This window comes from Leucobacter tardus (genome assembly GCF_017583045.1).
Taxonomy (GTDB): domain Bacteria; phylum Actinomycetota; class Actinomycetes; order Actinomycetales; family Microbacteriaceae; genus Leucobacter; species Leucobacter tardus.
The window spans coordinates 508,267-620,906 of sequence record NZ_JAGFBF010000001.1 but is presented as its reverse complement, the minus strand read 5'-3'; the positions used below and the strand labels follow the sequence as shown (position 1 = coordinate 620,906).

At 67.2% G+C, this 112,640-nt stretch carries 112 protein-coding genes, 2 tRNA genes, 1 pseudogene and 1 riboswitch (2 of these 116 only partly in view); of the genes and pseudogenes, 46 read left to right on the top strand and 69 right to left on the bottom strand.

The window, feature by feature from the left end; all coding sequences use genetic code 11:
• On the bottom strand, positions 1-1,471 hold the 5' portion of the coding sequence (locus J4H85_RS02970) for a helix-turn-helix domain-containing protein (protein WP_208236731.1). The gene continues 23 nt to the left of window position 1, outside the view; the window shows 1,471 of its 1,494 coding nt (coding positions 1-1,471); it begins with the start codon at positions 1,469-1,471; its stop codon lies off the left edge, out of view.
• A gap of 139 nt (positions 1,472-1,610) precedes the next feature.
• On the opposite strand from J4H85_RS02970, the gene aceA reads away from it, so the two are divergent.
• Positions 1,611-2,894: an isocitrate lyase gene (gene aceA / locus J4H85_RS02965; RefSeq protein ID WP_307863350.1), complete on the top strand. Its 1,284-nt coding sequence runs from the start codon at positions 1,611-1,613 to the stop codon at positions 2,892-2,894.
• 61 nt (positions 2,895-2,955) lie between these two features.
• A complete protein-coding gene (gene aceB / locus J4H85_RS02960; RefSeq protein WP_208236729.1) occupies positions 2,956-4,623 on the top strand; it encodes a malate synthase A in 1,668 nt (555 codons plus the stop codon).
• Positions 4,624-4,765: 142 nt separating this feature from the next.
• Here the strand turns inward: aceB and J4H85_RS02955 are convergent, their stop codons facing one another.
• Entirely contained in the window at positions 4,766-6,142 is a 1,377-nt protein-coding gene (locus J4H85_RS02955; protein ID WP_208236727.1) for an NAD-dependent succinate-semialdehyde dehydrogenase, read from the bottom strand.
• A gap of 171 nt (positions 6,143-6,313) precedes the next feature.
• On the opposite strand from J4H85_RS02955, the gene J4H85_RS02950 reads away from it, so the two are divergent.
• The gene (locus J4H85_RS02950; protein WP_243893307.1) at positions 6,314-7,003 is read left to right on the top strand and encodes an excalibur calcium-binding domain-containing protein; all 690 of its coding nucleotides are present in this window, start codon (positions 6,314-6,316) and stop codon (positions 7,001-7,003) included.
• Between the two features lie 265 nt (positions 7,004-7,268).
• Positions 7,269-9,482 (top strand): transglycosylase domain-containing protein, encoded by a 2,214-nt coding sequence (locus J4H85_RS02945; protein ID WP_208236723.1) that lies wholly within the window; start codon positions 7,269-7,271, stop codon positions 9,480-9,482.
• Between the two features lie 36 nt (positions 9,483-9,518).
• Here J4H85_RS02945 and J4H85_RS02940 read toward each other — a convergent pair whose 3' ends face one another.
• Both J4H85_RS02940 and J4H85_RS02935 read right to left on the bottom strand, forming a co-directional pair.
• Positions 9,519-10,166 carry a DsbA family protein gene (locus J4H85_RS02940; RefSeq protein WP_243893306.1) on the bottom strand — a complete coding sequence of 216 codons (648 nt, stop codon included), beginning with the start codon at positions 10,164-10,166 and terminating at the stop codon, positions 9,519-9,521.
• A 139-nt stretch (positions 10,167-10,305) separates the two neighbouring features.
• Positions 10,306-10,767, bottom strand: coding sequence for a hypothetical protein (locus J4H85_RS02935; protein WP_208236719.1), 462 nt, complete (start codon positions 10,765-10,767; stop codon positions 10,306-10,308).
• Between the two features lie 114 nt (positions 10,768-10,881).
• Here J4H85_RS02935 and J4H85_RS02930 point away from each other — a divergent pair, with 114 nt between their 5' ends.
• Positions 10,882-11,271, top strand: coding sequence for an MmcQ/YjbR family DNA-binding protein (locus J4H85_RS02930; RefSeq protein WP_307863348.1), 390 nt, complete (start codon positions 10,882-10,884; stop codon positions 11,269-11,271).
• A 70-nt stretch (positions 11,272-11,341) separates the two neighbouring features.
• Here the strand turns inward: J4H85_RS02930 and J4H85_RS02925 are convergent.
• The 6 genes from J4H85_RS02925 to J4H85_RS02900 form a co-directional block, all read right to left on the bottom strand.
• Positions 11,342-11,417 (bottom strand) — tRNA-Thr (locus J4H85_RS02925).
• Between the two features lie 290 nt (positions 11,418-11,707).
• A complete protein-coding gene (locus J4H85_RS02920; protein WP_208236715.1) occupies positions 11,708-13,279 on the bottom strand; it encodes an alpha/beta hydrolase in 1,572 nt (523 codons plus the stop codon).
• Positions 13,276-14,442, bottom strand: coding sequence for a DNA polymerase III subunit delta' (locus J4H85_RS02915; RefSeq protein WP_208236713.1), 1,167 nt, complete (start codon positions 14,440-14,442; stop codon positions 13,276-13,278). Before J4H85_RS02915 ends, J4H85_RS02920 begins: the two co-directional genes overlap by 4 nt.
• Positions 14,443-14,522: 80 nt before the next feature.
• Positions 14,523-15,242: a response regulator transcription factor gene (locus J4H85_RS02910; RefSeq protein ID WP_208236711.1), complete on the bottom strand. Its 720-nt coding sequence runs from the start codon at positions 15,240-15,242 to the stop codon at positions 14,523-14,525.
• On the bottom strand, positions 15,239-16,717 hold the full coding sequence (locus tag J4H85_RS02905; protein WP_307863347.1) for a sensor histidine kinase: 1,479 nt from the start codon (positions 16,715-16,717) through the stop codon (positions 15,239-15,241). Before J4H85_RS02905 ends, J4H85_RS02910 begins: the two co-directional genes overlap by 4 nt.
• Before the next feature lie 122 nt (positions 16,718-16,839).
• The gene (locus tag J4H85_RS02900) at positions 16,840-17,466 is read right to left on the bottom strand and encodes a YigZ family protein (protein ID WP_208236709.1); all 627 of its coding nucleotides are present in this window, start codon (positions 17,464-17,466) and stop codon (positions 16,840-16,842) included.
• A 71-nt stretch (positions 17,467-17,537) separates the two neighbouring features.
• Here J4H85_RS02900 and J4H85_RS02895 point away from each other — a divergent pair, with 71 nt between their 5' ends.
• Together J4H85_RS02895 and J4H85_RS02890 are read left to right on the top strand one after the other, a co-directional pair.
• Positions 17,538-17,915, top strand: a complete 378-nt coding sequence (locus J4H85_RS02895; protein ID WP_208236707.1) for an RNA-binding S4 domain-containing protein — start codon at positions 17,538-17,540, stop codon at positions 17,913-17,915.
• Complete coding sequence (locus tag J4H85_RS02890; protein WP_307863345.1) at positions 17,912-18,901, top strand: 3-methyladenine DNA glycosylase; 990 nt, start codon at positions 17,912-17,914, stop codon at positions 18,899-18,901. The genes J4H85_RS02895 and J4H85_RS02890 overlap by 4 nt, the downstream gene beginning before the upstream one ends.
• A gap of 3 nt (positions 18,902-18,904) precedes the next feature.
• On the opposite strand, the gene J4H85_RS02885 is transcribed toward J4H85_RS02890, so the two are convergent.
• Together J4H85_RS02885 and J4H85_RS02880 are read right to left on the bottom strand one after the other, a co-directional pair.
• The gene (locus J4H85_RS02885; protein ID WP_208236705.1) at positions 18,905-19,771 is read right to left on the bottom strand and encodes an ABC-2 transporter permease; all 867 of its coding nucleotides are present in this window, start codon (positions 19,769-19,771) and stop codon (positions 18,905-18,907) included.
• 26 nt (positions 19,772-19,797) lie between these two features.
• Positions 19,798-20,718 (bottom strand): ABC transporter ATP-binding protein, encoded by a 921-nt coding sequence (locus tag J4H85_RS02880; RefSeq protein ID WP_208236703.1) that lies wholly within the window; start codon positions 20,716-20,718, stop codon positions 19,798-19,800.
• Positions 20,719-20,983: 265 nt separating this feature from the next.
• On the opposite strand from J4H85_RS02880, the gene J4H85_RS02875 reads away from it, so the two are divergent.
• Both J4H85_RS02875 and solA read left to right on the top strand, forming a co-directional pair.
• Positions 20,984-21,265 (top strand): hypothetical protein, encoded by a 282-nt coding sequence (locus J4H85_RS02875; RefSeq protein ID WP_208236701.1) that lies wholly within the window; start codon positions 20,984-20,986, stop codon positions 21,263-21,265.
• Positions 21,266-21,515: 250 nt separating this feature from the next.
• Positions 21,516-22,694, top strand: coding sequence for an N-methyl-L-tryptophan oxidase (solA, locus tag J4H85_RS02870; protein WP_208236699.1), 1,179 nt, complete (start codon positions 21,516-21,518; stop codon positions 22,692-22,694).
• Positions 22,695-22,711: 17 nt separating this feature from the next.
• On the opposite strand, the gene J4H85_RS02865 is transcribed toward solA, so the two are convergent.
• The 8 genes from J4H85_RS02865 to J4H85_RS02830 all read right to left on the bottom strand — a co-directional run bounded on the left by J4H85_RS02865 (position 22,712) and on the right by J4H85_RS02830 (position 28,117).
• Positions 22,712-23,017: a chorismate mutase gene (locus J4H85_RS02865; RefSeq protein ID WP_208236697.1), complete on the bottom strand. Its 306-nt coding sequence runs from the start codon at positions 23,015-23,017 to the stop codon at positions 22,712-22,714.
• A 9-nt stretch (positions 23,018-23,026) separates the two neighbouring features.
• Positions 23,027-24,313 (bottom strand): adenylosuccinate synthase, encoded by a 1,287-nt coding sequence (locus J4H85_RS02860; protein WP_208236695.1) that lies wholly within the window; start codon positions 24,311-24,313, stop codon positions 23,027-23,029.
• A gap of 1 nt (position 24,314) precedes the next feature.
• Positions 24,315-24,758, bottom strand: coding sequence for a DUF3151 domain-containing protein (locus J4H85_RS02855; protein WP_208236693.1), 444 nt, complete (start codon positions 24,756-24,758; stop codon positions 24,315-24,317).
• 68 nt (positions 24,759-24,826) lie between these two features.
• Complete coding sequence (locus J4H85_RS02850; RefSeq protein ID WP_208236692.1) at positions 24,827-25,315, bottom strand: YajQ family cyclic di-GMP-binding protein; 489 nt, start codon at positions 25,313-25,315, stop codon at positions 24,827-24,829.
• 122 nt (positions 25,316-25,437) lie between these two features.
• Complete coding sequence (locus tag J4H85_RS02845; protein ID WP_208236690.1) at positions 25,438-25,926, bottom strand: Dps family protein; 489 nt, start codon at positions 25,924-25,926, stop codon at positions 25,438-25,440.
• A gap of 187 nt (positions 25,927-26,113) precedes the next feature.
• Complete coding sequence (locus J4H85_RS02840; RefSeq protein ID WP_208236689.1) at positions 26,114-26,281, bottom strand: hypothetical protein; 168 nt, start codon at positions 26,279-26,281, stop codon at positions 26,114-26,116.
• A 55-nt stretch (positions 26,282-26,336) separates the two neighbouring features.
• On the bottom strand, positions 26,337-26,981 hold the full coding sequence (locus J4H85_RS02835; RefSeq protein ID WP_208236687.1) for a response regulator: 645 nt from the start codon (positions 26,979-26,981) through the stop codon (positions 26,337-26,339).
• On the bottom strand, positions 26,978-28,117 hold the full coding sequence (locus J4H85_RS02830; RefSeq protein WP_243893305.1) for a sensor histidine kinase: 1,140 nt from the start codon (positions 28,115-28,117) through the stop codon (positions 26,978-26,980). Before J4H85_RS02830 ends, J4H85_RS02835 begins: the two co-directional genes overlap by 4 nt.
• Positions 28,118-28,228: 111 nt before the next feature.
• Here J4H85_RS02830 and J4H85_RS02825 point away from each other — a divergent pair, with 111 nt between their 5' ends.
• From J4H85_RS02825 to J4H85_RS02790, 8 genes are all read left to right on the top strand, one after another.
• Positions 28,229-29,008: an ABC transporter ATP-binding protein gene (locus tag J4H85_RS02825; RefSeq protein ID WP_243893304.1), complete on the top strand. Its 780-nt coding sequence runs from the start codon at positions 28,229-28,231 to the stop codon at positions 29,006-29,008.
• The gene (locus tag J4H85_RS02820; protein ID WP_208236685.1) at positions 29,005-29,793 is read left to right on the top strand and encodes an ABC transporter permease; all 789 of its coding nucleotides are present in this window, start codon (positions 29,005-29,007) and stop codon (positions 29,791-29,793) included. The genes J4H85_RS02825 and J4H85_RS02820 overlap by 4 nt, the downstream gene beginning before the upstream one ends.
• A gap of 45 nt (positions 29,794-29,838) precedes the next feature.
• On the top strand, positions 29,839-30,297 hold the full coding sequence (locus J4H85_RS02815) for a hypothetical protein (RefSeq protein ID WP_208236683.1): 459 nt from the start codon (positions 29,839-29,841) through the stop codon (positions 30,295-30,297).
• Positions 30,290-30,607 carry a transcriptional regulator gene (locus J4H85_RS02810; RefSeq protein ID WP_208236680.1) on the top strand — a complete coding sequence of 106 codons (318 nt, stop codon included), beginning with the start codon at positions 30,290-30,292 and terminating at the stop codon, positions 30,605-30,607. The genes J4H85_RS02815 and J4H85_RS02810 overlap by 8 nt, the downstream gene beginning before the upstream one ends.
• The gene (locus J4H85_RS02805; protein ID WP_307863344.1) at positions 30,604-31,110 is read left to right on the top strand and encodes a GNAT family N-acetyltransferase; all 507 of its coding nucleotides are present in this window, start codon (positions 30,604-30,606) and stop codon (positions 31,108-31,110) included. The genes J4H85_RS02810 and J4H85_RS02805 overlap by 4 nt, the downstream gene beginning before the upstream one ends.
• 135 nt (positions 31,111-31,245) lie before the next feature.
• The gene (locus tag J4H85_RS02800) at positions 31,246-31,482 is read left to right on the top strand and encodes a hypothetical protein (RefSeq protein ID WP_208236678.1); all 237 of its coding nucleotides are present in this window, start codon (positions 31,246-31,248) and stop codon (positions 31,480-31,482) included.
• Positions 31,483-31,497: 15 nt separating this feature from the next.
• On the top strand, positions 31,498-31,974 hold the full coding sequence (locus J4H85_RS02795) for a BLUF domain-containing protein (RefSeq protein WP_208236675.1): 477 nt from the start codon (positions 31,498-31,500) through the stop codon (positions 31,972-31,974).
• Positions 31,975-32,064: 90 nt separating this feature from the next.
• Complete coding sequence (locus J4H85_RS02790) at positions 32,065-32,841, top strand: alpha/beta fold hydrolase (protein ID WP_208236673.1); 777 nt, start codon at positions 32,065-32,067, stop codon at positions 32,839-32,841.
• Positions 32,842-32,895: 54 nt separating this feature from the next.
• Here the strand turns inward: J4H85_RS02790 and J4H85_RS02785 are convergent.
• From J4H85_RS02785 to paaA, 9 genes are all read right to left on the bottom strand, one after another.
• Positions 32,896-32,977 (bottom strand) — tRNA-Tyr (locus J4H85_RS02785).
• Between the two features lie 78 nt (positions 32,978-33,055).
• The gene (locus tag J4H85_RS02780) at positions 33,056-36,745 is read right to left on the bottom strand and encodes a proline dehydrogenase family protein (protein WP_243893303.1); all 3,690 of its coding nucleotides are present in this window, start codon (positions 36,743-36,745) and stop codon (positions 33,056-33,058) included.
• Positions 36,746-36,795: 50 nt separating this feature from the next.
• Positions 36,796-37,218: a hotdog fold thioesterase gene (locus J4H85_RS02775; protein WP_208236671.1), complete on the bottom strand. Its 423-nt coding sequence runs from the start codon at positions 37,216-37,218 to the stop codon at positions 36,796-36,798.
• Entirely contained in the window at positions 37,208-37,978 is a 771-nt protein-coding gene (locus J4H85_RS02770; RefSeq protein WP_208236669.1) for an enoyl-CoA hydratase/isomerase family protein, read from the bottom strand. Before J4H85_RS02770 ends, J4H85_RS02775 begins: the two co-directional genes overlap by 11 nt.
• 25 nt (positions 37,979-38,003) lie before the next feature.
• On the bottom strand, positions 38,004-39,116 hold the full coding sequence (gene paaE / locus J4H85_RS02765) for a 1,2-phenylacetyl-CoA epoxidase subunit PaaE (protein ID WP_208236667.1): 1,113 nt from the start codon (positions 39,114-39,116) through the stop codon (positions 38,004-38,006).
• A 17-nt stretch (positions 39,117-39,133) separates the two neighbouring features.
• Positions 39,134-39,652 carry a 1,2-phenylacetyl-CoA epoxidase subunit PaaD gene (paaD, locus tag J4H85_RS02760; protein ID WP_208236665.1) on the bottom strand — a complete coding sequence of 173 codons (519 nt, stop codon included), beginning with the start codon at positions 39,650-39,652 and terminating at the stop codon, positions 39,134-39,136.
• Positions 39,649-40,479, bottom strand: coding sequence for a 1,2-phenylacetyl-CoA epoxidase subunit PaaC (paaC, locus tag J4H85_RS02755; RefSeq protein WP_208236663.1), 831 nt, complete (start codon positions 40,477-40,479; stop codon positions 39,649-39,651). Before paaC ends, paaD begins: the two co-directional genes overlap by 4 nt.
• Positions 40,476-40,781 (bottom strand): 1,2-phenylacetyl-CoA epoxidase subunit PaaB, encoded by a 306-nt coding sequence (gene paaB, locus J4H85_RS02750; protein ID WP_208236661.1) that lies wholly within the window; start codon positions 40,779-40,781, stop codon positions 40,476-40,478. Before paaB ends, paaC begins: the two co-directional genes overlap by 4 nt.
• A gap of 93 nt (positions 40,782-40,874) precedes the next feature.
• Complete coding sequence (gene paaA / locus J4H85_RS02745; RefSeq protein ID WP_208236659.1) at positions 40,875-41,849, bottom strand: 1,2-phenylacetyl-CoA epoxidase subunit PaaA; 975 nt, start codon at positions 41,847-41,849, stop codon at positions 40,875-40,877.
• Positions 41,850-42,025: 176 nt separating this feature from the next.
• Here paaA and paaI point away from each other — a divergent pair, with 176 nt between their 5' ends.
• The 6 genes from paaI (at position 42,026) to J4H85_RS02715 (ending at position 48,418) form a co-directional block, all read left to right on the top strand.
• Positions 42,026-42,562 (top strand): hydroxyphenylacetyl-CoA thioesterase PaaI, encoded by a 537-nt coding sequence (gene paaI / locus J4H85_RS02740; RefSeq protein WP_307863342.1) that lies wholly within the window; start codon positions 42,026-42,028, stop codon positions 42,560-42,562.
• Positions 42,563-42,621: 59 nt separating this feature from the next.
• Positions 42,622-43,917, top strand: a complete 1,296-nt coding sequence (paaK, locus tag J4H85_RS02735; RefSeq protein ID WP_208237319.1) for a phenylacetate--CoA ligase PaaK — start codon at positions 42,622-42,624, stop codon at positions 43,915-43,917.
• 61 nt (positions 43,918-43,978) lie between these two features.
• On the top strand, positions 43,979-44,599 hold the full coding sequence (locus J4H85_RS02730; RefSeq protein ID WP_307863341.1) for a TetR/AcrR family transcriptional regulator: 621 nt from the start codon (positions 43,979-43,981) through the stop codon (positions 44,597-44,599).
• A gap of 212 nt (positions 44,600-44,811) precedes the next feature.
• Positions 44,812-46,107: an MFS transporter gene (locus J4H85_RS02725; RefSeq protein WP_208236657.1), complete on the top strand. Its 1,296-nt coding sequence runs from the start codon at positions 44,812-44,814 to the stop codon at positions 46,105-46,107.
• 27 nt (positions 46,108-46,134) lie between these two features.
• The gene (locus J4H85_RS02720) at positions 46,135-47,127 is read left to right on the top strand and encodes an ornithine cyclodeaminase family protein (RefSeq protein WP_208236655.1); all 993 of its coding nucleotides are present in this window, start codon (positions 46,135-46,137) and stop codon (positions 47,125-47,127) included.
• An 82-nt stretch (positions 47,128-47,209) separates the two neighbouring features.
• Positions 47,210-48,418, top strand: coding sequence for a helix-turn-helix domain-containing protein (locus tag J4H85_RS02715; RefSeq protein ID WP_208236653.1), 1,209 nt, complete (start codon positions 47,210-47,212; stop codon positions 48,416-48,418).
• A 37-nt stretch (positions 48,419-48,455) separates the two neighbouring features.
• On the opposite strand, the gene J4H85_RS02710 is transcribed toward J4H85_RS02715, so the two are convergent.
• The 5 genes from J4H85_RS02710 to J4H85_RS02690 all read right to left on the bottom strand — a co-directional run bounded on the left by J4H85_RS02710 (position 48,456) and on the right by J4H85_RS02690 (position 53,767).
• Positions 48,456-48,776 (bottom strand): hypothetical protein, encoded by a 321-nt coding sequence (locus tag J4H85_RS02710; protein ID WP_208236651.1) that lies wholly within the window; start codon positions 48,774-48,776, stop codon positions 48,456-48,458.
• 78 nt (positions 48,777-48,854) lie between these two features.
• Positions 48,855-50,894, bottom strand: coding sequence for a phenylacetic acid degradation bifunctional protein PaaZ (gene paaZ, locus J4H85_RS02705; protein WP_208236649.1), 2,040 nt, complete (start codon positions 50,892-50,894; stop codon positions 48,855-48,857).
• Positions 50,895-50,952: 58 nt separating this feature from the next.
• Complete coding sequence (locus J4H85_RS02700; RefSeq protein WP_208236647.1) at positions 50,953-51,810, bottom strand: 3-hydroxyacyl-CoA dehydrogenase family protein; 858 nt, start codon at positions 51,808-51,810, stop codon at positions 50,953-50,955.
• The gene (locus J4H85_RS02695) at positions 51,807-52,562 is read right to left on the bottom strand and encodes an enoyl-CoA hydratase/isomerase family protein (RefSeq protein WP_208236646.1); all 756 of its coding nucleotides are present in this window, start codon (positions 52,560-52,562) and stop codon (positions 51,807-51,809) included. The genes J4H85_RS02700 and J4H85_RS02695 overlap by 4 nt, the downstream gene beginning before the upstream one ends.
• 5 nt (positions 52,563-52,567) lie before the next feature.
• Positions 52,568-53,767, bottom strand: coding sequence for a thiolase family protein (locus tag J4H85_RS02690; protein ID WP_208236644.1), 1,200 nt, complete (start codon positions 53,765-53,767; stop codon positions 52,568-52,570).
• Between the two features lie 183 nt (positions 53,768-53,950).
• Here J4H85_RS02690 and J4H85_RS02685 point away from each other — a divergent pair, with 183 nt between their 5' ends.
• A complete protein-coding gene (locus J4H85_RS02685; RefSeq protein WP_208236642.1) occupies positions 53,951-55,285 on the top strand; it encodes an MFS transporter in 1,335 nt (444 codons plus the stop codon).
• Between the two features lie 121 nt (positions 55,286-55,406).
• Here J4H85_RS02685 and J4H85_RS02680 read toward each other — a convergent pair whose 3' ends face one another.
• Genes J4H85_RS02680 through pdhA form a run of 3 tightly spaced genes read right to left on the bottom strand, consistent with a single transcriptional unit; the run spans position 55,407 to position 58,851 of the window.
• On the bottom strand, positions 55,407-56,795 hold the full coding sequence (locus tag J4H85_RS02680) for a dihydrolipoamide acetyltransferase family protein (protein WP_208236640.1): 1,389 nt from the start codon (positions 56,793-56,795) through the stop codon (positions 55,407-55,409).
• Positions 56,792-57,781 (bottom strand): alpha-ketoacid dehydrogenase subunit beta, encoded by a 990-nt coding sequence (locus tag J4H85_RS02675; protein WP_208236638.1) that lies wholly within the window; start codon positions 57,779-57,781, stop codon positions 56,792-56,794. Before J4H85_RS02675 ends, J4H85_RS02680 begins: the two co-directional genes overlap by 4 nt.
• Positions 57,778-58,851, bottom strand: coding sequence for a pyruvate dehydrogenase (acetyl-transferring) E1 component subunit alpha (gene pdhA / locus J4H85_RS02670; RefSeq protein WP_208237315.1), 1,074 nt, complete (start codon positions 58,849-58,851; stop codon positions 57,778-57,780). The genes J4H85_RS02675 and pdhA overlap by 4 nt, the downstream gene beginning before the upstream one ends.
• Positions 58,852-59,032: 181 nt before the next feature.
• Between pdhA and J4H85_RS02665 the strand changes: the two genes are divergently transcribed.
• On the top strand, positions 59,033-59,503 hold the full coding sequence (locus J4H85_RS02665) for an Lrp/AsnC family transcriptional regulator (protein WP_208236636.1): 471 nt from the start codon (positions 59,033-59,035) through the stop codon (positions 59,501-59,503).
• 43 nt (positions 59,504-59,546) lie between these two features.
• On the opposite strand, the gene J4H85_RS02660 is transcribed toward J4H85_RS02665, so the two are convergent.
• From J4H85_RS02660 to J4H85_RS02645, 4 genes are all read right to left on the bottom strand, one after another.
• A complete protein-coding gene (locus tag J4H85_RS02660) occupies positions 59,547-60,338 on the bottom strand; it encodes an ABC transporter ATP-binding protein (RefSeq protein WP_208236634.1) in 792 nt (263 codons plus the stop codon).
• Positions 60,338-61,396 carry an ABC transporter permease gene (locus tag J4H85_RS02655; protein WP_208236632.1) on the bottom strand — a complete coding sequence of 353 codons (1,059 nt, stop codon included), beginning with the start codon at positions 61,394-61,396 and terminating at the stop codon, positions 60,338-60,340. The genes J4H85_RS02660 and J4H85_RS02655 overlap by 1 nt, the downstream gene beginning before the upstream one ends.
• A 125-nt stretch (positions 61,397-61,521) precedes the next feature.
• Positions 61,522-62,532, bottom strand: a complete 1,011-nt coding sequence (locus tag J4H85_RS02650) for an ABC transporter substrate-binding protein (RefSeq protein WP_208236630.1) — start codon at positions 62,530-62,532, stop codon at positions 61,522-61,524.
• Between the two features lie 276 nt (positions 62,533-62,808).
• Positions 62,809-63,675, bottom strand: a complete 867-nt coding sequence (locus tag J4H85_RS02645) for a serine hydrolase domain-containing protein (RefSeq protein ID WP_208236628.1) — start codon at positions 63,673-63,675, stop codon at positions 62,809-62,811.
• A gap of 101 nt (positions 63,676-63,776) precedes the next feature.
• Here J4H85_RS02645 and J4H85_RS02640 point away from each other — a divergent pair, with 101 nt between their 5' ends.
• Positions 63,777-64,226 (top strand): SIP domain-containing protein, encoded by a 450-nt coding sequence (locus J4H85_RS02640; protein WP_208236626.1) that lies wholly within the window; start codon positions 63,777-63,779, stop codon positions 64,224-64,226.
• Between the two features lie 63 nt (positions 64,227-64,289).
• On the opposite strand, the gene J4H85_RS02635 is transcribed toward J4H85_RS02640, so the two are convergent.
• On the bottom strand, positions 64,290-64,850 hold the full coding sequence (locus tag J4H85_RS02635) for a YbhB/YbcL family Raf kinase inhibitor-like protein (protein ID WP_208236624.1): 561 nt from the start codon (positions 64,848-64,850) through the stop codon (positions 64,290-64,292).
• Positions 64,851-64,998: 148 nt separating this feature from the next.
• On the opposite strand from J4H85_RS02635, the gene J4H85_RS02630 reads away from it, so the two are divergent.
• From J4H85_RS02630 to J4H85_RS02615, 4 genes are all read left to right on the top strand, one after another.
• Complete coding sequence (locus J4H85_RS02630; protein WP_208236622.1) at positions 64,999-65,787, top strand: FadR/GntR family transcriptional regulator; 789 nt, start codon at positions 64,999-65,001, stop codon at positions 65,785-65,787.
• A 31-nt stretch (positions 65,788-65,818) separates the two neighbouring features.
• Positions 65,819-66,805 (top strand): tRNA uridine(34) hydroxylase, encoded by a 987-nt coding sequence (locus tag J4H85_RS02625; protein WP_208236620.1) that lies wholly within the window; start codon positions 65,819-65,821, stop codon positions 66,803-66,805.
• Positions 66,806-66,812: 7 nt separating this feature from the next.
• Positions 66,813-66,906: riboswitch (TPP riboswitch) on the top strand.
• Entirely contained in the window at positions 66,897-68,438 is a 1,542-nt protein-coding gene (locus tag J4H85_RS02620; RefSeq protein ID WP_243893302.1) for a bifunctional hydroxymethylpyrimidine kinase/phosphomethylpyrimidine kinase, read from the top strand. It overlaps the preceding riboswitch by 10 nt.
• 79 nt (positions 68,439-68,517) lie before the next feature.
• Positions 68,518-69,327, top strand: a complete 810-nt coding sequence (locus J4H85_RS02615; RefSeq protein WP_208236618.1) for a carbon-nitrogen hydrolase family protein — start codon at positions 68,518-68,520, stop codon at positions 69,325-69,327.
• Between the two features lie 27 nt (positions 69,328-69,354).
• Here the strand turns inward: J4H85_RS02615 and J4H85_RS02610 are convergent, their stop codons facing one another.
• Genes J4H85_RS02610 through J4H85_RS02600 form a run of 3 tightly spaced genes read right to left on the bottom strand, consistent with a single transcriptional unit; the run spans position 69,355 to position 72,958 of the window.
• The gene (locus tag J4H85_RS02610) at positions 69,355-71,358 is read right to left on the bottom strand and encodes a M13 family metallopeptidase (protein WP_208236616.1); all 2,004 of its coding nucleotides are present in this window, start codon (positions 71,356-71,358) and stop codon (positions 69,355-69,357) included.
• A 9-nt stretch (positions 71,359-71,367) separates the two neighbouring features.
• Positions 71,368-72,348, bottom strand: a complete 981-nt coding sequence (locus J4H85_RS02605; protein WP_208236614.1) for a lysylphosphatidylglycerol synthase domain-containing protein — start codon at positions 72,346-72,348, stop codon at positions 71,368-71,370.
• The gene (locus J4H85_RS02600) at positions 72,341-72,958 is read right to left on the bottom strand and encodes a CDP-alcohol phosphatidyltransferase family protein (protein WP_208236607.1); all 618 of its coding nucleotides are present in this window, start codon (positions 72,956-72,958) and stop codon (positions 72,341-72,343) included. The genes J4H85_RS02605 and J4H85_RS02600 overlap by 8 nt, the downstream gene beginning before the upstream one ends.
• A 399-nt stretch (positions 72,959-73,357) precedes the next feature.
• On the opposite strand from J4H85_RS02600, the gene J4H85_RS02595 reads away from it, so the two are divergent.
• From J4H85_RS02595 to nucS, 7 genes are all read left to right on the top strand, one after another.
• Positions 73,358-75,859 (top strand): SpaA isopeptide-forming pilin-related protein, encoded by a 2,502-nt coding sequence (locus J4H85_RS02595; protein ID WP_208236605.1) that lies wholly within the window; start codon positions 73,358-73,360, stop codon positions 75,857-75,859.
• A 64-nt stretch (positions 75,860-75,923) separates the two neighbouring features.
• A complete protein-coding gene (locus J4H85_RS02590; RefSeq protein WP_208236603.1) occupies positions 75,924-77,303 on the top strand; it encodes a SpaH/EbpB family LPXTG-anchored major pilin in 1,380 nt (459 codons plus the stop codon).
• Complete coding sequence (locus tag J4H85_RS02585) at positions 77,216-78,268, top strand: class C sortase (RefSeq protein WP_307863336.1); 1,053 nt, start codon at positions 77,216-77,218, stop codon at positions 78,266-78,268. The genes J4H85_RS02590 and J4H85_RS02585 overlap by 88 nt, the downstream gene beginning before the upstream one ends.
• Positions 78,269-78,338: 70 nt before the next feature.
• Entirely contained in the window at positions 78,339-79,649 is a 1,311-nt protein-coding gene (locus J4H85_RS02580) for an MATE family efflux transporter (protein ID WP_208237309.1), read from the top strand.
• A 27-nt stretch (positions 79,650-79,676) separates the two neighbouring features.
• Positions 79,677-80,198: a tetratricopeptide repeat protein gene (locus tag J4H85_RS02575; RefSeq protein ID WP_307863335.1), complete on the top strand. Its 522-nt coding sequence runs from the start codon at positions 79,677-79,679 to the stop codon at positions 80,196-80,198.
• On the top strand, positions 80,198-80,632 hold the full coding sequence (locus J4H85_RS02570) for a hypothetical protein (RefSeq protein WP_208236601.1): 435 nt from the start codon (positions 80,198-80,200) through the stop codon (positions 80,630-80,632). Before J4H85_RS02575 ends, J4H85_RS02570 begins: the two co-directional genes overlap by 1 nt.
• 34 nt (positions 80,633-80,666) lie before the next feature.
• Positions 80,667-81,359 carry an endonuclease NucS gene (nucS, locus tag J4H85_RS02565; protein ID WP_208236599.1) on the top strand — a complete coding sequence of 231 codons (693 nt, stop codon included), beginning with the start codon at positions 80,667-80,669 and terminating at the stop codon, positions 81,357-81,359.
• Positions 81,360-81,373: 14 nt separating this feature from the next.
• Here the strand turns inward: nucS and J4H85_RS02560 are convergent, their stop codons facing one another.
• Complete coding sequence (locus tag J4H85_RS02560) at positions 81,374-82,483, bottom strand: tyrosine-type recombinase/integrase (RefSeq protein ID WP_243893393.1); 1,110 nt, start codon at positions 82,481-82,483, stop codon at positions 81,374-81,376.
• Positions 82,470-83,180: a DinB/UmuC family translesion DNA polymerase gene (locus J4H85_RS02555; RefSeq protein WP_208237304.1), complete on the bottom strand. Its 711-nt coding sequence runs from the start codon at positions 83,178-83,180 to the stop codon at positions 82,470-82,472. Before J4H85_RS02555 ends, J4H85_RS02560 begins: the two co-directional genes overlap by 14 nt.
• A gap of 306 nt (positions 83,181-83,486) precedes the next feature.
• Between J4H85_RS02555 and J4H85_RS02550 the strand changes: the two genes are divergently transcribed.
• The 8 genes and pseudogenes from J4H85_RS02550 (at position 83,487) to J4H85_RS02520 (ending at position 93,460) form a co-directional block, all read left to right on the top strand.
• Positions 83,487-84,044, top strand: coding sequence for a Chromate resistance protein ChrB (locus J4H85_RS02550; RefSeq protein WP_208236597.1), 558 nt, complete (start codon positions 83,487-83,489; stop codon positions 84,042-84,044).
• 157 nt (positions 84,045-84,201) lie between these two features.
• The gene (locus J4H85_RS02545; RefSeq protein WP_208236595.1) at positions 84,202-84,378 is read left to right on the top strand and encodes a hypothetical protein; all 177 of its coding nucleotides are present in this window, start codon (positions 84,202-84,204) and stop codon (positions 84,376-84,378) included.
• Between the two features lie 1,081 nt (positions 84,379-85,459).
• The gene (locus J4H85_RS14325; RefSeq protein ID WP_208236593.1) at positions 85,460-87,199 is read left to right on the top strand and encodes a sigma-70 family RNA polymerase sigma factor; all 1,740 of its coding nucleotides are present in this window, start codon (positions 85,460-85,462) and stop codon (positions 87,197-87,199) included.
• Between the two features lie 1,467 nt (positions 87,200-88,666).
• Positions 88,667-89,587: a GlcNAc-transferase family protein gene (locus J4H85_RS02535; protein WP_208236591.1), complete on the top strand. Its 921-nt coding sequence runs from the start codon at positions 88,667-88,669 to the stop codon at positions 89,585-89,587.
• Positions 89,588-89,765: 178 nt separating this feature from the next.
• Complete coding sequence (locus J4H85_RS02530) at positions 89,766-91,181, top strand: hypothetical protein (protein ID WP_208236589.1); 1,416 nt, start codon at positions 89,766-89,768, stop codon at positions 91,179-91,181.
• A 359-nt stretch (positions 91,182-91,540) separates the two neighbouring features.
• Positions 91,541-91,678, top strand: a pseudogene (locus tag J4H85_RS14350) (hypothetical protein); the annotation flags it as partial.
• Positions 91,679-91,764: 86 nt separating this feature from the next.
• Entirely contained in the window at positions 91,765-92,490 is a 726-nt protein-coding gene (locus tag J4H85_RS02525) for an RNA polymerase sigma factor (protein WP_208236587.1), read from the top strand.
• A 649-nt stretch (positions 92,491-93,139) separates the two neighbouring features.
• Complete coding sequence (locus J4H85_RS02520) at positions 93,140-93,460, top strand: DUF7882 family protein (protein ID WP_208236584.1); 321 nt, start codon at positions 93,140-93,142, stop codon at positions 93,458-93,460.
• Positions 93,461-93,548: 88 nt separating this feature from the next.
• Here J4H85_RS02520 and J4H85_RS02515 read toward each other — a convergent pair whose 3' ends face one another.
• Together J4H85_RS02515 and J4H85_RS02510 are read right to left on the bottom strand one after the other, a co-directional pair.
• Positions 93,549-94,091 (bottom strand): MFS transporter, encoded by a 543-nt coding sequence (locus tag J4H85_RS02515; RefSeq protein WP_208236582.1) that lies wholly within the window; start codon positions 94,089-94,091, stop codon positions 93,549-93,551.
• A 291-nt stretch (positions 94,092-94,382) separates the two neighbouring features.
• A complete protein-coding gene (locus tag J4H85_RS02510) occupies positions 94,383-94,580 on the bottom strand; it encodes a hypothetical protein (RefSeq protein WP_208236580.1) in 198 nt (65 codons plus the stop codon).
• Positions 94,581-94,665: 85 nt separating this feature from the next.
• Here J4H85_RS02510 and J4H85_RS02505 point away from each other — a divergent pair, with 85 nt between their 5' ends.
• The gene (locus J4H85_RS02505; RefSeq protein ID WP_441328005.1) at positions 94,666-95,028 is read left to right on the top strand and encodes a DUF7882 family protein; all 363 of its coding nucleotides are present in this window, start codon (positions 94,666-94,668) and stop codon (positions 95,026-95,028) included.
• A 451-nt stretch (positions 95,029-95,479) separates the two neighbouring features.
• Here the strand turns inward: J4H85_RS02505 and J4H85_RS02500 are convergent, their stop codons facing one another.
• The 20 genes from J4H85_RS02500 to J4H85_RS02405 form a co-directional block, all read right to left on the bottom strand.
• Positions 95,480-95,881 carry a ribbon-helix-helix domain-containing protein gene (locus tag J4H85_RS02500; protein WP_208236576.1) on the bottom strand — a complete coding sequence of 134 codons (402 nt, stop codon included), beginning with the start codon at positions 95,879-95,881 and terminating at the stop codon, positions 95,480-95,482.
• A complete protein-coding gene (locus J4H85_RS02495) occupies positions 95,878-96,168 on the bottom strand; it encodes a hypothetical protein (protein ID WP_208236574.1) in 291 nt (96 codons plus the stop codon). The genes J4H85_RS02500 and J4H85_RS02495 overlap by 4 nt, the downstream gene beginning before the upstream one ends.
• Positions 96,169-96,217: 49 nt before the next feature.
• The gene (gene nrdH / locus J4H85_RS02490) at positions 96,218-96,484 is read right to left on the bottom strand and encodes a glutaredoxin-like protein NrdH (protein WP_208236572.1); all 267 of its coding nucleotides are present in this window, start codon (positions 96,482-96,484) and stop codon (positions 96,218-96,220) included.
• An 813-nt stretch (positions 96,485-97,297) separates the two neighbouring features.
• Positions 97,298-97,828: a hypothetical protein gene (locus J4H85_RS02485; protein WP_208236570.1), complete on the bottom strand. Its 531-nt coding sequence runs from the start codon at positions 97,826-97,828 to the stop codon at positions 97,298-97,300.
• 96 nt (positions 97,829-97,924) lie between these two features.
• The gene (locus tag J4H85_RS02480; protein WP_208236568.1) at positions 97,925-99,313 is read right to left on the bottom strand and encodes a hypothetical protein; all 1,389 of its coding nucleotides are present in this window, start codon (positions 99,311-99,313) and stop codon (positions 97,925-97,927) included.
• A complete protein-coding gene (locus J4H85_RS02475) occupies positions 99,310-100,470 on the bottom strand; it encodes a DUF2510 domain-containing protein (protein ID WP_208236565.1) in 1,161 nt (386 codons plus the stop codon). Before J4H85_RS02475 ends, J4H85_RS02480 begins: the two co-directional genes overlap by 4 nt.
• Before the next feature lie 81 nt (positions 100,471-100,551).
• Positions 100,552-101,214, bottom strand: coding sequence for a DUF6320 domain-containing protein (locus J4H85_RS02470; protein WP_208236563.1), 663 nt, complete (start codon positions 101,212-101,214; stop codon positions 100,552-100,554).
• Entirely contained in the window at positions 101,211-102,671 is a 1,461-nt protein-coding gene (locus J4H85_RS02465) for an alcohol acetyltransferase (RefSeq protein ID WP_208236561.1), read from the bottom strand. The genes J4H85_RS02470 and J4H85_RS02465 overlap by 4 nt, the downstream gene beginning before the upstream one ends.
• A complete protein-coding gene (locus J4H85_RS02460) occupies positions 102,668-103,624 on the bottom strand; it encodes an alpha/beta hydrolase (RefSeq protein ID WP_243893301.1) in 957 nt (318 codons plus the stop codon). The genes J4H85_RS02465 and J4H85_RS02460 overlap by 4 nt, the downstream gene beginning before the upstream one ends.
• Positions 103,625-103,652: 28 nt before the next feature.
• Positions 103,653-104,594, bottom strand: coding sequence for a 2-hydroxyacid dehydrogenase (locus tag J4H85_RS02455; protein WP_208236557.1), 942 nt, complete (start codon positions 104,592-104,594; stop codon positions 103,653-103,655).
• On the bottom strand, positions 104,591-105,349 hold the full coding sequence (locus tag J4H85_RS02450; protein ID WP_208236555.1) for an SDR family NAD(P)-dependent oxidoreductase: 759 nt from the start codon (positions 105,347-105,349) through the stop codon (positions 104,591-104,593). The genes J4H85_RS02455 and J4H85_RS02450 overlap by 4 nt, the downstream gene beginning before the upstream one ends.
• A gap of 64 nt (positions 105,350-105,413) precedes the next feature.
• Entirely contained in the window at positions 105,414-106,535 is a 1,122-nt protein-coding gene (locus tag J4H85_RS02445; protein ID WP_208236553.1) for a pyridoxal-phosphate dependent enzyme, read from the bottom strand.
• 7 nt (positions 106,536-106,542) lie between these two features.
• On the bottom strand, positions 106,543-107,373 hold the full coding sequence (locus J4H85_RS02440; RefSeq protein ID WP_208236551.1) for an amino acid ABC transporter permease: 831 nt from the start codon (positions 107,371-107,373) through the stop codon (positions 106,543-106,545).
• Positions 107,370-108,020: an amino acid ABC transporter permease gene (locus J4H85_RS02435; protein WP_208236549.1), complete on the bottom strand. Its 651-nt coding sequence runs from the start codon at positions 108,018-108,020 to the stop codon at positions 107,370-107,372. Before J4H85_RS02435 ends, J4H85_RS02440 begins: the two co-directional genes overlap by 4 nt.
• A gap of 65 nt (positions 108,021-108,085) precedes the next feature.
• Complete coding sequence (locus J4H85_RS02430; RefSeq protein WP_208236547.1) at positions 108,086-108,946, bottom strand: glutamate ABC transporter substrate-binding protein; 861 nt, start codon at positions 108,944-108,946, stop codon at positions 108,086-108,088.
• A gap of 56 nt (positions 108,947-109,002) precedes the next feature.
• Complete coding sequence (locus tag J4H85_RS02425) at positions 109,003-109,779, bottom strand: amino acid ABC transporter ATP-binding protein (protein WP_208236545.1); 777 nt, start codon at positions 109,777-109,779, stop codon at positions 109,003-109,005.
• Positions 109,780-109,894: 115 nt separating this feature from the next.
• Positions 109,895-110,308: a Fur family transcriptional regulator gene (locus J4H85_RS02420; RefSeq protein WP_208236543.1), complete on the bottom strand. Its 414-nt coding sequence runs from the start codon at positions 110,306-110,308 to the stop codon at positions 109,895-109,897.
• Complete coding sequence (locus tag J4H85_RS02415; protein WP_208236541.1) at positions 110,305-111,165, bottom strand: metal ABC transporter permease; 861 nt, start codon at positions 111,163-111,165, stop codon at positions 110,305-110,307. Before J4H85_RS02415 ends, J4H85_RS02420 begins: the two co-directional genes overlap by 4 nt.
• On the bottom strand, positions 111,162-112,049 hold the full coding sequence (locus tag J4H85_RS02410) for a metal ABC transporter permease (protein WP_307863332.1): 888 nt from the start codon (positions 112,047-112,049) through the stop codon (positions 111,162-111,164). The genes J4H85_RS02415 and J4H85_RS02410 overlap by 4 nt, the downstream gene beginning before the upstream one ends.
• 2 nt (positions 112,050-112,051) lie before the next feature.
• A protein-coding gene (locus J4H85_RS02405) for a metal ABC transporter ATP-binding protein (protein WP_243893300.1) crosses the window boundary here: on the bottom strand, positions 112,052-112,640 show its 3' portion. 203 nt of this gene lie beyond the right edge of the window; 589 of the gene's 792 nt are visible here — the last part of the coding sequence; the start codon falls outside the window, past its right edge; its stop codon occupies positions 112,052-112,054.

Below are 112,640 nucleotides of genomic sequence, written 5' to 3'. Positions count from 1 at the left end.
ACGCGTACACCTCGTGGGCGTCCACCCCGGGGAAGGTGCCCGTCGGCAGCGCGGCGAGCAGACTCGTCGGTGTCGCGGCCTCCGGCCAAGCAGCCTGCTCCCATTTCTGCGTGAGGTCGTCCGAGGCCCGGCGGCAGCACGCCTCGTCGGGGCAGAACGATTGCGCCCGGTGCGGGGTGTCACGACCGCGGAACCACTTCACACCGTCGAATCCCACGCCGACGCTCACGGAGTACATGCCCTCGCGCGCCTTCTCCACCCGTGACGTGCACCAGTAGGTGCCGCCGTCGGCCATGTCGGTGTACTGGTACCAGGGGTTGAAGCGGTCCGGCTGGCCGAAGACGCTCCGCGCGGTCCAGTTGCGGCACACGGTCGCTCCTTCGAGGTTGCCGAGCGCGTCCGACGGAAACCGCACCCCGTCGTTCTCGTACGCCTTGATGAGGGTCCCGGATTCATGGGCCTTCATGAAGTGGACCCGCAGATCGAGTCGCTCCGTCGCGAGGTTGGTGAATCGGTGCGCGGCCATCTCGTACGAGACCGCGAAGGCATCGCGCAGATCCTCCATCGAGATCTGCCGCTGCTGCTTCGCTGCGGTGAGCAGCGTCACCGCCGCCTCCTCGGGCAGCAGCACGGCGCCCGCGAGGTAGTTCGATTCGATGCGCTGACGCAGAAAGTCACGGTAGTTCCGCGGTTCCTCATGACCGCACACGATGCTCGCCATGGCACGCAGAATCGGTGCCCGCGCATCGCGCGACGGCACCGCGGCGCCGAGGTAGATGCGATGGTTGCGCCGATCGATGACGGACCGCGTGGAATGCGGCAGGTCGGGGACGTAGTGCAGGGAGAACCCGAGCTCCTCCGCGATGCGGGAGACGATGCCCTGCGAGACCGGCCCTCCCGTGTACCCGGCGCGCTGCAGCAGTTCGCCCGCGGCGCGTTCGAGCTCGACGTAGTAGTTGCCGCGCACCCGCATCTCCGCGCGCAATTCGGTGTTCGCGCGCCTCGCTTCCTCAGGAGTCGCAGCGCGCTCCCGATGCATGCGCTCGATCGCCTGGTGGAGCCCGAGAATCGTGCGCAGCACGTCATCGCTCACGCCCTTCGAGACGCGGATCGGCGGCAGGCCCAACGAGGTGAACACCGTTCCGCGCTGCGCCCGCTCCACCTCCACCTCGAGCGCGGACCGCTCGTCGAGCTCGTCGTCACCCAGCAGGTGGTCGACGGTGGTGCCCAGCGTCTTCGCGATGGCCCGGAGTACCGGCAATCTCGGCTCGCGCTTGCCGTTCTCGATCGCCGAGAGCTGCGACGGCGCGCGATCGACGGCACTCGCCAGCTGTTCGAGCGTGAGGCTCCGTGCGGTGCGGCGAGCGCGGATCCGGCGTCCCAGAAGGAGAGCATCCGTCTCGGGGGCCGTGTCTGCGGCGGGTTTGGCGAGCGACCCGCCGCGCTGAGAGGTGAACGTCTGCGGTGACATGCCGCTCATTGTGACACACCCGCAGATTTCTGCGAAAGAGAAGAACGGTCGAAATTCTGCGCAGAAGTCGGGCACAGCCGCGGAGGTCGCACCCAAGAATGGAAAATATCCCGGAACACACACGATCGAAGGAGACACCGTGAACGACGCAGCGACGCAACTCGAGTGGGAATGGAACAACGACCCGCGGTGGGAGCAGACCACCCGCGACTACCGAGCGGAAGACGTCGTCCGTCTGCGCGGCACCGTGCAGGAGGAGCACACTCTCGCCCGGCGCGGAGCCGAACAGCTCTGGACGCAGCTCACCGCGGAGGCCCCGAACGGCGGGTACACGCACGCCCTCGGCGCACTCACCGGCAACCAGGCCGTGCAGCAGGTGAAAGCCGGTCTCCGCGCGATCTACCTCTCCGGGTGGCAGGTGGCCGCCGACGCGAACCTCGCCGGCCAGACCTACCCCGACCAGTCGCTCTACCCCGCGAACTCGGTACCGCAGGTGGTGCGCCGCATCAACAACGCTTTGCTCCGTGCCGATCAGATCGAACACGCCGAGGGCGAGCGCAGCGTCGAGGACTGGCTCGTGCCGATCGTCGCGGACGCAGAGGCCGGCTTCGGCGGTCCGCTCAATGCGTACGAGCTCATGAAGTCGATGATCACCGCCGGCGCCGCGGGCGTGCACTGGGAGGATCAGCTGGCGAGCGAGAAGAAGTGCGGCCACCTCGGAGGCAAGGTGCTGATCCCCACGCAGCAGCACGTGCGCACGCTGAACGCGGCTCGCCTCGCAGCGGACGTCGCCGGCGTCCCGTCGGTGGTCGTCGCACGCACCGATGCCGAGGCCGCGACCCTCATCACCTCGGATGTCGATGAGCGCGATCGCGAGTTCATCACCGGCGAGCGCACCGCCGAAGGCTTCTACAAGGTCCGCAACGGCTTGCAGCCCTGCATCGCCCGCGCTCGCGCCTACGCCCCCTACTCCGACCTCATCTGGATGGAGACGGGCACCCCAGACCTCGACCTGGCGCGCCGCTTCGCCGAGGGGGTGAAAGCCGAGTTCCCCGACCAGATGCTCGCCTACAACTGCTCGCCGTCGTTCAACTGGCGCCGCCACCTCGACGACGACACCATCGCGAAGTTCCAGCGCGAGCTCGGAGCGATGGGCTTCACGTTCCAGTTCATCACCCTCGCCGGATTCCACGCGTTGAACTCGTCGATGTTCGACCTCGCGCACGGCTACGCCCGCAACGGCATGAGCGCCTACGTCGAGTTGCAGGAACGCGAGTTCGCCGATGAGGCCCGCGGTTACACCGCCACGAAGCACCAGCGCGAAGTCGGCACCGGATACTTCGACGCCGTCTCCACGGCACTGAACCCCGACGCGTCGACCCTCGCGCTCGTCGGCTCCACCGAAGAGGGACAGTTCCACTGAGCCTCCAACGCTGTCACCGACCCCGCACCCCGTACTGACCCCACACGTGAAAGGCCACGTCATGTCTCCCACCCAGACCACCACTGCACCACCATTCACCGAGACGCGCGAGCAGACCGCGACCGTCGGATCGCGCCTCGAGGTCATCGCTCGCCCGATCGCGGGCGAGGACCGGATCCTGACTCCCGACGCCATCGCCTTCGTCGCGCACCTCCACGACCGCTTCGCCGGCGCACGGCACGACCGTCTCGCCGACCGTCAGCGCAAGCGCTACGAGATCGGCAACGGAAGGGACCCCCAGTTCCGCGACGACACCCGTCACATCCGTGAGGACGAGTCGTGGCGCGTCGCTCCCCCGGCACCCGGCCTCGAGGATCGGCGGGTCGAGATCACCGGGCCCGTCGGTCCGAAGATGACCGTGAACGCGCTGAACTCTGGGGCCCACGTCTGGCTCGCCGACTTCGAGGATGCGACGAGCCCGACCTGGCACAACATCATCGGCGGACAGCGCTCGCTGTTCGACGCGATCCGCGACCGCCTCGACTTCACCACTCCCGAGGGCCGCGAGTACCGGGTGACCGCCGAACGCACGCCCACCATCATCATGCGTCCCCGCGGGTGGCACCTCGTCGAGAAGCACCTCCGCTACACCGACCGGAGCGGCCGATCGGGCGCGGCCTCCGCGAGTCTCGTGGACTTCGGACTCTACGCGTTCCACAACGCGCGCGAACTCGTGTCGCGTGGCCGCGGCCCCTACTTCTACCTGCCGAAGATCGAGTCGAGCGAAGAGGCGAAGCTCTGGGACGACATCTTCACCGACACCGAGGAGCAGCTCGGGCTGCCCCACGGCACCATCCGCGCCACCGTACTCATCGAGACGCTGCCTGCCGCGTTCGAGATGGAGGAGATCCTGTACGTGCTGCGCGACCACTGCGCCGGACTGAACGCGGGACGCTGGGACTACATTTTCTCCATCGTGAAGAACTACCGCGGTCGCGGCGCTCGCTTCGTGCTCCCCGACCGCAGCGAAGTCACGATGACGGTGCCGTTCATGCGGGCGTACACCGAACTCCTCGTGCAGACCTGCCATCGGCGCGGCGCCCACGCGATCGGCGGCATGAGCGCCTTCATTCCGAACCGTCGCGACCCCGAGGTGACGCATCATGCCGAGGAGCAGGTCCGCGCCGACAAGCAGCGCGAAGCCGGTGACGGATTCGACGGCACGTGGGTGGCGCACCCCGACCTCGTTCCCATCGCGCGCGCCGAGTTCGATGCCGTACTGGGAATCGAGCCGCACCAGATCTCGCGACAGCGCGACGACGTGCACGTCACCGCCGAACAGCTCCTCGACGTGCGCATCGGCCGCGACGTCACCGAGACCGGAGTGCGCGACAACATCGCGATCGGCATCCGCTACATCGAATCCTGGCTGCGCGGGATCGGCGCGGCCGCCATCGACCACATGATGGAGGACGCCGCCACCGCCGAGATCAGCCGCTCGCAGATCTGGCAGTGGATCCAGCAGGGTCAGGTCACCGCCGACGGCACCTCCGTCACTCGCGAGTGGGTCTCCGGACTCGTCGACGAGTTCATGGGCCGACTGGAGCGCACCCGCGGAGACCGCTTCGACGACGCCGTCGCGGTCTTCCGCGAGGTGGCACTCGCCGACACGTTCGCGAACTTCCTCACTGTTCCGGCGTACAGCCGCTACCTCGTCGACGCCGAGTAGCCCCGCGCCCCGGCCACTTCACCGAGCGGGCGTGCTGCAGCGATCCTTCAGGATCCGGCAGCACGCCCGCTCGCGTGCGCGGGTGCGCCGAGGTTGGCTGAGCTCGCGACTCGCGACTCGCGGTTCGCGGGGCGCGACCCGGTTACTCGGCGATGAAGTGCAGGCGGCGGTTCACGAACTCGCCCATGCCGAGCGGCCCCATCTCGCGCCCGAAGCCCGAGTACTTCACGCCGCCGAACGGCAGCTCGGCCGATTCGGCCGCGATGGTGTTCACATGCGTCATACCGACCTCAAGCCGATCCGAGAGCCGCTTCGCGCGAGCGGGATCGGTCGAGAACACCGATCCGCCGAGACCGAAATCGCAGTCGTTGGCGAGTGCGATCGCCTCTTCGTCGCTCGAGACCCGGTACACCGTCGCGACCGGACCGAAGATCTCTTGACGGTACGTCGCGGAGTCGCGGGGCACCCCGGTCAGCACCGCGGGCGAGTAGTACGCGGCCGGCCCGTCGGAGAGCACGCCGCCCACCCGCAGGGTCGCTCCCTCGGCCACGGCCTGCTGCACCTGGCTGTGCACCTTCTCGGCGGCCTCGCGCGTCGACAGCGGCGTGAACTGACCGTCGGACAGATCGAGCGGATCACCGGGCTCGAGGCCCGTCGCGAGTCGCTCGAGCTCGGCGACGAAGTCGTCGTAGATGTCGTCCATCACGATGAGGCGCTTGTTCGAGTTGCAGACCTGCCCGCCGTTGCTCACACGGAACCCCCACGCCTCACGAGCCACCTCGGCGACATCGTCGGCGTCGAGCACGATCATCGGGTCGATCCCACCGAGCTCGAGCACCGCCTTCTTGAGGTTCCGGCCCGCCTGCTCGCCGATGATCGCGCCCGCGCGCTCCGAACCCGTGAGCGAGACGCCCTGCACTCGTGCATCGGCGATGATCTCGGCGATCTGATCGTGCGAGGCGAAGAGGTTCTGATACCCGCCCACCGGCACACCGGCGTCGCGCATGATCTGCTCGATCGCGAGCGCCGACCGCGCGCAGATCTCCGCGTGCTTCAACATGATGGTGTTGCCGAGCACGAGGTTCGGCGCAGCGAATCTGGCCACCTGGTAGTACGGGAAGTTCCACGGCATCACCCCCAGCAGCGCACCCACCGGCCGCTGCTCGATGACCGCCTTGCCAGGGATCGTGCTCGGAATCTCATAGTCCGTGGCGAGACCGGGACCGTGCACCCCGTAGTAGTCGATGATCGATGCCGCGAACTCGACCTCGTCGATGCTCTCGGCGAGCGGCTTGCCCATCTCGAGCGAGATGATCTCGGCGAGCTCCTGCTTCCGCTCCTCGAAGAGCTCGGCCACGCGGCGCACCACCGCGGCGCGATCCTGAATGCTGCGCTCGCGCCACCCGATGTACGCGTCATGGGCCTGCGCCAACGCCTCCTCGATCTGCTGATCGGTGGCCGTCTCGAACGTCTCGACGACCTCACCGGTGGCGGGATTCTGAACCCGATACTGCGACATCTCGAACCTCTCACTTCATTGGCAGACCCGCGCAGTTGCGCGGCCACAGTCTATCGCGGCGGGGTGTTGAGGCGGGGGGCCAGAGACCGCACGTTGAATCGTCGGTAACGTATTGGACACGTTTCCGAGACGGCACAAAAACAACACTCGATGCTTGGCAAGATGATGCTCATGACGAGCATCCCAGCAGGTTGGTACCCGAACCCTGAGAACGATCTCGAGGTTCGGTACTGGGACGGCCTGCAGTGGACGACACATGTGCAGAACGCCGTGGCCGAAAAGTCCGATGCTCCAAGCTCCCGCCCGCGCAAACGCCGCACGGGACGCGGGAACACGCAGAAGCGACGTGCGCCGATCTGGGTCGTTGCGACCACAGGCGCTGCCGCCCTGCTCCTCGGCGTCGGGATCGGCGCGGGAAGCGATGCAGATGCTGCCAATCGCAGCACCATCAGCGATCTCGAGCAGCAGCTCACCCTCAGTCAGGAAGAGAACACCACTGCAGCAACCGCGCTCGACGACGCCGTGAAGTCTCATGATGAGCAAGCAGCGGCTCTCACCGAGGAGCGGGACGATCTCTCGGACGAAATCGAGACCCTGACGAAGTCTGTCGAGGACCTCACCGCGAAGGTCGCCGAAGCAGAAGCGAAGACCTCGTCGGAGAAACAACGCGCAGACGCCGCCGAAGCCCAGGCGGCCGCGGCAGTTCCCAGCACGGAATCGGAGCCCGCGACATCGCCCACACCCACCTACTTCCAGAACTGCTCCGCCGCACGAGCCGCGGGCGCTGCTCCGGTGTATGCGGGTGACCCCGGTTACGGACCTCACTTGGATCGCGACGGTGACGGCGTGGGATGCGAGTAGCATTCTCCGCTGACTTTCCCGGTTGCGCCATTCTCTATACACCACACTGAATTTGTGTGACGCGCTCGAGCGTCCTTCGGGGGGTGTGCCCGCACGGAGGGTGCGCTGTGTCCATCGCAAGCACCGCTCAGGTGCACCGATTGCGGTCGCTCTCAGGTCGGTCTGCTTAGCCTGGAAGACGGAGAGCACACACGATCGAACAACGAGCGAACGCCGGCACACCGGTTGACGGGTCCGGACTCAGGACCTCGGAGGAACCTTCCGAATGAGCGAACCACAAGATCCGGATCTCGGCCAGCCCGACACCGATCCCGAAACCGAGCTCGAGCCGCCCGAGGAGGCCGAGGCCACCGGTGAGCCCGAGCGGCCCGGCCGACGCATCACCGGAGTGCTCGGCGCCGTCGCGATGAGCGCCGTCGCGGGCGTACTCCTCACCGCCGCCGTCACTCCGGTGGTGGCGGTGAGCGGTGCGGCGGCGACGACCGCCATCAACGTCTTCGAGAATCTGCCCGAACACCTCGACCCCGGCGCACTCGCGCAGCCCTCGACGATTTACGCGGACAGCGACGGCGAGCGCGAAGAGATCGCGACGTTCTACGCGCAGGATCGCGAGCCCGTCGAGTGGGAGGACATCCCTCAGACGGTGAAGGACGCCGCCGTGGCCGAGGAGGATCCCCGCTTCTACTCGCACAGCGGCATCGACGTGCTCGCGGCCGGGCGCGCCGTCGTGCAGAACGTCGCCGGCCAGAACCTCTCCGGCGCCTCGACCATCACCATGCAGTACGTGCGGAACGTACTCGTGCAGGAGGCCGAGTCGATCGCCGACCCGGATGAGCGCGAAGCCGCCTACGAGGACGCGATGCGCCAGGACATGGACCGGAAACTGCAGGAGATGCGGTACGCCGTCAGCATCGAGAAGGAGTACTCGAAGGAGGACATCCTGCTCGGCTACTTGAACATCGCGCTGTTCGGCCGGCAGATCTACGGCATCGAGTCGGCGGCGCAGTACTACTACGGCAAGAGCGCTCAGGATCTCTCGATCGCGGAGTCGGCGAGCCTCGTCGCGATGGTGAACGACCCGTCGAACCTGCAGATCGACATCGACGAAAACATCGAGGCGAATCAGCAGCGGCGCGACCAGATCCTCGACTCGATGCTCAAGCAGGATCGCATCTCTCAGACCGAACATGACGAGGCGGTCGCCACGCCGGTCGAACCCGACATCTCCCCGCGCCCGTCGGGCTGCTCGGTGGCGGAGGAGAAAGGAATGGGTCACTTCTGCAACTACGTGCAGCAGTACATTCTGAATGATCCGGCCTTCGGCGATACCCCGGAGGAACGGTACTTCACGTTCATCCGCGGCGGCTACGAGATCGAGACCACCCTCGACCCCGACATGCAGCGCGCCGCCGTCGACGCCACCCGCGATGCGGTCCCTGCCGAGATGGACGGGATCGACGTCGGCTCGGCGAGCTCCAGCGTCGAAGTCGGGACCGGCAAGGTGCGCGCGATGGCCCAGAACCGTCCATTCAGCGAGGATGACGCGTTCATCGAGGCGAACCCCGGCTACACGAGTGTGAACTACAACACCGACTTCGAGTACGGCGGATCCGGCGGATTCCAGGTCGGGTCCACCTTCAAGCCCGTCACGCTCGCCGAATGGCTGCGCACCGGACATTCGGTGCAGGATACGGTCGACGTCGACGGGCGCTCCGTCGACGAGAGCTCGTTCCCCGCGTCTTGCATGCCCGGCGGAGTATATGGGTCGGGCACCTTCGAGTTCACGAACGACAACGAGGATGTTCGCGGCACCCAGACGGTGCAGACCGCGATCGCTCAGTCGCTGAACGGCGGACTCGTCTCCATGCAGCAGCAGATGGATCTCTGCGGCACCTTCGACACCGCCGAGAAGCTGGGCATCCATCGCGCGTCGGACCAGACGAACGAGGATCTGCCGAGCTTCGGCACGCGAGAGCTCAGTCGAGTCCCCTCCAACGTGTACGGCGGCATCGACGAGATTGCGCCGATCACCATGGCATCCGCGTACGGCGCGTTCGCCGGAGACGGCACGGTGTGCACCCCGGTGCCGATCGAATCGATCGCCGACCCGGAGGGCAACGACGTCGCCTTCTCGCAGAGCGAGTGCTCGGAGGGGATCGAACCCGAGGTCGCGGCTGGAGTCGCTTCGACCCTCGAGTACACCGTGAACCAGGGCCTCGCAACGCACGCCCAGTCGGCGACCGGCGTGCCGCACCTCGCGAAGACCGGCACGACCGACGACCAGGGCGACAACTGGACGGTCGGAGCGAGCACCGAGGTCTCCACCGCCACCTGGGTCGGCAACGTAAGCGGCAACGTGTCCACGCAGAACTTCGCGGGGCTCCAACAGGCCGATCAATCGATCTGGCCGGCGATCATGAACGTCGCGGACGAGCGATACGGCGGCGAACCGTTCCCGGTGGTGGCGCCCACGCCCTGATCCGCGAGCGCGCACCATCCGGAAACGGTGCGGGGATCAGGGGGCTTCGCCCCCGCGATCCTCGATGGCGCGATCGAGTGCGCCGGTGAGGTCGCTCTCCTGCGTCAACTCGAGCACCTCACCATCCAAGAAGAACGTCGGGGTGCCGGAGATGCCGAGGGCTTGCCCGGCCAGGCGATCCTGCTCGACGCGCGCTTCCGTCTCAGGATCGGCGACCGCCGCATCGTAGGCCTCCATATCGAGACCGATCTGCTCGGCGTACCCGCGGAAGCGGTCGGCCTGCGACTCCTGCTGGCCACCCCACTCGGACTGCGTCTCGAACATCATGCGATACATCGCCTCGAGTTCACCCTGCTCGGCCGCGGCCTCGACCGCGATAGCGGAGGTCAACCCGTTCGCGTGGCTCGGGATCGGGAAGTACCGGATCGCATAGTTGATCTCGCCGTCGTAGCGCTCCCGAATCTGCTCCATCGCCGGATAAATGCCGCCGCAAGCGCCGCACTCGAAGTCGAGGAACTCGACGAGCGTGGGGGCGTCCTCCCCCACCTCATCGAGATAGCGAGAATTGGGTTGCACGGCGTCGACCCCGGCGCTTCCGGCATCACCGGCAGCCGGGCGGTTCAGCACCGCGACGAGGATGATGATGCCGACGACGAGGATGAGAGACGGGATCGCGATGAGCATCGTTTTCGTCGATGTACTGAGACGCTGCCACCGAGACGGCGATGTGTGAGATAGGCGAGCGGGGTGGGTGGGTCGAGACATGAAAGAACTCCGTGGGGTGGGATCTATGAATGGGGGGGGTGAGTCGAACCTCCCGTGTTCAGATACGGAGCACGCCGAGGCGAAGCAGGATCGGGATCCTCGCCAGACCGGGATCCGTGGGGCCCGTCGGGCGGATGTCTTGCAGTCGCGGTCGCAGGCCCGGTGCACGCCGCGGCACCCGCAGCAGCCGGTGACGCGCCACCGCCACGATGACGATCGCGCAGAGCGCGCCGATCACGCAGGCGATCGTTTCGGCGGCGGTCGGCTCGGCGGCGGTCGGCTCGGCGGGGGTCGGCTCGGCGGGGGTCGGAGTGATCTCGCTGACCATCGGCGCGTGTGAACCGCGCACGGTCTCGGCACCAGCCGACTCCCCGTGCGCGACAGCACTGATACCGGCGACGATGAGCAGCGCGGCGAGCACCCCGGTCAACACCCGGGCAAATACCGTCGCCGTCGATGATCGCGTTCCCGACCATCGGGCCGCACCCGATCGTCGACGGGGTGGGGAGGCGCTCAACACCCTCGCAGTGTAGCCCGCGGGCCCTGTAGACCATCTGCCACTCGTCGGCATACGATCAGGAGCGCACGTCGGGCCGCCCCGTCTGCAGCCGGCACGATGCACGAAAGGAACACTGTGGACGGACGAGAACTCCACGCCCGCACCGCCGCCCGATGCGAGGAACTCCCGGGCGCCGAACTCACGCACCCCTTCGGAGACGAATGGGACGTCTACAAGGTTCGCGGCAAGGTCTTCATGTTGCAGTCCGCACTCGACGGCGTGCCGATCGTCAACCTCAAAGCCTCGCCGGCCGACGGACGTGCCCTGCGCGAGTCCCACACCGACATCACACCGGGCTACCACATGAACAAGCGGCACTGGATCACGGTGCGGGCGGGCGGGCGCATCGATCCCGACCTGCTTGACGATCTCGTCACCGAATCGTACCTGCTCGTGGTCGCGAACCTCCCGAAATACCAGCGGCCCGTGAACCCCGAGACCTTCGGGCAGACACCCGAAGTCTGAGCGTGGTGCGTGAACCGGGCTCGCAGGTCACCGCTCGAATCGCACGCGGTGCGAGAGAGGGAAAGAAGAGTGGAGCCGCCTGCCGGAATCGAACCGGCGACCTATTCATTACGAGTGAATCGCTCTACCGACTGAGCTAAGGCGGCCTGCACGCAGACAGCGCCGCGCACAAGTGATTACTGTAGCACCTCGTGAGCTGCGAAGCACATCGGGCGCAACGAGCGCGCGGGCCTGCGCCCGCGCCGCGCTAACCCCGCCGAAAGCTCACTTTCGCACCCTTCGCGTGGTGCGAAGCCAGACGAACTGCAATCTCGGCGACGGGGGTGCAGGGTGGGGCCGCGGGGCAGGGCGGGGCCGCGGGGCAGGGCGGGGCCGCGGGGCGGGCGACGCTGTCGCGGTGCAAGCGCCCGGGGGCGGGCCCGAGGGGCGGGGCCGCCTACGCGCAGCGGGGGTCCGTTGCGGGGACCGTTCCCTCCAGCAGGTAGGCGTCCACCGTCTCATCGACGCAGGCGTTTTCGCCGTAGGCGGTGTGACCCTCACCCTCGTAGGTGACGAGCACGCCGCTCTCGAGCTGCTCGGCAAGCGACTCAGCCCAGCGGTAGGGGGTGGCGGGGTCGCCGGTCGTGCCGACGACCAGGATCGGTGCCGCCCCCGCCCCGCTCACCGCCGACCGCTGGCTCTCGCCGGCCGAGGGCCAGCGGGCGCAGCTCACCTCGCCGTAGCCCTGGTACGGGCCGATGGTCGGGGCGATGCGTGCAAGCTCGTCCGCTTGCTCACGCATGCGTTCGGCGTCGAAGTCGCTGCCGTAGTCGGCGCAGTTGATGGCGGAGAACGCTTCCGTCTGGTTGTCGGTGTACTGACCGTCTTCACGGTTGAAGTAGAAGTCGGCGAGGCCGAGCGCGACCTGAGCGTCCCCAGCCGATACCGTGCTGAAGAGGTCGTCGAGCGCTGACCACGAGTCCGGCGAGTACAGCGGCGTGATGATGGCGGTGAGCAGCGTGTTCACCGTGACGATGCGTCCGTCGTCGCCGGTCACTGGCTCTGCGTCGACGCGTTGCAGCAGGTCGCCGATCTGCGACATCGCCGTGTCGACGTTCCCGGTCAAGGGACAGCCGTCGCGCTCGAGGCAGTCGGCCACGTACGCCCGCAGGGCTGCCTCGAATCCTCGGGTCTGCTCGCGGACGACATCGAACTCGCTCGTGTCGGGATCCATGGCACCGTCGAGCACCAACCGGCCGACCCGTTCGGGGTAGGCGTCGGCGTAGCGAGCGCCGATCATCGTGCCGTACGAGTAGCCGATGTAGTCGAGCGTGTCCTCACCGAAGATGGCGCGCAGCATATCGAGGTCGCGCACCGTCTCATCGGTGCCCACGTGGGCGATGAGCGGCCCGGTTTCGGCGGCGCAGGCTTCGCCGAACTTCGTCGACTCGTCGACCGCTGCGGCGATCCACTCGTCGCTGCCCGGTTCGAGATTCTCGGCCTCATCGTCGCCGAACAGGTAGTCGTCCATCTGGGCGTCGTCGTAGCAGTCCACCGGGGTCGAGGCGCCGACGCCCCGCGGATCCCAGCCCACGATGTCGTACGCGGCCTGCACCTGCTGGGTCACCGAGCCGTCGACGCCTCCGGCGACGAACCCCGCCCCCGATGCACCGGGACCTCCGGGGTTCACGAAGAGCGTGCCCACCGCCTCACCCCCGGTGGCGGGTTGCTTGACGAGGCGGAGCGTGATGCGGTCTCCTGCCGGGTCGGCCCAGTCGATCGGGGCGTACACATCGGCGCATTGCGTGCCGTCGGCGCAGTCCCACCATTCGGGCTCTTGCGCGCCGAACGCCTCGACGCTGGCGGCTGGCGCCTCGGGGAGCGGCCCGGGCTCGGGGTCGGTCGCGGCGCGCGATCCGATGAACAGCGGCAGGATTCCGTAGACCCCGAGCGCGACGACCACCAGGATCGCGACCGTGACGATGACGGCGCGAGGCCCGCGTCGTCGCGGCGTCTCGTCGTCGGTCACTCGGCACCGGCCGGGTCGACGATGAGTCCGGCGAAGAGCGCTTCGAGCACGAGACCCGGGGTCACGCCGCGCGACAGTCGATCGCGCGCCTGCTCGAGCGCATCGATCGCGGCGAGCGCGCGGCGCGGACCCCAGCGCTCGGCGAGCTCGACGATACGATCGCGTTCTTCGCTGTTGATGAGCGCGGCGCCTGCGGTGGCGTCAGTCACGGAGATCGCGGTGAGCAGCACATCCCGGTACAGCGAGAGCAGGTCGGTGAGCACACGGTCGATACCGTCGCGCAGGCTCCGCGTCGCACGGCGCTTCTGATCTTCTTCGAGCGCTTTCATCTGACCGCGCAACTGCGGGGGGATCGCCGCGCCGGGTTCGAGCCCGAGATTGCGCATCGCTTCGGCGCGTTCGCGCGTGTCGAGCTGCTCCGTCAACGCGGCGGCGTCGGCTTCGGCCACTTTCAGCAGTTCGCTCGCGGCACGCATCGCATCGCCGAGGGTCGTGACGGCGAGTGCGGCGGCGATGCTCTGCGCACGCCGGTCGAGGGCTTCGGGGCTGGTCGCGAGTCGTCGTGCCATGCCGATGTGGTTCTGCGAGAGCCTCGCCGCTCGCTCGGCCGCGTCGAGGTCGATGCCGTCGCGGGCGTGCAGCAGGCGCGCGATGTCGTCGGCCGACGGGGTCACGAGGCGCACCGACCGCGTCCGCGATCGGATGGTCGGCAGCAGGTCGGCCTCACTCGGCGCGCACAGGATCCAGATCGTTCGCTCGGGCGGCTCTTCCAACACTTTCAGCAGGACGTTGGAGGTGCGCTCGGGCATCCGGTCGGCGTCTTCGACCACGATGACCCGGTATCGCCCGTCGGCGGGGGCGTAGTAGGCGTTCTTGATGAACTCGCGCACGTCGTCGACGCGGATCGTCACGGCCTGCGTCGTCAGCAGCGCGTAGTCGGGGTGGGTGCGCGCGTGCACCTGGTCGAAGATGCGGCCGCGCTCGGAGGGGTCGCGCGCGATCAACGCCGCCGCGAAGCGCTCCGCCAGATTCGAGCGCCCCGACCCCGGGGGGCCGGTGATGAGCCAGGCGTGCGCGAGTTCGCCGGCGCCCTCGGGTGACGCGGCGCGCTCGAGCGCTGCGACTGCCGCGGTCTGCCCGACGATCTCTGCCCAGTGGTCCACCCGTTCAGGGTATCCGGTACGACTGACAGCGGGCACGGTCGCGCAGTCTCGACAATGCGTGCGGCAGACGATCGCCTCGGTTACAGGCCGTGGGTGCGGGCGTAGATGACGGCGTGCACGCGGTCGCGCAGTGCGAGCTTCGACAGGATCCGCCCCACGTGCGTCTTCACCGTCGACTCGGAGAGGAAGAGCTCGCCGCTGATCTCGGCGTTGTTCTTGCCCTCGGCGATGAGCTTGAGCACCTCGATCTCGCGTTCGGTGAGCACCTCGGAGAGGTCGGCGCCCGGTTCATCGGCGGTCCCCGCGCTGGCGATCTGCGACGCGGGCGCCACCGCCAAGCCGTTCAGTTCGCTCGCTCCACCGCCGGTGCGCATCTGCTCGAGCATGCGCCGCGTCACGCTCGGCGCCATGACCGCGTCTCCGTCGGCCACCCGCTGGATGGCGTCGAGCAGTTCGCTGGGTCGGGCGTCCTTCAACAGGAAGCCGCTCGCACCCGCCTGGATGGCCGCCGTCGCGTATTCGTCGAGGTCGAACGTGGTGAGCACGAGCACCTTCGTCTGCGGAAACCGCCGCGCCACCTCGGCCGACGCGTCGATGCCGTTCATGCCCGGCATGCGGACGTCCATCAGGATCACATCGCAGGCCCCGTCGAGGCGGGCGAGCACCTCGAGCGCGGTGGCACCGTCGGTGGCCTCGCCGACCACATCGATGTCCGACTCCGCCGAGAGCACGAGCCGGAATCCGGTGCGGATCAGATCCTGATCGTCGACCAGCATCACTCGGATCGGTGCTGCGCTCATGAGGGTTCCTCCGGGTTCGGCACCGGCGGTTCCGGCGCGGTCGGTGTCGGCGCCGGGGGCGCCGCTACTGCTTCCGAGCCCGGGGAGGCGTCCCTCGGGCGTTCACGGGCGTCCGCGCTCACGGGGAGGATCGCGCGGAGCTGCCATCCGCCTCCCGGCACCGGCCCCGACTCGATGTGCCCGCCGAACACGCGAACGCGTTCTTCGAGCCCGCGCAGGCCGCGCCCCGATCCGACGCCGGAGAGGGGACCTGGCCCGCCGGGCACCACGCCGAAGTCGCGCACCGTCACATCGGTACGGTCGGCCGACCGGTCCACGGTGACGTCGACCCGTGCCCCCGGGCCGGCGTAGCGGAGCACGTTGGTGAGCCCCTCCTGCACGATCCGGTAGACAGCGAGGTCCTGGCCGCGGTCGCCCGCGGCGCTGCCGAGCACGGTGAGGCGCGGCTGGATACCGGCATCGGTGAAGCCGCGGATGAGTTCGGGCAATTCGTCCACACCCGGCTGCGGCACGTACTCGACTTCCGATGCGGCGGGTTCTGTGAGCGCTCCGAGAAGCCTGCGCATTTCAGCGAGCGCCGTGCGTCCCGTCTCGGCGCTGCGCACCATCGCGTCCGCCGCGGCGTCCGGAGCTTTCTCGGCGACGCGTGCTGCACCCTCCGAGAGCGCGATCATGACGGAGACGGAGTGGGCGACGATGTCGTGCATCTCTCTCGCGATGCGCGAGCGCTCTTCGGCGACGGCCAGCTGCGCCAGCTGGTCGCGCTCCCGCGCCAGTTGATGGGCCCGATCGATGATGGCGCTGAGATAGCGGCGACGATTGCCGAGGTTGATCGCGACGAGCAGGATCGCGAGATAGAAGAGCGCCGTCATGAAGATACCGACGATGATGACGAACAGGTCGCGGCTCTCCCCCGGAGCCTCCGCCGTGACGATCGCGCCGGGGCTGCCGACCGTGAACGGCCCCCACATCTCGTTGATGAAGACCTGCAGGGCGTAGGCGCCGACGGCGATGCCGAACCCCACCCATCCGGCGGCGACGCTGCGGTAGACCGGGACGGCGTAGAGCATGAACCAGATGGCGACCGAGTTCGGGAGCGTCTGGGCCCCCTGCTCGCCGAAGAGCATGACCGCGACGATCGCGAGTCCGATCAGCGGGAACCGCCGACGGAAGAGCAGCGCCGTCGCCACGGCTGCCGCGCGGAAGAGCGCCACCAGGATCCACGGCCACGTGAGGTACCCGGGAAGGGCGGGCAGGAAGATCCCGGTGAGCGGCTCGGGATCCGCGCTCCCCGCGATCAGGTCGAGGAGCACCGCGAGCGCGCACCCGAAGAGGTACACGACGACGATCGTGATGTCGACCGCGCGGCCGTGGTTGGTGACCCAGCGTCGCAGCATCCCCGGCGGTCGGGGCAGTCGCACCCCGCTCCCCTCGGCACCGGAGTACCGGGGCAGCGATTCACTGCGGTCGTTCACGGGCGGCTCTCATCTCCGGGCGGTCGGGGTGGTCGTGCGTTCGGGGCGTTCGGTCGGTCGAGCGCGTCCTCACCAGAATAAGCATCACGCGGGATCGTCGCGTCATGCCAGAGTGCCACGTCTCACACGTCGACGTAGCCCGCGTCACCGAGTACCGTACCGGCGGCGCCCGCGCTCATCTCGGCGGCGAGCGCGAAGAGCGCGTCCACCTCGGTCTCCGCGACCAGGTACGTCTGCGTCACCTCCGCGCCGTACTCGGCGGATCCCACACCGTACCCGCGCCGTCTGGCCTCGGCTTCGATGCCTCCGGCGATGTCGTACCCGCCTGTCACCCGCACCTCGTGTCTGATCTCGCGGCGCACACGGCGAGCCGAGAGGATCGCCTCGGCGACCGCACCCCGGTAGGCGCGGGTGAGCCCGCCCGCGCCGAGCAGCACGCCCCCGAAGTAGCGCGTCACCACGGCGACGATGTCGCTGAGTCCGGCGGAAGTCAGCGCATCGAGCATCGGCGCTCCAGCTGTGCCGTTCGGCTCTCCGTCATCGTTCGACCGACGCACCCGGCCGTCTGCGCCGATCACGAACGCGGAGCAGTGGTGCCGTGCACGCGGGTGCTCGGCGCGCACCGCCGCGATGACCGCTCTCGCGTGCTCCTCCGTCTCGACCCGGGCGAGCCGCGTCAGAAAGCGGGATCGCGTCACCTCCATCTCGACGTCGACCGTCGCGGCGATGGTGTCGTATGCGCTGGTCACCCCTCGATTCTGCCCGACCCGGAGCACGGCGGCGAGCGCGACGTCGGGCGGGGCTCGATACCATGGTGGGCATGGCGAGCGACTCGGTGCGCATCGATGCCTGGGTCTGGGCGGTGCGCTTGGCGAAGACCCGGAGTCAGGCGACGGCGGCCTGCCGCGCCGGCCATGTGCGCCTGAACGACAGCACGGCCAAGGCGTCGCAGTCCGTGCGCGTCGGCGACGAGGTGAAGGTGCGTCTGCACGGCTTCGATCGCGTCTACCGCGTCACCGGTCTCGCCACGCGCCGCGGCAGCGCGACGGAGGCCGCGCGGTACTTCGACGATCTCACGCCGCCGCCACCGCCCCGGGTGGAGCGTCCGGCCGCCATCGTCCGGGATCGCGGCGCCGGCAGGCCGACCAAGCGCGAGCGCCGCGAGATCGACCGGTTGAGGGGACGCGAGGCGGAGTGAGCGGTGTCGGATCGACCCTGGCTCCCGCCCGCGCGGATCGCCACGCCCGCGCTGGGACCGCATCGGACCCGACGCGCCTGCCGGAGCACGAGTGGCGTGCCCTCGAGCGCGCGCACGCCGAGCGCGCGGACGCGCTGACCGCCGCGCACCGGGAACGGAAGTCGCGCGGCGAGCGGCACCCGATCGAAGACTTCCTGTTCACCTACTACACGACCACGCCGGGGCAACTGCGCCGCTGGCATCCCGGGGCGGGCGTCGCCCTGGCGGGTGCCGGTGAGGAGCGCGCGAGCTGGCGGCACTACCGGCCGGAACCGGCGGGCGACGCGGTCGCCGACGCTGCGGTGGATCTCGAGGAGTACTTCGCGAAACGGTCAGGCACCGTCGACTACGTGGAGTCGTTGCTCGAGCGCACGCTGGACCGACCGCCCCGGTTCGGCTGCTTCGGGTTGCACGAGTGGGCGATGGTCTACCGCATGAGCCCCGAGCACCTCCGACATCGCGGTCTCGAACTGCGCGTCGGTCACGAGGCGACCGACGCGGTCGTCGACGCGCACCCGATCGTCTGCACCCACTTCGATGCGTATCGTTTCTTCACCGACGCGGCGCTGCCGCTCAACGAGCTCACTCCGACCCGCGAGTCGCAGCGCGATCTCGAGCAGTCCGGCTGTCTGCACGCCGGCATGGACGTGTACAAGTGGGCCGCCAAGCTCGGACCCATCGTGCCGGGTGCGGTACTGCTCGACGCGTTCGTGTTGGCGAGCGAGATCCGCGAGGTCGACATGCGGGCGTCTCCCTACGAGGTGAGCGGATTCGGGTTGGCGGCGATCCCGATCGAGACGCCCGAGGGCAAACGGGAGTACGCGGATCTGCAGCGCGGATTCGCCGCTCGCGGTGACGCGCTGCGCCGACAGGTGCTCGCCGCGATCTCGGTCGCACGCGCGGAACGACCCGCGGAGGCCGAAGCCTGCGCGGGTCGTTCCGACTGACCGCTACTTGGCGTCGCGGCGCTGGAACGCGATCGCCGCGGGAATCAGTGCCACCGCGGCCCACGCCGCCATGCCGGCGAGCGCCACCCAGAAGGTCGGCCCCTCCGCTCCTGGAGGCAGCGGAGCCGTGCCCTGGCCGAGCGTGCTGCCGAGCGCCGTCGGCACGTACGCCGAGACGGTGCTCACCCACTCCCAACCGGTGAACTGCATGACGTTCAGGGCGAGCGGCACGACGAAGCAGATGCCGGCCACGAGCGCGATGCCGCCCGCGGTGCTGCGCAGCAGCGCGGCGATCCCGAACGCCATCAGCGCGATGAGCACCAGGAAGGCGACCGTGCCGAGCGCACCGGCGATCACGATCGGGTCGGTGAGCCGGCTCGCGGCTTCGGGAAGCGCCGCAGTCGCGATCCCGAGTCCGCCGCCGACGACGATGAGCGCCGTCACCGCGGAGATGAGGGCGAGCATGAGGGCCTTCGCCGCGAACACCGGGCCGCGCCGTGGCACGGCGGCGAGCGAGGAGAGGATCATGCCGCTCGCGTACTCGCTCGTGATGGTGAACACCCCCAGCACGCCGAAGACCAGCGCGATGAAGGACCCCGTGAACGTGGCGGAGAAGAGGAGGAACCCCGAGAGCGCCTCGGCAGGAGCTCCGGCGTACTCCGTGTTCAGGTTGAACGCCATGAGCGCGCTCATGCCGAGCCCCATGAGGAGGGTGATGGCGATCGTGATCTTGATGCTGCGCAGCGACCAGAGCTTGATCCACTCCGACTTGAGTACGCCGCCGAAGGCGACGCGGCGACCGGCGTCGGTGCGCAGCCCGACATTGCCCGAGTTGATGTGATCGGAAGCGGAGACGGTGAGTGTCGTCATGATGGAATCCTTTGTCGTGATGCGGTTCAGGCGGCCTGCGGCGTCGTGTACTCGACCTCGTCGCGGGTGAGCGCGAGGTACGCGTCCTCGAGACTCGACGCCACGGGCGTCAGCTCGTGCAGCTCGATGCCGTGCTCCACTGCCGCACGGCCGATCTCAGCTGCGGTCATGCCCGCGACGCTGAAACGGTGCTCGCCGAGCGATTCGATGTCGAGACCGGGGTGCGCGCCGGGATCGGTCAGCACCGCTGCGAGACGAGCCGCGTCGGGGCTGCCGACAGTGACCCGCTGGCCGCTCCCGCCGACGAACTCGCCGATCGGCGCATCGGCGACGACCTTGCCGCGACCGAGCACGATCACGTGGTCGGCGGTCTGCGCCATCTCGCTCATGAGGTGGCTGGAGAGCAGCACCGTGCGCCCCTCGGCCGCCAGCTGGCGCACGAGGCGGCGCACCCAGTAGACGCCGTCGGGATCGAGACCGTTCACGGGTTCGTCGAGCAGCAGCACCTGCGGGTCGCCGAGCATCGCCGCGGCGATCCCGAGCCGCTGCCCCATGCCCAGCGAGAAGCCGCCGACCCGCTTGCCCGCGACGCTCGAGAGCCCGGTCATCTCGAGTACCTCGTCGACACGGGACACGGGGATCCGGTGCGTCGCGGCGAGAGCGCTGAGGTGGCTGCGGGCCGAGCGTCCGGGATGCACGCCCTTCGCGTCGAGCAGCGCCCCGAGGGCATGCAGGGGTGCGGGATGATCGGCGTACGACCTGCCCAGCACCGTGACGGTCCCGGACGTGGGACGATCCAGCCCCAGGATCAGCCGCATGGTGGTCGACTTGCCGGCACCGTTCGGGCCGAGGAATCCGGTGACCTGCCCCGGACGGACGGTGAAGGACACATCGTTGACGGCCGTCTTGCGACCGTACTGCTTGGTGAGTCCGTGTGTCTCGATCATGATGCTCCTCGGATCGCGGGCGGTGTCGTCGGTGTCGACGGTGAGTCCCAACTTACGAACCACCGGGGGTGGTCCGGATCCCCTGCAGGTACCGACCTCTTCGGTCAGACTCGTACCCAGGTACCACCTGCGAACGGGTTCTCCACCGAACCCGCGGGCGGCTCGGACTGGACTTTCACCGACCCGTGCTCCGGCGTTAGGCTGAGCGCAGCCGGTACAGTCCGACACCGCGTCGGGGCCGGAACTCCGCTCAGGGAGGTGGGGCATGGATCAGACGCACATCACCGAGGACGAACTGCACGCCGCGCTTGAGAGCTACCGGTGGGCGCTTTCCGACGCGCGTACCGAGCTGGGCTCGGATGCGACGCGCGCCGAGGTCATCGAGCGCGGGCGCAAGATCCTGGGCGACGATGAGCCCGATCATCACGCACTCCTCTTGAGACTCGCCGAGAGCGACAGCGGCGACCCGATCTGGAATCTCGAGGAAGAGGTCGTCGACGACGAGCTGTCGGGCGACACCGCCACCGAGGAGTCCGAGGCGAACTGACCGCTTGCGGCGCACCGGGAAGTCTTCCGACGCGCTCACCGCGTTCACGTCGATTGTAAATTGTTGACAATCATACTGCGGCGGTTCTAGCCTGGCGGGAGACCGCGGCACGGCAGCGACGCCCGCCCACCCCGGTCACCCGACGACTCCTCGCCTGCGAGATTGGAACCCCGGTGACACTGCAGCTCCCCCGCCCGAAACGCATCTCCGTCGACGTGATCGACACGCTGCCCCGAGAGCGAGACCGGAAATGAACCTGCACGCCGACGTGATCGTCGTCGGTGCGGGCTCGGTCGGCACGATGGCCGCGTGGCAGCTCGCGAAGCGGGGCCACCGGGTCATCGCCGTGGATCGCTCGACGATTCCCGGTCCGTTCTCGGCCTACGCCGGCGAATCGCGGCTCTTCCGCACCATCTACCGCGAGGGCAGCCACTACCGCGGCATTCTCTCCCGCGCCGTGTCGCTCTGGCGCGAGCTCGAGTCGGAGAGCGGCACCGACCTGCTGCGCATCTGCGGTGGCGTCACGATCGGCCGCCGCGGGGTCCCGTCGTTCGAGCGGCTGCTCGAGTCCACGCAGGATCAGGACTACGACTTCGAACTCCTCTCGGGCGACGCCGCTGCAGCGCGATTGCCGATGCACCGGCTCGATGCCGACTCGCTCGCCCTGTTCGACCCGCAGAGCGGGTATCTCAAGAGCGAGCGGGCCGTGCTCAGCGCGGTGCAGGCCGCCCAGCGGCACGGCGCCACCTTCCTCGAGCAGCGCGAGGTGCACGAGATCGTGCGCGACGGCGACGCCTGGACCGTCCGCACGGGTGAAGGCACCCTGACCGCCCCGCGCGTCATCGTGTCGACCGGAACCGGGGCCCGGCAGTTCAGCCGCGATCTCGGCGCCCGCACCGAGATCCGCCCGCAGGTGCTCACCTGGTTCCCGCTGCGGGACCCCGCGGCCTACGCCGCTGCCGGCGAGCAGACCATCTTTCTGCGCAACGAACCGGACGGCAGCTTCTACGGGTTCCCGTCGAGCGACGGGTGGACCATCAAGGTCGCGGGCAGCGTCTACCTGCCGCCCGTCGACCACTACGACCATCCGATGGCGGTGCACCCCGAGTACATCGACACCGTCACCCGGTACGTGCGGGACTATCTGCCGGGTGTCGAACCGCGGGCGGTTCGGGTGAGCCCGTGCGCCGACGCCTACACCAGCGACGACACCGCACTGCTCGGCGAGATCGACGGTCTCGACGGCCTCATCGCGGCCGTCGGACTCTCAGGGCACGGGTTCAAGATGGCCCCCGCGCTCGGCGCCGCGGCGGCCGACCTGGCGACCGGAGTCGCGGTGCAGGAAGACATCGCGTTCATGCACCCGAACCGTTTCGGCGCATCGAGCGGAGCACCGGATCGTCTCGTGCTCTCGGCCGAGACTCCCTAGCGCCCGCGCACCCGGGACTACTCGGCGGCCGCCTCGTCCGCGATCCGCGTGTGGTGCTGGATCACCTCGGCCACGACGAAATTGAACCACTTCTCAGCGAACTCGGGGTCGAGGTGCGCCGCCTCCGCGAGCTCGCGCAGACGTTCGATCTGCCGCGCCTCGCGCGCCGGATCGGACGGCGGCATGCGATGCTCCGCCTTCAGCTCACCGACCTGCTGCGTCGCCTTGAACCGCTCGGCGAGCATGTGCACGAGCGCTGCATCGATGTTGTCGATGCTCGAGCGCAGGCGCTGCAGCTGCTCCTCGGGCGTCCGCTCCGACACGTGCGCCGCCTAGTCCAGCAGATCGTGGCGCACCACGACCTGCTCGCGCTCCGGGCCGACGCCGATCGCGGAGATGCGGGATCCGCTCATCCGCTCGAGCGCCAGGATGTAGTCCTGCGCGTTCTGCGGCAGGTCCTCGAATCGGCGCGCGGTCGTGATGTCCTCGGTCCACCCGGGGAACTCTTCGTAGATCGGCTTCGCGTGGTGGAAGTCGGTCTGATTGACCGGCACCTCGTCGTGACGCACGCCGTTCACGTCGTAGGCGACGCAGACCGGGATCGTCTCGAGCCCGGAGAGCACGTCGAGCTTCGTGAGCACGAAGTCGGTGACGCCGTTGATGCGGGCGGCGTACCGCGCGATCGGGGCGTCGTACCATCCGCACCGCCGCGGGCGACCCGTCGTCGTGCCGAACTCGTGGCCGACCTGAGCGAGGTGGTCGCCGTACTCGTCGAAGAGTTCGGTGGGGAACGGGCCGGCGCCGACGCGGGTCGTGTACGCCTTGATCACCGAGATGACGCGGTCGATGCTGTGCGGCGGCAGCCCGGAGCCCGTGCTCGCCCCGCCGGCGGTGGCATTCGACGAGGTCACGAACGGGTAGGTGCCGTGATCGATGTCGAGCATCGTCGCCTGGCCCGCCTCGAAAAGCACGTTCTTGCCCGCCTGCATGGCCTCGTGCAGCAGCAACCCGGTGTCGCACACCATCGGCTCGAGCATCTCGCGGTACTGGATCAGGTCGTTGATGACCTCGTCGGCCTCGATGGCGCGACGATTGTAGATCTTCACGAGGATCTGGTTCTTGAAGTCGAGCGCGGCCTCGACCTTCTGGCGCAGGATGTTCTCGTCGAAGAGATCTTGCACGCGAATGCCGACGCGGTTGATCTTGTCGGCGTACGCCGGGCCGATGCCGCGTCCGGTCGTGCCGATCTGACGCTTGCCGAGGAAGCGCTCGGTGACCTTGTCGAGGGTGCGATGGTACGCCGTGATGACGTGCGCATTGGCGCTGAGCTTCAGCTTCGACACGTCCACGCCGCGCCCGGAGAGCCCGTCGAGCTCCTCCTTGAGCACGTCGAGGTCGACCACGACACCGTTGGAGATGATCGGAGTCACGCCGGGCGTGAGAATGCCGGAGGGCAGCAGGTGGAGTGCGTACTTCTCTGCACCGACGACGACCGTGTGGCCGGCGTTGTTGCCCCCGTTGAACTTGACGACGTAGTCGACGCGGCTGCCGAGCAGATCGGTCGCGCGCCCCTTCCCCTCGTCGCCCCACTGGGCACCGGTGATCAGGACAGCTGGCATGTCAGCCTCTTTCTGCTTCTGCTTGCGCGCGCTCACGCGCTTCGATGCGCTCGATCGCGGACGGATCGGCACCGTTCAGGAACTCGGTCAGGCGCTCGACCTCCGACTCCTCGCCGATGCGGCCGGCGGCACGACGCAGCGCATACAGCGCGCGCAGCACACCCCGGTTCGGCTCGTGATCCCAGGGAATCGGCCCGGCACCGCGCCACCCCGACTTGCGGAGGGCGTCGAGCCCGCGGTGATACCCGACGCGGGCGTAGGCGTACGCCTCGACTTCGCGGCCACCGGCGTCGGCGAGATCCGCGAGCTCCGCCCAGACGAGCGGTGACTCGGGGTGCTCCCGCACCAGTCCGTGCGGATCGGCGCCGTCGTGCAGCGCCTCGGTCACAGTGGGTTCGGCTGCGAGCCGAGTGGGCTCGGGGCCGAGCAGGTTTTCGCCGATCACCAGATCAGTCTATCCGGATGGCCCTTGCCGCGTCGCGGAGCCAATGTTCAGCTCAGTGCGCCGCGGACTCAGCGGAAGTTGACGAACTGGAGGGCGACGTCGACATCGGCCCCCTTCAGCAGCGTGATCGTGTCCTGCAGATCGTCACGGCTCTTCGAGCTCACCCGCAGTTCGTCACCCTGGATCTGGCTCTTCACGGTCTTCGGTGCCTCATCGCGGATCAGCTTGTTCAGCTGTTTCGCGGTGGGCTGATCGATGCCCTCTTTGAGCTTCGACTCGATGCGGTATTCCTTGCCGCTCGCGAACGGGTCGCCGGTTTCGAGCGACTTCAGCGAGAGACCCCGCTTGATGAACTTCGACTGAAGCACGTCGAGTACGGCGTTCGCCCGCTCTTCGGTGTTCGCCTTGATGAGGATCGCCTCACCGCTCAGCGTCACATCGGCGCCGACACCCTTGAAGTCGTATCGCTGCTCGATCTCCTTGCGGGCCTGGTTGACCGCGTTCTCGACCTCCATGCCGTCGATCTTGCTCACTACGTCAAACGAAGAATCAGCCATGCCGATACTCTAGCCGCCGTCGCGGAGACTGCCCAGTCGCGGGTGAGCAGCCCGCCTCGCACGCGAACGGCCCCCGACGCACCGTGATCGGTGCAGCGGGGGCCGTTCGAACGAGTAGCGGATTACTCGGCGATGTGGGAGAAGAGGAACCAACGATCCTTATCGAGCTGCTGGGCCACCGCGATGACGATGTCCTGGCTCACCGGATCGAGCTCTTCGAGCCCGCGGACGGCTTCGAGAACCGTCTCGGAGGTCGCATCGATCTGCGCGACGATCTCGCGGATCGTGACATCCGACTTCTGGAAACCGTCGGACAGTGTCGGCGTGGTGGTCTTCTTCGCCACGGTCTCGACCCGGGCATCGACGGGGAGACCCAGAGCGACGATCCGCTCGGCGACTGTGTCTGCAGCGTCCTGAGCGTGCGATACGACGTCGTCGAGGAACTCGTGCACGCCGATGAAGTTGTGACCGCGCACGTGCCAATGGGCCTGCTTGCCGTTCACGTGCAGCGCCACCAGATCCTGCACCACGGGGGTGAGGTACTGTGCGACACCCGAGGGGCGGTTGAACCCGTTGTCACCGGTCTTCGACTGTGCCTGTTCGGTCTTCATGTCTGCCTCCTTCTCACCGGGCCTCGTGCCCGCTACTGCCTCAAGAATACGCTTCTGAGATTCGTTCGCAAGCAAGGCTAGGCTGACCTAAAGACGGTGAAAAATGCAGATGAGAGCAGCTTTGTGAGGTATGGCGAACCTTAGTTGCAGGTGCTGTCCGTACGCATTGGCCGCTCGGCGAGCAGTGCTACTCGTCGAGGATGACGTCGCTGGCGCGCAGCGCGCGCTGCTCCGGCTCGTCGAGCTCGAGCACCGTGCCGTCCGACCCGAGCCAGTACCAGTTGTGCAGGTCGTTCTGCGGGGCGTCGCGACGAGTGAGGGTGTAGGTCACTCCGTCGACGGTCTTCGTTTCCATGCTCTGAGAATAGGCGATGCGACCTGGAAGCGGAATATGCCGCGAGGCGTCGTCCTCAGTCGAGGACCCCCTCGTGCAGTGCGCGCAGGACGGCCTTGGTGCGGTCCCGGGCGCCGAGCTTCAGCAGAATGACGGACACCCGGTTCTTCACAGTACCTTCGGCGAGGAACAGCGCTTCGGCGATCTCGCGGTTGCCGTACCCCTCGGCCATCAGTCGGAGCACCTCGAGCTCGCGATCCGTCAACGATTCGAGCGGTGCGTCCGGGGACCCGAGCGGGGGCGGCGTCGACCGGATCGTGCGCAGCAGCCGCTCGGTGATCGTCGGGGCGATGAGCGTGCCGCCGTCGGCGAGCACGTCGACCGCGCGGGTGAGGCGCTCGAGGGTGACATCCTTCAGCAGGTACCCGCGCGCCCCGGCGTGCAACGCCTCGAGCACCAGGGCGTCGTCGTCGAACGTCGTGAGCACGAGCACGGGCACGTCGACCTCGCGCTCCCGCAGTTGCCGCAGCGTCCAGATGCCGTCATGCCCCGGCATGCGCAGATCGAGCAGCACGACATCGGGATCGCACTGAGCAATCACTGCCAGTGCTTCACCCCCGTCGGCCGCCTCACCGGCGACGTCGACGCCGGCCAGTTCGAGCAGCGTCCGGATCCCCTGACGCACCAGTGCCTGATCGTCGACCACGACGACGCGGGTCATCGCTCCGCCCTTGCGACCACGGTGAACCCGCGCGACCCGTCGAATGAGACGTCGCCGCCGAACGCGGCGAAGCGCTCGCGCAGACCGCGCAATCCGTTGCCCGGTTCGACGTCCCCGGCTCCCCAGCCGTCGTCGTGCGCCCGCAGCTCGATACCCGTCGGGGTCGCCTGCACGGCGATGCGCAACGTGCGCGCCTCGGCGTGCCTGATCGTGTTCGTCACGATCTCCTGCACCGCGCGCACGAGCAACTGCGTCCGGTCTTCGTCGAGCGCGAGGTCGGCGTCGATGTCGAGCTCGACGCGGGGCTCCCGCAGATCCTGCACGATGCGCTGCAGCGTCTCAGCGAGGTCGGTGCTCTCGGTGCGCAGCTCCCCGACCGTCTCGCGCACGCTCGAGAGCAGGTCGCGAGCGACGCCGCCGGCCCGTTCCACGTGTGCGGAGACCGCGACAGCGGCGTCCGCACTCGCGCCGGCCCGGTGTTTGGCGGCCTCGAGCTCGAGGGTGAGCACCGTGAGCTGGTGTCCGATGAGGTCGTGCAGATCCCTCGAGATGCGCAGTCGCTCGTTCACTCGCGCGGACTCGGCGAGGAGCACGGTCGCCGCCTGCAGCTCCACGTGCGCCTCGGCGAGTTCGCGACGCGCATGCTGCTCACGGAGCATCGCCACCGAGCTGAGCAGTGACGCCGCCTGGATCATGATGTAGAAGCCGAGCCCCAGGGCGAGTTCACCCCACCCGTCGGCGAGCGAACCCGAGCGATCGGGAACGCTCAGCAGCGCGACGGTCAGCACCGCCGAGTTCGCCACGACGAGCCCGATGCCCACCCAGACCGGCACGAGATACGGACTCAGCGCCACCGTGACGACGAAGAGCACCGGCAGCAGACCCGTGTGCGTCGCCGTGAGCACGAGCGCCCAGCTGGCGACGACGACGATCCCGAACGAGATGCGCGGCCACCACCGGTCGCCGACCCCCCAGAACGCGCCGATCACCGCGAGCACCAGAACGGCGTAGATCGCGATCCACGCGGCGCGGGGAATATCGAGCGGCAGCGCACCGAACAGGACCGGGGTCACGGGGACGAGCGTCACCGCGAGCATGAACCCGCCGGCCCAGATCTCAGGATCGAAGCGTCGCATCTGTTCAGCGTAGAGGTGCGGGTTCGTCCGAGTACAGGTGCCGAAAGTCACTGCTCGACAGGTGACTGTCGGCACACGCGCACGTGACGCGCACCCTCGTAGCCTGCTGCCATGGACACCTCAGGCACGATGACCGAACCGCACTCGGATCCCGCGGTGCTCGTGGAGCACCTGCACCAGCGCTACCGCACGCGCGTCGCCGTCGACGACGTCAGTCTGCGAGTGGACCCCGGGGAGATCCTCGGCGTGCTCGGGGCGAACGGCGCGGGTAAGACGACGACCGTCGAGTTGATTGCCGGCCTCCGACGTCGCAGAGCGCACGATCGCGGTACCGTGCGCGTCTTCGGGCTGGATCCGCAACGTGATCGCGCACGACTCCGGGAGATCCTCGGCGTGCAGCTGCAGACCGCCACGCTGCACGGAGACCTCACGGTGCGCGAGCTCATCGACCTCTATCGCACCTTCTACCCGAACCCGCGTTCTCGCGAGGATCTGCTCGGTCTCGTCGACCTGCACGACCACCAGCGGGTGCGCTTCGACCGCCTCTCGGGCGGCCAGCAGCAGCGGGTCTCCATCGCGCTCGCGCTGACCGGCCGTCCGCGCCTCGTGATCCTCGATGAGCTCACCACCGGACTCGACCCGCGAGCCCGGCGTCGCATGTGGGACACCATCGAACAGATCCGCGACGAGGGATGCACCGTCATCCTGGTGAGTCACGCCATGGACGAGGTCGAGCGACTCTGCGACCGGGTGATTCTGCTCGACAAGGGACGAGTCATCGCGTCGGGTGCGCCGACCGCGCTGGTGCGCGAGGCAGGCGTCACCGATCTGGAGGCCGCGTTCGTCGCACTCACCGGACGAGCCATCGAACTCGAGGAGGAATCCGCATGACCACCATCGCACACACCCGCTCGCGTGCCGCGCGACCCCACCGACCGGGCCTCCGGGCGTGGATGCGCCTCTGCGTCTGCGAGGCGAAGATGACCGCACGCGACACGGCGGGCCTCGTGGTCCCGTTCGCGCTACCGATCCTGATCCTGATCATGTCGGCGTCCGGCGCGAGCAGCGACATCGTATTCGCCGGTCGCACGGCACTCGACCTCGTCGTGCTCCCGCTCGTCTGCGTCATGATCTCGACGATGATCGGGGTGCTCAACATGCCGAGCTTCCTCGCCTCCTACCGCCGGTCCGGCGTGCTGAAGCGGCTCGCGACGACGCCGCTCTCGCCATTCATGGTGCTCGCGGCGCAGGTGGTCGTGAGCTTCGTGCAGGCGGCGCTCGGGATCGGGATCGCCTACGTATTCGCCGTGACCGTGTTCGGTGCGAACCCCCCGCACCGGATCGCCGCGGCCGTCGGCGTGCTCCTCGCCACGATGCTCGCCATGTACGCCATCGGTATGGTCGTCGCCGCCGTCGCGCCGACCCCGAACTCTGCGGTCGCCATCGGACTCGTCGGGTTTCTCGGGCTCGGGGCGCTCGGCGGCATGTTCGGTCCGCGCGACGCCCTGCCCGACTGGGTGGCCCGCATCGGAGATGCGCTGCCGTTCGGCGCGGGGGTCGATGCGCTCGGTGCGGCGTGGGCCGGGCAGCAGATCGATGCGGCGAACCTCGTCTCACTCACCGTCACGATCGTGGTCGGCGCTGCCGTGTCGGCGCTGTTCTTCCGGTGGGAATGAAACCTCACTGTTTCCCGCACGGCAACTCATGCTATTGTTGCCTTCATGGAAACACGAGATACGGGTGCCGAGCCCACCCCGGAAGAGGCTCGCCAGTCCCTCGATCTCGCCGCGCGCGAGGAATCGAGCACCGTCAACCGCCCGGTTCCCGGCTGGTACTTCCCGATACTCGCCGCCCTGATCTGGGTCATGTTCCTCCTGAATGCCCTCGGAAAGCCGGAGCAACCGATTCGGGGCATTATCGGCGGATTCGCGATCGCGTGCGCGATCCTCGTCGCGGTTCTGGTGGGCCGCGTCACCTTCGGCAGCTCGCCGTATCGTCGCGTGCACATCAGCTGGACGCGAGCCCTGCCGGGCATCGTGATCGCCGCGATTCTCGCGCTCGTACCCGTGCTCTTCGCGGAGACGGCGGGAGCGTGGGTCTGGGCCGCGTGCGGCACCGTGCTCGCCGCGCTTATCGCGACAGCCGGCACGCGCTACTGGCAGCAGACCCGCCGTGCCTGAGCCGGCGTTCAACCCGCTCATCCACGCCCCGCACCGGTTGCGCATCTGCGCGATGCTCTCGCGTGCGGATGGGATCGAGTTCGGCGAGATCTTGGATCGCATCGGTCTCACCAAGTCGGCTCTGAGTAAACAGGTCGCCCAATTGACCGAGGCGGGGTACATCAGTGAGACGGCGATCGTGCGCGATCGCCGCTCACGCCAGCTGCTCGCGCTCACACCCGAGGGCCGCGAGGCCTACGCCGCCCACAAGGCGGCACTGCAGGAGCTCATCGACGCCCCCGACCGCACGACGTCTACGATGGACGCGTGACCCGCCACACGATTCGCGCCGCCCGCCCCGATGACGTCGCCGAGATCCTGGACATGATCCACGAGCTCGCGGTCTACGAGCGGGAACCCGATGCCGTCAAGACCACCGTCGACCAACTGCGCGACACCCTCTTCGCTCCGTCGCCCGCCGTCTTCGCGCACGTCGCCGAGGCTGAGGCCGGCGGTGAGCACCAACTGGCGGGGTTCGCGATCTGGTTCCTCACCTACTCCACGTGGGAGGGCGTGCACGGGATCCACCTCGAAGATCTGTACGTGCGTCCGACCACCAGGGGTTCTGGGCTGGGCCGTCGGCTCATGGGGTCGCTCGCCGGAGAGTGCGACGCGCGCGGCTACGCTCGCCTCGAGTGGAAAGTACTGAAGTGGAATGAGCTTGCGCTCGGTCTGTACCGCAGCGTCGGCGGACAGGCGCAGGACGAGTGGGAGGTCTATCGCCTCGACGGAGCCGCGCTGCGGGCCCTCGCCCATACGGTTCCCGCGCCCTGAGCGCTTCGAGAAGCGCGTACCGCATTACTGTTCGAAAAGGAACCCTCACCGTCCTTCCGTCTCCGTCGGCTACAGTGGAACCCGCTCGATCGCCGGTGAACTTCGCCGGCATGCAACTTGAGGACGGCCAACGCCATGACCGCAGTACCTGAACCATCCGCCGACGACGGCGTTCTCTGGTCGATGGTCGAAGACGGCTTTCATGTGGGCAGCCGCAACGGCGAGTTCCTCGGGTACATCGACCGGCGCAGCGATGACCAGTTTCTGGCCTGCGACATGTTCTCACGGGAGATCGGCGTGTTCACCGACCTTCCGTCCGCCATGCAGGTCGTCAGCGACGGCCCATCGGCACCGCTCGAGACGGCTCAGTAGCCCCTACCGGAAGTGATGACCACGTTGCAGCAGGACCCTCTCCTCACCGTCATGTACTCCAGCACTGCGGTCGCAACGTTCGGCGAGCCCGAGCTCTCGGCGCTCCTTGCGCAGGCGCGGGCCGCGAACGAACGCAACGGACTGACGGGGATGCTGCTCTTCCGCGACAACCGGTTCTTCCAGACACTCGAGGGCACCCCGGACGCCGTGCACGAGGTCATGGATCGGATCCGCGCCGACGACCGGCACACCGACGTCCACGTCTTGAACCAGGAGTCGATCGTCGAGCGACGCTTCTCGGACTGGACCATGGGCTACGTGCCGCTGCCCGCGCCCCGCGAGCCGCTCCTTCCGGGCGTGCGCAATGCGTTCACCGACGTGCAGGGTTCGGACGACGCGGTCGCCGCCCTGCGGGCCGCACGCGAACTCAACCTCTGGTTCCGTGTGCGCGCGAACCGCACCGCCGGCCGACGGGCCGCGCAGGCGCTCTAACCTCGCGACAGTTTCCGGTTCGCCGGACTCCTTCGCGGAGACGTCCTGCACGAGCCGCACGGTTACGATGGATAACGGTATTCTGGATGCATGGAGAGCCGTCATCGCACCCACCGAAACGGCGAGGTCGAGATCGCGTTCACGGACACCCCTGGACCCCCAGGCCGGACCTTCGTCCTCGTGCACGGGATCGGCATGGGCCGGGTCGTGTTCGCCGAGCTCGGGGAGGCGCTCTCGCGCTCCGGCCGCGTGCTCGCCATCGACATGCCCGGATTCGGTGACTCCCCCGAACCGGGATCCTTGACGAGCATCGCAGACACGGCGGAGAACGTGGCCCGATTCGTTCGACAGGAGGCTGCGAGCGGCGTCATACTCGTCGGGCACTCGATGGGGACTCAGGTGGTCTCCGAGATCGCGCTGCATCACCCCGATCTGGTGGAGGCACTCGTGCTGATCGCTCCGACGGTCAACCGTTGGGAGCGGACCGCCCTGCGGCAGGGCCTCCGCATGGCGCAGGACCTGGTGGATGAAGGACCCAGGGTGCTGCTGCTGGGTCTGTGGCAGTACGCGAAGACGAACCCGATGTGGTTCGTCAACAAGCTGAAGTTCATGCTGAACCACCGGCTCGAGGGCATCTGCACGGACATCACGGCGCCGACGCTCCTGCTGCGCGGCGAGACGGATCCGGTCTGCCCGCCGGAGTGGGTCGCCGAACTCGCCGACACCTTCCCGAACGCGACCGCGCAGCAGATCGATGACCGCGGCCATGAGGCCATCATCAAGAGTCCGGAACCGGTGGCATCGATGATCCTGGAATTCATCGGTGCGGGCAGTGAGATCGAGCCGAACGCGGAGAACGCGGCCTGACACGACACAGCCCCCGGACTCGGTTCCGCAGACTCGAGCCGGGGGCTGATGTTGTGGCGGGTGAGGGATTCGAACCCCCGTAGGCTGTGCCGGCTGATTTACAGTCAGCTCCCTTTGGCCGCTCGGGCAACCCGCCAGTGGCCGCGTCACCGCAGCCGAGAACCCACATTACCGTTTCGCCACCGCAAACGGAAATCCCGGCCCCCACCGAGTGTCAACGCTCGAATTCAGCCATCCACTCGTCGAGTTCGGGGGACGGCGCGCCCATGGCGTGACGGTGCGTGCGCACGGAGATCGCCTGCTCGCGGAGCAGGCTGATGAGCTCGACCGGTCCGGCCATGGTGACGGGCTCCGCCCACAGTGCGAGGTCGGCGCCGCCGCTCATCCACTCGGCCGTGCGCACCCGATCGCCCCCGATCATGCGCACGCGCACGACGGGGGTCCCGTCGACGGCGGGCGGCGTGACGACGACGCGTTCGAGCCAGTCGCTGTCGCTCTCGAGCGAGAGCGCGATGCCCTGCGTCCGCAGGAACGCGGTGACCGCTTCGGGCAGCACGTGTCCCGTCGACACTGTGAAGGGGGCCCGCACGAGCAGTGCCGCGGCGATGACCCGCAAGAGCTCGGCCACCGGTGCCCCCTCGGACAGTCGGATCTGCACCGGTACGGGCCAGTGGCGCAGCGCGTTGCGCTCGATGCCGAGCCCGATCGTGTCGCGCACCACCCCGAGCGAGGTGCGCCAGGCGAGCACATCGGCGAGTGCGGCGCGTCTGAGCTCGTCGAACTCCTCGTACGAGAGCGCCTCCTGCGCGACCTCGATGAGAATCTGCACTTCGGGATCGAGCCCGCGCAGGTGCAGGGTCGAACTGCGCGTCCCCTCGCGCACGTGCCAGGTCCCGAGCGTCAGCAGCCGCTGGGGACCGCCCGACAGCGCGGAGATACCGGCACCTGCGTCGTTCCACGCGCCACCGGGGTGCCGTTCGACGCGGGCCGCCGTGGTCGGACGATTCACGGCGAGCGACGCCGCCTGCGCGCGATCGAGCCAGTGCAGCATCTCACGGGGGTCGAGCGATTGGAGCCCCGCGACCGCTCCCCCGCCGGCCGTCTGCGCGGCGATCGCATCACCGAGCGTGAAGGCATGGGCGATGCCGAGCACGGGGACGCCGCGTGCGTCCTCCCAGAACTGCGCATTGCTGGCGACGCCGGTGCGCACGCCGGGGCTCCACAGTCGTCCGGTGTCGTCGAGTCGGCGCGGCTCGACGAGCCACTCCTCGCCCTTCTCGAGCCGGGTGAGCGCCCGCAATTGGGCATCGGACGGCTGGATCGGCAGCGGGCCGACCTGCAGTGCCAGTGGATCATCACTGCCGGAGGCGGCCGAATCCCCGACGCGCAGCGCGCGCACGGCGTCGGCGAGACCCTCGCGAAAGCGACGCGACCGGTGCACGGCGCCGACGAGGATCGCGCGGCCAGCCGCTCGCGGCCCCGGCTGACCGAAGGCGGAGGCGACGACATCGGCGATGGCCGAGTCGATCTCGGCGGCAGGGGTGACCACGATGCTGCCGATGGCGGGGAAGCGGCTGTCGAGGCGCAGGTCGGGTCGTCGCTGCGCGAGGGCGCGCGACGCGCCGGGGTTCGCGAACACCGTCGCGCGGTCGATCGCCGTCTCCGCGGCACCCAGCGCGCGCGCGAACGCGACCGCTCCGTCGAGGTCCGGAGCCTCACCCGATGGGAGCGCGATCGTCGTCACGGTCTCGACCGGGAGTCCTGACCGTACCCATTCCTCAACCAGCACGGCAGCTGCACGACGCTGCCCCTCGGGGAACGCCCACACCACGGCGCTGCCCGCGGCGAGCAGGGCGACGACGCTCTCGACCTGCTCGGCGAACGGTGCGGCGGCACCCGCGATCACGACGCCGAGCCCGTCGGGGTGGAAGCTCGCCCCGCGCACCGCGTTCAGGTTCTCGGCGAGCTGACCGGTGTATCTGGCCGTGTCGACGATGTCGGTGACGGTCGCGTCGATGACCGTGATCGGTGCTCCGGTGTCGGCGGCGAGCGCCTCCGTGAGCCGGTCGCGAGCGGCGACTGTGGCGAGCGCGGCACGGCGCAGGCGAGTGGCGCGCAGAGTGTGGTTCTGGCTCGCCCAGCGCTCCCCGGCACTGCGGGCGGCGCCCAGGATCTCCTCGACCTCGGGAGCACCGACACTCGGTGCTTCCGTCGCGGAGGTGGTCTCTCGCACCTGTGCCGCACGGTCGAGGAGTTTGCGCGCCCAGTCCCGGTTCGTCGTCACCGTCGCGTCGGTGATGGGCTCAGCTGCGAACCCCGATTGCGAGACCACGGGGATCGCGATGGGCGTGCCCATCGCCTCGAGCTGCACCTCGCCCGTGTCTGCACGACCGAGTCCGAGCACCGCTGCGGTCAGTCCGCCCGTGTGGAACGGTGACGGATCGTCTGGGGCGCGGTAGAAGAGGGCGCTGTCGCGTTCGCTGGGGTCCCACTCCCGCGTGCGCTGCTGCGTGCGTCGCACGGGCGGGAACGGGTCGGCTGCGGCGCTCAGCGCGGCCGCGAGACGTTCGCGCTCGGCTGCGAGCGCCTCGTTGTCGCCGCGCAGCACGCCATCGAGTCCGGCCAGTGCGGAATCGGGGTCGGCTGCCTCCGCGGCGAGCGCGAGCAGCAGGTCGACGGCACCGGTGAACTCGGCGGGGCGCACGACGGGCTGCGCGATCCTGACCCCGGTTCGCGTGCGTGCAAGGTGCTCGGCGAGGTCGTCGCCGATGCCGGCGCGCAGCCGGAATCGGAGCATGCCGACGAGGTCGCGCTCGAGCGCGATGGCCTCGACGGCAGCGATGAGGTGGGGGTCGTCGCTCGCGACGACGACCCGCACGTGCGCGGCGTGCTCGGGGTGCAGTGCGAGGTCGGCGAGTCTGAGCAGCTGCCCATCGATCTCGGTCCGGTGCTCGAACGCGGGGATCGCGAGGCCCGACTGGATCGATGCGATCCGTTCGGCGCCGACGATGCCGCCCGTGCCCAGCACGACCTCGAGTGCGGCGCCGCCTTCAGCGGCGCGCAGGCCGGCCCAGCGCAGCACGCGCTCCAGAATGTCGCGGGAGTCCGGCAGCTCGGCGAGGATCCCGACACCCGCGCGCACGCGGTCGAGGGCCGGATCGGCGAGGGCGCGCAGCAGGACCTCGGGGACGAGCCGCGCCTCCCGATAGGAGCCGGGCTCGAGGGTGACCCCCACCTCGTGCGCGAGGGCCGCGTCAAAGAGCGGGCGGAGTCGCGCGACGGCGTCGGTCACGTCCGCCTCGGTCGACCAGTCCGTTCCGCCTGGCATGACCCTGCGGGCGTCCACGATGAGGTCGGTCACTCCCGGGAAGCCGGCGAGCGCCGTCAGTCGCTCGATCTCCCGTTCGGCCGCCGCGGGTCCGTGAACGGGCGTGCCGAGGAGGCGGACCGACGGCCTCAGCCCGGCGGTCGAGCGCCGCTCGAGAGCCATGGCGAGGGCTGCGGCCCGATTCGGGTGGTCGGGGTCGGTCGGGAGACGGGCGGGCAGCACGAGGTGCTTCGCCCGGTCGCGCAACCAGCGCTTCGCGATCGGCACGACGGCCCATGGCAGCCCGAGCGATGCGAGGCCGCCGGCGCGCACCGCGAGACGGTCGCGCACGGGCAGCGTCCGCGGGAGGTCGCGTGAAGCCTCCCGCAGGCCGAACGCCGTGGCGAACGCGTCGTCGGACCCGGCGAGCAGGTCCATGACCCGCTGCGTGAACGCCAATCCGCTCGCGTCGTGACGCGCGCCGCCGACGAGATCGGGATGCCCGCGGCCGGCATGCCTGGCCTCGCTGAGCGTCCGCGCCCATTCGACGACTCGCGCCTCGGCGGCGTCCCCGACACCTTCCGGAAGCTCTGCCATACCCACACTGTAGGCGGCGGATCAGGGATTCCCGCGGCGACGCGCAGCGGTCAGTCGGACGGGGCGTCCTTGATGAGGTTCGTGATGCGCACGGTGCAGCACCGGCGCCCCTCGTCGTCCTCGACGACGATCTCGTGCACGGTCAGCGTGCGGCCGAGATGGATCGGCGTGCAGATGCCGGTCACGTATCCGGACGTCGCGGAGCGCACGTGTGTCGCGTTGACGTCGATGCCGACCGCGAGCCTGCCGGCGCCCGCGTGGAGGTTCGCCGCCATCGATCCCAGCGACTCCCCGAGCACGACGTACGCGCCGCCGTGCAGAAACCCCACTGTCTGACGGTTGCCGACGACCGGCATCCGGGCGACCGTGCGCTCCACCGTGTACTCGGTGAACTCGATGCCCATGGCGTCGGCGAGCTCACCCGATCCGTTCTGCGCGACCCAGTTGCCCGACTCGAGTCCGTCACCGACCATGGAAGACCGGCTTCCGCTTCTCCTGGAAGGCGGCGAAGCCTTCGCGGTAGTCGTCCGTGTCGCAGAGCGCCGCCTGGGCGCGGTTCTCATCGGCCATCGACTCCCAGAGGCCGATGCGGCGGTCGCGGAGGTCGCGCACCAGTGCGCGGGACGCCAGGAAGGCGCGCGTCGCTCCACCCGCAGCCCGCGTCGCCGTCTCGCGCGTGGTGTCGAGTACGTCGTCGTCGGCGCAGACGCGTGAGAACAGTCCTGCCGTCACCGCTTCGGCCCCCGACATCAGTCGGCCCGTGTAGATGAGGTCGAGCGTGCGGTGCGCGCCGAGCCGTTCGACGAACAGCGCGTGCCCGCCCGAATCCAGGGTGGCGCCGAGGTTCGCGAACGGACTGCCGATCTTCGCGGATTCGGCGACGTAGACGACGTCGCTCGCGATGAGCAGCCCGAGCCCGACACCGAGACAGGCGCCGTGCGCGACCGCGAACGTGGGTGCCGGGAACGCGGCCATGCGCTCCATCAGCGGCTGGATGCGTCCCTCGAGGTATCCGAGCACGTCGTCCTCACGGGGGTCGACGCCCGAGATGTCGCGGCCGGCGCAGAACGCGCGCCCCTCGCCTCTGAGCACGAGGGCCCGCACACCGGACTCGGCGGCGCGCGCGTAGGCGTCGGAAAGCTCATCGACGGCTGCGGCGTCGAGCGCGTTGAGCTTCTGGGGGGCGTTCAGGGTGATCTCGGCGACGTCGTCGGCGATGGTGAGGTCGATCACGGGGCTCCTCTCGAGCGGGCGTGGGTCAGGCGTCGTAGTCGACGAACACGCGTTCGGACGTGGGATGCGACTGGCAGGTGAGCACGTAGCCGCGCTCGATCTCGTCGGCCTCGAGCGCGTAGTTCTCGGTCATCGAGACCGAACCCTCGACGACCTTCGCACGGCAGGTGCCGCACACGCCGCCGGCGCAGGCGAACGGCACGTCGGCGCGCACGCGCAGCGCAGCGTTCAGGATCGTCTCGTTCGCGCTCACGGGGCTCGCGACGGAGCCCGATGTGCCGTCGAGTCGGAAGTCGATGGCGACCGTCCGCTCGCCCTGCTGCACCTCCACGGGTCGGGCGCGCGTCGGCGTCGCCTGACCCGGCTCGCCGGTCGTGAAGAGTTCGAAGCGGATGTGCGATGACTCGACGCCGAATTCGGCGAGCAGATCGCGGCAGAGCTGCACGAGCTCGAAGGGACCGCAGAGCACCCACTCGTCGACCATGCTCGGCGGAATGAGCGTGGTGAGGATGGTGCGCAGCTTCTCCTCATCGAGTCGGCCCGACATGATGGGTGCCGCCCGCTGCTCGCGCGAGAGCACGTGGTGCAGGGCGAAGCGCTGCGGGTAGCGATCCTTGAGATCCGCGAGCTCTTCGACGAACATGACGTCGAGCGACGACCGGTTCGTGAAGAGCAGGTCGAAGCGAGCGGTGTCGCTCTGGCTGAGCACGCGGTGCGCCATCGTGATGACCGGAGTGATGCCCGATCCGGCCGCGACGCCGACGACGCGCTTGCCGTCGAGTTCTGCGAGGTTCGATGTGAACGCGCCCTGCGGGGTCATCACCTGCAGGGTGTCGCCCGGATGCAGCTGCTCGTTGGCCCAGCTGGAGAACACCCCGCCGAGATCGCGCTTGATCGCGACGGAGATGCTGCCGTCTGCGGGTGGGCGGCAGATGGAGTACGAGCGGCGCACGTCTTCGCCGTCGATGGTCGTGCGCAGCGCCAGGTACTGACCCGCGGCGTAGCGGTAGTCGTCGACGAGGTCGTCGGGCACGGCAAACGTGACCTCGACGCTCGACTCGGTGAGCGGGCGGACATCGGCGACCGTGAGGTCGTGGAATGTCGCGCGCCGAGTCCTGCCGAGATTGATGGCGGCCATGGTGATCCTCTCGCGGCCTAGTGGACTTTGAAGTAGTCGAAGGGCTCGAGGCAGTCGAGGCACTCGTAGAGCGCCTTGCACGAGGTCGAGCCGAACCGGGCGATCTCGCGCGTGCGCAGCGACTGGCACTGCGGGCACTTCACGGCGATCTGCACCGGGATCGGTCCGCGATGCATCGCCGACCGGAAGTTGGGCGGCGCGATGCCGTAGGCCTCGAGCTTGCGCTTGCCCGCCTCGGTCATCCAGTCGGTGGTCCATGCGGGACTGAGCGTCGTGTCGACCTCGATCTCGGTGAATCCCGCCTCGCGCAGTTTCGCGCGGACGTCGTCGCGCATCTGATCGATCGCCGGGCACCCCGAGTAGGTGGGCGTCAGCACGATGCGCGCCGCGGTGCCGTCCACGTGCGCTTCGCGCAGCACGCCGAGATCCTCGATGGTCAGCGCGGGCACCTCGGGATCCAGCACCTCGGCGGCGAGATCCCAGGCCCGCGCGTCGGCGGCGTCGGTCGGCCTGACGCCCGTGAGCTCCGCGGTCACCACGTCGCTCCCGGGTGCCGCCTGGCGAGCCACTGCATCTCGGCCAGAATGTAGCCGAGCTGGGTGCTGTGCCGCCCCTCGCGGCCGGCGGCCATGGCGGGCTTGGCAGCGGGGCGCTCGAGTTCGGCCTCCGCCAGCACGGCGTCGATCGTCGCGTCGAAGCCCGCGCGCAGCGCCGAGGGCTGCGGTACCGTACCCGTCAGTCGTTCGGTCAGCGCGTCATCCGTGAAGAGCTCCTCGACGTACGGCCACACCTCGGCGAGCGAGACGGAGATCTTCTCGCGCGACTCGTCGGTGCCGCCCGCGAGTCGCAGGATCCACTGCGTCGCGTGATCGAGGTGATACCTGACTTCGCGATCGGCCTTCCCGGCGATCGCGACGAGCGACGCGTCGTCGCTGCGCTGCAGGTCGCGGTAGAGCTCGGCCTGGTACGCGGAGAACAGGAACTGGCGCGCGATCGTGTCGCCGAAGTGTCCGTTCGGCTGCTCGACGAGCCAGCAGCTGCGGAACTCGGTCTCGTCGCGCCAGTACGCCAGGTCGTCCTCGGAGCGACCGGAGGCGGTGCCCGCGTAGTGGAGCAGCGCTCGCGCGTGCCCCAGCAGGTCGAGGCCGATGTTGCCGAGCGCCAGATCCTCTTCGAGCTCGGGGGCGCGCGAGATCCACCACCCCAGCTGCTGGGCGAGGATCAGCGCGTCATCACCGAGCCGCATGGCGTACTCGGCGACGTCCTCCGATGCCGTGCCCGAGACCCCGAGCAGCTCCTCCGAGAGCTGCAGCTGATCGACGCTGACATCACCGTGCAGATCGTCGACGTGCGCATCGTTCACAGGTGCTTCACCCCCTCGGCACGGGTGTAGTACACCGCGTGCCGGTAGTTCTTGCCCGCGGGCGATTCGAAGAACACGCCCTTGGCATCGGGATCACTCGTCGTGATCGCCGCGGCGGGCACCACCCAGATGGAGAGACCCTCGTTGCGCCGCGTGTACAGGTCGCGCGCGTTGCGCAGGGCCATCGTCTCGTCGGGGGCGTGCAGCGACCCCACGTGCACGTGGCTCAGGCCGCGCCCCGCCCGCACGAAGACCTCCCACAGTGGCCAGGTCTCGGTGCCGGTCTCGCCGGGTGTCGACATCGTCGTCTCCTTGATGTGTTCGTCTGCGTATCGTGCGGCGCGAACGCCGCTCCGCCCGGGCGGCGGGAAGTGGTGCGGCTGTGCCGCAAGCGGTCAGGCCGCGATCGGCTGCTGGTCGCGCTCGCGCTGCTTCCGGGCGTACTCGGCGGCGGCCTCACGGACCCAGGCCCCCGACTCGTGCGCTTCGCGACGGTGACGCAGCCGCTGCGTGTTCGCCGGCCCGCGCCCGTCGAGAATGGCATTGAACTCGTCCCAGTCGATCTCGCCGGTGATCCAGGTACCGGTCTCCTCATCGAAGCGGAGGTCCTTGTCCGGGCACTCCAGCCCGAGCGCCTCGAACTGCGGCACGCACATGCCGACGAACCGGTTGCGCAGTTCATCGTTCGAGAACCGCTTGATCTTCCATGCCATCGACTGCGCCGAGTTGGGCGAGTGCTCGTCACTCGGACCGAACATCATCAGCGCGGGCCAGTACCAGCGGTCGACGGCATCCTGCGCCATCTGCTTCTGCTCCGGGGTGCCGTTCGACAGCTCCATCAAGATCTCGAACCCTTGGCGCTGATGGAAGGACTCCTCCTTGCAGATGCGCACCATCGCGCGACCGTACGGGCCGTACGACGCGCGGCAGAGCGGCACCTGGTTGCAGATCGCGGCACCGTCGACGAGCCACCCGATGGCGCCCATGTCGGCCCAGGTCGGCGTGTGGTAGTTGAAGATCGAGGAGTAGCGGGCGCGACCCTCGATGAGCTGCATCGTCATCTCGTCGCGCGTGATGCCGAGCGTCTGCGCCGCGGCGTACAGGTAGAGCCCGTGGCCCGCCTCGTCCTGCACCTTGGCGGTGAGGATCGCTTTGCGCTTGAGGCTCGGTGCACGGGTGATCCAGTTCGCTTCGGGCTGCATGCCGATGATCTCCGAATGCGCGTGCTGCGAGATCTGACGGATGAGCGTACGCCGGTACTTCTCGGGCATCCAGTCGCGCGGCTCGATCCGCTGATCGGCCGCGATGATCGCATCGAAGTGCTCCTGCCCCGCCTGTTCGGCCGGTTCGGTGGTCGCCGTGATCGACATCTGCTGCCTCCTCGCGTCAGACTTGCGCATCGGGTTTTGCTCTTCTTCGGTCAGGTGGTGGTAGTCTTCACGAGGGAAATTACTTACCGACCATTCAGTGAGTATACCGCTTTTCGCTTCGGCCGCAATCGGTGCCGGGGCGGGAGAAGCCCTGACCGGAACGCAATGGAGCGCACATGAGTTCATCGACGAATACGCAGGCCGAGGCCACCGGGACGACGCACCCCCCGACGGGCATCGAGGGCGACATCTCGCTCGACCCGAGCTGGTCGGCGACCGCGATGCTGCTCACGGACAACACCAAACGGGCCTTCGGCATCACCATTCACGAACTCGAGCGCGGACGCGCCGTGCTGTCGATGCGCGTGCGCGACGACATGGCCAACGGGTTCGGCATCACTCACGGCGGCATGGTCTTCACCCTCGCGGACACCGCATTCGCCTACGCGTGCAATGAGGCGGACACGGCCGTGGTCGCCTCCGGCGTCGACATCACCTTCACCCGGGCGAGCCACGCGGGCGACACCCTCACCGCCACCGCCGAGCGTCGCTGGCTGTCGGGCCGGAACGGACTCTACGACGTCACGGTCGCCGACCAGGAGGGTCGGATCGTCGCCGAGTTCCGCGGTCGATCCCTCGCCACGAACCGACCCATCCCCCTGCCATCGGACACCCGGACCGACGGCACCACCGCGACGGAGGTCCGCGCATGACCCTCACCGAACTCCCCCAGACCACCCCCACGCGCAGCGGCAGAGAGGCACAGCGAACGATGACGACGACAGCCGAGCAGCAGGGCTACCACTCCGAAGAGCACCTGAGTCGCCCCGAGCTCGAGGCGCTGCAGCTCGAACGCCTGCAGTGGACGGTGCGCCACGCGTACGAGAACGTGCCGTTCTACCGGCAGCGGTTCGATGAGGTCGGCGTCTCGCCGGACGACATCAGACAGCTCTCCGACATCGAGAAGCTCCCGTTCACCACCAAGAGCGACCTGCGCGACCACTACCCCTTCGGCCTGTTCGCCGTGCCGATGGACCAGGTGCGTCGTGTGCACGCCTCGTCGGGCACGACCGGTCGGCTCACGGTCGTCGGCTACACGGAGCAGGATCTTGACAACTGGGCCGACCTGATCGCCCGCTCGCTGTACGCCTCGGGCGTGCGTCCCGGGTGGATGGTGCACAACGCCTACGGCTACGGTCTCTTCACGGGCGGACTCGGCGTGCACGCCGGCATCGAGCGACTCGGGTGCACCGTGATCCCGATGTCCGGTGGGCAGACGGCGAAGCAGATCCAGCTCATCACCGACTTCCGCCCCGACGCCATCATGTGCACCCCGAGCTACCTGCTCACACTCGCCGATGCGTTCGAGCAGGCGGGGATCGATCCCCGCAGCACCAGCTTGAAGGTCGCGATCTGCGGCGCCGAGCCCTGGACCGACGCGATGCGCGCGGAGCTGGAGGAGCGCCTCGACATTAAGGCCGTCGACATCTACGGCCTCTCCGAGATCATGGGACCGGGCGTCGGCAACGAGTGCGTGGAGACCCAGGACGGCCCCCACATCTGGGAGGACCACTTCCTGCCCGAGATCATCGACGACGAACTGCACCAGGTACCGGACGGCACGACCGGCGAACTCGTCTTCACCACGCTCACGAAAGAGGCGTTCCCGATGATCCGGTACCGGACGCGCGACCTGACGTCGCTGCACCCGGGGTCCGCGCGACCCTCGTTCCGCCGGATCGCGAAGATCACGGGACGCAACGACGACATGATCATTCTGCGCGGGGTGAATCTCTTCCCGACGCAGATCGAGGAGATCGCACTCGAGATCCCTGAACTCAGCAGCCACTTCATTCTGGAACTCACGAAGAACGCGGCGATGGACCACCTCACTGTGAAGATCGAACCACGGGAAGACGTCGATCGCGCCGTGGCCGAAGTCGCGGGCACGCTGCTCTGCAGCCGGGTGAAGGAGCGGGTCGGCACGACCCTCGGCATCGAGGTCGTCGATCCGGGATCGCTACCGCGCTCCGAAGGCAAGCTGAAGCGCCTCTACGACCTGCGATAACTTGGATGCGGCGGCAGGATCCCTGTCGACCGTCGCGCGATGCAGGAGAGAGGAGCCGGACGTGAACGACACCGCTCCCGCGCCGCGCCGCGGGCGACCCGGCCATGACCAGAACAGCATGCTCGCCGTCATCGTCGAGGTGTTCACGGATCACGGCTACGACGCCTCCTCGCTCGAGATGATCGCCAAGCGACTCGGACTGTCGAAGTCGGCGGTGTACCACCACTTCTCCTCGAAGGGCGAGATGCTCGAGCTCGCCCTCGAACGCGCGCTCGGCGAACTCGAGCGCGTGTTCGACGAGGCCGAAACCCGTGAGGGCGATGCCGTCTCGCGCATCCGCTTCATCGTGCGAGAGGCCGTGCTCGTCGCCTGCGAACGGCGCGAATACCTCACCCTGCTGCTGCGCCTGCACGGCAATTCCGATGCCGAACGGCGGTCGATGGAACGGCGACGTGCGCTCACCAGTCGCCTGCGCGAGATCTTCGCCCAGGCGCGCGACGAGGGATCGTTGCGCGACGACCTCGACCCGGGTCTCGCCGCGCGATTCACCTTCGGACTCGTGAACTCCCTCGTCGAGTGGTACCGGCCGGACGGGCCCGTGACGCCTGAATCCCTCGCGGATTCGGTGCTCTCCTACGTCCGCTCCGGTCTGCGCGTCAACGAGAGCCGCGACTTCCGCTGAGGGTCGAGATCGGCGCTTTCGGGCGCGACGCTGCGCAGCACTGAGACGCCAGCGTACGCGCGATTCCGCTCTGTGCTACAAATGCTGCACTGCCGCCGGAGAAGTCTCTCCGGACGTGGATGATTCTGCGGCGCGATGCGGAAATACTCGGGTGCAGGGTGTTCGGTCGCCCGCCGAACACCCCTCTTTCCTCATTGCAAAGGAGCAATCCCATGAGCTCGACGAGCGTTCACCATCGGACGATGGATGGCGCGCGGTGGAACAGACTCCACACGCTCGCCGCCATCTGCACCCTCGGCGGCACCGCCCTCGACGGGTACATCCTCGGCGTTGTCGGCGGATCGATCGCCGCGGCGACAGAAGAGATGCACTACACCGCCGTCAGCCAGGGTCTCATCGGCGCCAGCGCACTCATCGGCATCTTCATCGGCGGTCTCGTGCTGGGTCGCGCGGCCGATCGCTGGGGTCGTCGCGTGGTCTTCCGGTGGAACCTCATCGCCTTCGTCATCCTGTCACTGCTGCAACTCTTCGCAGTCTCCACGTGGGACCTCGCCGTCTACCGGATCCTGATCGGCGTGGCCATCGGCGTCGAGTACGCCGTCGGCGCCGCGCTGCTCTCGGAGTTCCTCCCCGCGCGCGTGCGGGGGTACTTCCTCTCCGCGCTACAGGCGACCTGGTTCCTCGGCTTCGTCAGTGCCAACTTCGTCGCGCTCGCCTGGGCCGACGTGAACTGGCGCATCGTGCTGGCGAGCAGTGCAATCCCGGCGGTCGCCATCGCGATCGCGCGCATCCGGCTGCCCGAATCCCCGCGCTGGCTCATCAGTCAGGGCAGAGACGACGAAGCGCGTGCGATCGTCGATCGGCACTTCCCGGAGGGCACGGCCCTGCCGCCCGTCGAGCAGAAGGTCGAATCGGCGAGGTTCAGCGAACTCTTCAACCGCGAGAACCGCAAGACCTCGGCGTACGCCGGCATCTTCTGGGCGTGCCAGGTCGGGCCCCTCTTCGCGATCTTCACGTTCATCACCCCGGTGCTCAACGATCTCGGACTCCCCGACGGGTTCAGCCGCGACTTCATCATGAACATGCTCCAGTTCGCCGGCGCTGTCGTCTTCATCTGGGTGCTCGTCGCCTCGAAGCGACGCACGTTCGCGATCTCGACGTTCGCGATCACCCTCGTCGCGCTCCTGATTCTCGGCGTCTTCCCGACAGCTCCGCTCGCGATCCTCGCGATCGCCACGGGTGTCTACCTCTTCGTCGCGTCAGGCTCTTCGAACCTGCAGTTCGTGTATCCGTCCGAGATGTTCCCGACCCGACTCCGCACCTCGGGCGTCGGATTCTCTGCCGCCATGAGTCGTCTCGGCGCCGCACTGGCGACATACCTGATGCCGATCCTCATCGCCGCCGTCGGCATCAACGCCTCGCTCCTCCTCCTCGCGATCTTCCCGCTCGTCGGCCTGATCGCCTCGATCCTGCTCGCGCCCGAAACCGGCCGACGCGCGCTCGCCTGAATACGCATCACCCCGAAAGGACTCACTATGTCTGCACTCACCCTCGGCCAGAACATGCGCTACCTCTCGAGGGCCGAAGTCGTGAACCTCGGCATCACGAGGGCCACCGTTCTCGAAAAGGTGCACCAGGCACTCGTCGAGCACGGCAACAAGCGGTACGAGATGCCCGCGAAGATCGGGGTGCACCCCTACGAGGACGTCTTCTTCCACGCGATGCCGGCCTACATCCCGGAGATGAAGGTCGTCGGAGCCAAATGGATCGAGTGCTACCCCCGCAACCCGCGCGAGTTCAACCTGCCGCAGACCACCGGCGTCCTGTGCCTGAACGACGTCGAAACCGGTGTTCCGACCACGTTGATGGACAGCACCTGGCTGACGGCAGCGCGCACCCCGGCGGTCACCGTGCTCATGGCGAAGAAGCTGCACCCGGGTGCGGAGCGCTTCGGCATGTTCGGCGCCGGCGTGCAGGGTCGCGAGCACGTGCGCTACGCCGCCGAGCACCTGGACTCGCTCAGCGAGATCGTGGTCTACGACCGCTTCCCCGAGGTCGCCGAGAAGCTCGTCGCCGACCTGCAGCCCGACGTCGGCGTGCGTCTGCGTGTCGGCACCTCCATCGAGCAGGTGGTGAAGGAGTGCGAGGTACTGAGCTCGGCCACTCTGGTCGTGCGTGAACCCATGGCGCTCGCGAAGAGCGAGTGGGTGTCGGCCGGCCAGACCATCCTGCCCTGTGACCTCAACACGTTCTGGGATCCCGAGATCCCGCTTCGGGCAGACGTCTACATCACCGACTCGACCGAGGAGCACGACCTCTTCGTCGAAATGGGGTACTACCCCGGCGGCAGCCCGGTAATCGCCGCCGAGTCGGGCGAGGTGCTCGCGGATCTGAAGCCCGGTCGGACCTCGGCCGACCAGCTGATCGTCAACAGCAACATCGGTATGGCCGTCTGCGATATGGCTGTCGCGCAGGCGATTCACGAGGCGGCTGAGGCGCAGGGCGCCGGGACTCTGCTCGAGCTCTGAGCGCGAAGCCGGGAGGAGGTGGGCTGTCCCACCCCTCCCGGCGCATTCGGGTAGCGTGTGTCGTGGCGGAAGCGAAGGTGCCATGGAGAAGAGACTGGTCGACGAGCTGCAGGCGAGCATCGAGGGCTTGGCAGCGACACTGGGCCAGTCCGTGGCGATCGACACTCCCGACGGCGAGCTGATCGCCGTCACCCGGGACTACGGCGACGCCGACCCCTACCGGATCAACCTGCTGCTGCAGCGACGGATGCCGGAGGAGGCGCGCACCTACTTCTGGAAGCGCATGCAGGAGAGTACCCCGAATCGTCCCTCGTACGTGCCTCGCAACACAGCCCTCTCCATCGAGGCCAGGTGGTGCTACAACCTCGGGAACGGCATGGCGTACCTGTGGCTTCTCGACCAGGGCGCAGCCCCCGATGCCGCGATCATCGATCGGTATGCGGAACGGATCGTCGCAGCGCTCGCCGAACGGTCCATCGTCGAGCCCGTCGATCGACGGAATCGTCGCAGAGCGCACATCGAACGCTCCTTGCTGGGCACCGACGACGGCGCTCATGACCCCGCCCCGGGCGATCCGATGGATGGCGCCGTCGAGTCCGTCGACCAAGCCCTCACCGTTGCGTGCGTCGCGATCTCCGGGGACGGTGCGCACGATCATGCCGAACGCACGCTGAGCACCGTCGTGCGCATCGCCAGAATATTCGGATTCAGTGCCGTCGCGAGCATCGAGGATCACGGTCGACTGGTATCGGTGCTCGACTACCCGGATCACGCATCACGGTCCTACGACGCGGCGATCACGGATCTGTTGTCGGCCGCGAACCGCGAGGTGCGTTCCGGCACGGTCGGTGTCGCACTGTCTCGCGCGGACGAGCCGCTGAGATGTCGCTATGCGCGTGCCGCGGTGGCGCAGACGCTCGGCAGTGAACTCTGCGCGGACGATGTTTTCATCCTCTGGGAGCAGATCGCGAGCTTCGCCGTGGACGTGCCACCGGAGGCGTCGGCGCCCGGAGGCGAACGGCTCACCCGGTTCATCGGTCTGCTGCGGGCACCCGAGGGCTACGCGTTCGAGACGACCGCCGCGCTCTTCCACGCCCACCACGGCGAAAGCGCCGCGGCGATCCTGCGGGTCCACCGAACCACGATCCTGTACCGCCAACGGCAGATCAAGCAGCTCACGGGAATCGACCTCACCCACGGCCCCGATCGCCACCTCGCGTTCTCCGCGTGGCTGACCGAACTCTGCCGACGTCGCATCAGCGAGGATCTGCGGGGCGCCCTGCGCCCGTGACGCCGACCCGCGCGCACCTCGGCTGTCCCGGCCGCCGTCAGCTCAGGGCGCCGCTGAAGAAGATCATGGCGTATAGCAGTTGGACACCGCCGATGAGCAGACCGACCGTCGGCCACACCGACCGTTGCTGCGTGTCGCGCGCGGCGAAGATCCCGATGATCCCGAACACCACGCCGAGCCCGCCGGCGAGCAGCGAGAAGGGGATGCAGACGAACAGGAGCCAGCCGTAATTCGGATCAACGGTCGTCCCGAGGATGAACACGACGATGAGGGGCACGATCCCGATCGTCGACAGGATCGTCGACGTGATCCCCCAGATGAATACCCGCCGACCGCGCGGTGATGGGCGTTGAGTCATGCTCCAGATCCTAGTCAGAGATCGGCGACGATTGCCGCTGCCTCAGGGCCGCACGGCCCCGAGGCAGCGGGCCGCGGACTACTCGGCCGGGATCTCCGGGGTCTTCGACACGAGGGTGAGCACGTCGTAGGTCGCGACCGTCTCACCCTCCTGGTTGGTGAGCACCGCGTCCCAGTGCACCTCGCCGTAATCGTGGGTCTCGCGGGGAATGATTTCCTTCGCCGTGAGCGCGACGCGGATCCGGTCCCCCGGCGAGACCGGCGTCACGAACCGCAGCGACTCGAGCCCGTAGTTCGCGAGCACGGGGCCGGGCTCGGGGGACACGAAGAGACCGGCGGCAAACGAGAGCAACAGGTACCCGTGGGCGACGCGGCCCGGGAAGAACGGGTTCGCCGCCGCCGCCTCCTCGTCGGTGTGGGCGTAGAACGTGTCGCCGGTGAACTGCGCGAAGTGCGCGATGTCGTCGAGAGTGATCTCGCGCTCCTCCGAGACGACCCGGTCGCCGATGCGCAGATCCTGCAGCGGCTTGCGGAAGGGGTGCTGGTCGTCGCGCGTATCGGCGCCCGCGTGCCAGACACCGGTGATCGCGGTGAGCATCTCGGGGCTGCCCTGGATCGCGGTCCGCTGCATGTAGTGGAACACGCTGCGCACGCCGCCGAGCTCTTCGCCGCCGCCGGCCCGGCCGGGGCCGCCGTGCACGAGCATCGGGAGGGGCGACCCGTGTCCCGTCGAGCTGCGCGCGTCGACCCGGTCGAGCACGAGGATGCGTCCGTTCGCCGCCGCCGTGCGACGCGTCAGCTCGGCGACGAACTGCGGGTCGGCCGAGGCCACGCTCGTAACGAGGGATCCGCCGCCGCGCACCACGAGGTCGGCGGCCTGCGCCGGCGTCTCGTAGGTGATCACGGACGACACGGGCCCGAAGGCCTCGGTGTCGTGGACGCGCGGCGCGGCAGGGTCGTCGAAGCGGAGAAGCATCGGATCGGCGAAGGCGCCGTCGGCCTCCGGATCCTGCCCCGCACCGACCACGACGCGTCCGCCCCCGTCGACGAGGCGCTGCACCTGCCGGAAGACCTCGGCCCGCTGCTCCGCCGAGGCGAGCGCGCCCATCGTGACGCCCTCCTCGCGCGGGTCGCCGACGACGATCTTCTCGGCGATGCGCGATTCGACCGCTGCAACGATCGCCTCGGCTGACGCGGCCGGTACGATCGCGCGGCGAATCGCGGTGCACTTCTGCCCCGCCTTCGACGTCATCTCGGTGACCAGCTGACGCACGTACGCATCGAACTCGGGTGTGCCCTCGACCGCGTCCGGACCGAGCACGGACGCGTTGATCGAGTCCGTCTCGGCGTTGAAGATGACCCCGCCCGTCTGCACGGCGTCGTGCCGGCGCAGCTGATCCGCCGTCGACGCGGAACCGGTGAAGGAGACGACGTCGCCGAGCCGGGCGTGATCGAAGACGTGGCGCACCGAACCCGACACCAGCTGCAGCGACCCCGCGGGCAGCAGCTCGGATTCGACCATGATCCGCACCAGGTGCTCGGCGAGGTACGCTCCGGGCGTCGCTGGCTTCACGATCGTGGGCATGCCGGCGAGGAACGTCGGTGCGAACTTCTCGAGCGCACCCCACACCGGGAAGTTGAAGGCGTTGATCTGCACGGCGACGCCCGGGAGCGTGGTGCGAATATGCCGCCCCAGGAATGAACCGTCCTTCGCCAGCACCTCGACGGGCCCGTCGAGCTGCACCCGCGCATTCGGCAGCTCACGGCGCCCCTTGCCCGAGTAGGTGAAGAGCACCCCGATCCCGCCGTCGACGTCGACCCACGAATCGCCTTTCGTCGCACCCGTGCGACTCGAGAGCGCGTACAGTTCGCGCTTGCGATCGGTGAGCGCCAACGCGAGCTGCTTCAGGATCACGGCGCGCTGATGGAAGGTGAGCGCGCCGAGACTCGTCTGGCCCGTCGTGCGCGCGAAATCCATCGCGCCGGCGAGATCGAGCCCCTCGCTCGACACCCTGGCGACCACCTCGCCCGTCGACGCGTCGCGCACTTCGGTGCCCGAGACGTCATCGGCGGGGGTCCACCAGGCGTCGTGGACATAACTCTGCAGGGTGCGCGTCATCGGGATTCCTCCAGTCGTGCGGCTCCGCCGCGTTCGGGTGTGTGCGAGTGAGCCGTGGTCACTCGTCGTTCCAGTCGTAGAAGCCCTGACCACTCTTCCGGCCGAGCTTTCCCTCCGAGACCATGTCGCGGAGAATCTGCGGTGGGGTGAACCCCGCCCCGAGCTCGCGCTCGAGCTGGTCTGCGATGCCGAGGCGCACATCGAGACCGACGATGTCGGTGGTCCGCAGCGGGCCGGTGGGGTGGCGGTAGCCGAGTTCCATCGCGAGATCGATGTCGCGCGCACTCGCGACGCCCTGCTCGACCATGCGCATGGCTTCGAGCGCGAGTGCGACGCCGAGACGGCTCGAGGCGAATCCGGGGGCGTCGGCGACGGTGATCGGCGTCTTGCCGAGCGCCTCCACCCACGTTCGCGCGCGCTCGGGGAGCACCGGGGCCGTGTGCGCGCTCACAACGATCTCGACGAGCGCGGAGGCCGGGACCGGGTTGAAGAAGTGCAGCCCGATGAACTGCTCGGGTCGATCGAGTGCGTCGGCCAAGCGCCCGAGCGGGATCGACGAGGTGTTCGACGCCAGCACGGCATCCTGCGGCAGCTGTCGTTCGATCTCGCGCAGGGCGTCGAGCTTCAGTTCGAGCGATTCGGGCACCGCCTCGATCACGAGTCGGCACGCGCCGAACGCGCCGGGGTCGGTCGCCACGGTGAGCGCCTGCTTCAGCTGCTGCGCGCTGCCGTCGAACCCGCGCGCGATCGATGCGTCGACGCTCTTCTCGATGCGCTGTTGCGCCGCCTCGGCCGCAGCCACATCGCGTTCGACGACGACGACGGAGGCGCCCGCCAGCAGGAACGCATGCGCGATGCCAGCGCCCATGCGCCCGCCGCCGAGCACGCCGACGCGCGAGGGGATGGTCTCGGTCATCGCTGCTCCTGCTTCCGTTCGAGGAATTCGGTCATGCGTCGGTGCTTCTCCGGGCTGTCGAACAGGATCGCCTGCTCGGCGAGATCGATCTCGGGGTGCGCCGATCGCGGGGCTCCCAGCACGCGCTTCGTCGCCTGCACCGCGGCCGCGTCGAGCTTCGCGATGCGCCCGGCGGTCCGTTCGGCAGCCTCGAGCGCGGCGTCGCCATCGTCGGCGAGGCGCGTGATGAGACCCGCGGCGAGCGCCGCATCGGCATCCAGAACACGGCCGGCGAGCAGGATCTCCGCCGCCAGCGGTTCGCCGACGAGTTCGCGGAGCCGCCACGAGGCACCGGCGGCGGCGATGATGCCGAGTCCGGTCTCGGGATTCCCGATCTTGAGGGTCGGTGTGCCGAACCGGATGTCTGCGGCGTAGGCGAGCTCGGCTCCCCCGCCGAGCGCGTAACCGTCGAGCACCGCGATCACGGGCATGGGAAGCGCGTGGACCCGCATGAATGCCCGGGTGTTGATACCCGCCCGCGCCTCGGGAGCGCGGCGTTCGCGCAGCTGAGCGATGTCGGCCCCCGCGGCGAAGTCGCCGCCGGCACCGCGGAGGATCAGCGTCCGCGGGGAGGCTTCCAGTTCAGCGCAGAGTTCGTGGAGCGCGTCGATGAGATCCTGATCGATCGCGTTCCGCTTCTCGGGACGGTTCACCGTCGCGAGAACATGGGTGCCGCGATCCTCGAGGCGCAGCGGTGCGGATGCTGAAGTCATGCCGATCACACCCGTTCCACGATCGTCGCGGTGCCCTGCCCGACGCCGACGCACATGGTTGCGAGTCCGTAGCGGGAGCCCTCTCGCTCCATGCGGCCGAGCAGCGTGACGAGCAGGCGGGAGCCCGACGAACCGAGCGGATGCCCGAGCGCGATGGCGCCGCCGTCGGCATTGACACGCGCCGGATCCAGTCCGAGTCGGCGAATCGACGCGAGCGACTGCGTCGCGAACGCCTCGTTGATCTCGATCGACCCGATGTCGTCGAAGCTGAGCCCGGCGCGCTGGAGTGCGATTTCGGTGGCGGGAACGGGTCCGAGTCCCATGATCTCGGGCGCGAGCGCGGCCGAGACACTCGTCACGATGCGGGCGCGCGGCGTGAGTCCGTGCTGCTCGATGGCGCGCTCGCTCGCCACGAGCAGGGCGCTCGCCCCGTCGTTCAACGACGACGAGTTACCGGCGGTGACGACGCTGCCCCCGGCGACCACGGGTCGCAGTCCCGCGAGTACTTCGGTCGTCGTACCGGGGCGGGGGCCCTCATCCGTGTCGACGGTCGCGGTGGTGCCGCGACCCGCAGGCACCTCGACGGCGACGATCTCGTCGTCGAAGCGACCGGCCTCGATGGCCGCGAGCGCGCGGCGGTGGCTCTCAGCGGCGAACGCATCCGCGTCCTCCCGACTGATGCCATCGACGCGTGCGACCTCTTCTGCCGTCTCCGGCATCGCGAATGTCGCCTTCTCGCGCCGCAAGAACTCGGGGTTCGTGAAGCGCCACCCGATGGAGGTGTCGAACTGCTCGCCCGGCTTCGCCCACGGCTTGGCGGGTTTCGCCTGCACCCACGGGGCGCGGGTCATCGACTCGACTCCCCCTGCGAGGATCAGGTCGGCGTCGCCGGCCCTGACCGCCTGACCCGCATTCGCGACCGCGGTCATCCCGGAGGCGCAGAGACGGTTCACGGTGTAGCCGGGCAGAGCATCGGGGAATCCCGCGAGCAATGTCGCCATGCGCGCCACGTTGCGGTTGTCTTCCCCTGCCTGGTTCGCCGCGCCGAGGATCACCTCGTCGAACGCATCGCGTGGAGCCCCCGCGCGATCAGCCGCGGCGGCGAGCACTATCGCGGCGAGATCGTCGGGCCGAACTCCGGCGAGGGCGCCGCCGTAACGTCCGACCGGCGTGCGGACACCGCCCACGAGATATGCATCTGCCATGGGTCGAGACCTCCCTGTCGCACCCGCCCAGCACCGATTTAATGACTGAACGTTCGGTAACAATATCACGATAGCCGTCGCGATATTGTGACGCAACGACTGATGCCTGTACAGTACATTACTGTCCGAACGGTCGGTCGGCACAGGGTCGCCGACACTGGTTTCACGAACGACGGAGTTCACATGTCAGACACCGCAGTCCGCACGCGCGAGGAACGGAGAGTGCTCGCCGGCACCCTCGTCGGCACCTCGATCGAGTGGTACGACTTCTTCATCTACGCGCAGGCGGCGGGAGCCGTCTTCGCGACGCTCTACTTCGCACCGGCAGGCGAGACCGTCGGCCAGATCGTCGCGTGGGCATCACTCGGCATCTCCTTCCTCTTCCGCCCGCTCGGTGCCGTCGTCGCCGGTCACCTCGGGGATCGCATCGGTCGCAAGCGCATGCTCGTGCTCACGCTGGTGATGATGGGCCTCGCCACGGCACTCATCGGCGTCCTGCCCACCTACGCGCAGATCGGCGTCGCCGCACCCGTACTGCTCGTGCTCCTGCGCGTGCTCCAGGGCTTCTCCGCCGGCGGCGAGTGGGGTGGCGCCGCACTCATGTCGGTCGAGCACGCACCGAAGGGCAAGCGCGGACTCTTCGGCGCGTACCCGCAGATCGGCGTGCCGGTCGGCATGATCCTCGCGACCGCCACCATGTGGATCATCACCACCGCCATGACGGAGGAGCAGTTCCTCGCGTGGGGCTGGCGCATCCCGTTCCTCTTCTCCATCGTGCTCATCGCCGTCGGCTACCTCATCCGCCGCGCCGTCGAGGAGTCGCCGATCTTCAAGGAGCTCCAGCAGCGCAAGGGCGAGTCGGCAGCACCGCTCAAGATCCTCTTCGCGAAGCATGCCAAAGAGGTCATTCTCGCGGCGCTCATCTTCATCGCGAACAACGCAGCCGGCTACCTGCTCATCGCGTTCTTCTCGGCGTACGCCACTCGCCCCGAAGCGGACGGCGGGCTCGGCCTCGCCCGTCCGCCGGTACTCCTCGCGACGACCCTCGCGTCGTTCGGTTGGCTGATCTTCACCCTGTTCGGCGGCATCATCTCCGACCGGATCGGTCGCGTCCGCACCTTCCAGATCGGGTACGTGCTGCTGGCGATCTGGGCGATCCCGATGTGGTTCCTCATCGATACCGGCAACATCGTGATGTACTTCCTGGCGCTGTTCCTGATGACGGTGGGGCTCGGCCTCTCGTACGGCCCGCAAGCCGCCCTCTACGCCGAGATGTTCCCCGCGGACATCCGCTACTCCGGCGTCTCGATCGGTTACGCCATCGGCGCGATCTTCGGCGGAGCCTTCGCACCGCTCATCGCCGACCTCGTCTTCGGCGCGACGGGGGCGTCATGGACCATCGGACTCTACATCCTGGGCGTCACGATCATCTCGTTGGTCGCCGTCTCTCTGGTGAAGGAACCGAAGGACATCGCGCTCAACACGCGGTCCAACGAGGTCATGGGCGTCAAGCAGTAACTCGAGCTCACCCTCGCCCCTCGGCGAAACCGAAGATGTGCTCGTCTCGAACCACGGTTCGGGACGAGCACATCGTCGTTTGAGGGGCGCTGATCGCCGGAGCCCCGTTCCCCGCCGGCGATCAGACGCGCGAGTACGCGGTCAGCGGGTGCTCGAGCAGGCCCACGACCTCCCGGAGGAACCCGGCGGCGTATCCGCCGTCGCAGACGCGGTGGTCGAAGACCAGCGAGAGCTGCACGATGCGACGCGGTACGATCTCGCCGTCGACGACCCAGGGGCGTTCGATGGCCCGACCCGCACCGAGAATCGCGACCTCGGGGTGGTTGATGATCGCGGCTGAGCCATCGACCCCGAGGCTGCCGTAGTTGTTGACGGTGAAAGTCGACCCGCTGAGTCGTTCGGGTGGGATCCGGCCCGAGCGGGCGTCCGCCCCGAGGCTCCGCAGTGCGGCGTCGAGCTGCGCGAGCGACAGGGCGTCGGCGCGCTCGATCATGGGCACGAGCAGTCCCCGTTCGGTGTCGGCCGCGACACCGAGATTCACACCGTCGAAGACGATGAGCTCGTCACCCTGGTCGCTGACGCGTGAGGCGAGGTGCGGGTAGCGTTCGAGCCCGAGCAGCGCGAACCGGGCGAGCAGCGCGGTGAACGACGGGGGACGCTCGTCCGGCCCAGCCGCCATCTGTCCGCGGAGGGCCCACAGGTCGGTGATGTCGACGTCGACCCACACGGTGGCCTCGGGAATCTCCGACCGGCTGCGGCTGAGCTTCGCGCTGACGACCTTGCGCAGCGGCGAGAACCGTTCCGTGCGCAGGACGCCGAGCGGTCCGTCGGCAGTGCGCACCGGATCCTGACCCGCCTCATCCGTCCGCCTCGCCTCCGCGCGTCCGCGAGCGTCCGCTGCGCGGAGCACATCGTCTCGCGTCACCGCTCCGTCGCTTCCGGTCGGGTCGACGTCACGGGGATCGATCCCGAGTTCACGGGCGAGCCGACGCACGATCGGCGAGCGCACCGCGACCGTGCGGGGTCGCTCCCCGCTCGTCGCGACCGGTTGCGCGGGAGAAGCTGCGGCATCCTGCGCCGGCGTGACAGCGGCGCGCTCGGCAACGACCTCGGTGCGTCGACGCCGACGCCCTTTCGCCGGTCCGGCGCCGGTGCCGTAGCCGATGAGCACGTTGCCCGATCCGGCTCGTTCCTCTTCACGGTAGGCTTCGTGCTCGGCTGAGGCGAGCGAGTCCCCGACGGCTGCGCCGGACCGGCCCCCCGATGCGTCTCCGCCGACTTCGAGCACCGGCGCACCGGTGTTGATCGTGTCGCCCTCGGCACCGTGCAGTGCCGTGATCACTCCACCGAACGGGGAGGGCAGCTCGACGACGCTCTTCGCCGTCTCGACCTCGGCGATCGGCGCATCGACGGCGATCTCGTCACCCACGGCGACGAGCCAGCGCATCAGGGTCGCCTCCGTGAGCCCCTCACCCAGATCGGGCAGGTGGAAGACCTGGGCGGCGCTCATGCGGCGACCTCCGCGAAGTGCAGCGAGTCGACCGCGTCGAGCACGCGATCGACGTCCGGCAGATACCAGTGCTCGAACTTCGGCGAAGCGAAGGGTGTGTCGAAGCCGGTGACGCGCCGCACCGGCGCCTCGAGGTACTCGAAGCACTGCTCGAAGACGCGCGCCTGGATCTCGGACGCCACACTGGCGAAGCCCGGCGCCTCCGCGATCACGACCGCGCGCCCGGTGCTCCGCACCGCCGCGCAGACGGTGGCATCGTCGAACGGGGTGAGCGTGCGCACGTCGACGACTTGCGCGCTCCGCCCATCCGTGGCCAGCGCCTCGGCGGCCTCGAGCGCGATCGGCACGGATGGACCGTAGGCGATGAGGGTGACGTCGGAGCCCTCGCGCACCACCGCCGCGCGACGCAGGTCGACGACCGCCGACGTGTCCACCGGACCCTTGGACCAGTAGAGCTTCTTCGGCTCCATGAAGATCACGGGGTCGGGTGAGACGATCGCTGCGCGCAGCAGCGAGTACGCGTCCTGCGGCGTCGCCGGCGACACGACCGTCAGTCCCGGCGTGTGCGCGTAGTAGGCCTCGGAGGAGTCGCAGTGGTGCTCGACACCTCCGATCCCGCCGCCGAAGGGGATCCGGATCACCATCGGCATGCGCGTCGCGCCGCGCGTCCGGTTGCCGAGCTTGGCGACGTGGCTCACGATCTGCTCGAACGCCGGGAGGGCGAACGCGTCGAACTGCATCTCGACGACCGGCAGCATGCCGTTCATCGCCATGCCGACCGCGGTGCCGACGATCCCCGACTCCGCGAGCGGCGTGTCGAAGCACCGCTGCTCGCCGAACCGCTCGGTGAGCCCATCGGTGACGCGGAACACGCCGCCCAATGCTCCGACATCCTCTCCGAAGACGAGCACGCGCTCATCGGACTCGATGGCGTCGGCGAGCGCTCGGTTCAGCGCACCGGCCATGGTCATCGTCTCGACGGTCATGATGCGGCCTCCGTGCGATCGAGCTCGTCGTGCAAGTGCGCCCACTGCGCATCCAACTGGGCGGGGCGCTCGGCGAAGACGTGCGAGAACAACTGCTCGGGATCGAGATCGGCATCCGCGTTCATGGCGGCCCGCAGTTCACCGGCGACCTGCTCCGACGCCTCGGCGACCTCGGTCTCGAGCGCGTCATCGAGCCGACCCTGCTCACGGAGGTACGCGCGCACGCGCACGATCGGATCACGATCGGCCCACGCCTCGACGGCGTCACGCTCCCGGTAGCGGGTATCGTCGTCAGCGTTCGTGTGGGCGAGCATACGGTAGGTGTGCGCCTCGATGAGACTCGGCCCGTCACCCGAACGCGCGCGATCGACGGCTTCGTCGAGCACCGCGAGGAGCGCCGCGACATCGTTGCCGTCGACGCGCTGCCCGGGCATGCCGTAGCCGATCGCCTTGTGGGCGAGCGAGGGCGCCGCCGTCTGCCGCGAGAGCGGCACCGAGATCGCGAACTCGTTGTTCTGCACGAAGAAGACGACCGGCAGCCGGAAGACCGCCGCGAAGTTCATCGCCTCGTGGAAGTCGCCCTCGCTCGTCGCCCCGTCGCCGCACATCGCGAGCACGACGGTGTCTTCGCCGCGCAGCTTCGCGGCGTGCGCGAAGCCGACGGCGTGCAGCAGCTGAGTCGCGAGCGGCGTCGCCTGCGGGGCGACCCGGAACTCGTGAGGGTCGTACCCCGAGTGCCAGTCGCCGCGCAGCAGCACCAGGGCGCCCGACGCCGTGACGCCGCGCGTGATGATCGCCACCGAGTCGCGGTAGGTCGGGAAGAGCCAGTCGCCGTCACCGAGCGCGAGCGCGGCGGCGACCTGGCAGGCCTCCTGCCCGTTCGATGACGGGTACACCGCGAGTCGCCCCTGACGGACGAGCGCGTTGCACTGATCGTTGATGCGTCGTCCGGCGACGAGCGCGGCGTACGCGGCCGAGAGCCGGTCCGCGTCGGGCATGCGGTACTGATCGTCGGCGTGGGGCGAGCCCTCCGCGTCGATGAGCGTGACCGGGGCGCTGCGTGGAAGCATCGCCGATTCTGCGCTGAGCACTCGCTCCTCCTCCTTGAAGATGATGTGCTCCCATAGTGCCCCGGATCCGAGCGGCCGTTCAGCTCGACGGCTGATACTCTGTACGAATACGTACGTTGCGGCGACGAAGACGAACGGATGTCCAAAATCGCCCGCAGTTGTGATGGAGCGAAGGGGCACCATGGAACCGGATCACATCGACCTCAAGATCATCGAGGTACTGAAACGCGACGCACGGGCGTCGATGACCACGCTCGCGGAGTCGGTGTTCATCTCGCGCGCCAGCGCGCACGCGCGTTTCAAGCGGCTCGTCGCGGAGGGCGTGATCTCCGCGTTCACCGTCCGCACCGATCCGGTGCTGGCGGGCAAGCACTCCTCCGCCTACGTCACGCTCTCGGTCGATCAAGCCGACTGGCAGGACGCGCGCGACCGTCTGCTCGAGATCCCGGAGGTCGAGCACATCGCGCTCGTCGGCGGCGAGTACGACGTCATGCTGCTGGTGCGCGCACGCGACAACCGCGACCTGCGTCGCGTGGTGCTGGAACGCATCCAGTCGATCCCCTCGGTGCGGGGCACGCGGACCCTGCTCATCTTCGAGGACTTCCCGAACATCGCTCCACTCGATTCAGGCGCGCAGAACGTCGCCGGCTGAGCGGCCGACCGCATCGGAGCGGCCGCTCAGCCGATCGTCGCGGTTATCCGAGCATCGCCCGGTCGTCGAGCGTCGCTCCCTTGATCTTCGCGAACTCGTCGAGCAGTCCGGCGACGGTCAGCGTGCGCTTGCGCTCGGCGTCCGCCTCAAAGACGATCCGGCCCTCGTGCATCATGATGAGGCGGTTGCCGAGGGCAAGGGCCTGCTCCATGTTGTGCGTCACCATGAGCGTCGTGAGGTTGCCCTGCGAGACGATGCGCTCGGTGAGCTCGGTCACGAGCGCGGCGCGTTGCGGATCGAGCGCGGCGGTGTGCTCGTCGAGCAGCAGGATCCGCGGCTTGGTGAACCCGGCCATCAAGAGGGACAGCGCTTGGCGCTGACCGCCCGACAGCAGTCCGACCTTGGCGGTCAGCCGGTTCTCGAGGCCGAGCTCGAGCGTCGCGAGGTGCTCGCGGAACCCCTCGCGCTGTCCGCGGGACAGACTCCGGCCCAGACCGCGCGTCTGCCCGCGGCGCGAGGCGAGCGCGAGGTTCTGCTCGATCGTCAGGCTCGGAGCGGTGCCCGCCATCGGATCCTGGAACACGCGGCCGAGGAACTTCGCCCGCTGGTACTCCTTGAGTCGGTTGACGAGCTTGCCGTCGATCTCGATGCGTCCGCTATCGACGGTGTAGCGCCCGGAGATCGCGTTCAGCAGCGTCGATTTGCCGGCACCGTTGGAGCCGATGACGGTGACGAAGTCTCCCTCATCGAGTCGGAGTCCGAGTTCGACGAGCGCGCGGCGCTCGTTGACCGTACCGGGGAAGAATGTTTTCGAGACCTGGTCGATGGCGAGCATTACTCCCCCTGGTTCTGGGTCGTGGTGCGGGTCGCGGCGCCCGAGGATCCGGCTGCAGCGGTCACCGGGCGGTCCGTTCCTTCATCGCCGATGCCGGTGACATCGGCGGCTGAGTCGGCGGCGGCGACGGCGGGAGCGGGCTGGTCGAGCACGATGGTTCCCGCGGCGCGACGCAATCTGGGCACCCGCTTCAGGAAGCCCCAGCGCGGCAGGAGCAGCGCGGCGACGACCAGGACGGCGGTGACGAACTTCATGTCGTTCGGATCGAGACCGACCTGCAGGGCGAAGAAGATGATGAGCCGGTAGAGCACAGCACCGAGCACGGCCGCGAGGCTCGCGATCCAGATGAACTTCTGCCCGAAGACGGCCTGACCCAGGATCACCGAGGCGAGCCCGACCAGGATGAGCCCGATGCCCATGCTGATGTCGGCGAAACCCTGGTACTGGGCGACGAGTGCGCCGCACAGTGCGACGAGACCGTTCGAGAGCGCGAGCGTCAGGATCGTCGTGCGGTCGGTGCTCACCCCGAAGCTGCGAATCATCGGGCCGTTGTCGCCCGTCGCCTGAATGGCGAGGCCCTGGTTCGTCGAGAGGAACCAGTCGACCAAGAGCTTCACGACGATCACGGCGACGGCGACGAACGCGATGCTCATCCAGGTGCGCGAGATGCCCGCGTCGGCGAGCGGTGTGAAGACGGTGTCGGCCCGCAGCAGCGGCAGGTTCGACGTGCTCACCGCGTCTTCCTTGGTCGTCCCCATGATGCGCAGGTTCACCGACCAGAGCGCGATCATGGTCAGGATCCCGGCCAGGAGGCCGTCGATCTTTCCCTTGGTGTGGAGCACGCCCGTGATGATTCCGGCGACGATGCCGGCAGCGCCTCCGGCGAGCGTGGCGAGCCAGGGGTTCTGTCCGAGCGTGATCATCGATGCCGCGACGGCGGCACCCGTGGTGAAGCTGCCGTCGACGGTGAGGTCGGGGAAGTTCAGCACTTTGAAGGTGAGGTAGACACCCAGGGCCATGACGCCGTAGATGATTCCGAGTTCGAGAGCGCCGATCATGACGTCATTTCCTTACGCATCCTTTGCAGTGCGACGCCGGGGCGTCGCTCGGCCACCGGTTCCCCGACTCCGTACGTGACGGCGCCGGGGACCGGCCGAGTAGTTCGATGAGCGTCGTCGAGTGGTTACTCGACGACGTCTGCACCCTCCATGACGGAGTCGGGGATCTCGACACCCATGCGCTCCGCTGCGGCGGGGTTCACGGTGTTCGCGAGCGTCGCGGCCATCTCGACGGGGGTCGACGCAGGGTCGCCGCCCTCGAGGATCGCGATCGCCATCTCGCCGGTCTGCTTGCCGAGCGCCTCGTAGTCGATGCCCATGGTGGCGATGGCGCCGCCCTCGACGGTGCCGGCCTCGGCGGCGATCACGGGGATCTGCTTCTGCTCGGCGACCTGCACGAGCGCCGCGATACCGTTGACGACCATGTTGTCGGTCGGCACGTAGATGGCGTCGACGTCGCCGAGCGCCTCGGTGGCCTGAGCGATGTCGTTCGCGGTGGTGACGGTCTGGGTCACGACCTCGAGATCGCGATCCGCCGCGACCTCGGTCGCCTGCTCGACCTGCACCTCGGAGTTGACCTCACCCGAGGCGTACACGATGCCGACCTTCTTCGCGTCGGGCACCATCTCGGTGATGAGGTCGAACTGGCCTTCCAGCGCCTCCGGCGGCACGGCGTCGCTGGTGCCGGTGATGTTGCCGCCCGGCTCCTCGTTGGAGTCGACGAGATCGGCCTCGACGGCGTCGGTCACCGCGGTGAACAGCACGGGGTAGGTCGAGACCGAGCTCGCGAGCGCCTGGGCGGCGGGCGTCGCGATCGCGAGGGCCAGATCGAGATCTTCGTTCGCGAACGACTCGGCGATGGTGACCGCGGTCGCCTGCTCGCCCTGAGCGTTCTGCTCGTCGAACTCGACCTCGAGACCGGCCTCCTCGAACGCGGCCTTGAATCCCTCGGACGCCGCGTCGAGCGCGGGATGCGGGGCGAACTGGCTGATACCGATGCGGTAGCTGTCGCCGTCGCCGCCAGCCTCTGCGTCGCCGGCATCGTTGCCGCTGGCGCAGGAGGAGAGGGTGAGGGCCGCGGCCGCGGAGAGGCCGACGAGCGCGAACGCGCGGCGTCGGAACGAGGTCTGTCGCATGGAGGTGTCCTTTGAACCATAGGGGTCACCGCGGCGAGTACCACGGTGTACGAATCGAACGCGTCGTGAAACGGCGTCACTCAGCATCGTAGACGCGTCAAGCCTACCGGCGATGCGGCCCCCGCGTTTCGTGATCGAACGGTTGCGGATCGGTACCCTGCACGCCGGAAACAGCCCCGTAAGCCGAACGATTGTCGCGTCGAGAGCACGTTTGCGGACGGATCGTTCGGCCCAGACCCAGCGACAGGTCGCGGGCATTCACTCGCTGCGTCCGCTTCACCCGCGCTCGATCGTCTCCACGATGAACTCGGCGATCGCGTCGGCACCGAAGTGGTCGTGCGCGGTCATCGTCACGACGGTCTCGCCCGAGAAGATGACGAGCTGGCCGTGCGCACCATGGAGTCTCCACGCTCCACCCGGCCCGCCCCAACCGGCGAGCGCGTAGCGGTCGTACGACGGATGCTCTCCAGCCCTGACCCAGTCGGAGTGCATCGCATCGATCGACTCAGCCGTGACGAGTCGCCGGCCGTTCCAGACGCCTCGGTCACGGATGAGCCCGCCGATGTTCGCGAGCTCGGCGGTGCGCAGGAACAGCCCTTCGCCGGCGAGGATCCACCCGTTCGGGCACCGACCCCAGGCCACCCGCTCGATGCCGAGCGGCGAGAACAGACGGGGTTCGAGGTAGGCGACCGGGTCGCCGACCCGAGCCGCCAGTACGCGCATGGCGGTGTACGTGCTCGCGTTCGAATACTGAAAGACTCTGCCGCGAGCAGATCGCCCGAGGAACTCGTTCGCGAGATCGGGCCAATCGGTCATCAGGGTCTCCGACCACGGCAGGTCGATCCCGCTGCTCATCGAGAGCAGGTGCCTGAGGGTGACCTGCTCGGCGCCGGCGCCCGGGCGCACCCCGGGCAGAGCGCTCACCACCGGCTCGTCGAGCGAGACGCGCTCCTCATCGGCGGCGATGCCCACCGCCAGCACGCACACCGCTTTGGCGGCCGAGTGGATGTCTGCACGCACATCGGGGGTCCATCGGTGCTCGGCCGTGGTATCGCCGACCCGGACGTGCAGTCCGTCGGCACCGAACTCCGTGTCCCGAACGCGCGCGACGATCCGGTCCGTCAGGGTGTGCGCAGGCATCATTCGTGACAGTCTCTCGCACCGGCGGGCGGCGATCGTCCATGCTTCCTGAATGTTCGCTGATTTTTCGTCGGACGTAGGTAAGGCTTGCCTATTATGGAGATGTGGCATTCAGCGAGCACTCGACCGGCATCTCGACCTTCGGCACCCCGGAGACCGTCGATTGTATCCTCGCTGCGGGAGACGCCAGCGATCTGGATGATATCCGCGCGTGGTGCGCCGAGCTCCCCGCGAACAGCTACGGAACGATCTTTATCGAGGTCTTCGCCCCCATGCAGATCGAGACCATCGAAACGCCCCGCCGCGTGAGCGTCACCTGGATCTGCCGCGAAGGTCTCGCCGGTTCGTCACGACCCGGGATCGGGATGCCCCGCGGGCAAGCACTCGCCACTGCGGTCGACGCCTGGCTCGACGAGTGGGTGCGCGCCGAACCCGAGTCGGGTCAGCACTGCATGATCTGGACCGGCGCACGCTCCAGCTCCGTCATGCAGAGCTTCTGGATGCGCGTCGAGCGCGAGCTCACCGAAGCCTGGTCGGGGCACGAGCACGCCTGACCGACGGTCGGTCAGCGGTGACCATGGCCGCCGCGACCGGTGCCGCGCCGGCGGCGCTCGGACCTAGCCCGCAGCGTCGAATGCGCCCGTCGCGACGATCACGGCGCGACCGATCACCGCGTCGCGCATCGTGAACCCGAGCACCGCGGGTGTCGACTGCGGCTCCACATCGACGTGCGCCACATTCAGGGCGTGCACGACGAACCAGTAGTGGTGCACGCCCGTGCCCTCGGGCGGAGCCGCGCCCGTGAACGCGGGTTCGCGCAGTTCGTTCGGCAACGTGAGCGCACCCTCGGGCAGTTGACCCTCCGCTCCCGAAGATCCGGCTCCCGAAGGGAGGGATGTCACCTCGGCCGGGATGTTCGCGACGGCCCAGTGCCAGAACCCCGACCCCGTCGGCGCGTCGGGGTCGAAACAGGTCACCGCGAAACTGCGCGTCTCGCTCGGAAACCCCGACCACGAAAGCTGGGGCGACCGGTTCTGCCCTCCAGCACCGGAGGCGTACACCTCTGCGGGCAAGGGCTCGCCGTCCTCGATGTCGGCGCTCGTCAGTGCGAAGCTCGGCGCGTCGGGTACCGCGGCGAACGGATCGATCGGTCCGTGGGCTGGGTGGTCGTGCGTCATCGCTGCTCCCTCTGTCGTGGCGTCCCCCCAGCCTAGGGACCGGGATCGGACACCACCAGAGCGGCACCTTCGGCTGTTCGACCGCCCAGCCGCCGCGTCGGAGGCTCGACCTATACTGGTGCTTCAGCGACGAGCAGGGGAGACGTTGATGGCCATCACGACGGGATCTGAGCGGGCGCGCGCCACTCTGGCGTTCCTCCGACGGAAGATCACCACAGGCGAATGGGCCGTCGGCGAACGCATTCCGATCGAGCCCGAGCTCTCGGAGCAGACCGGGGTCGGTCGATCGACGGTCCGCGAGGCGGTCCGGTCGCTCGCGAGCATCGGCATGCTCGAAACGCTCCCGGGTCGCGGCACGTTCGTGCGCTCGGCGGCACCGACGAGCACGCTGCTCAACGAGTACCTCGCCGATTTCACGCTCGAGGAGATCCTGAGCTACCGCCGCGCTCTCGAGGTCGAGGCTGCGCAGCAGGCGGCCCTGCACCGCACCGACGACGACATCGCCGCGCTCGAGCAAGCCGCGGCGACCGAGATGGGGTGCACCCGCTGCCCCGTGCTCGGCCTCGTGAACGAGGACGCCGACTCGGCGTTCAGCAGCCGATTCCACCGACTGATCTTCGACGCGGCGAAGAACCGGTTGCTCGCCTCCTTGTACTCCGGTATCAACGATCAGCTGCGCGCCCCCGAGCACCGCGGACGCCTCGCGAACGTCGCGACGGGTGCCGAGATGGAGCGGGATCACGCCCGCATTCTCGCCGCCATCAAGAGCGGCGACTTCATCGATGCCGTCCACGCGATGGTGAACCACGTCGACCACGACGTCGTCATCGTGACCGCTCAGCACGAGGTGGTGCCCCCGCTCGCGCGCACCCCGGAGCAGCAGCAGCGCATCGCGAACGCCTCCGAGCACACCGCGAGCGCGCTCAGCGAAGCCTGAACGCCCGATCGCGCTCGCGTACGATTGACGGGTGAGCGAGTCGAAGATCCTGCTGTACTACGTGTTCGCGCCGGTCTCGGACCCGGAGGCGGTGCGCCTGTGGCAGCGCGAACTCTGCGAGTCGCTCGGCTTGCGCGGCCGCATCATCGTCTCGCCGCACGGCATCAACGGCACGGTGGGCGGCGAACTCGACGCCTGCAAGACCTACGCGAAACGAACGCGCGAGTACGCCCCGTTCGCGGGCATCGAGTTCAAATGGAGCGACGGCACCGGATTCGTGGCCGACACCGCCGAACCGCTCCACGGCGTGGACCGACGGGCACCGTGGCGGCGTTCACGGGACTTCCCGAAGCTCAGTGTCAAGGTGCGCGACGAACTCGTCGCGTTCGGTCTCGCCGATGAGACCCGGGTGGACGCGAACGGCGTCGTCGGCGGCGGCACGCACCTCAGTCCGCAGGCGGTGAACGAGCTCGTTGCCGAGCGCGGCGACGACGTCGTGTTCTTCGACGGGCGCAACGCCTACGAGGCCGCGATCGGGCGATTCGACAACGCCGTGGTCCCGTCCGTCACGAGCACGCACGGGTTCATCGAGGAGATCGACAGCGGCGCGTTCGACGACCTCAAAGGACGCCCGATCGTGACCTACTGCACCGGAGGGATCCGCTGCGAGATCCTCTCGGCGGCCATGGTCGAGCGCGGCTTCACCGAGGTGTACCAGCTCGACGGCGGGATCGTCCGCTACGGCGAAGCGTTCGGCAATGACGGGCTCTGGCGCGGTTCGCTGGCGGTGTTCGACGGTCGCGAGACCGTGGAGTTCGGCGGCGAGGCCGGTGAGCCGCCCGAGGTGGTCGGGCGATGCGCGGTCTGCGGATCCGGATCGAACACCCTGGTGAACTGCGCCGATCCGTCGTGCCGTGCGCGGTTCGTCGCGTGCCCCGACCACGCCGATGAACGCTGCACGGTGCACGACGGAGCCGCCGACGCACGGCCGGAGGCGGCAACGGACGCTCTGCGTTAGACTCGCTCCCAACGACACGGGGTGCCGCACCAGCGGCTGAGATCACACCCGTCGAACCTGATCTCGTTGAGACGAGCGGAGGGATGTCGCGATGAGCGAACCAGTTATCGAAATCGTCAACGTGCTCTCGATCGCGGGGGCCGACCCCACGGGAGGGGCCGGAATCCAGGCCGATCTGAAGGCCATCGCCGCGAACGGCGGCTACGGCATGGCCGCGGTGACCGCTCTGGTCGCGCAGAACACGTGCGGGGTGCGCGACGTGCACGTGCCACCCACGGACTTCTTGGCAGCGCAACTCGCCGCCGTCTCCGACGATGTACGGATCGACGCGGTGAAGGTCGGCATGCTCGGCACCCCGGAGGTGATCACGACCGTCGCCGAGTGGCTCGAGCGCACCCGTCCGCCGGTCGTGGTGATCGATCCGGTCATGGTCGCGGCGAGCGGTGACCGACTGCTCGGCGCCGAGGCCGAAGCGGCGCTGCAGCGGATCCTTCCACTGGCCGACCTCATCACGCCGAACCTCCCCGAACTCGCGGTCATCGCCGGTGCACCCGTCGCCGAGACCTGGGATGCGATGCTGGAGCAGGCCGGAGCGGTCGCCGCGCAGCACGGCGTCCGGGTGCTCGCCAAGGGCGGCCACCTGGCCGGGCCGTCGTCGCCCGATGCACTGGTCGATCCCTCGGGCGGCGTCGTCGCGTTCGCGGGCGCACGCATCGCGACCGGCAACAGTCACGGCACCGGGTGCTCCCTCTCCTCTGCCGTCGCAACGCGGATCGCGCGCGGCGCAGACTGGGCCACCGGAGTCGGCGCGGCACGCGCCTGGTTGCGTGAGAGCCTGCAGGCTTCAGACGCGCTCGACGTCGGACAGGGCAGCGGCCCGCTGCACCACTTCGCCGGCCTGTGGTCTCGGGGCGCCGTCGATGGCGCCGGAGGCACGGCGTCCGACATTCGCGCCGAGTGGTGGGACGGCATCGCGGAGGTGCGCGCCGCGACCGATGCGCTCCCGTTCATCACCCGGCTCGCCGACGGATCGCTGCCGCGGGAGGCATTCCTGGCCTATGTCGCTCAGGATTCGCTCTACCTCGGCGAATACGCCCGGGTGCTCGCCCGGCTGTCGACGCTGGCACCGGACCCTGCCGCGCAGCGGTTCTGGCTGCACGCGGCCCAGGGCGCGCTCATCGGCGAACTCGAGCTGCACCGCGACCGCCTGGACGGGGCGCCGATCGGCGCGCCCTCCCCGACGACGACGGGGTACACGAACCACCTCGTCGCGTCGTGCAGCGACGAGTACGCCGTCGCCGCGGCCGCCGCGCTCCCCTGCTTCTGGATGTACAGCGATATCGGCACGCGGCTCTTCCGCGGCGAACTCGGGGAGCGCGCGTGCGACCCCGAGCACCCGTACGCCGAGTGGATCGCCGCCTACGACGATGCGGCATTCGCCGCCGACACCGAGTCCGCGATCGCGCTCGTCACCGAGTTGGCCGCCGCGGCCCGACCGGATCTCCGCGAACGGATGTGGGGGGCCTTCCGGATCTCGGCCGAGTGGGAGCACGACTTCTTCAGGCAGACCGCGGTCGACGGAGCGGGGTCTGCACGGAGCGCCGACCGGGAGCATCTCGTTCCGGTGTCGTGAGAGTGTGCGGTCGCGGCCCCGTCTCGAGATAATCAAGGAGGATACGCATGCAGCCCGTCGACCGAGAGGACCACTCGCTATGACCGACCTCACCATCTCCGTCGCGCAGTTCGCCGCGGGCACCGATGTCGACGAGAACCTCGTCGCATGTCAGGAACTCATCGCGCGCGCTGCGGCGACCAGCCGGCTGGTGGTGCTGCCGGAGTACTCGATGTACGCGGACTTCGGCAAGACGCAGCCGGATCGCAGCCACGCCGAAGCCCTCGACGGCCCGTTCGTCACCGCGCTGCGCGAGACCGCTCGTGCGCACGGGATCGCCGTCGTCGTCGGCATCAACGAAACGGATGCCGGTGACGAGCGAGTGTCCAACACGCTCGTCCACCTGTCTGCATCGGGCGAGCTGGCCGGCGTCTATCGCAAGATTCACCTGTACGACGCGTTCGGGTTCCGGGAGTCCGACACGGTGATTCCGGCGCAGATCGACTCACCGCTCGTCTTCGAACTGGAGGGCGTGCGCATCGGCGCCGCGACCTGCTACGACCTGCGCTTCCCCGAGATGAGTCGGTGGCTCGTCGATCAGGGGGCCGACGTGATTCTGCTCCCGGCTGCATGGATGGCCGGTCCGCTCAAGGAGCAGCAGTGGGACACGCTCCTCCGCGCGCGGGCCATCGAGAACACGGTGTACGTCGCCGCGTGCGGTCAGACGGGGCCGCGGTGCGCCGGTCAGAGCATGATCGTCGACCCGATGGGCGTGACGGTCGCATCCGCGGGCGAACGCGAGATGACGATCGCCTCCGCCACGATCGACGCGCAGCGCATCGCCGACGTGCGCGAGATCAATCCGAGCCTGCAGAACCGACGCTTCACGGTCGCGCCGCGCACCGCCTAGCCGACGGCACGTGCGCGGCCCGGGCGATCACCAGATCGAGACGCGCTCCTCCGGGTCCATCCAGAGGTCGTCACCGGGCTGCGTGCCGTAGGTCTCGTGGAACGCATCGAGGTTGCGCACGATCTGATTGCAGCGGAACTCGTTCGGCGAGTGCGGATCGATCGTCAGGAGTCGCACCGTCTCGGCGGGCCGTGAAGCCTGCTGCCAGGCCTGAGCCCACGAGAGGAAGAAGCGCTCGGCACCGCTCAGCCCGTCGATGACCGGGGCCTCCTCGCCGTGCAGCGAACGCTGATAAGCCCGCCACGCGATCGCCATCCCGCCCAGGTCGCCGATGTTCTCGCCGATCGTGAGCTCGCCGTTCACCGTCTGACCCTCCGCGCCCTCGGGAGAAAGCGCGTTGTACTGATCGATGAGCGATGCGGTGCGCTGCTCGAACGCGGCGCGATCCTCTGCGGTCCACCAGTCGGTGAGCTTGCCATCGCCGTCGTAGCGCGACCCCTGGTCGTCGAACCCGTGTCCGATCTCGTGCCCGATGACCGCACCGATCGCCCCGTAGTTCGCGGCCATGTCGGCGTGCTTGTCGAAGAACGGCGGCTGCAGGATGCCCGCGGGGAACACGATCTCGTTGAATCCGGGGTTGTAGTAGGCGTTCACCGTCTGCGGCGTCATGAACCACTCGTCGCGGTCGATCGGCCTGCCGACCTTCTCGAGTTCGCGGCGCAACTCGAACTCGGCGACCCGGGCCGAGTTGCCGAGCAGGTCACCCGCATCGACCTGCAGGTCGGCGTAGTCGCGCCACTTCACCGGGTAGCCGATCTTCGGCACGAACTTCTCGAGTTTCTCGAGCGCGCGCTGCTTCGTCGCATCGCCCATCCAGTCGAGCTGGCCGATGGACTCGCGGTACGCGGCGATCAGGTACTCGACGAGCTCGTCCATCGTGGCCTTCGCCGTCTCATCGAAGTGGCGCTCGACGTAGAGCCGACCCACGGCCTCGCCCATCGATCCCTCGACGAAGGAGACGCCGCGCCGCCAGCGGGCGCGCTGCTCGGTCGCGCCGGTCAGCGCGGTGCCGTAGAAATCGAAGTTCGCGCGCGAGATCTCTTGCGAGAGGAGCGCCGCGGCACCGCGGACGATCTGCCAGATCAGCCACGCCTTCCAGGCCTCCAGCTCATCTGCGACGAGGAGCGACGCGAGACCGGTGAGCGCGTCTGGCTGACCGGCGACGACCTCGGCGAACGCCTGCTCGGACGCCCCGAGCGCGGTCAGATAGCGACGCCAGTCGAGGCTCGGCGTGAGCTCTTGGAGCTCGGCGAACGTGCGCAGGTTGTAGAGCTTCTGAATATCGCGGCTCGCCACCTTGTCCCAGTGGTGCCCCGCGATGCGGCGTTCGAGGTCGTAGGCGAGCTCTGCCAGGCGATCCGGATCACCGGCGCCCGACGCGCTCAACCCGGTGTCGGCCGCGACGAGCTGCAGCATGCGCGCGATGTGCGCGCGGTACTGCTCGCGCACCTCGGCGAACTGGTCTTCACGGAAGTAGGACTCGTCGGGCAGACCGATTCCGCCCTGCATGACGAAGACGATGTAGCGACTCGGATCGCCCGGGTCGTTATCGACCCCCATGCCGAAGAACCCGCCGAGCCCGTCGCGCTCGAGTTCGGCGACGAGAGTCACGAACTCATCGATCGAGCTGACGGCGAGCGCGCGCGCCACGTCGTCCGCGATCGGGCGTGCGCCGAGCGCGTCGATTCGCTCCGTGTCCATGAAGCTCGCATAGAGCGCGGCCACCTTGTCGGCCTCGGTCTCGGCGCCGGCGCCGGCCGCAGGGGCCTCGGTGCCGGTGATGATGTCGCGGACCGCCTCCTCCGCGTTCTCGGCGAGCACCGCGAAGGACCCGTAGCGCGCCTTGTCGGCCGGAATCTTCGTGCGCGCCATCCACTTGCCGTTCACGTGCCTGAACAGGTCGTCTTGCGGGCGCACTGCCGCGTCGAGTTCGGAGCTGTCGATACCTGAGGTGGGCGCTGCTGAGCTCATGCGAACACCCTACCGGGAGCCCCTGACCTGCACCCCTGCACGTCGCCTGACGCGCGCGACGCGTGCAGCCCGCAGCCGTGGTGCGGTGCGCAGCGCCAGCACTACCGCACCGGGCAGAGTCGACGCGAGCGCGACGACACCGTATCCGATCGACACCGAGACGCCGAGCCCTGCGTCGAGCCCGAACAGCGCGAATGCCCCTCCGGCCGCCGCCTCGCGCGTCCCCCAGCCGCCGACACCGACCGGGATGGACATGCCGGCGAGCGCGATCGCGGCGAGCGCCGGAGCATGGACGGCCGGCACCGATGGAGCGAGTGCGCCGATGAGCACGACGAAGAGTCCGGTGAACGACGCCCAGCCGAGAACGGACAGCGCGACCACCGCCAGCACGCGGCGACCGGGAAGCAGCCGCACCCACCGCCAGGCGACGGCGATCGCGACGACAGCGATGGCGAGGCACACCCCGGCGACCAGCGGGGATCTCGCGACCAGTGCGATCGCTGCAGCCACGAAGACGACTGCCGTGCCGGCGAGGCGTTCGGCGACGACCGCGGCGAAGCCGCGGCCGAGTGCACGCTTGCCGGTCTCGACCCGTGCGTCGCTGCTGTCATCCGCCGCGCGCAGCGCGTCCCCGGCGAGTCCTCCGGGGAGCACACTGTTCAGGAACGCGGCCTGCCAGCAGCGCGCCACCGCGGATCCGACGGACACCCGGATGCGCTGCTCGTGCGCGACGAGTCGCCAGCGCAGTGCCTGGGCCACGACGCCGAGCCCGCCGAGCGCGATCCCGACGATCCATACCCAGAGGGGAAGAGTGGTGATCGCGTGCACGAACGGCGCTGCTCCCCACCGCGTCACGATGAGCGCCAGCAATCCGACGGTCACCGCGACCTGCGCGGCACCGATCAGGAGCAACCGCAGCCGGGATCCCCTCCGCTCGATCGCATCGACGGCGACATCGAAAGACGGGCCCGACCGGACCGCGTCACGCATACTCGTGCTCGGATCGCTCGAGTCGCTCGATGTCGCGCGCGAACGACCAGATGAGCAGCACGAGCGCGAGCGCCGCGCACGCGATCGCCACGGGCACCGGGGTCGGAGGCAGCAGGACGGCGAGCAGCACCACTCCCTGGGTCGCGGCGATCACCCTCCGCGTCTGGCTGAACGGCAGGTCGCCGCGCAGCCGGGGTCGGATCCATCCGGCGACCACGAAGACGTAGCGCAGGAGCCCGATCGCGATCACCCACCATCCGACGGTCAGTGCGGCGAGGACCGAGAGCACGAGCAGCAGGACCGCATCTGCTTCCATATCGAATCGCGCACCGGATGCGGTCGAGGTTCCGGTGCGACGGGCGACCTGCCCGTCGACGGCGTCGAGCAGCAGGGCCGCGCCCGTCAGGGTCGCGACGGTCCAGGTGCGCTCGGGGAGCGCGCCGTCGAACACGAACACGGCGGCCGCGCAGATCACCCCGGTCAGCAGCACGCGGCCGAACGTGACCGTGTCTGCGAGGGTCACGGGAGCGGTGCGCCGTATCAAAGCGATCACGACTCCGGTCGGCCAGATCACTCCGAGGAGTACGGCGGCGAGGGTGATTCCATCCACTTCCGGCCCCCTCGCTCACGCATCTCCCAATCGGTGGCGCTATGCCAATTCTGACAGACATTCGGAGGACGCTGCAGAACGATAGTGACGAGAACAGTGCGAGGTCTGGCGATATATCGAATCGTGATCTTTCGGCGACGTCTGGGCTTTACAGTCGAATTGAGCGGATATTAAGGTTGTGTACAGACTTTGGATGAGCACAAAGGTCACAGTGCGCTTTCCATGATTTTCTCTCGCAACTGATACGCGACGAATCCCGGGGCATCCTTCAGCAGCGGCGTTCCGACACCTCTCGGATCCCGCCCGATCGACCTGCGCCCGGGGGACCCAGTGAGCTTTTACGCCAGACTTCACCGTCGACGTCGAGGCTCCCGTGTCGGCACGGCTCCCCGCACCGTCATGGCATCAGCCGCGGCGGGACTCGCGATACTCGTCGCGATCTCCGGCGTCGGACCCGCGGACCCCCCGGAGGCACTCGCCCTCGACGCTTCGGAATCCCATGGGGATGCCGCCACCGACAGTGAAGGCCAACGACCTGTCGTTCCGGTGTCGGAACCCGATGGCGACCTGGCGGACACCGACGCACCCGAGACCGACGACGCGACGACCGACGACAGCGTCTCGGGCGCGACGGAGGCGGAACCGGCGCCGACACCTCGCCAGCGCCAGTCGCGTGAGGTCGGAGCCCTCGCGGCACTGGCCTGCACGCCGGGAAGCTTCTACTCCGTCTCGGCGACCGGGCAGCTGCGCAGTGTCACCAACGGCACTATCGCCGATGTCGGCACACCAGCCGCGGGCGTGACCAGCTTCAACGGGCTCGGCGTGAGCACGGGCGGCGCCCGAGCAATGGCGTACGAGCGCACCAACTCCAGCCGCACCGCCACCATCTACGACTACAACACGACGACCAACGCCTGGACATCGACCGGCCGTTCGCTGAACACCAACCTCGCCGCGAACGGCGGCTTCACCGGTTCCCTCGTCGCCGGAGCCATCAGTCAGGCGACCGGCGACTTCCTGTTCGGCGGATTCCAGACGGTGACGACCGGCAACACGACGCAGCTGCAGTTCCGCATCTGGCGCTATACGCCCGGGAATCAGTCGTTCGGATACCTGGGATACATCAACGGCGGAAACGTCGCCGCCGGCACCACCGCGAACGGCGACCTCGATCTCGACGCCAACGGCAACATGTTCATCGTGCGCGGCAGCGGCACGAGCGCCGTCATCTACTCGGTGACCGCCGCCAACCTCGCCGCGGCGAACGGCGGCCTGATCCCGTCATCCGCGTCGAACAGCTTCACCGCGAGTACCGACGTCAATGGTGCGGCGTTCGACGCCAGCGGACGTCTGTACCTGGGATCGCAGACCACCGTCGACAGTTTCGCCATGCCGGGGTTCACCGATCGGCGCACCGTGACGTCGAGCCTCGCCGGCAGCACGGACCTCGCGTCGTGCTCGTCCCCGCCGACCATCACGGTGGAAAAAGTGGTGAACGGACGGGCGAAGGCCGAGGATCAGTTCACCATGTCGCTGACGAGCGGCACGATCGCGGTGGCGTCGGCGACGACGGAGGGCACGAGCACCGGAGTGCAGTCCCAGCGAATCGGACCCCTGCCGACCGGACGCGGCACCTCGCTCACCTTCACCGAGACGGCGGCCGGCCAGACGCGCCTCTCCGACTACACCACCACGTGGGACTGCCGCCTCGACGGCGCCACGACGCCGTTCGCGAGCGGCACGGGGACCACGGGAACCATCACGGTACCGAGTTCCGGACAGGCCATCAGGTGCGCGTTCACCAACGCGACGCGCCCCGCCACGACGCGGGTCGACAAGGTCTGGGTGATCGACGGGCAGCGGTTCGCCCACGGGTCGCAGCCGCAGGGGTTCGACGCCACCCTGCGTCTGTCGCCGAGCGGCACGCCGACCGGGGACGCGGTGTGGGGTCAGGTGCGGAGCGGATTCGCGATCGGGCAGCGGATCACGGTCGCGGAAGACACCACCATCGATACCGCGCGCATGCCCGGGTGCCGCGTGAGTTCGGCGAGTCTCACCGGTTCCGGCATCACCGGCAGTGTCGACGCGAGCGCAGGGGCACTCGTGACCCTGCCCGCAGCGGCGAACACCTACACGCTCACCAACACCGTCACCTGCGAGCAGACGCTCACCGTCACGAAGCAGCTGGACCACCGTCACGGCGGGACGCGCATTCCCGCGGACTGGAACGGCCGTCTCTTCGCCGACCAGTCGGGGGCGGGCCGATTGACCTTCGCCTCCGGTCAGACGCAGACCGTGCCGACCGGGAGCTTCGTGATCGGCGAGGATCAGCTCGCCGGGTACGAACTCGGATCCGTCTCCTGCCAGGGAGCGACCTTCAACGCGACGACGCGAGCGGTCACGATCGCCCGAGGCCAGCAGGCTCAGTGCACCGTCGTGAACCGCGACCTGCCCGGCACGCTGACGTGGTCCGTGACCGACCCGTCGGGAACCCCGCTCGCGGGTTCGACGTGGACCCTGATCCGGCCCGGCGGGGCGGCGCCCCTCACGATCGAGGATTGCGTCGCCGCATCCGCGGCGGCATGCACCGGCCCGGATCGCGACCCCGCAGCCGGCGCATTCTCACTGACCAACCTCCCCTGGGGCGACTACGTGCTCGTCGAAGAGCGCGCGCCGGCCGGATTCCAACCGAGTACCGCGCGCTACCCGTTCACGGTATCCGGGGGCCAGCTCACCATCACCACCAGCGCGTTCGTCAATCGGCAAGTGGTGCCACCCACGCTTCCGCGGACCGGCGGTACCGGTTCCGACGGGTTCACGATCGCCGGGGCGATCCTGCTCGGCGGAGGACTCGCCGGCGCGATCGCGCTCTGGTTCAGGCGAAGGGCGGTTCGCCCATAACCCTGCATCTGCTCGGCCGCAGCGCAGCGGCACTCCATCATCACCTTGAAAGGACACCACTCACATGAAATCGAAGAAGTACAGCGTCTGGGGCGTGATTGTCGCAGCGGCAGTCGCGGCGGGCGCCGTCGTCGCGGCTCCGGCCGCCCCGGCGATGGCCAACAACATCGACCCCGCAGCGGATTCGTCGTTGACGATCCACAAGTACGCCGGCCCCGAGAACCCCCGGGGCGACGGCAGTGAGATCGCCGATCCCTCGGGACTCGGCACCCCGCTCAGCGGCGTCGAGTTCACCATCACGCCGGTGTCGGCGCAGGGCGGACAGCCGATCGACCTCACCACGCAGGCCGGTTGGGATCGCGCCGAAGATGCGACGCCGCAGAACGTGCGCGGCGGCGGGTACACGCTGGGCACGCCGGTCACGGCAGTGACCGGGGCGGACGGCACGGTCGTGTCGGATCTGCCGCTGGGCCTGTACCTGGTCGAGGAGACGGATCCGGGCGACAACAACGTGGTTTCGGAGGTCGACCCCTTCCTCGTGACGCTGCCGATGCCGAACCGCGGCGACTGGATCTACGACGTCCACGTGTACCCGAAGAACCAGCTCAACGCCTCGATTCCGCAGAAGACGGTCTCGGCCCCCGCCGGGTTCACGATCGGTTCGCAGGTCACCTGGTCGATCGCCGCTCCGATTCCGCAGCTGAACTCGGGTGCGACCTACACGCAGTTCCAGATCGTCGATCCGCTGGACTCGCGGCTCACCTTCAACTCGGCCACCATCTCCACGGCCGGGTTCGCAGAGGGCACCGACTACACCGTCGCGACCTCGGGCAACACCGTGACGATCACCTTCACCGCTACCGGACGCGGCAAGCTCGTCGCAGGTGAATCGGTCGCCGCCTCGATCACGACCACCGTGAACAGCCTCGGCGCCAACGGCGTGGTGCCGAACCAGGCGACCGTCGTGACGAACGGCTCCTCCGTGGCGACCAACGTCGCGACGACGAACTGGGGTGCGCTGCAGATCGTCAAGCACGTGCAGGGCGACCGCACCTCGCGTCTCGCCGACGCCGAGTTCGCCGTCTTCACCGATGCCGCGGGCGAGAACGAGGTCGCGCGCGGCGTGACCGATGACGAGGGACTCGCGAACTTCAGCCTGTGGACCGGCAGCAACACCGAGGAGCCCCGGAGCTACTGGATCCGCGAGACTCGCGCCCCGGCCGGGTTCGTGCTCGATGAGCGCCTGCGTCAGGTCTCGATCGCGCCCTCGAGCGCCGCCGAGCCGGTCGTGCGCGAGATCTCGAACGTGCAGCAGAACGGCCCCGAGCTGCCCCTCACCGGTGCAGCGGGTCAGCTGTGGCTCACCGTCGGCGGCGCGGCTCTGCTCGTGAGCGCGGTCGGCGCGGCCATCGTGATCTCACGGCGTCGGAAGCAGCACGCCTGATCGCTGAGGGTCACCATCGCGCCGGGGGGCGGCGTCACCGCGCCGTCCCCCGGCGCTGGCGTGCGCCCATCGCGCCGCTCATCATCGCCTGCGTCGCACTCGCGGGGCTGACGATCTGGACGTACCCGTCGATCGCCTCCTGGTTCTCGCAGCTCGATCAGGCTCGAGTGCTCGAGAACGCCGACGAGTATCGCGACCACGATGCGGCCGAACTCCGGGCGTCTGATCGCGAGCAGATCGAACGGGCGCACGCCTACAACGACGCGCTGCAGTCGGGTGCGCGTATCGAAGCGAACGAGCGACTGCCGCTCGGGGGCGGCGAGATCGACGACGACGCCCTCGCGTACCGCTCGGTGCTCGACGACGGCGCCACGGGACTGATGACGCGCGTACGCATTCCGAAGATCGACGTCGACCTGCCGACCTTCCACGGCACCGACGACGCCACGCTGCTCGAGGGCCTCGGTCACCTCGAGGGCACGTCGCTCCCCGTCGGCGGCGACGGCACGCACGCCGTCATCACCGGGCACCGCGGTCTCGCGGACGCCCGCATGTTCACCGACCTCGATCGCATCGACGTCGGCGACACCTTCACCCTGACCACCTTCGGCGAGGTCCTCGCCTACGAGGTCATCGAGACGACCGTGGTCGAACCCGATGAGACGGAGTCCTTGCAGGCGCGGGAGGGCCGCGACCTCGTCACGCTCGTCACGTGCACCCCGCTCGGCGTCAACTCCCAGCGGATCCTCGTGACCGCCGAGCGGGTCTTCCCGACACCGGATGCGGATCGTGAGGTCGGACTCGCCGCACCGGAGGTGCCGCGCTTCCCCTGGTGGGCGGTGATCCTGGGCGGAGGCATCGTGGTGGCCGGTGTCTACGTCTGGCGGTCGGGCCTGGCGCCACGCGCCACCGCACCCACACCCGCACCCGCGGCCTCGACGGAGCCTCCCGCGTCCACTGTCTGAGGCCCGCGCTAGCGTAGATGCCGTGACACCCCTGAACTCGCACCCCGATCGGCGCGGTCCGAGACGCACGATGGATCGCCGCATCGCCGGCCTCGCGGTGCCTGCACTCGGGGCGCTGATCGCCGAACCGCTGTTCCTCATCGTGGACTCGGCCATGATCGGGCACCTCGGTGCCGCGCCGCTTGCGGGGCTCGCGATCGCGAGCGCGATCCTGCAGACGGCTGTGGGACTCATGGTCTTCCTCGCCTACTCGACCACACCGATCGTCGCCAGACGTGCCGGCGGCGGGGACCGCCGCGGGGCCGTGCAGGCCGGCATCGACGGTCTATGGCTCGCACTCGCCATCGGGGCGGTGCTCGGGGTCGCCCTCTGGGTCGCCAGTGGACCGCTCGTCTCGGCGTTCGGCGCCGCGGCGGACACGACGGCGCAGGCCGTCACCTATCTCGCGATCTCGAGCGCGGGCCTGCCGGCCATGCTCCTGGTCTTCGCCGCCAGCGGCTTGCTGCGCGGGTTGCAGGACACGAAGACGCCGCTCGCCGTCGCCACGATCGGATTCACGGCGAACGCGCTGCTCAACTGGCTGTTCATCTACGGGCTCGGTTTCGGGGTGGCGGGAGCCGCGACCGGTACGGTCATCGCCCAGTGGGGAATGGTCGCCGCCTACCTGATGGTGATCGGCCGCCATACCCGCGCCGCCGGCGCAGACCTGCTGCCGCACCGGGACGGGCTGCGCTATGCCGGCCGCAGCGGCTGGTGGCTCTTCATCCGCACCGCCGGACTCCGCGGCGCGTTCCTCGCGACGGTGGCGGCCGCGGCCGCGTACGGCACCGCAGCGACCGCCGGGTATCAGGTCGTCTTCACGATCTTCTCGACCACCGCGTTCGCGCTCGATGCGTTGGCCATCGCCGCCCAAGCACTCGTCGGCGAGGCGCTCGGTGCCCGCGACGCTGAGCGCACGAGATTCATCGTGCGCCGCGTGCTGTTCTGGGGACTCTCGTTCGGGGTGGTGCTCGGCGTGGTCGTCGCTGCGGGAAGCCCGTTCATCGGACGGGTGTTCACGACCGACGAGCCGGTGCTCGCGATCCTGCCCACGGCGCTCATCGTGCTCGGCGTCTCGCTGCCGCTCGCCGGATACGTCTTCGTGCTCGACGGCGTCCTCATGGGGGCAGGCGATGCGCGCTACCTCGCCTGGACGAGCCTCGTGAACCTCGCGATCTATCTTCCCGCGCTCTGGCTCATCGTGACGCTCGTGCCGACGGGAACGAGCGCTCTCGTCGGGCTCACGGCCGGCTTCACGCTCGTGTTCATGGCCGCTCGCGCGCTCACCCTGGGCCTGCGCACGCACCGGGGCCGGTGGATCGTGCTCGGCCCTGTGCGATGAGACTGCAGGTCGGCGTAGTCTCGAAGCGTGAACATCGAGGACTGGGAGCATCGCATCTCCGCGCTCTGGTCGAACACCGCCATCGACGACGACGAGCGCATCACGCTCATGCAGGAGCTCGCGGCATCGGCACCGCACCCCGCGCTGGGGGCGTTCGAACTGGCCGGTGCGCTCGACTCTGCGGGCGACGAGGCCGCAGCTGACCTGCAGTACACCGCCGCGACCCGCGCCGGGCTCGCGAGCATCGACCCTGACCGTGCCGCGCAGTTGGTCGTCCAGCATGCGTCGACGCTGCGGAACCTCAGACGGATCGATGAGTCCATCGCGATGCTGCGCGACGCCCCGGTTCACCCGGCCACCGGAGCCGCGCCGCAGGTCTTTCTCGCCCTCGCTCTGCACAGCGCCGGGCGCTCTGATGAGGCCCTGCGTGTCGCGCTCGAGGCCGTCGAACCCGGCCTGCCTCGCTACCGTCGCTCGGTCAGGGCGTACGCCAGAGCATTGACGGACCATGAGGACACCCGCACTGGCGAGCCGGGTTCGGTCGCCTGATGCTGTACATCTACGCGTGGGCGGCCCGACTGGGCGTCAAGATGCAGGAGCGCGCGATGGGCGCCCCGTCGAGGCGTGGCTTCGCCGTGCTGTTCGGCCTGGAGTGCGTCATGACCGTGGTGTTCGCGGTGGCCCTCGCGATCGTGGGTGCCTGGTGGGCGGTCGCCGTCATGATCGGTGGCGGCGTCGCCGGGTGGGCGACGACCCGATTCCTGGGCGCGGTTCCGCAGTGGGTGCGGGTGGTCGTCATCTGCGCGGTCGTGGCCGGACTGATCGCCCTGGGCGTCTACGCCCAACCGGTGATCGCCGTGGGCATCGCGACGATGTTCGCGTACTTCGCCGGGTGGTTCCTGACGTTCCTCATCTCGCCGGTGCGTGCGCAGCGCTGGCGGCAGGCGACGGCGGGGCGCGCACGTTACCCGGAATCACGATGATGGGCGCGTGAACCCCCGCGGGTAGACTGTTCCGGTGCGAATTGTTGTTGCTGACTGCTCCGTCGACTACGCCGGCCGGCTCTCGGCCCACCTGCCCCGGGCGAAGCGCGTGCTCATGCTGAAGAGCGACGGCAGCGTCCTCGTGCACTCCGACGGCGGGTCCTACAAGCCGCTCAACTGGATGAGCCCGCCCTGCGCACTCACCACGCTCGAACTCGAAGACGAGCAGCATGACGCGGGCATCGTGGAGGCCTGGCAGGTCGTGCACGCGAAGACCGGCGACAAGCTCATCGTGTCGCTCTTCGAGATCATGAGCGACTCGTCGCACGAGCTCGGCGTGGACCCTGGCCTCATCAAGGACGGTGTCGAGGCCCACCTGCAAGAGCTGCTCGCCGATCAGATCGAGCTCGTCGGCGACGGGCACCAGCTGGTGCGCCGCGAATACATGACCGCGATCGGCCCCGTCGATATCCTCGCCCGTGACGCCGCGGGCGCATCGGTCGCGATCGAGATCAAACGGCGCGGCGGCATCGACGGCGTCGAGCAGCTGACCCGCTACCTCGAGCTCATGAACCGCGACCCCGCGCTCGCCCCGGTCCAGGGTGTCTTCGCCGCTCAGGAGATCAAGCCCCAGGCGCGCACGCTCGCCGAGGATCGCGGGATCCGCTGCCTCGTGCTCGACTACGACGCGATGCGCGGCATGGAAGATCACAACACGCTGTTCTGACGTATCCGGCTAGATCATTGAAATCTAGCGGCATCAGTCCGCAGGGAGTCCGCGGGAGCTTCAGGACGGTCCGCGAAGACAGCTGCGACAGCCTGTCGCGACGACTCGTCGGAGTCCGGCCAGAGGTGCCCGTAAATGTCGAGTGTCGTCTTTGCGGACTTGTGGCGCAGGCGCGCCTGGACGACCTTTACATCGGCTCCCGACGCGATCAGCATGGACGCGTAGTAGTGCCGCAAGTCCTGGATGCGGAACCCTGTAGGCAGCTCCTCAACCTTCACCCGCGCTTCTTGAAAAACCTTGTTCGCGATCTTCGGCGTGATCGGTCGACCAATCTCGCTCACGATGATCGTGTCACTCCCCCACTTCGCCGGCATCCGATTGAGTTCGAGCGCGAGATCCTGAGGGATCGGGATCGGGTTCTTTGACTCCTCGGTCTTCAGCGGGTCCGCTGGGTACTGGATCTTGGGCGAGATGACTCCTCGCATGAAGTCCACGTCCTGGACGCGTAGCGCCACGAGCTCGCTACGTCGCAGCCCCGCAAAGGCACCGAGAAGGACGATGCCGCGCAGGTGCTCCGGCAGGGCGTAGTAGATCGCCCAGATCTGCTGGGTGGTCGCAACGTAGGGCCGCTGGTCTGGCATGTCAGGAGAAGTCCGTGTGGACGCCGGCGAGCGCGGGATGAGCCCGTCGTGCACCGCGTCACTGAAGATCTGTGAGAACCGCTGGTACCTGCCGCGGACCGTGGCTTTCGCAAGGCCCGCGTCTTGCATCTCGCGTATCCAGGTCTTCACCTCGGACGGCCGGATGGATCCGAGAGACCGGTCACCGAACTTGGTCTTGATGTGCTTGATCTGGGTCTTCGCCTGCGACACAGATCGTGGCCGCTTCGTGTACCCGGCTATCCAGAGATCGCACCACTCGGAGACAGTGGTGTTGGCGTGCCTGGGGTCAACATACGTGCCGGTTCGGAGTGCCGCTGTGATCCCGTCAATCCAGTGTTGGGCTGAGTTCTCCGGGTCGCGCGGATTGTCCTTGTACTTGAAGTGACGCGCGTGTTCTTTGCCGTGCGCGTCGCGGTAACGGGCACGCCACATCCCATTCGGACGCTTCTTAATGCTGGACATAGTCACCGTCGAGATGGTCGATCAGTTCTTCAAACATGAACTGCTGACTGTGATGCTCGCCCTTCTTGAAACGGCTCGTGGCCGCCCACGCGGACACTACCGGCACCACCAGGCCGCGATCCCTCAGCCTCGTGCTCGCGCGCTGCGCGTAGATCGAAAGCACCTGGCGCATCTGCGCGGGTGTTGTGACGGGCTGCGAGAAGCTGCGGGAGAAGATGAGCTGATCCTGATGCGCGGGCGGCTCATCCTCGACCGGCAGACACGGGATACCGCGCAGCTCGTGCACGGTGCGCTCCATCACCACGGAGAACTTCTTGCGAATCCACTTCGCTTCGGCGTCGCGGAGGTCTTTGGCGGTGTGAATGTTCATCGCCGCGAGTCTCTTCCCGGTGCGGCTGGCGATCCCCCACAGGTCCGTGACGTGCGTCCCATCCATGATGCGGTCCAGGTGATCGGGGGCGTAGCTCCCGAGGTGGCACACTCCCCCAAGCGACAGGTCAGCCTTCGCACCACGCGATGCGAGCTTCGTGAGGGTCTTTGAGCGTGCGATGCCGACGCGCACCGGGATACCGGTGCAGCGCAGCACGTCCTCACGGATGCGCTTACCGGTGGCGATCAGCTCGGGGACGGTGCCGCGGAGACCGATGAACGATTCGTCAATGGAGTAGACCTCTTGCCAGGCGGAGTGCCGGCCGATGACCTTTAACGGTAGTCACGATTATTCGTTCGCAGACAATGCCTTTCAAACACCGCCCCCCAACTGCTTCTGAGTACGCCATGGTCATCTACTGACGGGGCTGCGGATGCGACCCGCAACGTTCTCGAGAGCCACCTCAACATTGAGCACCGAAAACGACCGCCTTCGGTGTGCTTCTATCAGCGAAGATGACAGTTGAAAGGCGCCTTGACGTACCCAGGCGCGAGGCGCCCAGAGTGAAATACCCGCAGACCCAAAGAAGAAGCCGTTGCACAATCTTCGTGTAACAAGTATTACAGTTTTCGCATGACGAATGAAACATTCCAGTGGTTGCTCGTGATCCCTCGTGTCCCCTCAGAACCCTCTCGACATCGCGTCGCGATATGGCGGGAGCTGCGACGCGCCGGAGCCGTCCCTGTCACTTCCGGCGCCTGGGCAATCCCCGACGTGCCCGCATTTACCGAAACCCTCGGTACCGTGCGCGAGCTGGCAGAAAACGGCAACGGCAGCCTGGTTGTCCTTACGGCCGCACCTTACGGCGACGGTGACGTCTCATCGCTGCATGACACATTCGTAGCGGCTCGCACTGACGAATGGAACGAGTTCATCGCAGACTGCGGGAAGTTCACGGCCGAGGTAGATCGGGAGATCACCAAAGAGAAGTTCACGTTCGGCGAACTGGAAGAAGAAGAACAGAGCCTCGAACGACTCAGGCGCTGGCACCGCGACCTCAGCCGGCGCAACGCGATCGCACTTGACGTGGCTCCCACCGCGTCTGAGCGACTGGCCAAAGCGACGGAAAAGCTGGCTGAATTCTCCGAAATGGTCTACGCCGCAAACCTCCCCACGACTTCAGCAAACTGACTGTCGTGCCGTTGGGTGCGCGAACGGCTCGACGTCAGATCCTACCTGCGAAAAGCCGACGTTTCTGGCACTCAGGGGCTCAGAGCTGGGGCCGCGTGCTTGCACTCTCCTCCATCAAGTGGAGACGTGAGCTGCTGGTCAGCCTTAGCCTTGATCTATGACAGTGAAGATCCTCGACGGCGCTACATACTCGATAATCAAGCGACCGCCCGAGCCTGGCAAGCGAGACTACGTGTGGGTCGGAGACGACGGCAACGAAATTGAGCTCACTGCGGAGGAAGCCGCCGAGCTCCTGAAGGACCAACAGTCACGCCCAATCATCGCCCCGAAGTGACCGTCTTCGGCTCATGCGAAACGCAGGGTTTAGTTACAGAGAGATTAAGCGAGACCGTTTCGCTCCCACATCCTCACAGTTACACCTTCGAGTAAGTTTCCCCACACATAAATCATCTTCCTGATGAAGTCTTCTCTTGAATCATCCGTCGAGAGGGATACTTCGGCTATAAATTCGAATCTCTCACAGACTTCCCTCACGGAGCACCGTCTTCCCTTGACTCCAATCGCCTTCAGAACGTTGCAACCAAGCAGAAAGAAGATTTGCAGCACATCGTCTTCCTTCGGAAAGTGTGTCTCAAATGAGTAGCCCTCAATAGGAACAGAAAACACGATCTGATAGGTGGTCTTTCGGCGCACTACGAACACTGTTTACCGCGCGCAATCTGTATCGCATGGAGTTTGCATCTCAAGTTCTTTCGTCTCGATATCTGCGAGTGCTCCTGGAACTTAGCGCGGGGAACACTGAGTTCCAGGAGCACCTCTGATGACTCAGACATCGGGGGAATGCATGAGTCTCTCCGGGCGATACCGGAGCAGAACCCCGTTTCGGGGACTGCGGTGTAGACGATTCTGGGGATGTACCGCCTTCACCGCAGCTGTGTTGCAGGTTGCTAGCGGATCCGCACCTTACGGGGGATCGTGAGCATTTCGCCGGTGGCTTTAGTCGATTTTCCATGTTTTTCGAACAGCTACCGATTCCTGCAGGTATCCATTTGCATCGATCTGGATAGATAAAGAACACCATGATCATTCTTTACATATTTGACTTTGCAAATTAACGTTTAAGGCGTGGGCATCCAAACGGATTTTTCCTGACATCGCCTGATGCCACTTCGGTGGAACTTGGGAAAGTCCTCTCTAAGTCTCGATTCATCGATTTGCAGATCTGTCTCGCTCCACGGACACAATCGAGCCGTGTACTTAAGAGGACAGAAGAACGTGAGTTTCATGACGCGGTTTTGAAGAAGTTTTCTCTAGAACCGCGTGTGCAGCATGAGAGAGCGCTAACAAACGCCTCAGATTAAGGGAGAGAACCTTGAACGCCACCGCACGTTCGTGCCTGTCCAGGTGCTGTTGTGATGCCTGAAGAAGATACGCGTTCGGATTTGGAAGTGATTGCGGACTTCCACGCAGGGATGACTGCAGACTTTTCCGTACTTTGGGAGCGGCATTACAGTGCGGCATTGGTGGCCGCACGGCGCATGTCGTCAAAGCTAGATGCAGATGATGTGGTTTCAGAAGCTTTTCTCAAAGTGTTTGAAATTCTGAAACGGGGTGGAGGACCGCACGGAGCGTTTCGCCCCTACCTGTACCGCGTTATTCGTTCTGTCGTCTCTGACCGGGTGCAGTTGCCTGAGGACCCGAGCGAGACCCTCGAAGTGTTTGCTGCTTCTACGAAGGGATCCCCCTGGGAGGATGAGACTTTTGATGCGGTCACTGCAGGCGCTGCGTTCGCTTCACTCCAACCCCGTTGGCAGACGGTGTTGTGGCACAGCGAAGTTGAAGGTCTTCCTCCACGCAAGATAGGCCCGCTGATGGGCATCTCGGCAAACAGCGTGTCTGCACTTCTGTCGAGGGCCCGAGACGGTCTCAGGTCTGCCTGGGTCGAGGCTCACATTGAACGACGTGGCGCGCCACCTGAATGCTCACAAGCACTGCAAGACTTGCAGCGCTTCAAACGCAACCTATTGACGGCCGCACGATCGCGCACGGTTGAAGCTCACTTGAAGACATGCGACAAGTGTGACCGCGCTTCCCGAGAGATCGAGTACCTCAATAGAAGATTGACCCTCGTGCTCATCACCATCGTGCTGGGGGGTGGAGTCCCGGCGTCAGCGATCCTCGGGCCCGCGAGTGCCGCTCCCGCGCAAGCACTCTTGCCCCAAGATGTGGACCCTCCAAGATGGAACTTCGATGGGATGAAGTCCAACATAGTTGTTCCGGCGGTAACTGTAGCAACCGTAGTGGGAGCTTTAGCGGCGGCAGCATTCTTCTCATTAGGTGCCTCGACTTCTCAAGTCGCATCGGACCCCGATTCCCCACTATCGGGCGAGCGAGACACGTCGGCAGGGTTAGACAGTAAAGATGAGAGTGAAAATGAGTCTGACGAGATGCCTGGAGGCGCTGTTGAAGGACCTCTCGGGAGTCCGGATCAGCCGTTAGATCTACCCACGAACCTTTATGGACCCACCGCTACTCACCCTGCGGATACCAGCAACGGTGCAGTTTACGGTCCAATAGATTCGGGTGCGTTGGATGACAGAATGCCAGCAGATGGCGACGCCACCGCTAGGGATTCCACGGATACCCCCGTTGCGGAGGAACGCCCTCAGTCCGATGCGGGCGACGAGGAGGCGACGGACTCCGACACCTCCGAGCCTCCCGACGCGTCGGACCCGTCTTTGGGTATTGGTCGATCCTGCTTCACCGATCACGGCGATGGGTACCGCCTCATTGGAATGGCGACGCACCCAGGGGCAATTAGAGGACGCATAACTCCCGAGGGATCCGCTACCGGCGTGGACCTGAATGAGTACCTTGTAGTCACTGGCACTGAAGGCAACAACTACGAGAATGTATTGACAGTCACGACTCCAGATCCATATCCATGGTGGCGGACGCCCTCACTGACACCGCTTTCAAAGTGGAAAGGACTCCAAGGATATGACATATCAGAGGTAACAATAGAGCTGCGTTTGCTCACCGCGGATGGTCGGTACTCTGCTTGGACGACGGTGTCACCTCAACCATGTCTACCTTCACGGTCTTTGCAATCGGACGGTGGAGACGAGAATCTTCGCACCGATGATTCAGTGTAAGTTTCAAGGTCTCATCACGCTCACACGAGCTAGCAGCTCCGTCGGAGGGGCGTGCTGATGGATCAACATTGCCTAGGCGACCAGGTCTGACTAAATATGACGAGAACCGTGAACGCTCGCGAACTGTGTGGGTTTACTCAGAGCCACCTTGGCTGCGGCCTTCTCTCAGTCTGACGGATATTACTTCGCTTCGAGTTCCGTGCCCTCTTGCGATCCTCAGGTCGTAAAGGCGCGCGGGCCGGCAATGCACATCACCACCGTGTCAACGCGGTCGGGAGGTTGTCCCAAGCTTCCCCGAAGCGCCCGATTGTTGGTGCAAGTTTCCGAAATGGCTACGAACGAACTGTAAGTGCTCAATCGAACAGAAACTTTTTCATTCGGCCGTCATAAATCCGGTATTTCTTGGTCTTTAATACTGAGGCCACGTTCGGGGAGGCTCGGGAGTGGTCACTTTTCAGGAAGATCATTAGGGGGCAGTATGAACTCAAAGCGGAGATTGACTGGTGCAGCGTTTGGAGTTGCTGTACTCGCCGGCGGTATGTTGTCGGTGCCATCACTGGCTTTAGCAGCTGAGGATACAACGATCACGAAAACCGCTAACGCGAGTCCAGTGTTGGTTGGAGACACCGTTACCTTCACCATTCAAGTGTCGGGATCGCCGGGGGTCCAGTTCCAGTTTGTGGACGAGATCGCAGACTATTCCGGGCATACAAGCGTGAGTCCAGCCATTTCGAATCTTCAACCTTCCAATGATGGAACCACCTTTAGCGCGGACGTCACTGGCACCGAGCTTCGGGTTTCAGGAGTTCTTGGCGCCGAGGGAACGTATACACTCACCTATTCGATGCTCGTGGAGAATCTTGGAGACTCAGCGTTGAGTTCCAACACGTGTGTGATTACTTCTTCACCACAGCCAACCCAGGAAACGAGAATTGCTCCGCCTGCCGATGGGGGCTTCTCAGAAATTGACTCAAACTCGGTCCCCGCTTCATTGGATCCGGTCGCATCTGATGTGATTGAAATTTTTGACGAAGATGGAAACTGTATCCCGGTGGTGATTCCCATCCAGGAAGTCCCCGACCCAGAACCAGAGCCCGAGCCTGAGCCTGAGCCTGAGCCCGAGCCCGAGAATCCCTCAGATCCGAGTGATCCCACCGATCCCACACCTCCGCCCCCGAGCGTCCCCGAGGTTGATGAACCTCCCGTGTCTGAGCCCGAAGATCCCTCGACGGTTCCCGAAAATTCTTCGCCTACTGCAGACACGCGTGAGTCTGCAGTACTCGCTAATACAGGGGCCGATAGCAACCATGTCGCTGCGGTGAGCGTTGCTGGTGGACTTGGGTTAGTTGGTGCCCTCATGCTCGCGCTTCGTCGAAAGTTCGCACGCAGTTAGACGGATTGCTGAGGGACGGGCATTTACCCGCCCCTCAGCACCACTCCGGCTAGCCAGCGAAACAACGGGACTTTATGACACCTGAACGGATCTTTGTAAAGATCGCCGCATACCGCGATCCCGAGCTCTTAAAGACAGTCTCGTCTCTGCTGGCAGCGGCCGAACACCCTCGACGTATCGATTTCGGTATCGTCAACCAGGTCGGCGATGAGACCCGTGGTCAGTTGGATTCGCTGCGCGCGGATGCACGCTTCACCATCTATGAATTCGATTGGACACAATCGCTCGGTCTCGGATGGGCGAGAAACATGTGCGATCAAATGTGGCAAGGTCAAGCTTTTTCGCTACAGATTGATTCGCACATGCGATTCCGACGTGGATGGGATACCCAGTTCATCACTGACTGGCGCAGAACTGCCGACGATATGGCTGTGTTGTCTTGTTATCCCGCTATATACGGCTTCAATGCTGATGGTAGCGAGTTTTACGAACACACCCTCCCACACCAGATTGAGATCCAAACGACCCCCGACGACGGGATCCCGCGACTCCACGCCGGCCCAGATACTGCGCCGCTCACACCGGGCGTGTTCGTAGCAGGAGGGCTGCAATTCAATCAGGGGACGGCATGCCGCGACGTACCTAACCTCCCAGAGGTGTTCTACGGAGACGAGACGGCACATTCGGTGCGGTTGTTCACCCACGGTTACAACGTCTATGCGCCATCCGATGTCACCGCATATCACCTGTACGAGCGCCATAAATGGATGAACGTGCACTACTGGCACCAAGACATGATGCAGGATCCAGCGCTCGCAAGACGCTACCGGAACCGGCATCGCCTCAACATGGACACCATGCGGGAGTTACTCACTGACGAATCTTCAGTATTCGCGGGAACGCATCGTGGGCAAGCGAAGTTCTGGAATTCGCTGCCGAACCGCCCACAACAGGCGGTTTCAAACTCTATTGAAGCGCCTTCAGCGGGACTGTGACCTCAGCGCCCGATACTCCAAACCAGTCACAGACGACACCAGATCACTCCTGAACTTCATATAGAGGCACTGCAGCCGTATTACCGATAATGAGAGGAAAACAGTAATGAACACTCCTTGGAAACGGTGGATAGCGGCTTCTGCCGCGGCTACCGTAGTTGTGATGGGAGCGGTTGTAATGCCGTCCCCCGCTCAAGCGGAAGCCCCTAATCCGCCGGTCGCCGAATTCAACGCTGACCTCTGCGCCGGCTCAACTGATGACGATCCTCGCAATGTTCAGGGTGAAGCTGCCGTACCCGACCTGACACGAGTGTTCGGCTCCCGTCTCGATGATTTCAACTCCGGACTCGTCGTACCTCTGTACGACACGTTTGGAGCGAACGAACTCGACGGCTACCCTGCCGTGTGCGGCGTACGACACGTCGAGGGCGTCGGAGCCGTTTCGGAATGGATGTTCTGTACGGACTATTTCTCGCATGTTTGCAGCGGTGTCAACGAGAATGGTGAGCTCGTCGACATCGATGGGAACCCGATCCCCGGGGTAGAAGCCAAGCCCAACAATCCGAAGCTTTCATCCGACCAAGAGAAGCTCATCTCGTGGCTCATCTCGAACGGTCACGATTACGAAGGCACCGGATACTTTAACTTCAATGGTGTGTCGACCGCAGTACAGGACAGTGGCTCATACGAGCGTGCGGCACTGCAAGTACTCGTGTGGTGCATCAGTGATCCCGTACCAGGAAGCGCCTCAGGTACTGAGGGGGAACGTGCACAAACCTGTGCCGACAACATGGGGCCCGAAGAACAATCTAATCTGCTTGCTCAGATTCCCGAGGAAGCCACTATCACGCTACAGTTCGACGCCCAGCAGGACGCCCTGGAGGTCGGCGACACGGCCGAATTCGAACTCACTACCAACCTGTACAACCAGCCAATTAGAGTGAGCCCGACTGGCATTGCGGGCACACTCGAGGTCGTCGCAGGAGATGCTACCTACGATCCAGCCTCAGGCATTCTGATGGTTACCGGGAGTGATCCCTCCTCTGCAGCCACCATTCGACTCGCGTTTACCGGTGAATCGGCAGGCACTGTTTCCCTTTCAGCTACGGCGCAACCGGCTTCGCCCGCGCACATTGCATGGAATCAAAGCCCCGGGATAGCGGCAGACGGTGTACCTTGCCAGGTGTTCGCAACGTTCTCATCAACGGTGGACCGCACCGTGACCTCCTCCGCCCAGGCAACCTTTATAGAGGATGCTGCGGAATCCGAAGCGAACGCCGACGCCGAGGGTTCCGACAGCGCCGCTACGGCCGAAGGTACCGCTGATGGGGCCGACAGTGACTCCGCGGCCACGGCTAATGCCGATGCTGATGGCACAGCTGACGCTAGCGACTCGGGCGTCAATTCCAATGGCGGAAACAACGATGCCGACGCGTCCTCCAATACTGGTAGCGGCACAGAAGTCAAAGCGGGTGCAGAGTCCCTCGCGAACACTGGTGGGAATTGGTCCGCGCTCATATTCTTCGGTGCGTTGCTACTTTTGGCTGGCGCCGTTACTGGGGTAATCAGCCGAAGGGCCAACGTTCGTAGCTAGATCCTAGAGGGGCTTGGTTCTCGATCGCGGACCAAGCCCCTCTCTCGTATACCTCACCCTGAGCCCATCGTGTGTTGCGATTTGATGGCGCATCGAAAATTCCCTTGTGACTTCGGTTCGCGGACTGCTGCAGTCACGCACCGGAGTGGAAACTCAGATCAATACGAACGACGGCAGGTGCTTATCTCTGTCCACACCTTGGTGGACCACAGCAGCAGCATCCCATTCGACCCGCTCGTGAAGCGGAACGGGCATGCTCCAAACTTAAGAAACACACAAATGTGGCATTGTGTGTATATGGGGCACCCCTATGGCAACGGTCATGAGTAGATTTTGCTGACCACTTACTTGCTGACCACTTACTTGCAAACCTCGAGCTTGCGATCTCGCAAAAGCTCAAACGGAACCAACCGTTCTTCCTAAAATGGGAACGACCTACCAGCGAAGGCAGGGGACGCTTCCTTTTGAATTTCGAGCAACTCTTTCCTGGTCAATAACACCTAAAAATGTCAAACCATTTAGGCGGTAGGTGATACTTTATTGCTGTGCAACGTAACAGTTTTCACCCCCTCGTTAGTTTCGAATGAATGATGAGGATCTTTGCACCCTGACCCGTGGGGGTGCCTCCTGGCCGCTCGAGGAGCTGTGGGATCGGCACTTCTCGGTGACTCGCGCCTGGGCGATGAAGAAGGATCCGGACGCGGGCGAAGACGCGACCGCTGAGGCTTTCGCCCGAGTCTTCGAGGCGTTCCGCTCGGGGGTCGGCCCTGTGACGTCGTTTCGCGGGTACCTGTTCAAGACGGTGGATTCCGCCCTCGTCAAGCATTGGAACGCCGCGCGACGCATCAGCCCGCTCGACGACCTCGGCGAGTTCGCGAACGACGACACCCCCGATCACGCCGACGCCTTGACCGATGACGAAGAACGCAAAGCCGCGGCCGTTGCGCTGCAGGATATTCCGGAGCGCTGGCGCGAGATCATCATCGCGGTCGACGTCGAGCGGCGCCCGGTGCAGGAGGTCGCGGCCGAACTCGGGCTCACCCCGAATTCCGCCTCGGTGCTGCTGAAGCGCGCGCGGTCGGGTCTGCGGAAGGCGTGGATGGAGCGGCTGCACACACCGACCGAATCGTTGCCCCACGACTGCGCGACGGCGGTGCGGCACTTCGGAACGCTGCGCTGGGGCAAGCAGGGCACCCGGGTGCGGTCGTCCACCGAACGTCACCTGGAGACGTGCGAATCCTGCCCGTCGCGCTACCGTCTGTTCCTCGAACGTGCCACCACGGTCGGGCTGGGACCTACTCGTCGGTAATTTTGGCGACTGATGCTCTCGCCGCGCGGCAACAGCGGCGCCCCGAGGAGGGAGCGGGCGATCGGGTCTTCATTCGTGGGCTCGTCGGCGCGTCATTCGTCGACTTACACGCGGTGACGTCGACCGCCCATGTTCCCGTACACACGGAGGATGCGGCCCGACGTCTCGTATCCCTCATGGACCTGATGCGGCCCCGAGCACTCGGGTGAGTCCGCTCCCGCACCCCCCGCATTGCAATTCGACGAGAACACTCCGATCACCGATTTTGTCGATGTGAGCGCGATGGCGCATGAGGTTGAAAACGATAACGACAGCACGCCCCACGTACGCTCTTGAGTAACTGCGTACGTAAACAACTCAGTTCTTCTTCGAGAACCGGGATGCACTATTCGACCCCGACCTCGATGCCTCAGTCGTGCGCGTGTACCGTCGCCTTTGGAGCGGACCTGTCCACATAGACGAGTTAATGCGTCTCGTCAGCGAGATATGCAATTACCTCGGCTCGAAGTCGTCCCAAGGACCTGCAGGACGAGATGAACGCCTAGGTCTGAAAGTGTTGCAGTATTAGTGGGCACAGGGCCCGGCTGAGGATCCGGGAGCGACGATAGGTCCCACATGGTTTACACACAGATGTGGCATCTGTATTGATATGGGACATCTGAACTACAACGGCCATGATTTTGACTTCGATGACCGGTTGCTCGCGCACCTCAAGATCGCGATTTCCCAGAAGCTCAAGCGGGACGAACCGTTCTTCCTCAACTGGGACCGCTCGACGAGCGAAGGCAGCGGGAGAATGTCGCTCTGGGTGTCGAGTGATTCCTCTCTCGTTTTCCGATTCAGCGGTGGGAAGAGCCCCGAAATCAATCCCGTCTGGGTGAGGGTTTTGGAAGACTCCGCAAACTCGATAAAAGGAATGCAACTGTTCACGGAGGAGCAAGCAGAGAAGATCGCCCGCGCTCAGCGGTAGAGCCTAAGGTCTGCCCTGAGAGATCTCCTGAAAGAGCGCAGAAAGCGCGCTGGACGCTAGAACCCTTGGCGGAATGGTTCAATGAGTCTCAGGGCGTTTCGCCGGTAGCGGCGGCGCTTTCAACGACAGGAACAGCAGCCCTGCGCACGAGAAAAGACAAGCAAACAGCCATGATAGAGCCCACTGCAGCGACGACGAATGCTGGAAGAATCCCGACTCTATGGGCTGAAATCGGACTAAAGCCGACTTCCCTGGCTGTGATGGCAGCACCGGTCATCACTGCGATGAACAGTGCCGTACTGACGGCTCCCGCGAACTGCTGGAGAGTGTTCGTAGTAGCGCTACCGCGTGTGTAAAGACGCACAGGAAGCGAGCTGAGTGTATTGGTCATTTGCGGAGTCATCATCGATGCGAGTCCGAGACTCATCGTGAGATGTGCCAACACTACGAACGACACTGGAGTACCCCTGCCCACGAATGTGAGAAGGAACAACGCCCCGCTAAGCACGAAAGTGCCGGGAATAACCAGAGGGCGTGGCCCGAATTTATCGAACAAGGTGCCGATGAACAGTGCCGCAATTCCCATGAGGAGGCCACCCGGCAGCAGAATCAACCCATTCTCGAGCGCCATTAGGCCAAGAATGCTTGGGAGATCACGGTGCATGAACTTGAGTTCCCGGATGTGCTTTTCGCCTCGGGGCGGGTTGACGCGAACGACCTGTCTACCTTGCATGCGTGGTTCTGCGCATGGGGTTTGAAGTCGTCAGAGAAATCCTGCCAGGTATGGCCGGTACCTCAGTCCCTGAAAGCGATGTCAGCACCTTATACCTGTGGAACCCGGCGAACGCAAGCCAAGAACGAGGGCCTTGAAATCGGTCTTTTCCGCGCGTTAGAAGTTGGGGATCTGGTGCGGGAGAAAGGGTCATAAATGGGGTCTGAAACGAGCGACGTTTCCATCAGCGATGAGATTCGTGGCCGGGTAGGAAAGGCCGTCGGCCGGATCGAGGAATCTGTCGGAAAAAAGCATGATGATGATTTCGAGGTTCTGAGCGGTCGAGTTCGTCAGCGGAAAGCAGAGGCGCGTCTGCAAATGATCGAGGGAGCACCAGTCGACGAACATGAGTCGCACTCTCACGCTGCGAAGTCGGGTGGTTCGGACGTGGTCTGACCACGCCCGGTGAGAGCAACGTCTTGGTGTGCGGGTGATGGGGGTTCAAGCTGTGCCAGTGGGCATACTTCATTACGCGACTCAGGCATTCGATTTCAACGACGTGGTCCTCGCTCACTTGCGGTTCGTCGTGGTCCAGAAGATCCGCAAGCGTGAGTCTTTCTACGTGAACTGGACTCGCGACCCCGGTGTCGGGAGTGGCCGGGTGAGTATCTGGGTGTCCCCGGAAATTCCGCTCGCGTTCTACATGCCCGAGCTTGCTGAGAAGGACTGGCATCCGGAGTGGGTGGCGCAGATGATGGAAGAGGGCAACTCAGTGCACGGCATCACTGTGCGCGGAATCAGCACGAAAGACGCGCGGGAGCGTTCGCCTCGAGAGCGTTCTTTGCTCTCTGCTTGAACTGGGTAGGGGTGTAGGCGAGGTTCGGACTCTCACCTCAGAAACCCCGCCTACACGCTCACTCTAAACGGCGGTCGGTGCCCCGTTTATGACTCTTTGCGGTCTCGCCCGTGGCGATGTGTGAGATAAGTCCTATGCGCGCGCTCCCACTCCCGGCGTGCGCGGAGGGCTCGTTCTCGTCGCTCGCGCGATTCCGCCTCAATCGCGGAGAGTTCTGAGTTGAGTGCGAGGCGGTCGGCGCTTCTGCGTCGCACCTCTGCTTCGAGTTCTTCATCAGCACTCACTACCGCCTCCCTCGTCCCCTGTGGTGCAGCACTGAGTTACTGGTTTACTCCCTGATGTCTGGGAATCAAGGGCCTTTCGCGTGCGAACTCGCTATGAATCAGAGTTCGCACAAATTGACACACTCGCGAGGGAGACGGCCCCCGTGCGCCCCTCTCCCCTGCCTGCTTTATGAAGCTCTGAGGTACTGCGAGAGGGCTTCTCGCATGATGTCGCTGACGTTGGTGTGGTCGCGTTCGGCGCGCTCGGTGAGGGCGCGGTCGAGCTCGACGGGGAGGCGCACCTGTCGCTTGGGTGATTCGCCCTGGTGTTGGGCGGCTCCGAGCGAGTGGCGTCCGCGCATCACTTTGCGCACGTCGTCTGCGGTGACTGCCTTGGCGGGCGCGGCCGGGGTGGGTGTGCTGTGGTCGATGCGGCTCTCGTCGATGTCCGTGAGGAGCGCGTCGAGTTCTGCGTCTTCGGTCGCGCTTGCGAGGTGGGCGTGTTCGAGGGTGCTGTAGTTACCGTTCTCGGCGCGCGCTGCGAGCTCGCTATAGCGGCGCTGCTCGTCCGGCGTGAGTTGCGTGTTCATGGGTTCTCGCCTTTCCTTCTCGCGATGATTTCTTGCGCTCTGCGCCAGGTCTTGGGTCGCAAGTGCAGCACGTGGAACAGGTATGTGGTTTGCGGGATGCGGCGGTGCAGGAACACCTCAAGCATCTGCCCGTCGCGGGCTGGACCGATCACCAGGTCGACGATTTCCCCGGTCCCGTCTTGCGCCTTGTCGAAGCCCAGTAAGAACACTTTGCGGTTGCGCACTGCGTGCATCCCGTCGGCAATGGGATAGTGCTTCTCTGCGCTGTCCGCCCATTCGACCCCCATAGCTATAGTGTACTCCAATTTAAAGTAAAAGTGTAGTCCAGAAACGGGCTTATCGGCGCTCTGCCCGGTCCGCGTGCACCAGCTCCATCAGGTGTGATGCGAGCGCTGCAACCTTGTCGGGACGGAACCCCGACCAATGGTCGTCATCGGTGACCACGACAGGGGCCTGCATATATCCGAGGTTCTTCACCCATTCGAGCGCCGCGTCGTCTGCGGTGAGGTCCACTATTTCGTAGTCGAGCCCTTGGGCGTCGAGCGAGCTGTACGTCGCGGTGCACTGCACGCAGTCGGGCTTGCTGTAGACGGTGATCTGCATGGCTTCCGCCCCTTTCTGTACCCCTACTTTCGGTGGTACCCCTGACATTCACTCCCTCACGTTTTTTTGCCGTGAAGGCACGCATGTGCCGCTCGTCGCAGAGAGACTCGAGCAACCAGAGTGACGATCCCGCACGGCGTCAGACGGGCGAGAGCGTCACGTCAAGGACGCCCGCGTGCGGGTGGCCGGCTGGTTGAGAGGGGCTTGGCGCGACGTATGCTGCCTCCGGCTTCACGGCCCAAAAACTGGTGCGAAGCACTATTCGCAATTGGCGACCGCGCAGCGGTCGACCAACGGGGCCGGCCTCTGTCGCCGACCCTCCGGCCGCGAATGCGGACGGTGCAGCTCTGGGAGCTGCTGCCCTTTCATGGAGCCGAACCATATTTACAGGTTTACAGGCCTTTAAATAAAGGCTCTGCTCGAGTTACCTTGCTGGGGAGCGCGAGGGGCCGGCTGCTCGCTCTCCCCGGCAAGGTGGTGGGCTGCCCCTGGCTCAGCTCGTGGCGGGTTCCGGTTCGGGTACGTAGTGGGGGTCTCTGGGATCGTCGTTGATGCTGTGGGCTTCGATCCAGTAGTCCGCCATTCCGACGTTTCTCCCGGCTCGGTAGAGGTCGGCGAGTGCTTCGATTTTAGCTCGGATCTTGTGGACTCAGTCCGCAACGAGTCCGCAGGAGTGCCGATTCACGACTACTTTCACCTATTGCGAACAACCAACAAATCCGCATCATCATGCGGCAGATGAGCACCCACAATGATGATCAATCAGGGCGCGACGTAACACGCTGTTCTGACCCGCCTCAGGCAGGCGGAGCACTACCCCTGCCCGGACATCCCGGCGCGCACCGCCCGGTACGCCGTCAGGATCGCATCGGCATTGACGAGCGGCTCCGGGTGCGATGGGTCGACGGGGGCGAACGTGAGCGATCGGTCCGGCAGGTCGATGATGAAGCTCATGCGTGCGTGGCGCGGTTCCCCCTCGACGTCGTTGAAGGAGTTGTGCGACGTGCGCACCGACAGATTTCTGAGGTCGCCGAAACTGTGGAACTTCAGCTCGAAGCGCAGCTCCTCACCGTCCTCTTCCCCCATGCGCTTGGTGAGCAGGTGGAGGATGCCCTGCACCGTGATGACCGCGACCTGTCCGACGCCGTGCGCATTCAGTTGGCCCGAGAGCGCGAGTGCGCGTTCTCCGTCGTCGGTCGCGACGAGCAGACTCGAGACCATCTGCCCGAACGGGGTCCGGTCCGTCTCGGACTTCCTCGCCTGCTCGAGGCACTCCTCCCACCCCGGGAGCTGTGAGAGTCCGCGGATGAAGTCGTCGCTCGTACCGTTCTCGCCTGCAGTCATGGCATCAGTATGATTGCGGCGCATGCGGCACGCAACCGGAGCGGCTGGGAGCGGAATGTGGATGATCGTGCGGTCGCCGCGCACGTGCAGGCGTGGTCACTGCGACGCCGCCCACTCCTGCCACCCTGTTTCACTCAACGTCTCGTTCTGCAGCTTGGCGCGCAGCGCCATCGAGAACCCTCTGTCGCGATCGAGTGCCAGTTGCCACGGCGATCCCCCGGCGTCGGCGACGTACTGGTAGAAGCTCCCCGACGCGGCGTAGGCGATCCACGCATCCTCTGCTTGCAGACGTTCGTCCGTGATGGCCCCTTCGCCCTCCGCTGCGATCGCCGACCTCACCTCCGGTCGCGCGAAGGACGACTCCTCCAGACCGGCGACGTGTTCGAAGTACACGGCGAACCCCTCAGTCGGTGCCGACGAGCTCGGCATGCTGAGCTCGTAGGGCACCGCCGCCTCGTGCAGCACATGCGCGAACTCGTGGACGAAGGTGCTTTCACGCTGGCTCGCGCTCTTCGGCCCCATCGCGACGAGGGAACCCGAGCTCTGCGAGCCGGTCGCGACCTCGGGCGGGAGATCGCCGAAGGCGGAATTGCGCGGTCGCTCCGTCGCCCCGGCGAAGCCGGCCACGTCCATCTCGAGGTCGGCTCCGAACCAGCGCTGGAATCGTGCGTCATCGTCGGTGATCGCCACGACGAAACCGTCGATGGGAGCTTCGCCTCCGATCTGTTCCAGTGTCTCGAACGCGAGCTTCGCCGACGACTCGGCGAGGTCGGCGTTCGCATCGACGAGGGCACGCTCATCGTGCATGCCGTACAGCACGACATGTTCGCGCTCCACGACGTAGAGTTCCCCGTCGTCCCAGGGCTTCGGCGACCCGTTCGGTTCCAGCCCCGAGATGACCGCGTCGTCTCCCGTTCCCTCGAGGGTCAGCTTGTAGGTGAAATTCTGGGTGAGCTGCAGCCCCGCATCCTCGCTGCCGCTGCCGCGCACCGGGTGGGAGGCGAACGAGAGCTGACCCCCGAGCATGAGGAATGCCGGATCCTCGCCCTCGTCCATCGTGTCGATGTCGTCGAAGGACTGGGCGAACGAGATGGTGCGCCCGAGCTGTTCGGTCCCGTCCCACCACCGTGCCAGAGCCTCCGCGCCCTGACCGGTCGCCACGGAGAGGAACTGCTCGCGGTCGCCGGCGGCGAGCGCCTCGTTCAGTGTCTTGCTCCACTCGAGCTGCAGGGATTCGCTCTCGATGTCGGCGAGCGGTCGCCACTGGCCCAGTCCGTCGTCCGGCAGGTCGGCCGCCGCACCGTCTGCCGCGGAGGGCCAGGTCACCCACGCCACGGTACCCATGATCGCGAGCAGCACCACCGTGACGCCTGCGATGATGAGCTGGGCGACGCCTGCTCGGCGATTGCTCGGGCGACGCTCACGCTCCGTCGCTGCAGATCCCTGATCGCCGCGCGTCTCGGCCGACTGCGGCACCTCGCTCACTCGTCCGCTCCTTCGGTCTTCGAGATGTAGATGAGCCGGGAGGTCATGCGCTGGTCCTGATCACCGTCGAGCTCGGCACTCGCGAACGTGAACACGTACTCCCCCGAAGCCGTCTGCAACGCGTACTGCGAGAGCGGCGGCAACTGCTGCGAGAACCCGAGATCGATCTGCGTGACCTCACGGGGCAGAAAGTTGGAGTTTAGTGCATCGATCACCGGGAACGCATCGACGAGCGGTTGCTCCTCGGCCGACTCCGAGTGCCCGATGCTCTCGGCGTATTCGGGGACGCAGTTCGAAACGATCTCACCGTCGACGCGTGCCGAATGCGAAAGCTCCTCGAGCGCTCGGATCGGGTCGTAGCAGATGTTCCCATCGATATTGCGATCGTAGGGCTGCGTGAGATCCGACGTGAACCACTCTGCCTCGACCGACTCCTCCACGTCGGACCCCGCGTCGGGAAGAGTCAGACTCGTCACGCGCCAGGGCCCCACGCTGCTCGGATCCGCCCCTCCGTCGGAGCGCGACGCCCGGTCGGAATCGAAGTAGAACGGTCGCGTCAGCCAGATCACCTGCTCGGCGGTCGCGTGCTGCTCCCTGCCGTACGCGGTGTAGGTATAGGTGAGGGTGAGGGGCGCCGAGGCGACGTCGTATCTCGCGGCGGATTGCCGCCACGCCGGCCCGTCGAACGTGAGCTCGCCAACCTCGTACTCGATGCTGAGGTCGATGGCCTCCGCCGTGATCGGATCCCCGCCGATCGGCGCGCCGGTCTCCACGACGCGCTGCAGATGCGGCCCCGCGTACTCGCGCCAATCATCATCGCTCGTCGTTGCCGAGGCGAGAAAACCGTCGAGCACCTGCTGCGCCTGACCTCGGTGCGCACCCTGATGCGTCTGCGTCAGTACGATCGGTGCGGCGATGAGGAGGGCGACACACACCCCGAGCACGAGGAACGTGCGGAGCGTCCAGATGCGCGGACCGCGCTCACGGGCACGCGGGGCGGATGCGACGCGGGTGCCGATCGCGGGCTCGGCGGGTGCTGCGGGCGGCACGACAGGTGCCGTATGCGCGGTCCACTGCGCACCGTCCCAGAATCGCATCAGTCCCGGAGCGCCCGGGTCCGGGTACCACCCGGCCGGAGGCAGGCTTCCGCTGGTCACAGACACTCATCCGTTCTGCAGTATTCGACAACGTTATGACGCTCCGGAGTATACCCAGGACACGCGGCGGCCTCCACCGCCTCAGAGGTGGAAGCGCTTCGCCAGCTCGTGGCGGATATGTCGGGCGCGGCTGACGTGGAGCGGCAGTGCCATCACGCTGAGCGCGATGCAGATCACCGACGGGATCGGGGTCCCGACCCAGTCGAGGGCGAGAAACACGATCGGAGCAAGGCCGAGCAGTACGGTGAGCACGCTGTAGACGATGTACTCGCCGATGTCGGTCCGCATGATCCGAACCGTGATCACGAGGGCGACGATCGCGAACGCGCACATGATCGGTACCGCGTAGGTGAGGGACCACCCGTGCCACCCGGTGAGGTAGTCCCAGTAGACGCAGACCGAGCCGACGAGCACGAGCAGGTAGAGCGTGCCCTTCGCCACGTTGCGGCGCTTGCGCACCGCCATGAGCACGACGAGCCACATGGCGACGACGCCGAGCCAGATCGACCGGAGCACGCCGACTCCGGCGTCTCCGTGACGGAACAGGAGCTGCACGACGAATGAGGCGAGGATCACCCCGAGCGAGACGAGGAAGAGCACCGTGAGGATGCGCCGTCGCGAGAACTGCAGCGGGACGTTGGGAATCGGGCTCGGCGACGGCACGCCCGTCACCGCGCTTCCGCACAGCGGGCACTGCCCCCACTCCCCCTCGATACCGACGTCGCACGCCGTGCAGCGGCTCATCGGGACGCCTCCGGGGACGGCTCGTCGGCGAGCTCCGGCTCCGTGACGCGCGCCGCTGCGACGCTCACCTCGACACCGTTCTCGGACAGCCGGCGTGCGAACTCGCGAATGTACCCGGTCTCCGTGAACGGCGACGTGAACGTCACCACGAGCCGGCCGGCGTGCGAGATCGCGCAGAACTGCGGACGCACCGCGGAGACGTGGAAGAGCATGCGCTCGACATGGGCGTTCACCGTCTCGGGCAGGGCGACGCGACCGAGGTTCGACACCGCGACCGTGAGCCCCCGGTTGCTGGCTCGGTTCACGAGCCCGAGCAGGAGGTCTTTCAGCGGTCTCGGAACGACACGGAGCGCGAGCGCCCGCTCGAAGCGCACGAAGCGGCGCAGTCGGCGCTGCAGCGCCTCTGAGGTGACCTGCGGCCGGAACTGCCGATCGAGCGAGCGGCAGACTGCGTCGAGATCTTCGGGATCATCGCCGTAGGTGTGCTCCACGCGCACGGTCGCGAAGAAGTTGCGCGCCGACGTCGACGGGAAGAACTGTCGCAGGTTCACCGGGATCGACGCCGAGAGCGTGCGCTCGGCACCGAGATCACCGGCCGAGCGCCTGATCGAGTCGAAGAACAGCGCTGTCAGGTAGACGGTGAGCGACACCCCTGCGGCTCGGGCGAGCGTCAGGGCCTCCTCTGCCGGCAGGGTGAGCTCGACGGCGCGCGGACGGTTGTCCGGCGTCCGAGTGCCGCGCACCCGGTGCACCCGACTCGTCGAGGCGCCCACGATGCGACCGAACCCGCGCGGTTCGGGAGGCGTCGGCGCCGGGGGCGCCTCCAGGAAAGGTTCGGCATTCCGCTCGTCACGGCGCTGCCGCCGCGTCAGTCGGAAGTACTGGGCGAAGCTGTCGTCGGAGAGATATTGGGCCGGGTTCTCGGCGGTCTCGGCGATCCCCGCCTCGGGATCGGGCCGCCGCCCGGCAAGCTGCCCCGGGTCGAACGGCGTCACCGAGGCGACACCGATCTGCTCGGTCGTGATCAACTGCTGTCCCGGGGATCGGAGCCTCACATACGCGCTGACGAGATCGGTGAGGAACCAGAGCGCGCCCGTGCCGTCGGAGAGGGCGTGGAAGACCTCGAGCACGATCCTGCGGCGATGGTGCACCACCCGGAAGAGCAGCGTCCGCCGGTCCGCCTGATAGATCGGCGCGCAGGTGTGCTGCGATTCGGCGACGACCCGTGGCCGCAACTCGCTGTCCTGCAGGTAGTACCAGAAGATGCCGCGGCGCAGCACCGCACGGTACAGCGGATAGTGATCGTAGGTCGTATCGAGCGCCATCTGCAGCACGTCGGGATCCACCTCGTGGTCCAGTTCCGCGCTGATACGGAACACCTTCGGGTCGACCTCGCTCCGTGCCGCCAGGAAGACGTTCGACGCGTTGTCCAACCGGACCCAGGACCGGCGATTCACGCTGCCGACTCCGCGCCTCCGGCGCTCGACGCGCGGGCCGGAGGATCCTGATCGAGGAAGTCGTTGACCACCTCGTAGGCGTCTCGCAGCGCGCGCGAGAACCGCGGGAGCGCGATGAACCCGTGGAGCGCACCGGGGACCCGATGCACGCGCACCGTGTTCCCCGCTGCTTTGAGGGCGCTCGCGTAGGCCTCCGCTTCATCGCGCAGCAGGTCGAACTCGGCGGTGATCATCAGGGTGTCGGGTTGCCCGGTCAGGTCCTCGGCCATGAGGGGAGCGACGAGCGGTGAGCGCCGCTCGACGGGATCCGGCACGTAGAGCTCCAGGTAGTCCTGCACCTCGGTGTTGGTGAGCCGGTAGTCCTCGCCATGTGCGCGCACCGACGGGAACGGCGAGGTCTCGGGGTCGTGGTCCCAGTGCGTGACGGGGTAGAGCAGGACCTGACGCGTCGCGCCCGGATGACCCATCGCCCGCAGCTGCAATGAGACCACCGCAGCGAGATTGCCGCCCGCCGAATCGCCGACGAGCACGATCTGATCAGCGCGGGCGATCCCCGCCCGCTGCGGGTCGTCGAGCAGCACCCGGGCCACGCGCACGCAGTCATCGAGCCCGGCGGGGAACGGGTGCTCGGGCGCGAGGCGATAGTCGACCGAGGCGACGACGCACCCCGTCAGATCGGCCATGGCGGCGCAGGCCGGCGTGTAGCTCTCGATGTCGCCGGTGACCCAGCCGCCGCCGTGGAAGAAGAGCAGCACTTCGTCTCGACGCTGCTCCTTCGGCTGGAACACGCGCACCGGAATCCGGTGCGTCCCGTCCTCCGAAAGAACCTGCCGGTCGAACACGCGGTAGCGCGATACGGGCCGTGCGGCCAGGCGCCGCTGGAAGCGGCGCACCTTGGGGTAGTCCTCGCGCATGTTCAACCGCGGCGAGAACAGACTGACGAGAGCGCGCATGAGCGGGTTCATGAGAGCACGACGACGCTCACGCGTCCCAGCTGCCGAGCACCAGGTTCTCGGGCGTCTCACCCGCCTGGAGGTGGGCGATCTGGCGTCGGATCAGCCGCGCCATGCGCGGCACCATCGCCGTCGAGGCACCCCCCACGTGGGGGCTGATCAGCGCGTTGTCGCACGACCACAGCGGGTGTCCGGCCGGCAGCGGTTCGGGGTCGGTGACGTCCAGGGCAGCCCGCAGACGCCCGGACTGCAGTTCGGCGACGAGCGCATCGGTATCGACGACCGGTCCGCGGGCGACGTTCACGAGCAGCGCCCCGTCGGGCATCGCGGCGAACATCGACGCGTCGAAGAGCCCGCGCGTATCGTCCGTCAGCGGAACCGCGACGATGACGACCTCGGCTTCGGCGAGCCGTGCGGGCAGCGCGTCGATGCCGTGCACCTCGACGGTGTCGCCCGCGAGGTTCTGTGCCCGACGCGCGGACCGGGCGACGCGGGTGATCGAGACCTCGAACCCCGAAAGCCTCGCCTCGATCGCCTGCGACACTCCGCCGTAGCCGACGAGCAGCACGCGCCGGTCGGCGAGACTCGGCTGCCGATCGTTGCGCCACTCCCCGGTCGCGGCATCGCGCACGAACTGCGGGATGCCGCGCTGCGCGGCGAGCGTCAGCGTGAGCGCGAGCTCCGCCGTCGACGTCTCGTGCACCGTCACCGCGTTCGCGAAGGGCGCGTCGACGGGCAGTGCGTCGGTCACTCCATCGATGCCGATGGACTGCCACTGGATCAAGCGCACGTCGACACAGCTCAGGTGCCGCAAGGGGGCGACGCCGTACATGTACGGGGGCACCACGATGTCGAACCGCTCGCGCGGGGCGTCGCCCTGCATCTCCCAGTCGACGATGTCGACTCCGGAGACCTCGCCGACGGCTCGGCGGAGTTCGGCGCTCGGCAGGGAGACCACGAGTTCGCTCATGATTCGAGTCTAGGGGGCGTCGCCGTGCCGAACCCGCTGAGCAGACCTCCTGCGGTCTCGCCCCCGTCGATCACGAACTCCTGGCCGGTGATGAACGCGGCGTCGTCCGATGCCAGGAAGGCGAAGAGCGCGGCGACCTCTTCGGGCAGCCCGAAGCGGCGGAGCGGAATGCTGGCCGCCTGCTCGGCCCCCGCCGTCATGAGGGGCGTCTGCACGTAGCCGGGGCACACGGCGTTGACCCGGATCTCGGGGGCGAGATCGAGCGCCATGCAGCGCGACATCTCGAGCACCGCCGCCTTGCCCGAACTGTAGATCGCGTGCTCGCGGTACCCGACGATCCCGTTGGTCGAGGCGGTGTGCAGCACCACTCCGCGACCGCCGGCCCGCATCTGCCGAGCGGCAGCCTGGGCCACGAGGAACGCGCCGTCGACGTTCACGCTCATGACCCGACGCCAGTCGGCGACGGGGATCTCGGTGAAGTCGTGCCTGGCGTTCACCCCGGCGTTGTTGATGAGCACGTCGAGGGGCCCGTGATCGCGCGCGATCCCGGCGAAAACGTCCTCCACGTTCTCGGCATCGGAGACATCGACGCGGATCGATGCCGCGATCCCGGGCAGCTCTTCACCCAGCGCGGCGAGCGCCGCCGCATCGATGTCGAGCGCGACGACCCGTGCCCCTTCCTCGACGAAGCGTCGCGCCGTGGCGCGACCGATCGCTCCGGCCGCTCCGGTGATCGCGACAAGTGTGCCGCTCAATCCGCGCATCGTGCCTCTTCTCCCGCTGACGTCTGCAGACCTCATCCTGTCAGACGCGCCCGGGTCAGGCCGCGGAGGACTTCAACCCGCTGCCCGTCAGCACGACGACGGCGGTCTCACCGGGCTGGATCGTGCCTCGGCCGCGCAGGTGCGTGAACGCGGCGGCGGCCGTTGCACTCGTCGGCTCGACGAACCATCCCTGCGCCGCGAGCGCAGTCCGAGCAGCAAGGATCTCGTGCTCGGCGATGGCGATCGTGCATCCGCCCGTCTCACGGATGGCATCGAGAATCTGGGCCGCGCGCAGCGGTTTCCGGATCGCGGTCCCTTCGGCGACCGTGGGGGCGACGGGCCGATCCGCATCGCCGTGGAACGCCGCGTCGATGGGCGAGCAGTTGAGCGGCTGCGCGGCGTGCAGGCTCGGCATGCGAGCGATCTGACCGGCGCGGTAGAGCTCGGCGAACCCGAGGGCGCACCCGAGCAGGCTGCTGCCCGCGCCCACCGGCACGACCACGTGGTCCGGGGCGTCGAAGCCGAGATCCTCCCAGATCTCGTACGCGAGGGTCTTCGTCCCCTCGAGGAAGAGCGCCTGCCAGTTGTGACTCGCGTAGCGCGGCCCGCTGTCCGCCGCGGCGATCGCCGCCTCCTGGGAGGCTTCGCGCGGGCCGGATACGAGCTCGATCGTCGCACCGTACGCCCGCGCCTGTGCGAGCTTGGCCGGCGACGTGCTCGCGGGGGCGAACACCGTCACGTCCATCCCCGCAGCGGCTCCGTAGGCCGCGATCGCCGCGCCGCCGTTGCCCGAACTGTCCTCGATGAGGGAGGCGACCCCCTGCTCGCGGAGGATCGACACCATGACGCTCGCGCCGCGATCCTTGAAACTGCCCGTCGGACTGAACCACTCGAGCTTGCAGTGCGCGAGGCCTCCGGCGAGCTCGCGCGCCACGAGAGGCGTGCACCCCTCGCCCAGCGAGACCGGGTCCGCAACGTCGACGGGGAGCGCGGCGCGATAGCGCCAGAGACTGCGATCGGTGCGCGCGATATCGTCGCGCGCGATCCCCGACCCCCGCGAGATCATGAGCGGCGAACCGTCGGCGGACCGCCAACGCGGTTCGTCGATCGGAAACTCCGCCCCCGTGACCGGATCACGGTACACGGGGGCGGCTCGCTCGGGTCCCACGAACTGCATATGCGACTCAGCGGGTGCTGCGCTTCGCCGCGATGCGATGCGTGCGGCGTCCGATCCACGAGACGGTGAGGTTGATCAGCAGGTACACCGTGATGGCCACCAGCCAGAACGTGAACATGTAGCTGTTGCCGTAGTAGTTGCTCAAGTTCTGAATGGTGCGGGCCAACTCGTTGTAGGCGACGATGTAGCCGAGCGACGTATCCTTCAGCAGCACCACCATCTGCGCGATGATCACCGGCAGCATCTGGGTGAACGCCTGCGGAAACTCGATGAGCAGTCGCGTGCGCACCGGCGTGAGTCCGATCGAGAGCCCGGCTTCGCGCTGCCCCTTGCCGAGCGACACGATGCCGGCGCGCAGCGCTTCACCGATGATCGCGCCGTTGTAGACCGCCAGCGCGACCACCACGGCCCAGAAGGCGCCGCTCGCCGCGACGAGCAGGATGAAGAGCATCATGAGCAGCACCGGCATGCCGCGGAAGAACTCGAGCACGATCGCGACCGGGATCCGGATCACCTTCGACTCGGCGAGCCTGCCGAACGCGAAGAGGATGCCGATGATCATCGCGCCCACCATGGCGGTCGCCGCGGCGCGGATCGTGAACCAGGCCCCGCGCGCGACGGTCTCCCAGACCACCGGATCGCCGAGCACGTCCCAGCGGGACGCGTCCCAGGTTCCGGGCGTCTCGTTGCCGTTGGCGGCGACACGGGGCTGGCCGAGGATCCAGACCACCCAGGCGAGCAGGCCGACGAGGGCGAGCGTGCCCACGACGGAGATGATCAGCGAACGCCTGCGGGCCTTCGGGCCGGGGGCGTCGTAGAGGACTGTGGCCTGACTCATCGCAGCACCCGCACCTTCTTCTCGATCTGCCCGGCGATCAAGCCGAGCGGCACCGTGATCACGAGGTAGAAGACCGCGACTCCCGCCAGGATCGCGATGACCGCGCTGCCGTACTGGTTCGTGAGCGTCCGCGCCGTGAGGAACAGCTCGGTCACGAAGAAGCCGCCCGCCACCGAGGTGTTCTTCGTCAGTGCGATGAAGACGTTGATGAGCGGGGGGATCACCATGCGCAGCGCCTGCGGCAGCACGATGAGGGTCAGCGTCTGCCCGAAGGTGAGACCGATCGATCGTGCGGCCTCCGCCTGACCCACCGGGACACCGTTGATGCCGGAGCGCAGCGCTTCGGCGACGAAGGGCGACGTGTAGATCGCGAGCCCGATCGTCGCGAGAATCACGTACGGCGGCCGCTCAGCCACGATGAGCGGCAACACGAATGTCATGAAGAACAGCAGCAGCGTGAGCGGGATGTTCCGGACGAGCTCGGTGTACGCCGTGGCGAACATGCGCAGCGAGCCCACGGGCGAGATGCGCATCGTCGCGACCAGCAGGCCGATCGCCATCGCCCCCAGTCCCCCGAAGATCAGGAGCCGGAGCGTCATCAGGAACCCTGAGAGCACGGCGCCCATATTGTCGAACAGCACTTCCACGGTGCGCTGATCCTCTCGATCGGATCGGATCGGGCGGCGAGGGTGACCCCCGCCGCCCGTCTGAATCAGTAGCGGTCGACTGCCGGCGGTTCCGGCGTGGTCAGCACGGCCCCGGCCGTGCCTTCCCAGGCCTCGGCCCAGCGGCCGTCCTCGTAGGAGGCCTCCAGCGTGTCGTTGATGAAGTCGCGGAACTCGGTGTCGTCGATCGCCAGGCCGATACCGTAGGGCTCGGACGTGAACGGGTTCTCGATGACCTCGAACTCGCCCTCGTTCTGGTCGGCGAGACCCGCGAGGATCACGTTGTCGGTGGAGACCGCGACGACCTCGCCGGAGCGCAGCGGCTCGAGGCAGTTCGAGTACGTGTCGGTCTCGAGCACCTCGACGCCTTCGGCGCGCAGGTTGTCGGCCGAGGTCGAACCCGTGGCCGAGCAGACCTTCTCGCCCTTCACGTCTTCGATGCCCTCGATGCCGTCGGGGTTGCCCTCGAGCACGAGCAGATCCTGACCCGCCTCGTAGTACGGCCCGGCGAACGAGACGACTTCCTTGCGCTCGTCGTTGATCGTGTATGTCGCGATGACGATGTCGACCTGCCCGTTCTCGATGAAGGGCTCGCGGTTGGCCGAAACGGTTTCGACCCAGTCGATGTTCCCGGCCTCGATGCCGAGATCCGCTGCGATGATCTTGCCGATCTCGACGTCGAAGCCCTCGGGCTCGCCGCTCGGGCCCATGAGGCCGAACAGCGGCTGATCGAACTTCGTGCCGATCGTGATGGAGCCCGCTTCGTTGAGGCTGGCCATCGTCGTCCCCGCCTCGAACTCGGCGTCCTCGACCGGAGCCGGATCCTCGCCGCTTCCCCCGCCTGCGCAGCCCGCGAGCGTGAGGGCCCCGGCCGCAGCGAACACTGCTGCGTACTTGTGGATTCGCATGGGTCCTTGCCTTTCTGTGATGTCCCGGCAGCGCCGGATGGTCGTTCTCGAGTCGGTCAGTGACCGAGGATCTTCGACAGGAAGTCTTTGGCGCGCGACGTCTGCGGGTCGGTGAAGAACTGCTCGGGCGTCGCTTCCTCCACGATCTGGCCGTCCGCCATGAAGAGGATGCGATCGGCGGCGCGCCGGGCGAAACCCATCTCGTGCGTCACGGCGACCATGGTCATGCCCTCGTTCGCCAGGCCGATCATGACCTCGAGCACCTCGTTGATCATCTCGGGGTCGAGTGCCGAGGTGGGCTCGTCGAGCAGGATCAGCTTCGGATCCATCGCCAGCGATCGCGCGATCGCTGCGCGCTGCTGCTGGCCGCCCGACAGCTGGGAGGGATACTTCTTCGCCTGGTTCGCGATGCCGACGCGGTCGAGCAGGCGCATGGCCTTCTCTTCGGCGTCCTTCTTGCTGAGACCCCGCACCTTCATCGGCCCGAGCGTCACGTTCTCGAGGATCGACTTATGGGCGAACAGGTTGAACTGCTGGAACACCATGCCGACGTCGGCACGGAGCGTCGCCAGCGCCTTGCCCTCTTCGGGCAGCGGCTTCTCGTCGATCGTGATGGTGCCGGAGTCGATCGTCTCGAGGCGATTGATCGCGCGGCACAGCGTCGACTTGCCCGAGCCGGAAGGGCCGAGAACCACGACCACTTCACCGCGCCCGACACGCGTATTGATGTTGTTCAAGACGTGCAGGTCGCCGTAGTGCTTGTTCACCTCGTCGATCACCACGAGGGGCTCTCGGTTGTCGCGGGGAACCCGCACCACTGTCGTCTCTGCCATGGGCAGAATCCTATGACTGAGAGCCACCTGTATAAAAGCCCGCGACGAAGTCGTTACCTGCCCGTCATCATCCGGTCTCGAGAGATCGAGGTCGTCTCATTTCTCCGGACGGGTGTCAGGAATCGGATCCCGTCTGCAGACGCTGGCAGCGCTCGCAGATACCGAAGAGGTCGACGACGTGCTCGATCTCGGCGAACCCCTGCTCGGCGGCGACCTTCTGCGTCCATTCCTCGACCACTTCGGCCTGCAGCTCGCGGGTATCACCGCACCGCCGGCAGATGAGGTGATGGTGGTGGCCCTCCATCACGCAGGATCGGAAGAGGTTCTCGCCTTCGGGCGACTGCAGCGAGTCCGCCTCGCCCGAGTCGCTGAGCCCGCTGAGCGCCCGGTACACGGTCGCGAGTCCGATCGTGGACCCGTGGTCGCGCAGAGTCTGGTGCAGCTGCTGGGCGCTCACGAAACCGCGGGCCTCGGCGAGCGCCGCACGCACCGCCTCGCGCTGCCACGTGTTCCGCTGCGGTGCGCTCATCCTGCTCGAACCTCCGTCGTCGCTCGACCCGGCGCGGGCCCGTCGCCCCGCCGTCGTGCGAGCACAGTACCACCGTAGCGAAGTGCGCGCACCGCGAGCGCCAGGAGGAACACCAGCGTCACCGCGACGCCGACCGCACCGCCGGCCGCGATGTCGAACGCGCGCGACGCCCAGAGGCCGAGCACGCCCGAGCCGACGCCGAGCACGGCGGCGATCGGCGGGATCCAGCCCACACTCGGCGCGACCGCTCGCGCCGCCGCTGCGGGGCCGATGATGATCGCGACGCCCAGGATGGCGCCCACCGCCGGCATGGCGACGACCACGGCGCCCGCGATCACGATCGTGACGACCAGTTCCACCGGCCACTCGCGAAACCCGCTCGCACGGAATCCCACGGCATCGAAGGTGTGCAGCAGGATTCGACGCCACCACAGCGCGAGCAGCACCAGGCCCCCGATGAGCGTTGCGGCGGTCGCCGCGACGTCGCCCGTCGAAACGCCGAGCGGCGATCCCACGAGCAGCGCTTCGACCGGAACCCCGATACCCGAATAGACGCTCGAGAGCAGCGTGCCGAGCGCGAAGCCGAACGCGAGCACGATGCCGCTCGCCACCTGCCTGCCCTGACCGGGCACCCGCGCGAGCAGCGTCATGATCGCGACGAGCAGGCAGGCGAAGAGCGCCTGCCCGAGCAGCAGGTTCCACCCCAGCACCGCGAAGATCACGCCGCCGGGGAACGTCGCATGACTGAGCGCCACCGCGAAGAACGAGCGGCGCCGCAGCACGATGAGCGTGCCGGCGATCCCCGAGAGCAGGCCGAGGAGCGCGATCTCGAGCGTGGCGAGGGCGAAGTAGCTCACGCGCGCACCTCCGCTCCGCGACTCCCGCTGCGCGCACGGGCGACACGGGAGCGCGCGAGACTCGCCAGCACGGCGACCACGTAGAGCGCGACCAGCATGAGCACGATGATGGCGCCCGGCGACACCGAGGCGCCGGCCACGACGGACCAGTCGAACGCGAGCCACAGACCCACGACCCCCGCGAGAAGCGGCACGCCGATCGCGATGGGCACGAGCAGCGCGAAACGTCGCGAGACGAGTCTCGCGGTCGCCATCGGCACCGTGAGCAGCGCGATGACCATCAGCACCCCGAGCGCCTGCACCCCGGCGACGACGAGCAGGGCGACCGCCGCACCGAGCCACAGGTCCGTGGCAAGGGGGCGGTACCCCGAAGCGGAGAAACCGTCGGGATCGAACGCCCGGAAGACCTGCGCCCGCCACGTGCACGCGATGATGATGAGCGCCAGCGCGGCGACCGCGACGATCTGCCACAGCTGCGCGGCCGTGACGGTCAGCAACCGCCCGAACAGCAGATCCTGCAACTGGGAGACGTAGCCGTCCTGCCGCGACACGAGCACCACGCCGAGACTGAACATTCCGGTGAGTACCACCGCGATCGCGGCGTCCGAGCTCACGCCGCCCCGCCACTCGAGCACGGTGAACAGCACCGCTGCGAGGAGCGCCGCCACCACGGCTCCCGGAAGGACCCCGGCGGTCCCGCCGAGCGCCGAGCCCACGACGAGGCCGGGGAAGACGGCATGCACGAGCCCATCGCTGACGAACTCCAGCTCGCGAAAGCTGATGCAGAGACCGACGACACCCGCGGCCACGGCGAGCACCGCCACCGTGATGAGCGCGCGGCTCATGAACGGCAGAGCGAAGATCTCGAGGAGTGAGGCGTCCACGCCTACTCGAGTTCCCGCGACGTCGTCACCGTGTGGTGGTCGAGTTCGACGGTGGTGTCCTGGAACGCGTGCGCCACCGCTTCCAGCGTGAGCGCCTCGTCGAGCGAACCGAAGGCGGCCGGGTGGCCGGGTTGCGTCGGCGTGTGCCCGCTGGCGAGCAGCAGGACGTGCGTGCACGCCCGCTTCGCGATCTCGAGGTCGTGCGTGGAGACGATGATCGTGCGTCCCTCGGCGCGCAGCTCCTGCACCAGCGACAGCAGCACCTCGCGGTTCTCGCGGTCGAGGCCGTTGAACGGCTCGTCCAGCAGCAGCAGTTGCGGGTCGGCGACCAGCGCCCGCGCGAGAATGCCGCGCTGCTGCTGTCCGCCGGACAGTTCGCCGAATCGTCGCCCCGCGAAGTCCGCGAGCCCCACACGGGCGAGCGCCTCGCTCACCGCACGACGACCCGATGCACCGACGGGTCGTACCGGACCGAGCGATCGGTACAGGCCCATGGTGACGACGTGGCGCAGCGTGACCGGCAGCGTGGTGTCCCGGCTGTCCGCCTGGGGCAGCGATCCCACGAGGCGCCTCGCGTGCCGCGGGGACTGA

Excerpts from the sequence above, each read along its gene's own strand:
- aceB (WP_208236729.1), top strand. The coding sequence starts at position 2,956 with ATGTCTCCCACCCAGACCACCACTGCACCACCATTCACCGAGACGCGC.
- J4H85_RS02955 (WP_208236727.1), bottom strand. The coding sequence starts at position 6,142 with ATGTCGCAGTATCGGGTTCAGAATCCCGCCACCGGTGAGGTCGTCGAG.
- J4H85_RS02950 (WP_243893307.1), top strand. The coding sequence starts at position 6,314 with ATGACGAGCATCCCAGCAGGTTGGTACCCGAACCCTGAGAACGATCTC.
- J4H85_RS02945 (WP_208236723.1), top strand. The coding sequence starts at position 7,269 with ATGAGCGAACCACAAGATCCGGATCTCGGCCAGCCCGACACCGATCCC.
- J4H85_RS02940 (WP_243893306.1), bottom strand. The coding sequence starts at position 10,166 with ATGCTCATCGCGATCCCGTCTCTCATCCTCGTCGTCGGCATCATCATC.
- J4H85_RS02910 (WP_208236711.1), bottom strand. The coding sequence starts at position 15,242 with ATGAGCGCAGCACCGATCCGAGTGATGCTGGTCGACGATCAGGATCTG.
- J4H85_RS02895 (WP_208236707.1), top strand. The coding sequence starts at position 17,538 with ATGGCGAGCGACTCGGTGCGCATCGATGCCTGGGTCTGGGCGGTGCGC.
- J4H85_RS02885 (WP_208236705.1), bottom strand. The coding sequence starts at position 19,771 with ATGACGACACTCACCGTCTCCGCTTCCGATCACATCAACTCGGGCAAT.
- J4H85_RS02880 (WP_208236703.1), bottom strand. The coding sequence starts at position 20,718 with ATGATCGAGACACACGGACTCACCAAGCAGTACGGTCGCAAGACGGCC.
- J4H85_RS02875 (WP_208236701.1), top strand. The coding sequence starts at position 20,984 with ATGGATCAGACGCACATCACCGAGGACGAACTGCACGCCGCGCTTGAG.
- solA (WP_208236699.1), top strand. The coding sequence starts at position 21,516 with ATGAACCTGCACGCCGACGTGATCGTCGTCGGTGCGGGCTCGGTCGGC.
- J4H85_RS02860 (WP_208236695.1), bottom strand. The coding sequence starts at position 24,313 with ATGCCAGCTGTCCTGATCACCGGTGCCCAGTGGGGCGACGAGGGGAAG.
- J4H85_RS02850 (WP_208236692.1), bottom strand. The coding sequence starts at position 25,315 with ATGGCTGATTCTTCGTTTGACGTAGTGAGCAAGATCGACGGCATGGAG.
- J4H85_RS02845 (WP_208236690.1), bottom strand. The coding sequence starts at position 25,926 with ATGAAGACCGAACAGGCACAGTCGAAGACCGGTGACAACGGGTTCAAC.
- J4H85_RS02840 (WP_208236689.1), bottom strand. The coding sequence starts at position 26,281 with ATGGAAACGAAGACCGTCGACGGAGTGACCTACACCCTCACTCGTCGC.
- J4H85_RS02835 (WP_208236687.1), bottom strand. The coding sequence starts at position 26,981 with ATGACCCGCGTCGTCGTGGTCGACGATCAGGCACTGGTGCGTCAGGGG.
- J4H85_RS02830 (WP_243893305.1), bottom strand. The coding sequence starts at position 28,117 with ATGCGACGCTTCGATCCTGAGATCTGGGCCGGCGGGTTCATGCTCGCG.
- J4H85_RS02825 (WP_243893304.1), top strand. The coding sequence starts at position 28,229 with ATGGACACCTCAGGCACGATGACCGAACCGCACTCGGATCCCGCGGTG.
- J4H85_RS02820 (WP_208236685.1), top strand. The coding sequence starts at position 29,005 with ATGACCACCATCGCACACACCCGCTCGCGTGCCGCGCGACCCCACCGA.
- J4H85_RS02815 (WP_208236683.1), top strand. The coding sequence starts at position 29,839 with ATGGAAACACGAGATACGGGTGCCGAGCCCACCCCGGAAGAGGCTCGC.
- J4H85_RS02800 (WP_208236678.1), top strand. The coding sequence starts at position 31,246 with ATGACCGCAGTACCTGAACCATCCGCCGACGACGGCGTTCTCTGGTCG.
- J4H85_RS02795 (WP_208236675.1), top strand. The coding sequence starts at position 31,498 with ATGACCACGTTGCAGCAGGACCCTCTCCTCACCGTCATGTACTCCAGC.
- J4H85_RS02790 (WP_208236673.1), top strand. The coding sequence starts at position 32,065 with ATGGAGAGCCGTCATCGCACCCACCGAAACGGCGAGGTCGAGATCGCG.
- J4H85_RS02780 (WP_243893303.1), bottom strand. The coding sequence starts at position 36,745 with ATGGCAGAGCTTCCGGAAGGTGTCGGGGACGCCGCCGAGGCGCGAGTC.
- J4H85_RS02775 (WP_208236671.1), bottom strand. The coding sequence starts at position 37,218 with ATGGTCGGTGACGGACTCGAGTCGGGCAACTGGGTCGCGCAGAACGGA.
- paaE (WP_208236667.1), bottom strand. The coding sequence starts at position 39,116 with ATGGCCGCCATCAATCTCGGCAGGACTCGGCGCGCGACATTCCACGAC.
- paaB (WP_208236661.1), bottom strand. The coding sequence starts at position 40,781 with ATGTCGACACCCGGCGAGACCGGCACCGAGACCTGGCCACTGTGGGAG.
- paaA (WP_208236659.1), bottom strand. The coding sequence starts at position 41,849 with ATGTCGATCACGGCGACCACCGAACCGGCCGAACAGGCGGGGCAGGAG.
- paaI (WP_307863342.1), top strand. The coding sequence starts at position 42,026 with ATGAGTTCATCGACGAATACGCAGGCCGAGGCCACCGGGACGACGCAC.
- paaK (WP_208237319.1), top strand. The coding sequence starts at position 42,622 with ATGACGACGACAGCCGAGCAGCAGGGCTACCACTCCGAAGAGCACCTG.
- J4H85_RS02725 (WP_208236657.1), top strand. The coding sequence starts at position 44,812 with ATGAGCTCGACGAGCGTTCACCATCGGACGATGGATGGCGCGCGGTGG.
- J4H85_RS02720 (WP_208236655.1), top strand. The coding sequence starts at position 46,135 with ATGTCTGCACTCACCCTCGGCCAGAACATGCGCTACCTCTCGAGGGCC.
- J4H85_RS02715 (WP_208236653.1), top strand. The coding sequence starts at position 47,210 with ATGGAGAAGAGACTGGTCGACGAGCTGCAGGCGAGCATCGAGGGCTTG.
- J4H85_RS02710 (WP_208236651.1), bottom strand. The coding sequence starts at position 48,776 with ATGACTCAACGCCCATCACCGCGCGGTCGGCGGGTATTCATCTGGGGG.
- paaZ (WP_208236649.1), bottom strand. The coding sequence starts at position 50,894 with ATGACGCGCACCCTGCAGAGTTATGTCCACGACGCCTGGTGGACCCCC.
- J4H85_RS02700 (WP_208236647.1), bottom strand. The coding sequence starts at position 51,810 with ATGACCGAGACCATCCCCTCGCGCGTCGGCGTGCTCGGCGGCGGGCGC.
- J4H85_RS02695 (WP_208236646.1), bottom strand. The coding sequence starts at position 52,562 with ATGACTTCAGCATCCGCACCGCTGCGCCTCGAGGATCGCGGCACCCAT.
- J4H85_RS02690 (WP_208236644.1), bottom strand. The coding sequence starts at position 53,767 with ATGGCAGATGCATATCTCGTGGGCGGTGTCCGCACGCCGGTCGGACGT.
- J4H85_RS02685 (WP_208236642.1), top strand. The coding sequence starts at position 53,951 with ATGTCAGACACCGCAGTCCGCACGCGCGAGGAACGGAGAGTGCTCGCC.
- J4H85_RS02680 (WP_208236640.1), bottom strand. The coding sequence starts at position 56,795 with ATGAGCGCCGCCCAGGTCTTCCACCTGCCCGATCTGGGTGAGGGGCTC.
- J4H85_RS02675 (WP_208236638.1), bottom strand. The coding sequence starts at position 57,781 with ATGACCGTCGAGACGATGACCATGGCCGGTGCGCTGAACCGAGCGCTC.
- pdhA (WP_208237315.1), bottom strand. The coding sequence starts at position 58,851 with ATGCTTCCACGCAGCGCCCCGGTCACGCTCATCGACGCGGAGGGCTCG.
- J4H85_RS02665 (WP_208236636.1), top strand. The coding sequence starts at position 59,033 with ATGGAACCGGATCACATCGACCTCAAGATCATCGAGGTACTGAAACGC.
- J4H85_RS02660 (WP_208236634.1), bottom strand. The coding sequence starts at position 60,338 with ATGCTCGCCATCGACCAGGTCTCGAAAACATTCTTCCCCGGTACGGTC.
- J4H85_RS02655 (WP_208236632.1), bottom strand. The coding sequence starts at position 61,396 with ATGATCGGCGCTCTCGAACTCGGAATCATCTACGGCGTCATGGCCCTG.
- J4H85_RS02650 (WP_208236630.1), bottom strand. The coding sequence starts at position 62,532 with ATGCGACAGACCTCGTTCCGACGCCGCGCGTTCGCGCTCGTCGGCCTC.
- J4H85_RS02645 (WP_208236628.1), bottom strand. The coding sequence starts at position 63,675 with ATGATGCCTGCGCACACCCTGACGGACCGGATCGTCGCGCGCGTTCGG.
- J4H85_RS02635 (WP_208236624.1), bottom strand. The coding sequence starts at position 64,850 with ATGACGCACGACCACCCAGCCCACGGACCGATCGATCCGTTCGCCGCG.
- J4H85_RS02630 (WP_208236622.1), top strand. The coding sequence starts at position 64,999 with ATGGCCATCACGACGGGATCTGAGCGGGCGCGCGCCACTCTGGCGTTC.
- J4H85_RS02620 (WP_243893302.1), top strand. The coding sequence starts at position 66,897 with ATGAGCGAACCAGTTATCGAAATCGTCAACGTGCTCTCGATCGCGGGG.
- J4H85_RS02615 (WP_208236618.1), top strand. The coding sequence starts at position 68,518 with ATGACCGACCTCACCATCTCCGTCGCGCAGTTCGCCGCGGGCACCGAT.
- J4H85_RS02610 (WP_208236616.1), bottom strand. The coding sequence starts at position 71,358 with ATGAGCTCAGCAGCGCCCACCTCAGGTATCGACAGCTCCGAACTCGAC.
- J4H85_RS02605 (WP_208236614.1), bottom strand. The coding sequence starts at position 72,348 with ATGCGTGACGCGGTCCGGTCGGGCCCGTCTTTCGATGTCGCCGTCGAT.
- J4H85_RS02595 (WP_208236605.1), top strand. The coding sequence starts at position 73,358 with ATGGCATCAGCCGCGGCGGGACTCGCGATACTCGTCGCGATCTCCGGC.
- J4H85_RS02590 (WP_208236603.1), top strand. The coding sequence starts at position 75,924 with ATGAAATCGAAGAAGTACAGCGTCTGGGGCGTGATTGTCGCAGCGGCA.
- J4H85_RS02580 (WP_208237309.1), top strand. The coding sequence starts at position 78,339 with ATGGATCGCCGCATCGCCGGCCTCGCGGTGCCTGCACTCGGGGCGCTG.
- J4H85_RS02570 (WP_208236601.1), top strand. The coding sequence starts at position 80,198 with ATGCTGTACATCTACGCGTGGGCGGCCCGACTGGGCGTCAAGATGCAG.
- J4H85_RS02560 (WP_243893393.1), bottom strand. The coding sequence starts at position 82,483 with ATGTCCAGCATTAAGAAGCGTCCGAATGGGATGTGGCGTGCCCGTTAC.
- J4H85_RS02550 (WP_208236597.1), top strand. The coding sequence starts at position 83,487 with ATGACGAATGAAACATTCCAGTGGTTGCTCGTGATCCCTCGTGTCCCC.
- J4H85_RS02545 (WP_208236595.1), top strand. The coding sequence starts at position 84,202 with ATGACAGTGAAGATCCTCGACGGCGCTACATACTCGATAATCAAGCGA.
- J4H85_RS14325 (WP_208236593.1), top strand. The coding sequence starts at position 85,460 with ATGCCTGAAGAAGATACGCGTTCGGATTTGGAAGTGATTGCGGACTTC.
- J4H85_RS02535 (WP_208236591.1), top strand. The coding sequence starts at position 88,667 with ATGACACCTGAACGGATCTTTGTAAAGATCGCCGCATACCGCGATCCC.
- J4H85_RS02530 (WP_208236589.1), top strand. The coding sequence starts at position 89,766 with ATGCCGTCCCCCGCTCAAGCGGAAGCCCCTAATCCGCCGGTCGCCGAA.
- J4H85_RS02525 (WP_208236587.1), top strand. The coding sequence starts at position 91,765 with ATGAATGATGAGGATCTTTGCACCCTGACCCGTGGGGGTGCCTCCTGG.
- J4H85_RS02520 (WP_208236584.1), top strand. The coding sequence starts at position 93,140 with ATGGGACATCTGAACTACAACGGCCATGATTTTGACTTCGATGACCGG.
- J4H85_RS02515 (WP_208236582.1), bottom strand. The coding sequence starts at position 94,091 with ATGGCGCTCGAGAATGGGTTGATTCTGCTGCCGGGTGGCCTCCTCATG.
- J4H85_RS02510 (WP_208236580.1), bottom strand. The coding sequence starts at position 94,580 with ATGTTCGTCGACTGGTGCTCCCTCGATCATTTGCAGACGCGCCTCTGC.
- J4H85_RS02505 (WP_441328005.1), top strand. The coding sequence starts at position 94,666 with ATGGGGGTTCAAGCTGTGCCAGTGGGCATACTTCATTACGCGACTCAG.
- J4H85_RS02500 (WP_208236576.1), bottom strand. The coding sequence starts at position 95,881 with ATGAACACGCAACTCACGCCGGACGAGCAGCGCCGCTATAGCGAGCTC.
- J4H85_RS02495 (WP_208236574.1), bottom strand. The coding sequence starts at position 96,168 with ATGGGGGTCGAATGGGCGGACAGCGCAGAGAAGCACTATCCCATTGCC.
- nrdH (WP_208236572.1), bottom strand. The coding sequence starts at position 96,484 with ATGCAGATCACCGTCTACAGCAAGCCCGACTGCGTGCAGTGCACCGCG.
- J4H85_RS02485 (WP_208236570.1), bottom strand. The coding sequence starts at position 97,828 with ATGACTGCAGGCGAGAACGGTACGAGCGACGACTTCATCCGCGGACTC.
- J4H85_RS02470 (WP_208236563.1), bottom strand. The coding sequence starts at position 101,214 with ATGAGCCGCTGCACGGCGTGCGACGTCGGTATCGAGGGGGAGTGGGGG.
- J4H85_RS02460 (WP_243893301.1), bottom strand. The coding sequence starts at position 103,624 with ATGCGCGCTCTCGTCAGTCTGTTCTCGCCGCGGTTGAACATGCGCGAG.
- J4H85_RS02455 (WP_208236557.1), bottom strand. The coding sequence starts at position 104,594 with ATGAGCGAACTCGTGGTCTCCCTGCCGAGCGCCGAACTCCGCCGAGCC.
- J4H85_RS02445 (WP_208236553.1), bottom strand. The coding sequence starts at position 106,535 with ATGCAGTTCGTGGGACCCGAGCGAGCCGCCCCCGTGTACCGTGATCCG.
- J4H85_RS02440 (WP_208236551.1), bottom strand. The coding sequence starts at position 107,373 with ATGAGTCAGGCCACAGTCCTCTACGACGCCCCCGGCCCGAAGGCCCGC.
- J4H85_RS02430 (WP_208236547.1), bottom strand. The coding sequence starts at position 108,946 with ATGCGAATCCACAAGTACGCAGCAGTGTTCGCTGCGGCCGGGGCCCTC.
- J4H85_RS02425 (WP_208236545.1), bottom strand. The coding sequence starts at position 109,779 with ATGGCAGAGACGACAGTGGTGCGGGTTCCCCGCGACAACCGAGAGCCC.
- J4H85_RS02420 (WP_208236543.1), bottom strand. The coding sequence starts at position 110,308 with ATGAGCGCACCGCAGCGGAACACGTGGCAGCGCGAGGCGGTGCGTGCG.